We start from the raw sequence: 114,058 nt of genomic DNA, 5'->3' as shown, positions 1-114,058 counted from the left end.
CCCCACCGAGGTACGAGGGCTGTGGTGTCCACCTCTACCCCAAGTTGTGTCGAGCGCTCCAAGAGGGCGGGTGTACTTGCTGCCGAATTCGCCAAGGAGCCCCCGGGCCGGGGGGGGCGCCCCCCCCCCCCCCCCCCCCGGGACCCTGGCCATGGGCCGCGTGTCGGGGAAGGGGACCGGCGCCCCGGTGAACTGCCAGGTGCCGCCCACATCGCGCAGTTGCCGGCCGTGGTGGATCTCCGCGAAGGCGTAGTAGTGCGCAACGTGCCCGTCCTGCGTGCCGTCGGCCGGAGAAGCCGCGGTGCCCTCCCCCTGGTCCTTGATGATCTCGATCGAGCGCTCGATGTCCGCGGAGGTCCTGATCGGTCTCAGGGTGTCGTCGCCGATCTGCTCGTGCAGCTGCCGGTCGACGGAGAGAGCGGGTGCCACCACCCGGAAGGCCTTCAGCAGTTCCTCGTAGAAGAGGCCGATGCTGAGAGGGTCCCGCGCGCTGCCGGTGAGCGGTGCCGCGGGTGCCTCGATGGCCATCATCACGTCCCGTACGAGCGCCTTGGTCAAGCCGGACAGGTACACGTCCACCCCCGGATGCACCCCGCCCGGCAGCGGCCCCGGATAGACGGGCGCGGACTGTCTGATGCGGGGCCTGCCGCCCAGACCCGTCAGCAGATTGCAGACGATGCCGAGGTGGTACATCTCGTCGGAGATGACACGCCGGATCAGCCGGGCCGCGTCGCACCTGCGGTTCCTGACGGACCACCAGCCGCACAGGTACGGCGGGATGGTGGCGAACTCGATCCGCACCGCGATCTGAAGGGCCGACCTGAGCCAGTCGACACCGCGGCGCTCCATGGGCACGGCGACCAGACGGGCCGCGGCCCCCTGACGCGGTGCGGCATGCCGCCGCGGCGCGGTCCGCGTGGCGTCCTGATCGCAAGCGGCCCCCGCGGCCGGCGCCCCCGCCGCCAGGGCCGCCGACGCCAGGACGCTACGACGTCTCAGGACAGGGGCGCCGGCCGCCTTGTCCGGTGATCCGCTCGACTTCGCCAACGCTGCCTCCGTACCCGCCCGCGATCCGGGCGCCGACCTCGAACCAGGTGCGCGAAGCTAGCAGCGACGGCCGCGCATCCCGCGGCGCCCGCACCGCGTGACGGGCCGTCCCACGCTGTCGGTCCACGGCCGGGAACCAAGTGCCCGTCCGCCACGACTGCCTGTTGATGGGGTGGATCGCGCCCGGCGGCACGCGGCTCTCCCCGCGCCACCCGTGGCCGGCGCGCTGTGGCGACGGTCACGCCGCGGCCGCGGGAACTGAGCCGGACAAGCGCCCGACTCCTCCTGCGGGCCCCGGAAACCGGACACCGCAACAGCCGAGGAGAAGCTTCGCCATGCCTGAAAGCCACCGCACCGCAGCCGGACCGGGGAAGGCGGCCGCCCCACCGGGCGGCGCGCGCCCCGAGACAACCTCCACGCCGGACGCCGGTACCTCCGGGAACGAGACCACGGCCATGGCGGACGCCGGTACCTCCGGGAGCGGGGCCCCGGCCACTGCGGGCACGTGGAGCAGTGTGCGCCCGCTGCTGCTGCGGCTGCACTTCTACGCGGGCGTCGTCATCGGCCCCTTCATCCTCGTCGCGGCTTTGACCGGCCTCGTCTACACGGCCACTCCGCAGCTCGAATCGGCGCTCTACCGGCACGAACTGAAGGTCACCCCGCGGGGCGAGGCGGACTCGCTGGCCAGTCAAGTGGCCGCCGCCCGGCGGGCGGTACCCGACGGCACCCTGGTGTCCGTCACCCCGGCGCCCGGCCGCAGCGACAGCACCCGCGTCGTCTTCAGCAAGCCCGGACTCCCCGACGGCTCCACCCTGACCGCGTTCGTCGACCCGTACGGCCATCAGGTGCTCGGCACCCTGCGGACCTCCGGCCAGTGGCTGCCCGTCCGGGCCTGGCTCGACAGTCTGCACCGCAACCTGCACCTGGGCGAGTTCGGCCGCAACTACAGCGAGCTGGCGGCCAGTTGGCTCTGGGTCGAGGTGCTGGGCGGACTCGCCCTGTGGCTCGGTGCTCCCCGCACCCGGCGGCGGCTGCGCTCCGTCCTGCTGCCGCGCGGCGGTGCCAAGGGCCGGCGGCGCACCCTGTCCTGGCACGGCGCGGTCGGCCTGTGGACCTCGATCGGCCTGCTGGGACTGTCCGCCACGGGCATGACCTGGTCCGCCCACGCCGGGGCCAGTATCGGCAGCGTCCAGGACGCGCTCGGCGGCAGCACTCCCGCGATCTCGACAACCGTCCCGGCGCACGGAGTCGGCGCCTCCGGTGCCGTCCGCACGAAGGACGTCGGCATCGACGCCGTGACGGCGGCCGCACATGCCGCCGGACTGCGCGGGCCGCTCGTCGTCACACCGCCCGCCAAGGCCGGATCCGCCTACCTGGTGAAGGAGAACACGCGCAGCTGGCCGGAGCGCCAGGACTCGGTGGCCGTCGATCCCGGCACCGGCAAGGTGACGGCCAAGCTGAGGTTCGCCGACTACCCGGTCCTGGCCAAGCTGACCCGATGGGGCATCGACGCCCACATGGGTCTGCTGTTCGGCCTCGCCAACCAGATCGCGCTGGCACTGCTCGCGATCTGCCTGATCGCCATGATCCTGTGGGGCTACCGGATGTGGTGGCTGCGGCGGCCGACCCGCTCGGGCGGCATGTCCTTCGGACGGGCACCGGCACGCGGCGCGTGGCGCCGGATACCGGGAGCGGTACTGGCACCCGCCGTGGTCCTGACCGCCGTCGTCGGCTACTACATTCCGCTGTTCGGCCTGCCCCTGCTGGCCTTCCTCGCCGCCGACCTGCTCATCGGGTCCCTGCGCCGGCGCCGGGGCACGGTGACGCCGTGATCACCGCGACCGGACTGCGCTGGCTGCTGAGCCTCGTCTTCGCCCTGTCCGTGCTGTACGGCCTCAGATCGGCCACGGCTCCCGGCAGGACCGGCACCCACCGGGTGGACCACGCGCTGCACACCGCCATGGGCCTGGTCATGATCGCCATGGTCTGGCCCTGGGGCATGGAGCTGCCGGCGGCGCCGCAGATCGTGCTGTTCGGCGCGGGCGCGCTGTGGTTCGCCTGCTCCGTTCCCCTGCGCGCCGACTCCACGCACCGGCTCAGCGCGTGCCTGACCGCACTGCCGCACGTGCTGATGACGGGGGCCATGGCGTGGATGGCCGCCGCCATGGACGGCGCCGGAATGGCCGCGGGCGGCGGAGGCGGCGCGATGCACGACATGCCCGGAATGGACATGTCCGGCTCCTCCGGTGCCTCGGCGATGACCCTGACCGGCGCGGGCGAGCGCGCGACGGCTGTCGTACTGGCCGTCCTGCTCACCGCGTTCGCCCTGCGCTGGCTGGCACAGGCCTTCGACCGGGCCAGGTCCGCTCCCGCCCGCGGACCGGAGGCGGTCGTACGGGACGACGCTGACGTCCCCGGCCTCTTCTGCCACGCGGCCATGGGGCTGGGCATGGCGGTCACGCTCGTCCTGCTGGCCTGACCCGTCCCGCTGGTGTGCCCCGTCCTGCTGGTCTGCCCCGTCCTGCTGGTGTGACCCGTCCCGCTGGTGTGACCTCCGCCATGCCAGCGCGCGGGAACCCGACGGTGCGCGGGTCCGACATCTGGAGTGGTACGGCGGGACAGGAATCGGCCGTACGACGCACCCTGGAGACTCGGTTGACGGACCACACACCCTCGCGCGCCGCGGGCCCCGCGGCCGCGAGGGCACGCAAGACGCCCCCACCCCCCGTGCTGTACGGCTTCCTCCTGCTGCTGGCGGCGGTGTTCGCGGCCGCCTACGCCGTCGGCGCGTCCGCCGGCCCCGTGGCCCCCGGCCTGCCCGGAACCCGCCCCGCGCCGACCGGAACGGGAGGCCACGGCGGAGGAACGGACATGGGCGACATGGGCGGTATGGAGATGAGTCACGGGAGCGGGGGCTGATGGCCGCCGAACCGATCACCCCGGACACGGTCACCGATCTCACGGTCGGCGGCATGACCTGCGCCGCCTGTGTGCAGCGGGTCGAGAGGAAGCTCGCCCAACTGGACGGTGTCACCGCCACCGTCAACCTGGCGACCGGCCGGGCCCGCGTCCGCCATCCGTCCGCGGTGCGCCCCGAGGAGCTGATCGCCCGCATCGAACGGGCGGGCTACACGGCCGCGTTGCCCGAGCCGCCCCTGGCACCCGCAGCCGCAAAGGCCCAGGCCGACCCCGGCGCGCGGGAGCGGCGGGAACGCGCCCGGCTGACCGGCACGACCGCGCTGGCCCTGCCCGTGCTGGTCCTGTCCATGGTCCCGGCCCTCCAGTTCCGCGACTGGCAGTGGCTGTGCTTCGTGCTCGCGGCCCCGGTCGCCGTCTGGGGAGCCTGGCCCTTCCATGTGCGCGCCGTGCGGGGGCTGCGGCACGCCGCGGCGACCATGGACACGCTGGTGTCGCTGGGCGTGGCGGCGTCCTTCTCCTGGTCGGCGTACGCGCTGTTCCTCGGCGGGGCGGGCGGCCCCGGCATGCGGATGCCGTTCACCCTCATGCCCGCCGCCTCCGGTGGCGCGGCGCACATCTACCTCGAAGCAGCCGTGGGCGTACCGCTGTTCGTGCTCCTGGGCCGCTTCCTCGAAGCGCGGGCCCGGCGGGGAACCGGTGCCGCGCTGCGCTCGCTGGCCCGGCTCGCGGCGAAGGAGGTGTCGGTCCGGCACACCGACGGAGAAAAACGCGTACCGATCGAGGAACTGCGGGTCGGGCAGGAGTTCCTCGTCCGCCCCGGCGAGCGGGTCGCCACGGACGGTGCCGTGGTCGAGGGCAGATCCGCCGTCGATCTCGCGCTGGTCACCGGAGAGAGCGAACCGGTCGAGGTCGGTCCGGGTGACCCGGTCGTCGGCGGCGCGGTCAACGCCGGTGGCCTGCTGCTGGTCCGGGCCACCGCAGTCGGGGCGGACACTCAACTCGCTCGAATAGCCGCTCTGGTGACGGAGGCTCAGAGCGGAAAGGCACGGGCACAGCGCCTGGCCGACAAGGTCGCGGGCATCTTCGTCCCGGTGGTGCTCACCCTCGCGGTCGCCACGCTCGGATTCTGGCTCGGCGCCGGAGCGCAGCCCCAGGCCGCGATCACCGCGTGCGTGGCCGTGCTCGTCGTCGCCTGCCCGTGCGCCCTGGGCCTGGCCACGCCCACCGCGCTGATGGCCGCGACCGGACGCGGCGCCCAGCTCGGCGTCCTCGTCAGCGGCCCCCAAGCCCTCGAAGGGCTGCGGCATCTCGACGCCGTCGTCCTGGACAAGACCGGCACCCTGACCTCGGGGCGGATGAGCGTCGTCCGGGTCACCTCGGTGCCCGGCGGGCTGGGCTCCGCGGAGGCGCTGCGGCTGGCCGGTGCCCTCGAACAGGGCTCGGAACACCCGCTCGGCCGGGCCGTCACGGCCCACGCCGCACGGCATCCGACCGGACGGGAACTGCCGCCCGTGCGGGACTTCACCGCCGTACCGGGCCATGGCGTGCGCGGCCGGATCGGCGGTCGCCTGGTCGAAGTCCTCGCCCCTGACGGCGAGTTGCCGGTCCCGCTCGCGAACGCCTTGTCGGCCGCCGAGGCCGCCGCGCACACCGCGGTCGTGGTGCGGGTGGACGGTGCCGCGGAAGCCCTGATCGAGATCGGGGACGTCCTGCGGCCCGGCGCCTACCGGGCCGTGGACCGGCTGCGGCGGCTGGGGGTGCGCCCCGTACTCGCCACCGGAGACCGTCCGGCGCCCGCCCGCGCCGTCGCCGCCCACCTCGGCATCGACGAGGTGCACGCACGCTGCACCCCCGAGGCCAAGGCCGCCCTCGTCCGCCGGCTGCGCGCCGGGGGACACCGTGTCGCCGTCGTCGGTGACGGCGTCAACGACGCGGCGGCGCTGGCCGGAGCCGACCTGGGCATCGCCATGGGAAGCGGCACGGACGCGGCGATCGGCGCGGCCGACGTGACCCTGGTGAGCGGGGACATCGAGGCACTCGCGGACGCGGTACGGCTCGCGCGCGCCGCGCTCGGTACGATCCGCGCCAATCTGCTGTGGGCGTTCGGCTACAACGTCGTCACCGTGCCGCTCGCCATGGCCGGTCTGCTCAACCCGATGTTCGCGGCGGCGGCGATGTCCGTCAGTTCCCTGCTCGTGGTCGGCAACAGCCTGCGGCTGCGGGCGTGGCAGCCGTCACCGGTCCGCGCTCGCGGGACGCGCCCGGCCGTGCGCGGCGCGCGGTGACACCGGCGGGCCCGGCCGCCGGGCGGGCGACCGTCCGCACCGCGCCTGCGCGGGTCTCCGTCATGCCGCGTCCGCGTTCCTCAGGACCGGGTGCAGGGCCGCGTACTCCAGCGGAGCCGACGGATCGATCGACACGTCCAGCGGCGCCGGCTGGGCACCGGCCCTGACGAGGAGGTCGCCGACGGCCGCGATCATCGCGCCGTTGTCCGTGCACAGCCGCAGCGGCGGCACCCGCAGCGCGATGCCCGCCGCCCGGCAGCGCTCCTCGGCCAGCGACCGCACCCGCGAGTTCGCCGCGACCCCGCCGACCACGATCAGGGTGCCCACACCGTGCTCGGTGCAGGCGGCGACCGCCTTGCGGGTCAGCACGTCGGCGACGGCCTCCTGCAAAGACGCCGCCCCATCCGGCACGGGCGGCCCGGCGGGCCCGGTGTGGGACTCCGCCCAGCGGGCGGCGGCCGTCTTCAGCCCGGAGAAGGAGAAGTCGTACGAGCCGGGAAGCGGCCGGGGGAAGGGGACGGCGCGCGGATTCCCGTCGCGCGCGGCCCGGTCGACGGCCGGGCCGCCGGGATAGGGCAGGCCGAAGACGCGGGCGACCTTGTCGAAGCACTCACCGGCGGCGTCGTCGAGGGTGTCCCCGAGATGCGCGATGGGGTCGCGGGCCAGGTCGCGCACGAGGAGGAGCGAGGTGTGGCCGCCGGAGACGATCAGCACCACGCAGGGGTCGGGCAGCGGGCCGTGCTCCAGCGTGTCGGCGGCGACATGCCCGGCGAGGTGGTGCACGCCGTACAGCGGCACGCCCAGCGCGTAGGCGAGCCCCTTCGCGCCGGCCAGTCCCACCTGGAGCGCGCCGGACAGCCCCGGTCCCGTGGTGACGGCCACCGCGCCGATGTCGGACAGCCGCAGCCCTGCCTCCTCCAGGGCCTTCCGGACGACCGGGCGCAGGGCGTGCAGGTGGGCGCGGGAGGCGATCTCGGGCACCACCCCGCCGTAGCGCGCGTGCTCGTCCATGCTCGACGCCACCGCATGTCCGAGCAGTCGTCCGTCCTGGACGAGTCCCGCGCCGGTCTCGTCGCACGACGACTCGATACCGAGCACGATCGGAGAGCCCATGCCCCACCCTTTCTGCGCACTAAAAGTAATTGCGAACAGTGTGCAATAGTGTGCCGTCCTGGGCGAACCGGGAGTCGGGGCATGCCGCCGACCGTTCCGTCATGACATCACGGTTGTCATTACTGTCAGTAACATGATCACCTTTGGGAATGGTTGCATCGGCCAGTCAAGTCGGCGCGCCGTCCGATGTCATGTCTTTCCCGGAGATGTCCATGTCTACTGTCAGTGACGCATTAGAAGACGCCCGTACCCAGTACGAGCAGCACACCCGCGCCTGCCGCCAGTGCCGCGCCGACTCCGCGCCGTGCGCCGTGGCCAAGCATCTGTGGCGCCTGTTCAACAAGGCCCGCCAGAACCAGCTGCGGGCGCAGGAGGGCTGACCGGGCGCCGGTCAACCCCCGTACACCGCACCGGTGTCGGCGTCGGGTGGCGGCGCGTGGCGGGCCGCCGGACCCAGGGCGAACATCCGCAGCACGTTCTCCGTGGTGCGGGTGACGAAGGCACGGGTACGCGCGTCCATTCCGTGGTCCCGGCCCAGTTCGCCCGTCCCGGCCAGCAGGCCCTCCACCCAGCGCATGGTGCCGGTCGCGAACACCCCCGCCCCGGCGGGGGTGGTGTAGTACGCCGAGTCGCTGTGGCTCGCCCGCCCCGCGCACACCAGCGGGGAATGCGCGGTGATCTCCAGCGGGCCGGGCGTGGGGGCGCCGGGGGTGACCCGGTCGTACTCCACGCCCACCAGATGCGCGAAGCTTTCCCCGGCGCGGACGCCGGTGCCCTCGTACGCCCAGTGGTCCGGCGCCCGTACGACGTACGGCGCGTCCACGGGGTAGCCCTCGTAGAACACGCCGGTGAGCGCGGACTCGGGGTCGGCGCCGGGCGGCAGCCGGTAGTCGGTGGTGACCCGTGCCGGGGCGGACGGATAGCACGGGTCGGCGCGGTAGTCGCTCTTGTAGCAGACCACCGTACGATCCCCCGCGCCCTCCCCGGCCGCCAGCCGCACCCGGCGGAAGCAGGTGTTCGCGCCGAGGAAGGCGAGGTTCGCCCCGGCGTCCCGCGCGGCGGTGACATGGGCGCGCTGCTCGGGCGTCCAGTATTCGTCGTGCCCCGGGCAGACCACGGCGTGCGCGCCCCGCAGCACTCCGGGGTCCCGGTGGATGTCGGTACCGGTGCTGTACGCGAGCGGGATGCCGAGGCGCTCGGCGAGCACCACCAGCGCCCGCTCGTAGGTCAGGAACTTCTCCGCGCCGCTCCCGTCGTAGGGCCGGTCGAAGCTGACCGCGAGGGACCGGGTGGCGTACGCGCCGTCCGCTCCGGCGTACAGGCTGGCGCCGCCCCAGCGGTTGTACGCCTGCCAGGTGGCGGGGGCGTGGAGCAGGACCGTGCGGCCCGTGCCGTCGGTGGAGCGGACCACGAACGGGACGTACCGCTGGTGCCCGGTGTCCGCCTCCAGGCGCAGCAGATAGGCGCCCTCCGGCCAGCCGGCGGTGTCCACGGGCAGCGTGAGGGGCCAGCCGGCGCGCACGGTACGGGTGGCGGCCAGCACCCTGGGGGCGGCCTGCGCCCGGCCGGGTATCCGGCCCGAGGCCCAGATCCGCCGGGCCCCGGCGCCGCCGTACCAGCCGACGCGGAACGCCGAGACCCGGAACGCCGCCGCCGTGGTCGACACACGCAGGCCGAAGGTCTCGCCCGGCGTCACGCTCACCTGGTCCGGATAGCCGCTCACCGCGTCCGGCGGACCGGTCGGGCCGAGCCGCCAGGCGGCGGTGCCCGGCGCGTCCCGCTCCGACTCCGGCCGGGTACGGGCGCTCCGGGAACCCGTCGGCGCGGCCGTGCACGCGGCGGCCGTACCGAGCCCCGCGCCCGCGCACAGGGCCAGGAACCGCCGCCGTCCGAACCCGTGGCCGTCCGCCGGGGCCACGCCGTCTCCCGGATGCGTCACCGCTCCAGCGTCCGCGCGGCCCCGCCGGGGGCGCAACCCGTAGGCGTGGCTCACCGCCCCCGGCGAGCACGCTCGCGCCTCGGGGCACCGTATGCGCCCCGAGGCGCCTAGAAGGGCGGCTCGTCGAGGAGGCCCAGCAGCCATTCGGCGCTCTGCGCCGCGCCGGGTGCGGGGCGTCCCGGATGGGGGAACATCCGGCCCCAGGAGGTGGCGCGGCCCAGGCAGCTGAGCCGCCAGGCGAGGCTCGCGGCCCGCCGCAGGTCCCCGGCCGGGCGGCCGGTGCCGGTCCAGGGCTCCAGGTAGGCGTCGCGCAGCCGGGGCAGGGCCTCGGGGCCGTACCGTTCGCGGACCTGTTCGGCGGTGACCCGGAGGCTGCAGAACGGGTGGGAGACGGCCGCGTCCCCCCAGTCGAAGAACGTGAACCGGCCCGGCGCCGGCCGGAACAGCTGCCCGTCGTGCAGATCCGCGTGGTCGAGCGTGTCCTCGATGCCGAGCGCGGCGAGTTCGGCGCACCAGTCCACGAGCCGGGGCCGTACGGCCGCCACCCGGACGCGTGCCTCGGCGTCGAGCGCGGTGTCCGCCGCGAGCAACCGGTCGAACACCTCCGGCAGATCCAGGGTGCGGGCCGCCGGGACCCCCAGCCGCTCCAGTTCCCCGGCGTACGGGGTCAGGGCGCGCTGCACGCCCGCGTACTGGCGCAGCAGGTCCTCCCAGACCTCCGGTCCGACCGGCTCCCGCGCCAGCACCTGCCGGAACAGATCGCCGCCGTCCGGCAGCAGCGACCAGGCCCGCCCCGCGTCCACGGCCAGCGGCTTGAGCACATGTCCGGGCACCCAGCGGGCCAGCGCGGCGGTCAGCGGGCCCTCGAAGGCGGCGGACGGCGGGTTCGCCTTGAACCAGACCGCCGCCCGCCCGGCCACCGGCACCCGCACCAGCACCGACCACGGCCGCAGCCGCACCCGCAGCCCGCCGTCCCCGCGCAGACCGTGCCCGGCCAGCCGCTCCTGGACCCAGTCGAGGGCCGCGGCCCGCCAGGACTCCTGCTCCCAGGGCGTCACCGCGTCCGGGAAGGCGCCCCGGTCCACGGTCATCGAGATCTCGCTTCGCATCACGCCATCCCAGCAGCACGGCCGGGGCCCCGACCACCGGTTTTCCGGCGCGGACGGCGCGGACACGGGTGTGCCCCCGGCCGGCGACCGGGGGCACACGCGGTGGGCTCGCTGTCGTCAGGCCTGCTGACGGCGGCGCATCGTGAAGTACGTGCCCGTCAGACCGGCGGCCAGCAGGGCGCCGACGCCGAGACCGACCGGGAGGGCCGGGAAGGACGCGTCCGTGGTGTCGGCCGCGTTCTGGAGGGCCGGGCCGGGCGTGATGCTCGTGTGCACCGGGGCGACGTGCCTGATCGGGCCGACGGACTTCACCGAGCCGTCGGTGTTCAGCAGCACCTGCTTGTCGTTCGGGTGCCGGAAGTCGAACATCCCGCCGAGCGAGCCGGCCTTCGCGTCGAAGGAGGCGTCACCGATGCGGCCGGTGTGCCAGTTGTCCTCGATGAAGCGGGTGATGGACGCCTGGTCGGTCAGCGTGTGGTCGACCTTGTTCACCTTGCTGTAGGGCGAGATGACCAGCAGCGGCTGCCGGGTGCCGGGGCCGCAGCGGTCCGCGTAGCCGCCGGCCGCCTTCGGGCCCTGCTGGCAGGCCGGGCTGTCGGTGGCCTTGCCGTTGGAGCCGACCGAGGTGTCGGTCGAGCCGTTGCGCGGGGCGACGAACGCGTGGTCGTACCAGCCGTCGGAGTCGTCGTAGGCGACCACGATCGCGGTGGACTTCCACTGCGGCGAGCTCTGGATCGCGTTGATCTCGCCGACCAGGAAGTGCTGCTCGTCGATCGGGTCCGAGTACCCGGCGTGGCCGTCCTGGTACTCGCCGGCCTTGAGGAAGCTGACGGACGGCAGCTTGCCCGCCTTGAGCGCGGCGGAGAAATCGGTCAGGTCGTAGTTGTGGTTGGCCTGGCCGTTGTGGCCGATCTCGGAGACGGACTTCGGCGGCAGGTGGTGCGGGTTGGCCGTCGACTTGTAGTACGAGAACGGGTTGTGGTGCGGGCTGTAGTCCACCGCGGCCGCGCCGCCCACGTTGGTGTGCGTGGTGTCGCACTTGGCGTACGAGCCGGACTGGCCGTTCCACGCGGTCGACGGACGGAAGCCGCCCTGGAACCAGCCCCAGGACACCTTCTTGGCGTTGAGCAGGCCACCGACGTTCTTGCCCTGCATCGACGCCAGCGCGTTGCTGCTGGTGTGGTCCTTGTCGGAGCAGTCGTCCCAGGCCGGGTCGGGGTCGTTGACGACCGTGCCGACACCGCCCGCGTCCGGCGACTGGACCGTGTACGAGTCCGGCTTGGCGGTCTGCTTGCCGGTGGCCGGGTCGATGGAGACCACGCCGTGCGTGTTGCCGGAGACCAGGTTGAGGGCGCCGGGGGTGGACGGGCCGTAGTTGGAGCTGTAGGCGCGGTCGCTCAGCGTGTAGTGCTGGGCGTAGTTCCACAGCGCGGTGACGGTGTTGCCGTCGTAGTAGTCCATCGCCAGGCCCGGCTCGCCGAACAGGCCGCCGCTGCACTTGTCGACCTCGGTGTTCTGCACGAACTGGTCGGCCTTGCCGCCGTTGTAGGCGTACTGCTCCGGGCCGTAGGAGTGGTTCTGGTCGCAGGTCAGGGCCTGGGACGGCGACAGCCGCTTCGGCGCGTACTGGTTCGGGTTGTGCTTGAGCAGCCCGGCGCCCGCGAGGGTATCGATGTCCTTCGGGGTGTGCTTCGACGCGGTGAACTTCGTGCCGTCGGTGTTGGCGGCCTTCGGGTACGTGGCGAAGTAGTGGTCGAAGGAGATGTTCTCGTCGAAGAGCACGACGACATGCTTGATCGGCGTCGCGGTCGACGAGGCCCCGTGACCGTGGGCGGATGTGGCCGCCCAGCCGGGCGCGTTGCTGCCGAGCGCGGTGAGCGCCGCGACTCCCGCGAGCGCGCCCAGGCTGCGCATCGCGGCTCGTCTTCCTCTGCTGGCCATGGTGGTCTACCCCTTTGGACAGAACGTCTGTGCGGTGTACGAGCAGGCATGCTGCGCTCCTTGCGGGGCGCGATGGCGGAGCAATGATGTCGCGCGGGTGAACACCGAGTCAGGGAACCTGTGGGAAAACTTGACGGTGTGTTGACCCAGCGGGCCGCCGGGTTGTCCGGACAGGTTCGGCCGAACTGCCCGCCCGGCCAGGGGAAATGGCCCGGAGCGGTCCGCTGGGGGAGTGGACACGTCAGGCGAACAGGGCGCGTCCGTACCAGTCCTGGACATCGCGCACGCCGGGCAGCGCGAAGAAGTAGCCGCCGCCGAACGGGCTGATGTAGTCGGTCAGCGGCTCGCCGGCCAGCCGGTGCTGCACGGTCTCGAACTGCCGTACAAGGTCCTGCTGGTAGCAGGAGAACAGCAGGCCCATGTCGAGGTTGCCGTTGGCGTCCATGCCCCGGTCGTAGTTGTAGGCGCGGCGCAGCAGCCGCTGCCGGGCGGTGGCGGGGGTGCGCGGGTTGGCCAGCCGGATGTGCGCGTCCAGCGGGATGACGTCGCCCTTGGGGTCGTCGGCGTACCGCGGCACGTCCTGCTCGCGGTCACCGTCCAGCGGTGCGCCGGAGGAGCGGGACCGGCCGATCATCCGCTCCTGCTCGCCGAGCGAGACCCGGTCCCAGAACTCCACCAGCATCCGGATCAGCCGGACGACCTGGTAGCTGCCGCCGACGGCCCAGTCCGGCTCGCCCGAGTCCCGCCCCACCCAGACCAGTTGGTCCATCTCGCGGGTGCTCGCGGTGTCCGGGTTGGCGATGCCGTCCCGGAACCCCAGCAGATTGCGCGGGGTGCCGGAGGGCCGGGGCGGGCTGGCGAAGCCGTCCATCCGCCAGCGGACCTGGATGCCGCCGCGCGTGTGCCGGGCTATGTCGCGCAGCGCGTGCAGGGTGACATCCGGGTCGTCGGCGTGCAGTTGGAGGCTGAGATCGCCATGGCACCACTCGGCCTTGAGGTCGTCGTCGGGGAAGGCGGGCATGGCGGTCAGCCGCCTGGGCCTGCGCGCGCTCAGCCCGAACCGGTCGTCGAACAGCGAGGCGCCGACGCCCACGGTGACGGCCAGCCGGCCGCCGGGGAGCCGGTCGCCGAGGATGCCCGAGTCGGCGGGGGGCCCGGTGACGCCCACCGGGTCCGGGGTGCCGCCCGTGGTGAGCAGCCGCGCCCGCTCCGTCAACGTGCGCAGAACATCGGCGAGTTCGGCCCGGCTCCCGGCGGTCACGTCGAGCGCGGCGAACACACAGGTACGGCGCGGGGCCGCGATCGCCGATGCCTGGTGGACGCCGTGGAACGGGGCGAGGGCGGACGCCGGTGCGCCCCCGGCCGGTTCGGGGGCGGCGGCACTGGTGGCGAGCCCCGCACCGGCGAGGGCGGCGCCGCGCAGAAAGCCGCGCCGGGCGAGTGCATTGGGTCGTTCGGCGGTGCTCACACGGTCCTCCGGGGGTCGCACAGGGTCGCCACCGATGCCAGCCGCTCCACGAGGCCGTCGAGCACGGAGTCGGTCCGTTCCCGCTGGGCGCGGGTCAGTCCGCCGAGCGCGGTCCAGCGCCCGCCGTGCCGGAACCCGTCGAGCATCTGCCCGGCGCGCGTCAACTCCCTTTCCAGGCCCGGCAGATCGGCGTACCGGGTGGTGAGCAGCGGACGCAGCCGGGACAGCACCTCGCGGGTGCCGTCGAGGTTGGCGCGGGCGGTGGCGAGATTGCTGCCGCTGCCGTAGTCGGTGCGGCCGGTCAGCTCGAACTGCACGGTGTTCTCCAGGATCTCGTGCGCGCGCAGCCCGAGTTGGGCGGGGTCCATCCGGCTCTGCGCCCAGTTGTCGCGCAGTTCGGTGAGCGCCGTGACCAGGGCGGCCGCCGGGGCGCGCAGCCCGCTCGCCGGCTCGCCGTGCCACAGGCCGTACTCGATGCGGTGGAACCCGGTGAAGTCCTTGTCGTGCACCCCACGGGGCAGTCCGGCGTCGGTGCCGTTGATCTTGCCGTCGGCGTCGCCGAAGGCGTCGTACGCCGCTCCGAGCCGCTCGTACTGGAGGTGCGCCGGCAGCCAGGCCGAGCGGGCGGCGGCGAGATCGCCGCGGTCGATCGCGTCCTTCAGCTTGGCCGAAAGCCGTACGGCGGTGGCGAGTCCGCCGCCCACCCACTTCTGGTAGGCGAGCGCGGGCGGGATCAGATCGTGCTCGGTGACCGGCACGGCGCCGGGGCCCCGCCGCCCGCCGGTGACGTGGACGGTGGGGCCGGTGACGGCGTCGGCGTCGTCGGGCACGCACATGAACGCGTACGCGCCCTTGCCCACCCGGACCGTCAACTGCCGTGTGGTGCCGGGGCCGATGCCCTCCACCTCGCCGTACACGGCATGGGTGGCCGGGTCCTCCAGATAGACCTCGGCGGCGCCGTCGGAGGTGTTGTGCAGGTCGAAGGTCTGCACTCCGGGCTCGGGGCGGGTCCAGCCCCGGCCGCAGTGGCTCTCGGAGACCTCGACGACGAGGCGCCGTGCGGCGGTGGCGGTCTTCTCCGGCCCGGAGCCGCCGGTGCACAGGGCCGCCAGCGCGAGCGCCACGGCGAGGACGAGGAACACGGCCGGCGCCGTCCGGAGACGACGCGACCGCGTGCCGAGGCGGGGCAACGGCATGCTGAGCCTTTCCGGACGACGTACGCAGCGGTCCGCGGGGCGCTTTGATCGCCGGCGGAACGGCCTCATCGTAGACACCCGGAGGGAACCGAACGCCCGTCCGGGGTGTTCGGTGGCCAAGAATTTTCCGGGGGTTCACCGGCCGGTACATCGACCGGGGTCCGGTTTCAGTGCACGGGGAAGCCGAAGCCGTAGCCCTGCTGCTTGAGCCACGGCAGCAGGGTGCGCAGCGCGGCCACGGTCTGCGAGCGGTCGCCGCCCGCGTCGTGGAAGAGCAGGGTGGGCCCGTTGGACAGCTCGCTCCTGACGGTGGCGAGGATGGCGGCCGTGCCCGGCCGCTCGAAGTCCTTGGAGTCCACGTTCCAGCCCAGCGGCCGCATCCCGTGCGCCGCCGCGAGCTTGCGGCTGTACGGCGTGAACGCGCCGCCCGGCGCCCGGTAGTACATCGGGCGGACGCCCCCGGACGCCTCGGTGATCTGCCGCTCGGCGTCCAGGATCTGCTGCGACTGGTAGGACTCGGACTTGTGGTCCATGCCGGTGTCGTGCGACACCGTGTGGTCGCACAGCCGGTGCCCGGCCGCGACCACCTTCCTGACGACGTCCGGGTGCGCCTGCGCCTCGGGGCCGATCATGCAGAACGTCGCCTTGACGCCGTTCTCCCGCAGCACCTGGAGCACCTGAGGGGTCCAGGTCGGGTCGGGGCCGTCGTCGATGGTGATGTTGACGGCGTGCGCGCCGCCGTCGGAGGAGTGGGCGATGACGGGGGACACGGCCACCGTCTTCGGCGCGGTGTGGTGAGCCGGCGCCGCCGGGGCGTGGTTCTGCCCCGCCTGCGCGGTCCACACCGAGGCGGCGGCCGCCATCGCCGTCACCCCGACCGCCGCCCCGATCACCCGGCCGTACCATTCCCGCCCCGCGTGCCGCGCCATGTCCCGCCCCCTGCTCCCCGCCGTGTCCCCGGCTCTCGTCTCCTGCACTGCACCTGCCAGGACGGCGGGCGGGCCGCCCGCGCTCCCGCTGTTACCGATCACGGACAATTCCGCGACAACGCCCGGACCTGCGCCGCGGCACCGAGAGCGCACGCACCGGCCGCGAAGGGGTACTCCGGGACGTGGACGCACGGCACGAGGCCCGAGGGACGGGGTGATCCGGATGCCGCCACCAGGAGCGGGGACGCACGAGCCGGCGGGCGGGCCGCCGCGCCCCGAGGCCCTGACCAGGATCATGCTCAGGCCGCTGGCCAGCAGCCTGCCGCTGGGCTTCTTCGCCTTCGGCACCGGCAGCGTGCTGCTGTCCGCCCAGCAGCTGCACTGGGTGCCCGCGGCCCAGACGGCACCGCTGATGCTGCTGATCCTGGTCTTCGCGGTGCCCCTGGAACTGCTCGCAGGCACGCTCGCCTTCCTCGCCCGCGACGGCGGCGCGGCCTGCGCCCTGTGCGTCCTCGGCGCCACCTGGGCGGGCACGGCGCTGGTCACCCTGCTCGGGCCACCGGGCCGGCGCAGCCCGACCCTCGCGGTGTTCGTGCTGGCCGTCGCCCCGCTGATGCTGCTCCTCTTCGTCGCCGCGCTCCCCGGCAAACCACTCTTCGGTGTGCTCCTGCTGCTCGGAGCGTGCCGCTTCGCCCTGACGGGCGCGTACGACGCCGGTGCCGGACCCGCGCTGGAGACCGCGGCCGGCTGGCTCGGCGTCCTCCTCTCCGCGTTCGCCCTGTACGGCGGCTTCGCCCTGCTCCTGGAGGACACCGCCCAGCGCACGGTCCTGCCCCTGGGCCGCCGCGGCCGGGCCCGTACGTCACTCCAGGGCGACCTCGCCACACAGCTGGAGCAGGCGGAGCGGGAGGCGGGGGTGCGGCGGCAGCTGTGAGCGGAGCCGGTCGGACGGCAGGCGACCGTGCGGTGAGGGGTGCCGGCCGGACGGCGACGACGGCGTTGTGAGGGAGCCGGTCGGACCGGGGCGACCGCGCCGCTCACCCGCCGGTCAGCGCCGCCCGTACGATCGCCGCGGCCGCCCCGCTCGCCGCCAGCACCGGTGCCGTGCTGCGCGCGGCGCGGGCCAGCATGAAGGCGCCCTCCAGGAGGGCGATGACGGAGGAAGCCGTGTCGCGGGCGAGGCGGGCGGGGACGCCGCCGGTGGTGTAGAAGGCGGCGAGGTGGCCGATCCAGCCGTCGAAGACCTCGGAAGTGGCCTTGCGCAGCGGCTCGTTGGTGCTCGCCACCTCCAGCGCGACCGTGGCGATGGGACAGGGGTCGGCGAAGTCCAGGGCGGTCAGCGTGTCCGCGGCGGCGGTGAAGGCGTCGGCGGTGGCCCTGACCGGGTCGTCGGACGAGGCCATGAGGGTCGTGACGAGATCCAGGTAGACGGCGCCCGAAGTGCGGACGATCTCCTCGGCCAGCTGAGCCTTGCCGCCGGGGAAGAAGTGGTAGATCGACCCGAACGGCGCGCCGGCCGCCTCGGCGATCTGCTTCATGCCCGTACCGGTGTAGCCCGAGCGGCGGAACAGCTCGGTACCGGCGCGCACGATGCGTTGCCGCGTCTCATGGGTGCTCGCGGTCTTGCCGTCGCTCACGGAACGAAACCTCCGGAAAGCCGGTTGCCGACGGTCGGTCGGCGTCTATTCTTTCACTAGAACGCTCTATCAAGTCGGGGGGCGACTCCCTCAGGTCCGGAGGAGGCTCCGACAGGTCCGCGGAGCGACCCCTCACGTCAGCGGAACGACCCAACACGTCCCCGTGTCGGCGCGCACGAGCCGACCGGATCGGAGGCGAGGGCATGCCGGAGATCGAGCTCAGCGCGGGAACCATCGACTACGTGGACACCGGGGGCGAGGGCCCCGTGCTCGTCCTGGTGCACGGCCTCGGCTTCGACGAGTCCGTGTGGACCGGCGTGATCCGGGCGCTGCGCCCGGACTTCCGGGTCGTCGTCCCGGTCCTCCCGCTCGGCAGCCACCGGCGCCCGATGCACCCGGACGCCGACCTCTCCGCCCACGGCGTCGCCCGGCTGCTCGCCGAGTTCATGGACCGTCTCGACCTGCGCCAGGTCACCCTCGTGCAGAACGACACCGGCACCGCCCAACTCCTCGTCGGCACCCGTGACGAACGCGTCGCCCGCCTGGTCCTGACCTCCTGCGAGGCCCTGGACAACTACCCGCCCGGCGTCCAGGGCCGTCTGCTGTCCGCGGCGTGCACGATCCCCGGCGGACTCTTCCTCCTCGTCCAGTCCTTCCGCTTCCCCTTCCTGGCCCGGATGCCCGTCGCGCTCGGCGGAATGGCGAAGCGCCCCCTGCCCAAGGAGCTGATCGCCCGCTGGTACAAACCGCTGCTGACGAACGCTCAGATCCGGCGTGACTTCGCCAAGTTCCTCCGCTCCACCCGCGCGGACTGCTACCTGGAGGCGGCCGGAAACCTTCCCTCCTTCACCCGCCCCGCCCTGGTCGCCTGGGGCGCCGAGGACCGGATGATGCCGCCGGTCACCGGCCGCCGACTGGCCCGGCTCCTCCCGGACTCCCGCTACGTGGAGATCCCCGGCGCCCGCACCCTCGTCCAACTGGACAACCCGGCCGCCCTCGTCGACGGGATCCGCCGCTTCGTCAAGGACAACCCGCTGCCCTGAGGGACCCGTCAGCCTTGGAGCGTCAGGTACAGCCGGGTGCCGCCGGGCCGGAAGCCCACGCGTTCGTATACGCGGCGCGAGCCCTCTCCCGAGTACTCCAGCCACACGCTCCGGGCACCCCGGCCGAACAGCGTCCCGGCCAGGCTCGCGGTGACCGCCGCGGCGATCCCCCGGCCCCGGTACGCCGGCAGGGTGCCGACGCCCGCCAGCTCCGCGGTGCCCTCGGCGGGCGCCGAACACAGGGCGCCGCCCGCGCAGCTCCCGTCCCCGGCGCGGACGAACCGGACCGCCCCGCCGCCCTCCTCGGTGCGCCGCAACCGGGCCGCGCCCTGCGGGGACGGGGCCCATTCGCCGCCGAACGCCTCGGCGAGCGCCGTGTCGACGGCGATGTAGTCCTCGTCGGTGACCGGCGCCTCCACCCGGACGCCGGCCCCCGGTTCCGGCGACGACTCGGGAATGGTGAGTGTCGCGGGGGTGCAGACGAGGTATTCGTGCACCGCCTCCGTGGTGAATCCGGCCCGCCGGAGCGCCGGTTCGACCGCCGGGGCGGCGTCCGGGGCGAATTCCAGCCGGGGCAGGAGTCCGCGGGAGCGGAACGCGTCGATCAGGTCCGCCACGTCCGCGTCGGTGGGTTCGGCGCCCGGAGCGGGGGTGGCGTAGTTGACGTACGGGCTCGTCGTGGCCGGATCGAACCCCGCGACGAAGCCGCCCGCCCGGCAGGCCGCCGGGCGGCGCAGGAGATGGGCGACGGCAAAGCTCTGGACATCGGTGTGCACGCTGAGAAGTCCTCACGGTGAAAGCGGTCGTGCGTACGAGGAAGCGCCTCGGTGAGCGAGGCGGCGGTGTGCTGGACACCGCGTCGTCGGGCCGCCGTGAGGAGAGCGTGGGAACGGGGGAGCGCGCTGCCGTGGGGCAGGGGGCTCAGTTCCGACGGCGGCCGCTGCGGGACGCCGAAACCATGGACTTCAGTCCTTCGGAGGGAGAAACGGGAATCGGATAGCTGCTGTTCGAGCTGGGTGGATCTTGCCATCGCCGGGGCAGGATGGCAAGCCCCGGACAGCGGAGGGGAGTTGCGGTCCGCGGCTCAGCCGATCCGGGCGTCGAGCCAGCTCAGGATCTCGGGGGTCACCTCGTCCGTGATGTCCGCGAACTCCTCGTGCTTCTTCAGGAACCCGGCGACGTACGGGCACACCGGCACGATCCGCTTGCCGAGCGCGCGCACGTCCGTGAGGGCGTACCCGACCAGTTGCCCGGCCAGGCCCTGCCCGGCGTGGGCGTCGTCGATCTCGGTGTGGAAGAAGACCCGCTGCTCGCCCCGGTCGCGGTAGGCGGTCAGGCCGGCGCGCTCGCCGCCGACCAGGATCTCGTAACGGTGCCGTGCGTCCACGCGCTCCACGGTCGGCGCGGGGGAGGACTGGTCCATGGTCGCCCTTTCGGCGGAGGGAACACCGGTGTGACGGGGTGCGGGAGGATGCCGCCGAGAGTCCGCCACGCCCCGCACTCTATCCCCGTTCCCGCAGGTCAGCGCCGCCGGGCGCCGACACGACAGTCCCGGCGGCCGCCGGTCCACCGCTCCCGGCGGCGTTCGTGCTCGAATGATCCATGCCGTCACCAAGTCCTCCGTGTGTGACGGCAATTCGTCACTCATGTTTCATGAGCATTTCAAGAACTTCCGTCCGCAATGTTGACTCGGCGATCAGCCGCCCGCACATTACCTAGCGGTAGAACTCGCTGGTAGTACCCGCAACTCCCTGCTCCACGGCCGTCGTCGTGCGCACCCCATGCAGCGCCCCGGCGGCCGGCGATACCCCCTGCCCCACACCCGTCGCGTAGAAGAGGGAGCACTCCCTATGCCCACCCCCGCCCTGCGCCGTGCCGCCGCCGCGGCATCCGCACTCGCCGGCACGCTGGCCCTCGGCCTCACCGCCGCCCCCGCCCATGCGGCGACGCCCCTCGACTACGCGGCACTCGGCGACAGTTACAGCGCCGGCTCGGGTGTCACGCCCGTCGACACCAGCAATCTGCTCTGCCTGCGCTCCACGGTGAACTACCCGCACGTCCTCGCGCAGGCGACCGGCGCCTCGCTGACGGACGTCACCTGCGGCGGAGCCGAGACCAAGGACTTCACCCAGTCCCAGTATCCGGGTGTGGCACCGCAGTTGGACGCGGTGAACGCGAACACCGACCTGGTGACGCTGACCATCGGCGGCAACGACAACAGCACCTTCCTGAACGCCATCGTGGACTGCGGCACCGCCGGCGTCCTCAGCGCCGGGTTCGGCCACCCCTGCAAGGACAAGTACGGCACGTCCTTCGACGACGCGATCGACGCGAACACCTATCCCGCGCTGAAGAGTGCCCTGACCGCCCTGCGGGCCAAGGCACCCCACGCCCGTGTGGCGGTGCTGGGCTACCCGTGGATCGTGCCCACCGCCTTCGAGGCGTCCTGCTTCGTCAAGCTGCCCATCGCCTCCGGCGACATCCCGTACCTGCGCGCCCTCCAGGCCCACCTCAACTCGGTCGTGCAGCGCGCCGCCCAGGAGACCGGGGCCACCTTCGTGGACTTCTCGCAGGCGTCCGACGGCCACGACGCCTGCCAGCCTTCGGGCACCCGGTGGATCGAGCCGCTGCTGTTCGGGTCGAACATTGTGCCGGTGCACCCCAACGCGCTCGGCGAGCAGCGCATGGCCGAGCGCACGATGAGCGTCCTGGGGCTCGGCTGACGAAGAACCGGATCAGGCGCGGGCGCCCCCGTCGACCCTGAGGACCGTGCCGGTCACGAAGGAGGACCGATCGCTGAGCAGCCACGCGGCGGCCTCGGCGATCTCCTCCGGGGCGGCCGGCCGGCCCAGCGGGATCCCCGCCGTGATCCGCTCGCGCACACCGGGCGAGTCCGCCTCCCAGCTCCGGGTCATCTCCGTCAGCGTGAAGCCCGGCGCGATCGCGTTGACGCGGATGCCCTCGGGGCCGTAGGTCACGGCGGCCGACGCGGTCATGCTGTTCACCGCCCGCTTCGTCGCCGCGTAGGCGGGCAGCTCGGGATTCCCGCGCAGGCTGCCCACCGACGAGTTGTTGACGATGGCACCGGTCCCGGCGCTCGCCCGGATGGCGGCCACCTCGGCGGCCATGGCCAGCCAGACACCCTTCATGTTCACCGTGTAGATCCGGTCGAGGTCGGCCTCCGGCAACTCGTCCAGGGGGCCGGGCCGCTGGATCGTCCCCCCGTTGTTGAACGCGACGTCGAGCCGGCCGAACCGCTCCACCGCGCGTTCCACGGCGGCACGCACGCTCGCCCCGTCGGAAAGGTCGCACACCACGTGGTCCGCGGTGCCGCCCGCCGCCCGGATCTCCCCGGCCACCGCCGCCAGTTGCTCCTCCGTCCGCGCCGCGAGCAGCACCCGCGCGCCCTCCCGTGCGAACAGCCGCGCCGCCGCCGCGCCGATGCCGCGCCCGGCACCGGTGATGAAGGCGACCTTGCCGGCCAGCAGCCCGGCGGAGGCCGGGTGAGGTGTCTCGGTGTTCTGTGTGCTGTTCATGCCTACGAGCCTGCGCCCTGCCCCGCCCCGTATCCAGGCACCGTCTGCACCCGGCTGGGCCATCCGGCGGGCGCGGACACCGGAACGGCGGACAGGGCGACTTCGCCACCCCGGACGCCCTGGAAGCGCTCGTGTCGGACGCGGGCACGCCGGTCGGCCTGGCGTTACCGAGGTGTACGCCCGCCGCTCAGCCGGATGAACTCCCCCCGTACAGGAGCTACTTGGCCGGGCGCAGGAACGAACTCCAGCCGCCCGCCGGCTTCTCGCCCACCTCCAGGGTGCGCAGTTGCGCGAGGATCGCCGGGTCCTGGGCGTCGAGCCAGTCGACGAACTGCCGGAAGGAGACGAGCCGTACCTCCGGCCGCCCGGCGATCTGCCGCAGCGCCTCCTCGACCGCGTCCATGTAGATGCCGCCGTTCCACTGCTCGAAGTGGTTGCCGATGAACAGCGGCGCGCGGTTCGTCTCGTAGGCCCGGTCGAATCCCGCCAGGTACGCCTGCGAGGTCTGGGCCCGCCAGTAGGGGTAGTTGTACGACGGCGCACGCGTCGAGTTCAGGGACTGGTTGGCCAGCATGTTCCAGTCCATGGACAGCACCTCGAAGCTGCGTCCGGGGAACGGGATGCCCTGCAACGGCAGATCCCATACGCCGTTCCGCTTGCGGGGCCAGCGCTGCACCCCGCCCGGAGACGAGGCGTCGTACCGCCAGCCCAGTGCGCGCGCGGCCGGCAGCAGGTTCTCCTGGCCGAGCAGACAGGGGGTGCGGCCGCCCACGAGTTCCTTGTCGTAGTCGAAAGGCAGCGGTGGCTCGTCGTGCCAGCCGGTGTTGGTCCGCCAGGTCTTGACGAAGGTCCGGGCCTGCTCGATCTCCCAGCGCCACTGGGCCGGGGTCCAGTCGGCCACCGATCCGGAGCCCTCGCAGAAGTGCCCGTTGAAGTGCGTGCCGATCTCGTGCCCGTCGAGCCAGGCCTGGCGGACGTACTTCAGGGTCTCCTTGATGTGCGCGTTCGTGAGATAGCCGATGTCCGAGGCGCCGACCGGGTTGTTCGGCGGCCGGTACAGCCGCTTCTTGTCCTCCGGCAGCAGATAGAGACCGGACAGGAAGAAGGTCATACGGGCGTCGTGCTCACGCGCGAGTTCCAGGAAGCGCGGGAAGAGTCCGGTGCCGAGTTCGCCCGCGCCGTCCCAGGAGAACACCACGAACTGCGGCGGGGTCTCGCCCGGTTCGAGGGGGGTGGGCGCGTCCGGCTGGTTCGGCTGGCGCCCGGTGTAGGAGGTCGAGCCGTCGCCGATCAGCCGGGGCGCCTGCCGCTGCCCGCCGGGTCCGCCCGAGCCGAGGCCCCATCCGCCGCCGTCGCACCCGGTCAGCGCGGCGGCCGCCACGCCGAGTCCGGCACCGAGGCCCAGGCGCGCCACACTCCGGCGGCTGATTCCTTGCGTCGCCACGCCATCGCCTCCTCGACCGGGGCATCCGAACCGCCCGACGCGACGCATAATATGGACGATAAGCGTACGAAAATCGTTATTTGACGCGGCGTGGTGCATAAAGGATATTCATACTTCGAGCCGGAGCCGGAGCCGGAGCCGGAGCCGGAGCCGGACCCGCGGCCGCTCAGCTCGCGCTCTCCTCCCCGGCCGGCACCGGCACGAGCGCGATCCGCTGCACGGCCCGGCTCAGCACCAGCACCCCCACGACGATCACCAGCGCCCCGCACGCCTCCGGCACCAGCCACCAGCCCGTGCGGATCCGCTCGTGGAACAGGGCGATGCCGAGGGTCAGGCTCACCACCGCGTCGCCGATGGTGAGCGCGGGCTGGGCCGCGGCCAGCGGGCCCGCCTGGAGCGCGTTCTCCAGGAGAAGGACGGCGGCCACCCCGGCGAGCGCGAAGCCGTACGTCTGCCAGGACCGCACAAACGCCTGGAATCCCTGGTCGGCGAAGGTGCCCGAGGCCGACTTCAGCAGCGCGGCGGTCAGCGCGTTGCCCGTGGCGGACGCGGCGCCCAGCAGGGCGGCACGCCGGGCCGCCGGGCGGCCGGGGGCGGCGAGGAGCACGGCGGCGGCCATCGCGCCGACGCACAGGCACAGCGCCGGGACCCAGCGGGTGAGCGGGGCCTGGTCGGTCGCCCCGTGCGGCGCGGCGGCGATCAGCAGCACGGCGAGCCCCGCCACACAGCTCGCCACACCCCACCAGCCCGAACGGGGCAACCGCCGGTGCATCAGCGGGGCGGCCACCAGCAGCGCGAACGGCAGCTCCAGGATGAACAGCGGCTGCACCAGCGCCAGCGGACCGTTGACCAGGGCCAGGCTCTGGAACAGGGCCGCGCAGATCACACCGGCCATGCCGATCATCCAGAACGGCCGGCGCACCAGCTCCGCGAGCAGCCGGATCCCGCCGCGGCTGCTCGCGGAGGCGGCCTTGCGCTGGAACGCGGTGCCGACGGCGTTGCTCGCCGCGCCCGCGACGGCGAACGCCGCGGCCAGTCCGATCACGCCCGTCTCCCCTGCCTGCGGTCGTCTCGTCCCGAGGAGTCTCACCCACAGCCTCTCGCACCCCGCGGAAGATCACCGCGTGGCGCGGGGCGGGACGGACGGCTGGGCCCGTCCGGTGCGCTCACCGGACGGGCCCAGCCGCGGGAAGGGACGGGTCAGGACAGGGCGAGGTCGTCGGCGTAGACCGTGCCCTGGCCGTACCAGCCGTGCACGTACACGGTGACCGTGCCGGAGGAGCCGGTGGTGAACGGCACCGTCAGCTTCTGCCAGGAGGAGGACGAGGTCCAGGTGCTGGCCGTCGCGCCCCCGCTCACCCCGAGGTAGGCGTACGACCCCTGCACCCAGCCGCTGAGCGTGTACGACGTGTTCGGCTTGAGGGTGAGGGTCTGGGCGCACTGGCCGGTCGCCGAGGAGGTCGGCGCGGTTTGCAGGGCGTGGCTGCCGCCGTGCGCCGGGGAGGAGACCACCGCGGCCCCGCTGTCGCAGGTCCAGGGCGAGAGCGAACCGCTCTCGAAATCACCGTTGGCCAGCGCCGTGGGGGTGCCGCCGCCGGACCCGTTCACGGTCAGGCTGAAGGTGGAGCTGTGGGTGGCCGAGCCCGCCGTGCCGGTGACGGTCAGCGGGTAGGTGCCCGGCGCGGTGGCGGCGGTCGTCTTCACGGTGAGCGTGGAGCTGCCGCCCGCGGTGACCGAGGTGGGGCTCAGCGTCGCGGTCACCCCGCTCGGCGCGCCGCTGACCGTCAGGCCGACGGACTGCGCGCTGCCCGAGGCCACCGACGTCTTCACGGTCGCCGTCGTCGAGGCGCCGGGATCGACGGCGGCGGAGGCGGGGGAGAGGGAGAGGGAGAAGTCGTTGGCCGGCGGGGTGGTCGTACCGCCCGAGAACGGCGCGAAGGTGTGCGTGAAGTACCAGGTGTCCTGGCTGATGCCCGAGCAGCTGTCGGAGCCGCCGGTGCCGGGGCAGCCGCCGTTGTCGCGCTGGAGCGCCCAGAAGGAGAGGGTGTTGATGCCCTTGGAGACCGCCCAGTTGTACACCGTCGTGGCGTCGGCGGTGGTGAAGGTCTCGGCCGCGCCGTAGTCGTCGATGCCGGGCATCTCGGTGACGCCGATCATGTTCCACAGCTGGCTGTCGGACAGGTTCGGGTACAGCGAGGCGAGCTGGTCGTGCAGCCCGCTCGCGGCCGTCTGGGTGTCGGTGGCCATGTGGTGGGTGGCGCCGTCGTAGTAGTCGAACGTCATGAGGTTGACGACGTCCACCTTGGCGCCCGCGGTCTTGGCGCTGCGCAGCACCGCGAGCCCGCTGTCGGCGAGCCCGGTCGTGGTGGTGGGCAGGGTGTACGAGAACTGCACCGAGCGCCCGTTGGCGGCGGCCCAGTCCTGGACCTTCTTGATGGCCTGGTTGCGGCGGTCGATGCCGGCCTGGTTGGTCAGCGAGTTGTCCTCGACGTCCATGTCGAGCCGGGAGACGTCGTACGTGGTGATGATCTTCTCGTAGGCGGCCGCGATGGAGTCGACGTTGGTGCAGCTGTCGGCGATCTCGGTGCCGCCGTCGTCGGCGGCGTATCCGCCCAGCGAGGGGATGACGTCGCCGCCGCGCGAGCGGATGGTGCCGAAGTCGGAGCCGTAGACCGAGGAGTCGATGGGCGTGCTGGTGTCGCCGTCCCAGTAGGGCGTGCAAGAGCCCTTCTTCTCGGTCTGGATGAAGGCCATGGTGAGGTACTTGGCGCCGGAGGACTGGGCGAGCGCGGCGGGGCTGTCGCCGTTGTACGCCTCGAAATAGGGGGCGAAGACATGTGCGGGCAACGGGGTCGCCGCGTGCGCGGTGCCCCCGATGCCCAGGGCCAGCCCCGCCGACGCGGCCAGGGTGGCCACGCCGGTGAGCAGGGCGCGTACGGATCTCGGACGTGTCATCGGGTACTCCCGGTTGGCGAACGACAGTCGATCGAGCGGGGGGTCTCGCACGGTAGGGCCCGGCCGGGGCTATTGGTCTAGGCCATGATTGGTCTGGACCAAACTCCGGTCAAGGTGCGGGAGCCGCCTTTTTGCATGTTTATGAAAGAGTCAACTGTTCGTTCTTTGACCGGAACTGACTGATCGTCAGGTCGCGCAGGTGCCGCCACCTCGGCGGATACGGCCCAGCAGATCCCGGTGATAGGCGGCGAGCCGCCCCTCGGGGACGGGCGCCGGGCTGCCGGTGAGGGTGTACCAGGTGTCATCGCCGAAGTGCTGCACGGCGACGCGCGCACTGCGGCCGTCGGACCGCAGGATCGTGGCCACGGTGAGCTCGCCGGTGATGATGCCGGCCTCGTCCGTCATCGCTCCGCCGGGCCCCGCGGTGACCCGGTCGACATAGCTGTTCACGCTCGGAGGGTTGCTCATGGGCCGCAGGGTTCCATCACGGCGGGCGCCACACCCGGACCGGCCCGCACCCGCGCGTGTCCGGCCCCGGCTCACACCCGGCTGGAGGTCGCGGTGTCCGCCGAGAGCCGTTGCGCCAGATAGATCGGCACCACCGACAGCAGCACCAGCACGGCGGCCACCACATTGACCACCGGCGCCTGCTGGGGCCGCGTCATGTTGTCGAAGATCCAGATCGGCAGGGTCTCGATGCCGGGCCCCGCCGTGAACGTGGTGACCACGATCTCGTCGAAGGACAGCGCGAACGACAGCAGCGCACCGGCCAGCAGCGCCGAGCGCACCAGCGGGAAGGTGACGTCCGCGAAGGCGCGGAAGCTGGTCGCGCCGAGGTCCATCGCCGCTTCCTCGTACGAGCCCGTCGTCCGCCGCAGCCGGGCCACCACGTTGTTGAACACCACGACGATGCAGAACGTGGCATGCCCGACGATCACCGTGAACAGCCCGATCCCCACCCCGAGCGGCCGGAGCACCGTGCCGAACGCCGAGTTGAGGGCGATGCCCGTGACGATGCCGGGCAGCGCGATCGGCAGCACCACCACGAACGACACCGTGTCCCGGCCGAAGAAGCGGTGCCGGGCCACGGCGAACGCGATCAGCGTGCCCAGGACCAGCGCGATCGCGGTCGCCCCGAGCCCCGCCTTCACCGACGTCCACAGGGCGTGCCGGGCGCCCGAGTCGTGCAGGGCCGCCGACCACCAGCGCCCGGTCACCCCCGGCGGCGGCCAGCTCGCGCTGCGGTCGGGGTTCAGCGAGTTGACGAGGACCAGCAGCAGCGGGACGTAGATCACCGCGAATCCGAGCCCGGCGCCGATGCGCAGGGCGATGCGCGCACTGCGGGTGAGATGCACGTCGCTCATCCTCTCCGGAGGCCGGTGCGGGGGCTGGTGCGGAGGCCGGTCACAGGCTGCTCAGGGCGCCGGTGCGGCGGATCGCCAGCAGGTACAGGACGATCACGAGCACGGGGACGGTGCCGAGCGCGGCGGCCATGGGCAGGTTCAACTCGATGTTGGAATACACGAGATTGCCGATCAGCTGTGTCTTGCCGCCGACGATCTGCACGGTGATGTAGTCGCCGAGGCTCAGCGAGAAGGTGAACACCGAGCCCGCCGCCACCGACGGCAGCACCATCGGCAGCACCACCGAACGGAAGGTGCGCCCCGCGCGGGCCCCGAGGTCCGCCGACGCGTCGAGCAGCCGCGCCGGAAGCTGTTCGAGCGCGGTGTGGACCGGCAGGATCATGTACGGCAGCCACAGGTACGTCAGCGTGAGCACGGTGGCCGGCAGCCCGAATCCGGGGCCGCCGGTGCCGAACGGCGCGAGCAGCCAGTCGGCGAGCCCGCCCCTCGACAGGATCAGCCGCCAGGCGTACACCTTGACCAGGTAACTCGCCCAGAGCGGGGTGAGGATGGCGACCACCAGCAGCGGGCGCCGGCGCGGCGGGGCCACCCGCGCGGTGTAGAAGGCGACCGGGAAGGCGATCAGCGCGCACAGCACGGTCACGGCGAGCGCGACGCCCACGCTGCGCACGATCACTTCGCGGAACACCGGCACCGTCACCAGCTGGTGGAAGTTGTCCGCCGACCAGACCTTCACCACCTGGGAGGTGAAGGAGTCGGTGGTCCAGAACGCGGAGGCGAACAGCACCGCCAGCGAGCCGAGGTACAGCACGATCAGCCACAGGAGCGGCGCGGTGAGCAGCAGGGTCAGGCGCAGCCGGGGCCGGCGGTGCAGGGCCCCGGCGAGCCGCCGTACCCCCGAGGCCTGTTCCGCGGTGGTCGCTTCGCTCGCCACCGGTCAGCCCTTGATCTCGGTCCAGGCCTGCACCCACTTGGCGTAGGGCACGCACTTCACGTCCTTGCGGCCGTCCAGGCACTGCTCGATCGGGGTGTTCCAGAAGGCGATCCGCTTCCAGTAGTTCTCGTCGGCCGCGTGGTAGACCGTGCAGAAGTTCCTGTCCGAAGTCTCCGCGCACGCCTTGGAGTTGGCGGGGGCCTCGCCGAAGTACTCGGCGACCTCGGCGTTGACCTTGGGGGAGACGATCCAGTTCAGCCATTTGTAGGCGCAGTTGGGGTGCTTGGCCTTGCTGGAGACCATCCAGGTGTCCGACCAGCCGGTCGAACCCTCTTTCGGAACCCGCGCCTTGACCTTGGCACCCTCGGAGGCCGCGAGGTTGGCGATCACCTGCCAGGTGGTCCCGACGACCGAGTCGCCGCTCTTGAAGGCGGAGACCTCCTTGAGGTAGTCGCCCCAGTACTCGCCCACGTTCGCGTTCTGCTTCTTCAGCAGGGCCACGGCCGCGTCGAACTGCCTCTGGTCCAGCGCGTACGGGTCCTTGATCTTCAACTCCGGCCTGGTGGCCTTGAGATAGAGGGCCGCGTCGGCGATGTAGATCGGCGAGTCGTACGCGGTCACGTGCCCCTTGTACCTGGACGCGCCCTCGAAGACCGCGGACCAGGAGGTGGGCGCGGGCTTCACCTTCTGGGTGTTGTACATCAGCAGATTGGCGCCCCGGCCGTGCGGGATGCCGTACATCCTGCCGTCCACCGAGTTCCAGGCGCCGTTCCTCAACCCGCTGAAGACGTCCTTGTAGTTGGGCACCAGGCCGGTGTTGACGGGGGCCGCGTCACCGGAGGCGATCAGCCGCAGGGAGGCGTCGCCGGAGGCGGACACGGCGTCGTACTCGCCGGTCTTCATGAGCTTGACCATCTCGTCCGAGCTGGCGGCGACCTTGGAGTGGACCTGGCAGCCCGTCCGCGTCTCGAAGTCGTGGACCCAGTCGACCCTCGGGTCGTTCGAGCCGTCCTCGACATAGCCGGCCCAGGCGATCAGGTTGACCTGCCCCTCGGTCCTGCCGAGCTTCGTCGGGGCCTTCAGATCGGGCGGGTTGAGGCCGGTGGCGGAGGTGGAGCCGGAGGAGTCGCAGGCGGCGGCGAGCAGCAGGGCGGCACCGGCGCAGGCGGCGGTGCGCAGGGTTCGGGTGAGACGCACGGCGTTTCTCCACGTGTGGGGTTCAGGAGGGCAGTCGGACGGCGTGGCGGCGGTGCCACTGGAGGCGGACCCGGCCGCCGCGGTAGGCGGCGACGTCCTCGGCGGAGGTCTCCAGGTTCTGCTGCACCGTGGTGAGCCGGCCGCCGCCGTCGAGGTCGACGAGGAGCCGGGTGGTGTCCCCGAGGTAGACGACATCGGCGACCACGCCCGTGACGGTGGTGTGTTCGGGCTCGTCCGCCTCCGCGGACTCCTTCAGGACGCGGATCTTCTCCGGGCGGATGTTGTAGACGCCCTCGGCGCCGACGAGCCGCCGGGCTGCCTCTCCGTCGAGCAGGTTGGAGGTGCCGACGAAGGCGGCGACGAAGGGCGTCGCCGGGCGTTCGTAGATCTCCGCGGGGGTGCCGACCTGGGCGATGCGGCCCCGGTCGAAGACGGCGATCCGGTCGCTCATGGTCAGCGCCTCCGCTTGGTCGTGGGTGACGAACACGAAGGTGATCCCCACCTCCCGCTGGATCGCCTTGAGTTCGCTCTGCATCCGCTCGCGCAGCTTCAGGTCGAGGGCGCCCAGCGGCTCGTCCAGGAGCAGCACACGGGGGCGGCCGACGAGGGCGCGGGCGAGCGCGACCCGCTGCCGCTGCCCGCCGGACAGCTGGGCGGGCCGCCGGGCGCCGTAGCCCTCCAGCCGCACTTGCGCGAGCGCCTCGCGAGTACGGGCGAGACGCTGGGCCTTGGGGACCTTGCGTATCTTCAGCGGGTACGCCACGTTCTGCTCGACCGTCATGTGCGGGAAGAGCGCGTAGTCCTGGAAGACGGTGTGCACGTCCCGCTCGAACGGGGCGAGCCCGGTGACCTCCTGCCCGGCCAGCTCGATCCGGCCCGCGTCGGGCGTCTCGAACCCGGCCACGAGCCGCAGCACCGTGGTCTTCCCGGAGCCGGACGGGCCGAGCATCGAGAAGAACTCGCCGTCCCGTATCTCCAGATCGACCCCCGCGACGGCGGTCGTCTCGCCGAACGACTTGCGCAGGTCGTGCAGCCGGATCGCAATTCCCTGCATGGGGGAACCTTTCTGGCGCGCGGTACGTTGTCCGCAAACATATGAAGTCATAGTTCTCAGCTCAAGAGCCCGTTGGGGTAAAGCTTGAGTCAGCGCACGAGGTGATGGCCGTGAGACAGGAACGGATCGACGGCGGCGCCCGCAGGGCGGTGTTCAGCCCGGTGGACAACCGGGCCCGCGTGGACACCGTCGTCCGCCGCCTCGGCGACGCGATAGAACTGGGCCTCCTCGCGGACGGCGAGCAACTGCCGGGCGAGAGCGAACTCGCGGGGCAGCTCGGCGTCTCCACCGTCACGTTGCGGGAGGCCCTCATGGCCCTGCGGCAGCAGGGCCTGCTGATCACCCGCCGGGGCCGCGGCGGCGGCAGCTTCGTCTCACTGCCCGAGCTGCCCGCCGGGGACCGGCTCAGGACCCGGCTGCGCGGCTGGAGCACCGAGGAACTGCGCGACCTCGGCGACCACTGGGCCGCCCTGTCCGGCGCCGCCGCCCGGCTCGCCGCCCAGCGCACCGAACCCGAGGACCTGATCCAACTGCGCCGCACAGCCGAGGAGTTGACGCGGGCCGATGGCGCGGCGGCGCGCTGCCGGCTGTACGGCCGTTTCCATGTCGAACTCGCGGCCGCCGCCCAGTCCGCCCGGCTCACCCGCGAACAGCTCGCGCTCCAGGGCGAAGTGGGCGCGCTGCCCTGCCTCGTGCTCGCCGACGACTCCTGTCGTGAAGAAGTTGCGGACCGGCAGCGCGGGTTGATCTCCGCCGTGCAGGATGGGGACCACGCAACGGCCGGCGCGCTGGCCGAGCGGTGCGTCAGGGAGCCGGTGGCCCGGCTCGTCGCCGTACGCCTCGGACTCTGAGCGCGCCGCGTCCGGTTCCCGTCCGCTGGAGGACACGATGGGCGTCAGCCCCGAGCTAGCCGCCCCCGGCACGGAGATGGAACTGCGGGTGGCCGCGCGGGTGGGCGGCGCCCTGGAGGCCGTCTTCGACGCGGTCGCCGCCACCCGCGCCGAGGCGACGGCCTTGCTCGCCCGAGTGAGCGCCGAGGGGCGCCCGGCGGTCAGCGCCGACCTCGCCTCCCTCCGCCCCGGACTCCATCAGCGCCTCAGATGCGGCGAGTTGGTCTCCGGCGCCGGCTTCGTCGCCGCTCCGGGGCTGCTCGCCGATGTGCCCGCCTGGCTGGAGTGGTGGCAGTGCGCCGCCGGGGGCGACGTACGACCGCTGCTGCTCGACCTCGACCCCGGCCGCTCGGCGTACTCCGACTACACCCACTGGGACTGGTTCGCGCTGCCCCGCGCCACCGGACGCCGGGCGGTCGCCGGACCGTACGTCGACTATCTCTGCTCCGACGAGTACAGCCTCACCCTGTCCGAACCGGTGTACGTGCAGGGGGAGTTCGCCGGAGTGGCCGCGGCCGATGTGTATCTGCGCCACTTCGAGACCGCCGTGCTGCCGCTGCTACGGCACCTCGCGCGCCCCGCCCATCTGGTGAACGCCCGCGGCCGCGTCGCCGCCTCCGCGGACCCCGCGCATCTGGCCGGCTCCCTCACCAGGGGACCGGACTTCGGCGAACTGCTGCTCGGGGAGCACCGGACCGGCGTCCACGAGGGCATGCGTCTCGTGCCGTGCCGGGGGGTCCCGCTGGTGCTCGTACTGGCCTGAGACGCACAGGAGTCGGGCGGCTCAGTCGACCGGCCAGGTGTGGACCGGGGCGTTGAGGTGCATGTAGTCGATGTACAGCTCCGTCATGCGCCGCAGTGCCTCGTGCCGGGAGCAGTGCGCGGTGCCGATGATGTGGTGGAACATCTCCTTCTGCCACACGGCGCCGTTGCGGGCCGCCACACAGCGCTGCTCGATGATGCCGAGCAGCGGCTCCCGCCAGGCCGCGTCCATCCCGGAGTGCTCCAGGCCGCGGTGGGCGAGCGGCAGCAGCCGGCGCAGCACCAGTTCGGGCGCCGTGACCTCGCCGGCGCCGGGCCAGTACAGCAGCGCTTCCATGCCGTGCCGGGCGGCGCTGTGCAGATTCTCCTCGGCGGCCTTGAAGGACATCCGCGACCACACCGGCCGGTCCTCCTCGACCAGCGCGCGGGTGAGCCCGTAGTAGAAGGCGCCGTTGGCGAGGGTGTCGGCGACGGTCGGCCCGGCGGGCAGCACCCGGTTCTCCACGCGGATGTGCGGCCGGTCGCGGAAGACGGCGTAGACGGGGCGGTTCCAGCGGTAGATCGTGCCGTTGTGCAGGGTGAGTTCACCGAGCTCGGGCACGTCGCCGCGGTCCAGCGTCTCCACCGGGTCCTCGTCGTCGCACAGCGGGAGCAGTGCGGGGAAATAGCGCACGTTCTCCTCGAACAGGTCGAAGACGCTGGTGATCCACCGCTCCCCGAACCACACCCGCGGCCGTACGCCCTGCACCTTGATCTCCTGCGGGCGGGTGTCCGTGGCCTGTTCGAACAGCGGTATCCGGGTCTCGTGCCACAGCTCCTTGCCGAACAGGAAGGGCGCGTTCGCCGCGAGCGCCACCTGGACGCCGGCGATGGCCTGCGCCGCGTTCCAGTAGCCGGGGAACTCCTCCGGGGAGACCTGGAGATGGAACTGGGTGCTGGTGCAGGCGGCCTCCGGGGTGATGCTGTCCGCGTAGGTGCGCAGCCGGTCCACGCCGTCCACCTCGATGCGCAGGTCCTCGCCGCGGGCCGCGAAGAGCTGGTCGTTGAGCAGCCGGTAGCGGGGATTCTCCGACAGCGTCTCCTCGCCGATGTCCGCCTGCCGCAGCGTGGGCAGGATGCCGACCGTGATCAGCCGGGCGCCGACCGTGCGCGCCCGTTCGTCGGCGTGGTCCAGCGCGGCCCGTATCTCCGACTCCCAGGCGTCCGGCCCGCCCGCCGTCAGCCGTCTCGGCGGCACATTGATCTCCAGGTTGAAGCGGCCCAGCTCGGTGGACCACGCCGGGTCGGAGATCGCGTCCAGCACATCGCTGTTGCGCATGGCGGGCTCGGCGTCGTCGTCCACCAGATTCAGCTCTATCTCCAGGCCGACCTGCGGCCGCTCGGCGTCGAACCGCGCCTCCCGCAGCATCTTCGCGAACGCGTCCAGGCACTCCTGCATCTTGACCCGGTACCGGCGGCGGTCCTCGCGGGTGAACACGAGCGCCGGGACGTCACGCCCCATCGCGCCTCCAGGGTGACCCTCGTCGGACGGTCTCATCGTCGGACAGTCTCATCCCAATGTCGCACCATCGGTGGGGGGCCACCACGCGGCCCCCCGGCGGGGGCCACGGCGCGGCTCTTGGGCGGGGGCTCCCGTGCGGTCCACCGGCCGGGGCCCCGTGCGGTCCATTGGCCGGGGCCATGATGCGGCTTGTCAGCTGGGGCCACCGTGCGGCCCCGCGGCGGGGGCCACGGCGCGGCTCTTGGGCGGGGGCTCCCGTGCGGTCCATCGGCCGGGGCCAGGACGCGGCTCGTATGGCCGGGGCCACCATGCGGCCGCGGGCCAGCTCGCCCCGGCCGGAGGTGCCCGCCGGGGTTGAGGTCCCGCGACGCTGGTTACCCCGGAGCGTATGAACGAGGAAAAGCCACTCGCCCTGGTGACCGGGGCGTCCAGCGGAATCGGATACGCACTGGCCAGGCAGTTCGCCGAGCACGGCTACGACCTGGTGATCAACGCGGAGGACGGCCGCCTGGACCAGGCGGCGGGGCGGCTGCGGGAGACCGGCGCCGAGGTCCGCGCCGTACGGGCCGACCTCCGGGACGCGGACGGCGTGGACCGGCTGGTCGAGGCGACGAGCGGCCTGGACATCGACGTCGCCGTGCTCAACGCCGGGGTCGGGCAGGGCGGGGCCTTCACGGACACCGATCTCGCCGACGACCTCTCCGTCATCGACCTGAACGTGACCTCGACCGTACGGCTCGCCAAACCGCTGCTGCGCGGCATGGCCCGCCGCGGCACGGGCCGGCTCGCGTTCACCTCCTCGATCGCGGCGACCGCGCCGGGCCCCTTCCAGCCCGTGTACAACGCCTCGAAGTCGTTCGTGCAGTCCTTCGCCGAGGCGCTGCGCGAGGAGGTGAAGGACACGGACGTCAGCGTCACCGCGTTCCTGCCCGGACCGACGGACACCGACTTCTTCCGCCGCGCCGACCTCGGCGACACCAAACTCGGCACCATGGAGAAGGACGACCCGGACGACGTCGCCCGGCAGGCGTACGACGCGATCACCCACGGCCGCGGCTCGGTCGTCACCGGTTCCCTGAAGACCAAGGCCCAAGGCGCCGCCAACAAGGTCCTGCCGGACAGCACCAAGGCCGCCATGCACCGCTCGATGACCGAACCGGGGACCGCCGAGGACGACGAGGGCCAGTAGCCGGCGCGTCGGTCCGTGGGCGGCACCCGGCCGGTCCGTCTCGATGTGTCACCCGGTCGGTCCGTCTCCGTTGGCCGCCGGGCGGGCGGCGACGCAAGGTCTGAACGAGATCTTCGGTCGCCGCGGCCGCCCCGGCGCGTCACGGCATTTCCGCACGCTCGCGGTACGCCCCCTGCGTGCCGCGGCGCCCCAGACCGGCCCCCGCCACACCGCCGACGCGTCGGCGCTGCCGGTGGGGGTCGAGCCGGGGCGGGGAACGTTTAATCCATGCGCTCGGGTAGTTCCCCGCCCCTCCGCTGCTGATCCGTGCCTCTGCCTCTGCCCGGCCCCTCCGCTGCTGATCCGTGCCTCCGCCTCCGCTCCGGCCCTCCTTGCCTGCCCCGCGTCCTCCTTGCCTGCCCCGCGCGTCCGGGCGAACCCCGCCCGTCACACACGCCCCACCCGCCTCCGGCACCGGCGTTTCGGCCACGCCCGCCCGCGCGGGAGCCCTTGCGCCGCCGCGACCGCCCGTTCGAGGCCCCCGGATCACGGGCCGCCGCTTCGTCCGGAATCGAGCGCGTTCGAATCGTTCTCCCCCTCGTTGAGCCGGGCACCACCGGACCACCCTGAATGCGGTGCCGACCCCGAGGAGGTACGCAGGTGACCGTGACCGACGCCTCGACCGAAAGCTCCCCGACACCCCCACCGCCGGCCACGATCGGCTACGAGGGGGAGTACGGCAAGAACCCGCTGGAAGAGGCCAGTTTCCGTACCATGTGCGGCCGGCTGCCCTCGGTGCTCGGCCGGACCGCGCGCATGGCCTGGGCGGTGGACCGCGCCGGTGTCGTCCTGCTCCTCGGCTGCCAGCTCGTCACCGGCGTCGCCGCCGCCCTCGTCCTGACCGCCACCTCGCGGGCCATGACCCACATCCTCGGCGCGGGCCCGGTGTCCGAACGCCTGCACGGGGCGCTGCCCGCCCTCGCGGTGGTCACCGCGGCCGCCGCCACCGGCCGGATCAGCTCGGCCCTCGCCTCCTACGCCGACGGCCGGATCACCCCGCGCCTGGTCACCGAGGCCGACGTGGCGCTCGTCTCCGCCGTCTGCCATGTGGAGGCGTCGGCCTCCGGCGAGGACGGCTTCGCCGACCGGCAGGAAGCGGCGGAGGTCGGCGTCACCCGCACCACCACCATGGTCAAGGACGCCCAGCGGTTCATGGCCGCCCTCGTCCGCATGATCGCCGCCGGCGGTGTGATCACCGCACTGCACTGGCTGATGCTGCCGCTGTTGCTGCTGGCGGTGCTGCCCGCCGGCCTCGGGGCGGTGCTCTCGGCCCGCGTCGACTACGAGACCCACTACCTCAACCTCGCCGACCGCAACGTACGCGGCATGATGCGCTGGTGGGCCGCGTACTCCCGGCACGGCGACGAGGTCCGCGCGAACGGGATGACCGGTTACCTCGTCTACTGGTACCGCGCGCTGTCCGAGCGGATCGACCGGCGCGTCCTCCAGGCCGCGCCCCGCATGCTCCGCATCGTCCTCGCGACCTCCGCGCTCGGCGGCCTGTTCCTGCTCGTCACCTGGGCCGCGCTCGCCTGGCTCGCGATGACCGGGCGGGTGGCGCTGCCCGTCGCCGCCACCGCGGTCGTCGCCGTCCAGACCACGCTCGGCGCGCTGACCCAGGTCGTGCAGAACGGCGCCGCGCTGTTCCACACCTCCCTCTACCTCGCGGACATGCGCTCGTTCCTCGACCTGGCCGCCGAACGCGCCCCGAAACGGGGAGAGTCGATGATTCCCGAGGAGGTCGAGGAGATCCGCCTCGACGGGGTGGTGCACCGCTACCCCGGCAAGGAGGAGCCCGCCGTGGACGGCGTCTCCCTCACCCTGCGCCGCGGCGAGATCCTCGCGATCGTCGGCGAGAACGGCTCCGGCAAGTCCACGCTGACCAGGCTCATCACCGGCATCCTCCTGCCGGACAAGGGCAGTGTCCGCTGGGACGGCCTCGATCTGGCCGGCGCCCGGCCCGAGTCCGTGTGGTCGCGTACCGCGCTCGTGCCACAGAACTTCGCCTGCTGGCCGCTGCGCACACGGGAGAACATCACCCTCGGCCAGCCGCGCACCCACGACGACGGCCCGGTCTGGCAGGCCGTGGACGCCGTCGGCATGCGCGAGGCGATCGAGGGGCTGCCGCACGGGCTCGACACCCTGCTCGCTCGGGAGGTCTACGGCGGCGTCGAGCTGTCCGGCGGCCAGTGGCAGCGGCTGGCCTGCGCCCGCGCGCTGTACCGCCGTACCCCCCTGCTCATCCTGGACGAGCCCACCTCGCAGATGGACCCGCGCGGCGAGCACCGTATCTTCCTGGAGATCAAGCGGATCGCCGCCCGCCGGATGACGATCGTCGTCACCCACCAGCTGGAGAACACCCGCCTCGCGGACCGGATCGTCGTGATGCGGCGGGGACGCATCGTGGAACAGGGGCACTACGACGAACTCGTGGCGGGCGGCGGGCTGTTCGCCGAACTCGTCGCCCTGGCCAAGGACCGCTGACGCCCCGGCCGGGTCCGGCTCCGGTGGTACTCCCTGGACAGTGGCCGGCCGATCACTTAGCCTCGCTGTCCAGAAATGGATTTTGAGACCAAAGCGTCTCGGGGGAGGGGCCGGCGGATGGACGGTGCGGCGGCGGACGAGCATCTCGTCCGGGAGGCCGAGAAGATCGCCGTCGCCCTGGGCCGGATGTTTCCGGGCCTGTGCGAGGTGGTCCTGCACGACCTGCGGGACGCGGACCGCTCGATCCGGGCCATCGAGAACAACCTGTCGGGCCGTCAGGTGGGCGATCCGGCGACCGAGTTGGGCCTCGGCCGCATCGCCGACCCCGCCTTCCCCGATGTCGTCCAGAACTACCCCAACCGCTTCCCGGACGGCCGCCCGGTGAAAAGCACGTCCATCGGCATCAAGAACGCCGAGGGCCGGTACATCGCGGCGCTCTGCCTCAACCTCGACGTCTCCGTGCTGTCGCCCGTCACGCTCGCCCTGGCCAACCTCGTCGCCACCGACAGCGGACACGGCGACCAGCCCCTGGAGACGCTGCGCGACCGCCACGCACGCGAACTGCGCCGCGCGGTCGAGGAGTTCGCCGCCGAGCGCGGCGCCCCGCCCCGGTCGCTGAGCCGGACGGACAAGAGGGCACTCGTGCGACAGCTCAACCGGGACGGCTACTTCGAGTCCCGCGACGCCGCGCGGACCATCGCCGACCTCCTCGGTGTCTCGCGGGCGACGATCTACAACTACGCGAAACCACCGTCGGATCCGCGGTGAGCCGACGGTCCTTCTCCGGGCCCCGGAGGGACCGGCACGCACCCGGCCGAAGCAGCAGCACCGACCAACACCCGGCAAAGAAAGAGGACTTCGCCATGCCCGGCGCCGCCGACCTGCCCGTGACCCTCGACGACATCCGCGCCGCCGCCGCGCGCATCGGGGGCTTCGTCCACCGCACCCCGGTCCTCACCTCGCGCACCCTCGACGAGCGGGTGGGCGCACGGGTGTTCATCAAGTGCGAGAACCTCCAGCGGATGGGCGCCTTCAAGATCCGCGGCGCCTACAACGCCATCGCCCGGCTCGCGCCCGAGGAACGCGCCAAGGGCGTCGCCGCGTTCTCCTCCGGCAACCACGCCCAGGCCACCGCCCTCGCCGCCCGTGAACTGGGCATTAGCGCCGTCATCCTGATGCCCGAGGACGCCCCGCGCTCCAAGATGGAGGCCACCGCCGGATACGGCGCCGAGATCGTCACCTACGACCGCTACACCCAGGACCGCGTGGCGCTCGGCACGGCCCTCGCGAAGGAGCGCGGCCTGACCCTGATCCCGCCCTACGACCACCCGGACGTCATCGCGGGCCAGGGCACCGCCGCCCTCGAACTCCTGGAGGAGACAGGCCCGTTGGACGTCCTGCTGGTGCCCGTCGGAGGCGGCGGGCTGATCGCCGGCAGCGCCGTCGCGGCCAAGGGGCTGCACCGGGACATCCGGGTCGTCGGCGTGGAGCCGGAGGGCAGCGACGACACCAAGCGGTCCCTGGAGAGCGGCAGCCGGGTCGCGGTCCCCGTGCCCCGCACCGTCGCCGACGGCCAGGCCGTCGCCGTCCCCGGCGAGCTGACCTTCGCGATCAACCGGCACCTGGTCGACTCGGTCGCGCTGGTCGGCGACGCCGAGATCCTCGACGCCATGCGCTTCGCCTTCGACCGGCTGAGGACCGTCTTCGAACCCAGCGGCGCCACCGGCCTGGCCGCCCTCCTCGCCGGGCGCGCCGGCGACCTCCCGCCCCGCGTCGGCGTCATCGCCTCGGGCGGCAACATCGACACGCGCCGCTTCGCGGAGCTGCTCGGCGGCTGAGCCGTGCCGGTGCCCCGCCGCCCGGTCGATTGTCAGTGCCCCCGCCTACGGTGTGATCAGTGAGGACCTGCGGGGCGGCCGCGGGTCCGCTGTGGGGAGGGGTGTGCCATGTCTGCGGTGACCGCGGAGACGACGTATCTGGAGCTGTCGCAGGAGGGCGGCGGCGCCCACAAGTTCTACGAGGTGCGCGTCGAGGGCCTGGTGGTCACGGTGCGGTACGGCAGGATCGGCGCCGGCGGGCAGACGCAGACCAGCACGTTCCCGACCGTGGCGAAGGCGCGGGCCGCCGCGGCGAAGAAGGTGGGGGAGAAGGTCCGCAAGGGGTACGCCCCGGCGGTGCCGGGCGGCCGGGCCCCGCGGCCGGTGACCCGGCGCGAGGTCAGCTCGGCCCCGTCCACCGCGCGCGCCGTGGCACCGGCGCTGTGGCGGTTCCGGACCGGCTCGGCGGCGTTCGGCATCCATGTGGACGACGACCACTGCTGGGTCGGCAACCAGGAGGGCGACGTCTACACCCTGGACCACGAGGGCACCGTACTGGCCCGCTTCGGCCTGCCGGACGGCGTGAAGTGCCTGGTCGCCGACGACTTCTGGATCTACGCGGGCTGCGACGACGGCAAGGTGTACGACCTGTCCGCCAAACTGCCCTTCGCCGCCTACGACATCGCCGCCGACGTCGACATCTTCTGGCTGGACATCCACGAGGGCGTGCTCAGCGTCTCCGACCGCGCGGGCCGGCTCACCGTCATCGACCACGAGGACGAACACCAGTGGGCCCGCCGCAGCGGGGGCGGCAGCGGCTGGATGGTGCGTGCCGACGACCGCGCCGTCTACCACGGCCACCACCAGGGCGTCACCGCCTACCACCCGGACGGCGGCGGCGAGTTGTGGCACACCGACACCCGCGGCGGGGTGCTGTTCGGCTGGCAGGAGGCCGACGCGGTGTACGCGGGCACCGGGCACCGCGTGGTGCAGCGGCTGTCGAAGGCGACCGGCGCGATCGAGGCGACGTACGCCTGCGACAGCGCGGTGTACTCCTGCGCCACCTCGCCGGGCGGCCGGTTCGTCTTCGCCGGTGACTCGGCCTCGTCCGTGTACTGCTTCGACCGCGACGGCACCCGGCTGTGGAAGCTCGGCACGGGCAGCGGCTCCGCGCTGTCGATGCAGTACCGGGACGAGCGGCTGTATCTGGTGACCACCGACGGCTTCCTGGTGTGCGTGGACGCCGGAGAGTCCGCCATCGGCGCGGCCCAGCAGGGCTCGGTGCCGGTCGTCCGCGACGTCAAACTCGCCGCCGCCCTTCCCGCGTACGCCCCGGCCACCGCCGTCGAAGCGGTCGCCACCGTCGCTCAGGCCCCGACCGGTTCCGTCGTCGTGGAATGCGTCCAGGAATCCGGCCGCCTGCGGGTCCACGTCGTCTCCGGCGGCTACGACCCCTCGTGGAACGTCCAGTTCCCCCGCGCGATACGCGTGCCGGGCGCCCGCTACGTCGTGGACGCCCTGCACCCCGCGGCGGGCGGCTTCTACCGGGTGCGGGGGGACATCCGGCGGCTGGTGTGAGGACGCCGCCGGACCTCGGAGGCCGTCAGCGCAGTACCCCTTCCACCATCACCTCCCGCGCCACCCCCAGCGCCGCCTCCCGGTCCTTTGGGACCAGGCCGATGCGGGTACGACGGTCCAGCAGGTCGGAGGCGTCCAGTGCGCCCTCGTGCCGGGCCGCCCACACGAGTTCGGCGCGGGTGACCGGATGGCCGGGCAGCACGGGCGCGGCGAGGGCGGGGTCCTTGGCGGCGAGGGCGTGGACGGCCAGGGCTTCCGTGCCGTAGCGGCGGACCAGGCGCCCGGGCACCGGCAGGGCGCGCAGCCGTCCGGGCGCGGCGGCACCGACCAGCGGCAGCCCGGCCGTGGGGGACGGGGGTACGGAGAGCCCACCGGCCGCGGCGGCGGCGTCCACGGCGTCCTGGGCCATCCGGCGGTACGTGGTGAGCTTGCCGCCGACCACCGTGGTCACCCCGTCCGGCGAGGTCAGCACCGCGTGCCGGCGTGAGAGGTCGGAGGTGCGGGTCGTCGCGGCGCCGTCCCCCGACAGGTCCAGCAGCGGCCGCAGCCCGGCGAAGGCGCCGACGACCTCGTCACGGGCGACGGGCACGTCCAGGGCCGAGCCGAGCACGTCCAGCAGGAAGCCGATGTCCGTCTCCGGCACCTCCGGCACATCCGGGACGCCCCCCTCGACGGGCTCGTCGGTGAGGCCGACGTACACCCGGCCGTCCCCCTGGGGCAGCACCAGCACGAAGCGGTTGGTCTCGCCGGGGATCGGGATGTGCAGCCCGGCCGGCAGCTCCCCGAGCCGCTCGGAGCGCAGCACCAGATGCGTGCCGCGCGAGGGCCGGATCCGGATGCCGTCGACCAGGCCGCCCGCCCACACCCCGGCGGCGTTGACCACCACACGGGCCCTGATTTCGCCCTCCTCGCCGGTGAGTTCGTCACGGACGCGGGCGCCGCCGCCGGTCAGCTCCAGCACCCGGACGCGGGTCAGCACCCGTGCCCCGTGCGCCGCCGCCGTACGGGCCAGCGCGGTCACCAGCCGGGCGTCGTCGGTGACCCGTCCGTCCCAGGACAGCAGTCCGCCGCGCAGCCCGGCCCCGCGCACCGCGGGCGCCAGGTGCCGCGCCTCCGTCGCCGACAGCCGGCGCGGCGCGGGCAGCACCTGGCGCGGGGTGCGCGCGGCCAGCCGCAGCATGTCCCCGGCCCGCAACCCGGCCCAGGCGACGGCCGCCTGAGCCGTCGACACCATCGGCGTCAGCGGCAGCACGAACGGCTGCGCGCCGACCAGATGCGGGGCGGTACGGGTCATCAGCACCCCCCGCTCCACCGCGCTCTCGTGCGCCACGTCGAACTGCGCGGACGCCAGATAGCGCAGCCCGCCGTGGATGAGCTTGGAACTCCAGCGCGAGGTGCCGAAGGCCAGGTCGTGGGCGTCCACCGCGACGACGTCCAGACCGCGGGCCGCCGCGTCCAGGGCGACTCCGGCCCCGGTCGCGCCGAGTCCCACGACCAGCACGTCGGCCACCCGCCCCGCCGCCTCGGTCAGCTCACGGGCCCGCCGGGCCGCGCTGAGGGACGAGCCGGGTACCGCCTCGGTGTGACTCATGGCCTGAGGATCCTCTCCAGGAGGGTGCGCAGCTCGCCGAGGAAGGCGGCGGAGTCCAGCTCCGGATCGTCCTCGTCGGTCATCGTGCGCAGGGACAGGGTGAAGGACTGCACCGTCAACAGCAGGGCGCGCGCCTGGCGTTCGGTGTGCGCGCGGCGCACGGAGCCGTCCGCGTGGCCCTCGCGCAGGCTCTCGGTCAGCAGCCCGAGCAGCGCCAGCTGGCTCGCCCCGCGCCGGTCGAGCACATAGGGGAGCAGCAGCTCCGGATCGACGTCGACGATCTTGCGGAACAAGGGGTGCGCCCGGAACGCCTCGACGCCCGCCACCAGCCCCTCCACGATCCGGGTGCGCGTGTCGAGGCCGGGCGCCGGCTCGGGGATTGCCCGGCCGGCCACGTCGATCCACTCACGGGTCATCAGATCGCCCACCAGCGTGCGCAGATCCGGCCAGCGCCGGTACAGGGTCATCCGGGAGACACCGGCGCGGCGGGCCACGTCGGCGAGGGTCGTGCGGCGGACCCCGACGGCCAGCACGCAGTCGCGCACCGCGTCGAGGATCGGATCGCTCTCCGCGTCTTCCGTACCGTTGTGACGAATAGGCGTCATGTGTAACAGTGTAACGCCCCCGAGTCGGGCGGGCGCCGGACCGTCGCCGTACGGCCCCGGACACCGCCCGGACCGAGCACACCGACCTTTGTGAGGACGACCGTTCAATGGACATGCTGTGGAACGGCTGGGGCGACCCGGCCAAGGCGGCACCGCTGCCCGACTCGGTGACCGGGCTGCTGCGCGACCTGCTCGGTGTCAAGCCGCGCAGCACCCCCGCGCTCGCCCTGGACGACCTCCGCCTGCCCGCTCCCACGGCCGGCTCCGCCGCCCTGGCGGCGCTCGCCGCGGCCGTCGGCGGCGCCGAGCACGTGCGCACCGACGCCGAGAGCCGCGTCCGGCACACCCGCGGCAAGTCCACCCCCGACCTGCTGCGCATCCGCACCGGCGATGTCACCGACGTCCCGCAGGCCGTGGTCCTGCCCGCCACCCACGACGAGGTCATCGCCGTACTGCGCGCCTGCGCGGACCACGCACTGGCCGTCGTCCCGTTCGGCGGCGGCACCTCCGTCGTCGGCGGACTCGCCCCCGAGCGCGGCGCGTTCGTCGCGCTCGACCTGCGCCGCATGGACGCCCTGCTCGACCTCGACCCGGTCTCGCGCACCGCCGTCCTCCAGCCCGGCCTGCGCGCCCCCGAGGCCGAGGCGCTCCTCGCCGGACACGGCTTCACCCTCGGCCACTTCCCGCAGTCCTTCGAGTGGGCCAGCATCGGCGGCTTCGCCGCGGCCCGCTCCAGCGGCCAGGCATCCGCAGGGTACGGCCGCTTCGACGAGATGGTCCTCGCCCTGACCCTCGCCACCCCCGAGGGCACCGTCGAGACCGGCCGCGCCCCCCGCTCCGCTGCGGGCCCCGACCTGCGCCAGCTGATCCTCGGCTCCGAGGGCGCCTTCGGCGTCATCACCTCCGTGACCGTGCGCGTGCGCCCCCTGCCCGAGACGAAGATCTACGAGGGCTGGCGGTTCGCCTCCTTCGAGGAGGGCGCCGCCGCGCTGCGCAGGCTCGCCCAGGACGGACCGCGCCCGACCGTGCTGCGCCTGTCCGACGAGACCGAGACCCTCATCGGCCTCGCCTCGCCCGACAAGATCGGCGCCGGTCCCGGCCCGAGCGACGCCGGGTGCCTCGCCATCGCCGGCTACGAGGGCACGCCCGAGGAGACCGCGTACCGGCGCGAGCGGGCCGCCGCCGTCCTCACCGCCTGCGGCGGCACCCCGCTCGGCACCGAGCCCGGCGAGCGCTGGGCGCACGGCCGCTTCTCCGCGCCGTACCTGCGCGACGCCCTCCTCGACGTCGGCGCCTTCGCCGAGACCCTGGAGACCGCCGCCTTCTGGTCCCGCGTCCCCGAGCTGTACGCGGCGGTGCGCACCGCGCTCACCGACACCCTCACCGCGGCGGGCACCCCGCCGCTGGTGATGTGCCACATCTCCCATGTGTACGAGAACGGCGCCTCGCTGTACTTCACCGTCGTCAGCGCCCAGGGCGAGGACCCGGTGGCCCACTGGACGCCCGCCAAGCACGCGGCCAACGAGGCGATCCTGGCCGCCGGGGGCACCATCTCCCACCACCACGGGGTGGGCACCGACCACCGCGACTGGTATCTCAGGGAGACCGGAGAACTGGCCGCCGAGGCACTGCGCGCCGTCAAGCGCCGCCTCGACCCCGACGGACTGCTCAACCCCGGCGTCCTGCTGCCCACCGACTGAGTCGCCCACCGACTGACTCGCCCACCGACTGACTCGCCCACCGACCGTCCCGTCCACCGACCGTCCCGTCCACCGACCGTCCCCATCCACCGCCTGCCCCGGAGGCACCCCCGATGCGCCAGTTCACCGCCGTCGTCAACCCGACCGCGGGCGGCTCCACCGCGGCGGCCACGCTGCTGCAGGTGGCCCGTCTGCTCAGGGAGGCCGGGGCCGGTCTGGAGACCGAGTACAGCCACAGCCTGGCCCACGCACGGGACATCGCCCGCCGGGCCGGTGAGCGGGGCCGGATCGTGCTCGCCGTCGGCGGCGACGGCATCACCGGCGGCATCGGGGGCGCGCTCAGCGGCACCGGAACCGTGTTCGGCCTCGTACCGGCCGGCCGCGGCAACGACTTCGCCCGCGCCCTCGACCTGCCGGCAGAGCCCGCCGCGCTCGCCGACATCCTGCTGCACGCCGAGCCCCGGCCCGTCGACACCATCGAGGTGGAGTCCGCCGTCCACCGGCGCGCCGTGGTCCTCGGCAGCGTCTACGCCGGGGTCGACGCGCTGGCCAACCGGCACGCCAACCACGCCCGGCTGCTGCGCGGCGCCGCCGCCTACTACGCGGGCGGCCTGCGCGCGGTGACCACCTGGCGCCCCGCCGACTACCGCGTCACCGTCGACGGCGAGGAGCACACCCACCGCGGCTACACGGTCGTCGCCGCCAACTCCCCCTACTACGGCTCCGGTCGGCGGATCGCCCCCGGCGCCCGCGTCGACGACGGCCTGCTGCACATCGTGATGATCAAGGAGGCGCCCCGCCGGCTGTTCTTCACCCTGATGAACGAGCTGAAGACCGGAACCCACATACGCCGCCCCGAAGTCCGTGTCCTGCGCGCGAAGGAGCTGCGCATCGAGGCCGCCGGTTCCGTGCCCTACGGCGCCGACGGCGAGGTGGAGGCCACCTTGCCGGTGACCCTCCGGGTGCGGCCCGGCGACCTGCCGGTGCTGTACCGGCCCGCGGACACCGCCTGACCCGTGTGCGGGGCCGCTCGCCGGGGTAGGCCAGCAGCGGACGGGGGAGCCGGACCAGGGGGAGGAAGCGCATGGAGAACGCCGTACAGGCCGTCGTCGTGTACGACGGACGGCTGCTGCTGATCCGGGAGGCGGACGGCTGGGGGCTGCCGTCGGGCGCCGGGCAGCCCGCCGAGACGGCGCAGGCCACCGCCGCCCGCGTGGTCTACGAGACGACCGGCTACCTGGCCGACGGCTCCCCGGCGCTGGACGGCACCCCGGCCGTGCCCTGCCAGCTCCTCAGCGAGGACCCCTCGGACGGCGCCCGGCTCGCCCCTGAGGACATCCGCTGGACGCCGGTCGAACAGACCGCGGCCATCGCGCTGCCCGCGGCCGTGCGCGACTACCTCGCCGGGCACACCCCCGTGTGACCCCTCGGCCGCGCATCAGGCACCCCCTTCGAGGAACCGCCGGCGGTCCACGACCGCCCGGTCGATCTCGCCCCCCGCGACCGGCAGGCCCCGCCCGTCCACGGCCCGCACCGCGAAGGTCAGCCGCCCCGCGCTCGTCCGGGCCGGGGGATCCGCCGTCACCTCGACCCGGCCGCCGACGGGCGTCGCGCGCAGATGCCGCACGCGTACGGCGGTCCCCACGGTGGTCTCGCCCGGACCGGTGAACGGCGCGGCGGCGCGCACGGTCGCCGCCTCCAGCCATGCGCTCAGCCGGGGCGTGCCGAGCACCGGCACCTCGCCGCTGCCCAGCGCCCGCGCGGTATCGGCATCGGTCACCCGGTGGACTTGAGACACCTGGTCGCACATCCCCTCACGCTATGCGCCCACCGGCCCGCCGACCTGCCGAGCCCGCGGGGCCGCGCCATGCTGGAACGGTCCGGCTCCGTCCCGTACGAGGAGGCAGGACCCGTGCCCGAGTCGCAGCCCGTCGTCGTCCCGCCCGCCAGGGCCGCCGTGTTCCTCGTCGTCACCGTCGACCAGGGCGGCGAGGACACCGTCCGGGACCTGTTGCAGGACGTGTCCGCGCTGCGCCGTTCGGTCGCCTTCCGCGCCCCGCCCGAGGAGCTGAGCTGCGTCGTCGGCATCGGCTCCGCCGCCTGGAGCCGCCTGTTCAGCGGGCCCCGCCCCCGCGACCTGCACCCCTTCAGGGAGCTGAACGGCCCCCGCCACCACGCCCCCGGCACTCCGGGCGACCTCCTCTTCCACGTCCGCTGCCGCCGCATGGACCTCTGCTTCGAACTGGCCCGCCTGTTCGCCGAGCGGCTCGACGGCGCGGCCACCGTGGTGGACGAGGTGCATGGCTTCAAGTTCTTCGACGAACGCGATCTGCTCGGCTTCGTGGACGGCAGCGAGAGCCCCGAGGGCCGGGTCGCTGACGACGCGGTCTTCATCGGCGACGAGGACCCGGACTTCCGCGGCGGCAGCTATGTGACCGTGCAGAAGTACCTGCACGACATGAAGGGCTGGAACGCCCTGCCGGTCGAGGAGCAGGAGAAGGCCATCGGGCGCACCAGACTCGCCAACATCGAACTTTCCGACGACGTCAAACCCGCCGACTCCCACGTGGCTCTCAACACCGTCACCGACGAGCACGGCGACGAGCGCAAGATCGTGCGCGAGAACATGCCCTTCGGGAACGTCGCGCAGGGCGAGTACGGCACCTGCTTCATCGGCTACGCCCGCACCCCCGAGGTCACGGAGTCCATGCTGCGCAACATGTTCCTCGGCCGGGACACCGCGTCGCACGACCGGATCCTCGACTTCTCCGTGCCGGTCACGGGCTGTCTCTTCCATGTGCCGACCCTGGACTTCCTCGACGATCCCCCCGCCCGGCCTCCGCTTGCGGGCCACCCGGCGCCGGGGTTCAGTGAGTACTGACCCCCCTTGCGCGACCCCCCTTGCGCCCCTGGAGTTCTCATGTCGATGCCGTTCGGCACCCCCTTCGGTTCCCAGGACCCCTTCAGCGAACTGCTGAATCGCTTCTTCGGGATGTCGCCGGCGTCCTCCCCGCCCGCGGTGCAGCGCGTGCCGATCGGGCGGCTGCTGACGGAGTCGTCGCAGGAACTCCTCAACCTGGCCGCGCGGCGGGCCGTCGAGGACGGCACCTCGGACCTCGACACGGAGCATCTGCTGTGGGCGGCCACCAAGGTCGAGCCCTCCCGCAGGCTGCTGCTCCAGGTGGATGTGGACCCCGACAGCCTCGCGGCCGAGATCGCCAAGGTGCTGCCGCGCGAGTCCGGCCAGCCCTCCGCGCAGCCCGGCCTCACCCCGGCGGCCAAGCGCACCCTCGGCGCCGCCTACGCCCAGTCGCAGGCGGCCGGGGTGTCGTACATCGGGCCCGAGCACATTCTCGCCGCGCTGCTCGGCGACAGCGACAGCGGGGCCGCCCGGCTGCTGCGGGCCGAGGGCATGGACGCCCGCAAGCTCTCGGGCCTCGCCGAACAGGCGGCCCGCGGCGAGAACACGCCGGCCGAGCGCAAGCAGCCGGCCACCACCCTGGACGAGTTCGGCCGCGACCTCACCGACGAGGCCAAGGCCGGCAAGCTGGACCCGGTGGTGGGCCGCGCCGAGGAGATCGAGCAGACCGTCGAGATCCTGTCCCGGCGCTCGAAGAACAACCCCGTGCTGATCGGCGAACCCGGCGTCGGCAAGACCGCCATCGTGGAGGGCCTCGCCCAGCGCATCGTGGCCGGCGAGGTCCCCGACACCCTGAAGGACAAGCGGGTCGTCGCGCTCGACCTGTCGGGCATGGTGGCGGGCGCCCAGTACCGGGGCCAGTTCGAGGAGCGGCTGAAGAAGGTCATCGAGGAGGTCCAGGCCGCGAGCGGCAACATCATCCTCTTCATCGACGAACTGCACACCGTCGTCGGCGCCGGGGCCACCGGCGAGGGCGCCATGGACGCCGGCAACATGCTCAAACCCGCCCTGGCACGCGGCGACTTGCACGTCGTCGGCGCCACCACCATCGACGAGTACCGCAAGTACGTCGAGAAGGACGCCGCCCTGGAGCGCCGGTTCCAGCCGGTGATGGTCCCCGAGCCGACCGTCGAGGAGACCGTGCAGATCCTCGAAGGACTGCGGGACGCCTACGAAGCGCATCACCAAGTGCGTTTCGACGACGGCGCGTTGCTGGCCGCCGCCGAGATGTCCGACCGGTACATCACCGACCGCTTCCTGCCCGACAAGGCCATCGACGTCCTGGACCAGGCGGGCGCGCGGGTGCGGCTGCGCAGCGCCAGCCGCTCCACCGAGGTCGTCAGCCGCGAGGACCGCATCGCCAAGCTGCGCCGCGAACTCGAACAGGCCGTGTCCGCCGAGGACTTCGAGCGGGCATCGGAACTGAAGCGGGAGATCGCCGGGACGGAGGCCGAACTCGCCGGCATCGAGGAGCGCCGCGAGGGCGTCGTCTCCGTCACCGCCGCCGACATCGCCGACATCGTCTCCCGGCGCACCGGCATCCCCGTCTCCCAGCTCACCGCCAGCGAGAAGGAGAAACTCCTCAAGCTGGAGGAGGAGATGCACGCCCGCATCGTCGGCCAGAACGAGGCGGTCACCGCCGTGTCACAGGCCGTACGACGCAACCGCGCCGGCATGGGCGACCCCAACCGGCCCGTCGGCTCCTTCCTGTTCCTCGGCCCGACCGGTGTCGGCAAGACCGAACTCGCCAAGACCCTCGCCGAGTTGCTGTTCGGCGAGGAGGACCGCATGGTCCGCTTCGACATGAGCGAGTTCCAGGAGAAGCACACCGTCGCCCGCCTCGTCGGCGCCCCGCCCGGATACGTCGGCTACGAGGAGGCGGGCCAGCTCACCGAGAAGGTGCGCAGACAGCCGTACAGCGTCGTGCTGTTCGACGAGGTGGAGAAGGCGCACCCCGACGTCTTCAACACCCTGCTCCAGATCCTGGACGACGGCCGCCTCACCGACTCCCAGGGCCGCACCGTCGACTTCCGGCACTGTGTCGTCATCATGACGTCCAACATCGGCGCGCACCGCATCCTCGACCACAAGGGCGATGTGTCGCAGCTGAAGGACGAGTTGATGGACGATCTGCGGGGCCGCTTCCTGCCGGAGTTCCTCAACCGCATCGACGACATCATCATCTTCCACGGGCTCACCGAGGACGATCTGTCGCAGATCGTGGACCACCTGCTCGACCAGAGCAAGCGCCGGGTGCACGCCCAGGGCATGCATCTGGAGGTCACCGAGGCCGCGAAGAAGCTGCTCATCGCCCATGGCCACCAGCCGGAGTTCGGCGCCCGCCCGCTGCGCCGCACCATCCAGGCGGAGCTGGACAACCGCATCGCCACGCTGCTGCTGAGCGGCGAGGCCGAGCCGGGGGACACGATCGTCGCCGACGTGGTGAAGGACACCCTGCACTGCTCGGTCCGCAAGCCCGAGAGCTGACCGGCTTCCCGGCTCTCTTACGACTTCCCGGCTCTCATACGACTTCCTGGCTCTCATACGACTTCCTGGCTTTCTTACGCCTTCCGGGCTCTCTTACGAGGACGAGCCGCCGATCGACTCCACCACCGCGCTCGCGGGCCCGTCCGGGGTGTCGTACCGCACGCTGTCCCCGGCCCGGCGGCCGAGCAGCGCCCGGCCGAGCGGGCTGTCCTCGGTGACCAGGTTCTGGTCCAGCGCCTCGGCGCCCTCGCCGATGGACAGCGTCTCCACCGAGCCGTTCGCGAACCGCACGGTGACCGTGCTGCCCACCCCGACCACATCGGTGCGCGCGGGCCCGGCCTGATCCGCCTCGTGCAGCCGCTCGGTGATGTCCGCGATCCGCCGGTCCAGCCGGTCGAGCTGGTCCACCCGCTGCAACTCGTCGGCCTGGTCGGCCTGGTCGCCCACGTCGGGATTGTCCTTCAGCGTCCCGGCGACCATCCGCCGCTCCTCCCGCAGATCCGCGAGCTCCTGCTCCAACGCGCGCCGCGCCTCGGCACTGATCGGTTCGGGGCCACCGGTCATGACTGCTCCAGTCGACGTCGGTATACGGCTCGATGAGGCTTTGCTCCCGCATCGTAAGCGGTGGAGGCAGTCGCGGCGGTGGAGGCGGCGCACGGGCGGCAGGCCGTGGCCCGGCTCGCTAGGGATGCGGCTTCCTCCCGTCGGCGAGCATGGCGACGAACCGGGCGATGCGCGCCGCCCTGGTCTCGGGCTTCTTCGCCTCCTCGATCCGGTGCAGGACGGAGTAGCGGTTGCGGCTGTCCAGGGTGGTGAAGAACGCGGCGGCCGCCGGGACGGCGTCCAGGGCCGCCCGGAGGTCGTCGGGCACGGTGGCCGCGCGCGGACCGGCGTAGGCCGCCGCCCAGCGGCCGTCCGCGCGGGCCCGTTCCACCTCGCGCAGCCCGGCGGGCCGCATCCGGCCCTCCTCGATGAGGCGTGTCGCCTTCTCCCGGTTGACCTGGGACCACCGGCTGCCGGGCCGCCGGGGGGTGAAGCGCTGGAGCCAGTGGCGTTCGTCCAGCTTCCGCTTCTGGCCGTCGATCCAGCCGAAGCAGAGCGCCGATTCCAGCGCACCCTGGTAGTCGACCCCGCCGGGTCCGGCGACGCCCTTGCGGGCGAGCTTCAGCCAGACCCCCGTGACCTCCGCGTGGTTGTCCTCCAGCCACTTCTCCCACTCCTCGGGGGTGGCGAAGAAAAGCACCGGATCGGTTGTGTGGGAGGAGCCGCCAGACATAGATCTCATGAAATCCCGCCGGCGCGCGGCCGGTCAATCGGGCGGGGACGCGACCGGTCAATCGGGCGGGGACCGCGGTCAGTTCGCGTGCAGCGCGCGGTGCAGGGTACGGGTGGCCAGGTCGATGGCCGCCTGGGCGGCGTGGGTGTCGCGCAGGGCGTTGAGCATGACGAAGTCGTGGATGATGCCCTGGAACCGTACGGCGGTCACCGGGACGCCGGCCGCGCGCAGCTTGGACGCGTACGCCTCGCCCTCGTCGCGCAGCACATCGGCCTCGCCGGTGATGACCAGCGCGGGCGGCAGGCCGCTGAGCTGCTCGGTGGTGGCGCGCAGCGGCGAGGCGGTGATCTGGGCGCGGTCGGACGCGTCGGTCGTGTACTGGTCCCAGAACCACTGCATGCCGTCGCGGCGCAGGAAGTAGCCGGTGGCGAACTGGTGGTACGACGGCGTGTCGAAGTTCGCGTCGGTGACCGGGTAGAACAGCACCTGCTGGACCAGCGCGGGACCGCCGCGCTCCTTGGCCATCAGGGTGAGGGCGGCGCTCATGTTGCCGCCGACCGAGTCCCCGGCCACCGCGAGCCGGGAGCCGTCCAGGTCCTTGGTCGCGCCCTGCTCCACCACCCACCGGGCGACGGTGTAGTTCTGCTCGATGGCGACGGGGTAGCGGGCCTCGGGGGAGAGGTCGTACTCGGGGAAGACCACAGCGGCCTGTGCGCCGACGGCGAGTTCGCGCACCAGACGGTCGTGGGTGTGGGCGTTGCCGAACACCCAGCCGGCGCCGTGCACATAGAGGATGACCGGGAGGCTGCCCGAGGTGCCGGGGGGCCGGACGATCCGTGCCCGGACGCTGCCCGTGGGCCCGCCGGAGACGGTGATCCACTCCTCGTCGACCGCCGGTTTCCCGATGTCCCCGGACTGGACCTCGTCGACCGCCTTGCGGCCCTCCGCGGGCGGCAGATCGAACAGGAACGGCGGCTTCGCGGTCGCCGCGGCGAACTCGGCCGCCGCGGGCTCCAGGACCGGCTGCGGCGCTACGGCATCGGACATCGGCTCTCCTCGGTATCTCCTGGCCGCCGGACCGGTGGGCGAACGGCCGACGTTCCCACCCTGCACGTTTTGTACCGGCGCCGCACGCGGAGCGCCCGGCCCCCTGGAGCACCGGGCGGCGCCGGGGAAAAGGGGGTGATCGGATGGCGGGCCGCGCGAGAGGGTGTGCGCATGGAGTTCCTCTGCTATCACCGCGACCGGCCCGACTCGCTGCCGCTCCGCATGGCGTTGCTCGAAGATCACTGGTCCTACATGGACCGGTTCGACAAGGAGATGATCGCCCGCGGTCCGACGCTCGGGCAGGACGGCGAGACACCCACCGGCAGCCTGCACATCCTGGACCTGCCGGACGCCGCGGCCGCCCGCGCGTTCGCCTTCGACGAGCCCGGCTACCAGGCGGGCGTCTACCGGGACGTGCTGCTGCGGCGCTGGCGGAACCTGCTCGGGCGCACGATGTGGGACTTCCCCGGCGGTCCCGCCGACGGCGACCGCTACCTGGTGCTCGGCCTCGGTGCGGGCGAGGCCGCCGACCTCGCGGTCCCGGCCGGACGCGGCGACGAGCTGATCGCCTACGGCCCTCTGCTCTCCGACGACGGCACCGCCTGGCTGGGCACCGCGGCCCTGCTCCGGGCCCCCGGTCCGGCCGCCGCCCGTGCCTTGCTGACGGTGGACCGGTACGCCGGGGTCGAGGTCCACGCCTGGCGGTTCGGCGGCCGCTCGGGGTGAAGCCGCTCAGGTGCGGGACGGGGCGGGCTCCGGCCGGCGGCTCGCGCGCAGGCGGCTGACCAGGAGGGCGGTGACCGCCGCGAGGACGATCAGCGGCATCTGGTTGTACGCGTCGCGGCCGAGCAGCAGTACGGCCAGGACACAGCTGGTCAGCGGCTGCCCGGTGACGACCGTCGTGGCCGCCGAGATGCCCAGCGCGAACGCGGGGGCCGCCCCGAGCCCCGGCAGGCCCGCGAAGACCAGGCCGGTCGCCACGCCGATCAGCACCGCGGGGAAGATCGGGCCGCCGCGCAGGCTGCCCAGGCTGATGCCCCAGGCGAGCGCCTTGCAGACAACCAGCGCCACCAGCGCGAGCACCGGCCACCCCCGCGGGTTCTCGGCCAGCTGCCCGAGCGTCGTCTGCCCCGACAGCGCCGCCTCCTCGGGCGAGCGGCCGGTCAGCAGGGCGTACGCCGTCAGACAGACGCCGGCGGCCACGGCGCACACCACCGTGCGGACCGCCGTCGCCTGCGCGGAGGTCCACCGGTGGGTGCGCTCCCCGAGCCCGTGGGCCGCCGAGACGAGGACGGCGATCAGCGCGGCCACCGGCAGCCCCCACAGGAAGTCGCCCGCGTCGGGGACCGTGTCCGGCGGCACCTTCGGCAGCGCGAGGGCGCCGATCGACAGGCCGGTCCAGTGGCCGAATCCGGTGAACACGAGCGCGCCCGCCCCGCTCGCGGCAAGACAGGGCAGCAACAGCACGGCGAGCCGGGGCCCGGCGAGACCGGCGGCCTCCACGACCATGATGGCGGCCACCACCGGGCCGCCCAGGATGGTGGAGATGGCCGCCGTGGACCCCGCGGTGGCCACCACCGTCGCCGAGGCGGCGTCCGCCGGGTGCCGCCGCAGCACGCGCACCCCGAGCAGGGCGAGCGCGGACCCGACCGCCATCAGCGGCGCCTCGGGGCCGAGGGTGACGCCCAGCGGAAGCGTGAGGACGGCGGCCAGCACCACGCCCGGCAGGGCGCGGGGGCCGATGGGGTCCCCGCCCAGGCCGTGCGCCGGGACGTGCCCGCCGGCTCCCGGCAGCCGGGTGACGATCGGGGCGAGGATCAGTCCGGCCAGCGTCAGCGCGGGCAGCGGCCACCACCAGGGGGCCCGCCCCAGCCCGAGCGCGTGCGGCAGCTCCTGCCACACCTGGTGCTGGAGCCAGTGCTGGAGGCCGACGAAGAAGAAGCTGGCGAGCGCGATCGGCACACCGAGACCCAGCGAGAGCACGAGCAGCCGGAGATACCCGCGGCTCAGCAGCGTCCGCGCCGGGTCGCCGCCCGCGGAGGTCCGCTCGCCGCCGGCCGTCGAAGGCTGCCCGTCTCCCGCCGCCGGGGACCGCCCGTCGTCGGCCGGGGGCTGTCCGACCGTGTCGTTCACGCCCGTTCCACCTCCACCGCCGACGGTGCCCCGGACGGCGTTCGGCAACGCACCGGGCGGGCTCCAGCGAACGGCCGTCCGTCCCGTCCCAGGTAAGAGGCCCCGTCCGTCCCGTCCCGAGTAAACGGCCGTCCGCCCCGCCCCGCATCTCGGCGGACGCCTGTTCAGCCCAAGGCCCGGCCGCGCCGCTCAGTCGGAGGCCCCGGCCGCGCCGCTCAGTCCAGGGCCAGCCGCATCAGCGTCAGGTCGAGCCGGCGGCCGAACTTGATGCCGGCCTCCCGGACCGTTCCGGCGTGCTCGAACCCGAAGCGCTCATGGAGCCGGATCGAGGCGCCGTTGCCCGACTCGATGCCGGCGATCACGAGGTGGTGGCCCGCCGCGCGCGCCGCCGCGATGAGCGTGGTGAGCAGCGCGGACCCGATGCCGAGCCCATGCCGGCCCTCGCGGACGTAGACCGAGTCCTCCACCGTGTGCCGGTAACCCTCCAGCTCCCGCCACGGCGCGAACACCGCGAACCCCGCCACCTCGCCGTCCGCCTCGGCCACGAACGCCGAACCGCGCTCCAGATGCCGCGCCAGCCAGGCCGCACCCTCGGCGGGTGACTGCGGAACCTCCGTCCACAGGGCCGTCGAGTGCTCGATCGCGTGGTTGCGGATCGCCCGCACCGCCTCCGCATCACCGGCGCACGCCGGACGCACGGTCACCGGACGATCTCTCTCATATATTGGAAGCATGTCCAACATAGTAGATCCCCTGGTGGCGCGGATCGCGGCCCGGATCCGCGCCGAACGGGAACGGCGCGGCTGGACCCTCGCCCAGCTCGCCGACGCGTCCGGGGTCTCCCGTGCCATGATCAACCGGATCGAGCGCGGCGAGAGCAGCCCCACCGCCGTCGTGCTCGGCAAGCTGTCCGCCGCCTTCCAGCTGAGCATCGCCTCGCTGCTCGCCCTCGCGGAGGGCACAGCGCCGGGGACCGCGGAGGAAGCGGGAGCGCGCCGTCGTACCGAGGCGCCCCAGTGGCAGGATCCCGCCACCGGCTACCGGCGCCGCCAGATCACCGGCGCGCACTTCCCCGCGGAGGTCGCCGAGATCCGGCTGCCCGCCGGGGCACGGGTGTCGTACCCGGCCGCGGCCTTCGCCTTCGTCCACCAGGTCGTCTGGGTCCTCGACGGCCGCCTGACCTTCCAGGACGGCGAGCACATCCATGAACTCGGGCCGGGCGACACCCTCGAACTCGGCGACCCCGCGCCGCGCGTCTTCGCCAACACCACGGACACCGAGTGCCGCTACGCCGTCATCCTGGCCCGCGGCACCCGGCCCTGACCCGCGCCCCTCAGTCCTCGCCGTGCTGGCGGCGGATCCGGGCGGCCACCTCGTTCTGCTCCGTCTCCCACCAGGGCCGTACCCGTACCGCCTCGGCCTCGTCGGACGGTGCCTCGGCCCGCCCGGACCCGGACGCGGGGGGCGCCACCGGCGCGAGGTCCCGGTCCAGCCGCCGGTCCAGGGCCGCGGCCTGCACGCGTTCGGCGCGCGCCCACTGCACCAGGATCGCCAGCAGGAAGGGCAGTGCGACCAGTTCCGCGATGCTCAGCATGGCGCCGCCGCCGATCTGCTGGTCGTGCTGGACGTCCGGCGACCAGGCGGGCGCGTGACGCAGATACCAGGCCCCGGCGATCAGCGTGCCGTGCGTCATCACCACCAGGCCGGGCACCGCGTCGATGATGCCGTCCAGGAAGACCAGCGCCGCGCGCACCGGGTGACTGCACCACGCGGGCAGCGCCTCCTCGCGGGTGAGGACCGGTACGACGAACAGGCAGCCGGCCGCCAGCAGGTGCAGGTACATCAGCTCGTGCAGCCAGCCGACGCGCAGGGCGGTGGCGAAGTACGGCGTGAAGTAGACCGTCAGCTCGGTCCCCAGCACCAGGGCCGTGCTGACCAGCGGGAAGGTGAGCAGTCGTACGACCCGCCCGCCCATCACCCGCTGCACCCGCGCGGCGCCCTCGCCCGGCAGCGCCTCGATGGCGAGCCGCAGCGGATCGCCGAGGGCCAGGCCCAGCGGGGTGATGAGGTCCAGCAGGACGTTCTGCACCGCGGCCGGCCAGAACAGCACATGGTCGTAGACCGCGAGGCTCGACATGGTGGCCACCGCGAGGCCGCCGAGGCCCAGCACGGTGAACGCGAGGGTCCGGCCCGGCGACCAGGTCCCGCCCGCCCGGCGCACCCGCAGCACGCCCCAGCCGTACAGGCCGCCCAGGAGCGCGATCAGTATCAGCGCGGGCACGTCGATCTGCCACGACCCCAGCGCGCGTGCGAGTGTCAGCTCCGGCAGGCTCCCGGCCGCCACCACGGCCGTCGCGTGACCAGACATGGAAAAGCTTCCTCCACCTGCCTATAGGGAGCACACCGGACGACAGGTGACAGTAGCCGCTCGCGGCGCGCCCCGTCCCGGCAGGGTCGTGCCCAGCGGGCCGGGCGGCCGTGCTGAAGCGGGCGGCACGGCGCCGCAGCCGGCGGTGGCCGGCCTCGGCCCGCGGACCGGCCGCGCCCGGCCGAGTCCACCGAGATGCCCGCATCGGCGACGTGCGGGTGAGCGCGTGATCGACGCCGTCATCCAGGAAGGCGACATCGCTGCCGGTGCCCCGCTGCAAGACGATCCGCGCCCTTCTGCTCCGGACTCACCCGCGCGAACTCCGTCGCCGCCGCCTCCTCCTCGGCCGGCCCGCTCTGCGTCACGTCCAGCTCGCGCAGCACGCCCTCGCCGGGCCGCGCCGCCGGCCGGTCCGGTGTGCGGCAGGATGGGGCCGTGCCGACGAAGCCGAGCAAGACGGACCGGACGGACGGGGCGGACCGGGCGGACCGGATGGAACTGACCGAGGACGAGCTGCGGGAGATCACGGGCTACGCGGCCGACTGCGCGAGCAGAGTGCTGCACCTGTTCGAACAGGACATGCCCGCCGACCCGCGCCCCCGCGAGGCCATCGAGGCGGCACGCGCCTTCGCGGCCGGCGGACGCCGTACCCAGGCGCTGCGGCTGAGCGGCTTCGCGGCGTTCCGCGCGGCACGCGAGGCCGCGGCACCGGCCGCCGCCGATGCCGCCCGCGCGGCGAGCCACGCGGCAGGCGCCGCGTTCCTCCACCCTCTCGCCGACGCCCACCAGGTCAAACACATCCTCGGCGCGGCGGCCCACGCCGCCCGCGCACGGGAACTGGCGGCCGACGAGGACCACACAGCCGCCGCCGACGCGCTCGCGCAGGCACGCGCCCACGCCCCGGCCGCCGTCACCGCCGTCCTCGGCCGCCTGCCCGCGGCTCCGGCCGGGGGCGGGCACGTGGGGGAGTACATCCGGGGGTTGGACGCGGCGCTGCGCGAGTGAGTGGGGCACTGGGCGCCGATCGCCCCGGCGGCCCTGCGATTCAGGGCGGTTCGGGACCGGAGAGGGGACGGCTCACCCCGCCTCGCGGTGCAGTACACGCCGTGCCGCCTCGGCCTCGGCCGCCGGCGGGGAGAGTTCGTCCAGCGTGTCCAGTTCGTCGTCGGCCTCCAGTTCCCGCTCCCAGGCCGCGGCCAGCTGCTCCTGCTCGGCGCGCGGTTTCGCGCCGATGGCCGCTCGCTGGTCGGGCTCCAGAGCCGCCATGAATCGTCCGATCGCGTCCGTCGGCATGCCGTGCTCCTTGTCGCGCGGAACTGCCCCTCTCAGCCCAGCATGGCGAACGGGGCGCCCGCCCGCCTCCCGGCGGCCGGTCAGACGGTCAGCTCCGTCCGCGCCGGTGCCGTGGTGGCGAGGCCGTGCCGGATGAACCACTCCGTGCCCATCACCCGCTTCCACTCCGGCCGGGAGAGACGGGCCAGCAGACCCGGCACCGCCCCGCGCTCCACCTCGGAGCGGTGCGCCAGGACGGCGGCGATCTTCCGCTCCAGCCAGGGGCCGACATCGACCGTCGCCGTGACCTGCTCGTCCGGAACGCTGTACGCCGTCTTCCGCTCCCCGACCACCTCCCGCAGCGCCGGCACGGCCGAGTGCGGATGGGTCGCCAGATACAGGGCGCGCGGCTGCCAGGGTGCGCCGGCGTCCGGAGCGAACCGGGCAAGCCCGGCCGCCTGGACGGCGAGCACGGTCACCCGGTGCGTGTGCACATGATCCGGATGCCCCGTCACCCCGCCGTACGCGTCGTGCGTGACGACGATCTCCGGGCGGAACGCGCGGAGGTGCGCCACCAGCCGCCGGACCGCCTCGTCCAGCGGCGCGTCGCAGAACCGGGCGCGGCCCGGCGCCGACCACGGCACCCGCGCGTCGGCGTACCCCAGCAGCCGGGGCCGGCCGGCGCCGAGGATCCGCAGCGCCTCGGCCAGCTCCGCGGCGCGCCCGGTGTCCGCCGCCCACGTCGATGTGACGACCCCGGTACGGGCACCCGCGGCCGCGTGCCGGGCCAGCACCCCGCCCGCCGACAGCGACTCGTCGTCCGGGTGGGCGAACACCGCGAGCAGACTCGGCACGGACATGGACGGACCACCTTCGTCACGAGAATCCGGGGGACGGCTCACACCGACCGCGCGTACACCGACCGCCCGCCACCATACGGACGGCGCACGGTCAGCGCGCTCACCTCGAACGACATCTCGCTCGTGGCCGGGTCCGGCGGCGGGTGGTAGCGCCCGGCGCACACCGAGAGGCCCACGATGAGATGGGCCCGCCACGCCTGCCCCACGCCCCGGTGGTCCGCGAACACCGAGGCGCCGTTCAGCGACCAGATCACACAGCGCGGCCCGAACTCCGTACGCAGGTCCACCCACGCGCCGGGGCGGACCGCGTCGTCGCGCAGGTAGCAACTGGCGCTGCGCACCCGGTTGGTGAACTCCAGATGGTCGGGGTTGTCCACGTGGTACTCGAACACGTCCACCCCCTGGCCGCCGTCCCGCCAGGTCCGGATCGCCGGCCAGGCGCCGGTCTCCCGAGGCAGCCGCACCCGCGCCTCCAGCACATCACCCGGCTGCACGGTGAAACCCTCCCGGCTGCCCTCCGTGGTCAGCAGCCCCGTGTTCCAACGCCCGTCCGCCCGGCGGGTGGCCCGGAAGACCCCCGAGCGGCAGTAGCCGGGGTCGGCCACCAGCCGGTCCAGCCGGTCCTCGTCCGGATGGGCCGGGCCGCCCCCCGGAAACGCCCGCGAACGCCCCGCGACCCACTGGGCCGTGGAGGCGAAGTCCGCCGTGAACACCACATCGGACGCGTCCGGGAATCGCGGGGCGGCCGATAAGGGGTCGCCCCGCGGCGGTTCGTCCATGCTCATCTCCATGACCGATGTCTCACCGCCTGGCGGCCGGTCATGCGCCTACGCCCCGACTCTTGCCCGGATCTCCCCATCCGGGTGAACGGCCGGTATGCCCTTCCCCGGCTCCGGGGCTTGTCCAGAGGTCCGGACCAGGGGCTGCGCCGAACCGAACCCAAGCCTCCCGTACGGCTATTGCTCCGGCGCGTCGTCCTGCTCGGCCAGTCCCTCCGGGCGCCGCCCCCGCGGCTGCTGCGGCTCCGGGCGCACCGGCGTGGGCGGGACGGCACGGTCCTGCGGCGCGTCCGTGGTCACGCCGACCGGATCGCCGTAGTGGAGGATCGTCACCGGCTCGCCCTCCACCAGCCGGTACCGCACCTGCTGCGGACCGATGTCCACCTTCAGCCGGCGCCCGCGCACCTGCACCGTGAACACCACCCGTGACAGCGCCTCGGGCAGCCGCGGCGCGAAGCCGAGCACATCCGGCCGCTCGTCCTTGCCGAGGTGCCAGCGCAGGCCCCCGAAACCGGCGACGAGGGCGATCCACGTCCCGGCCAGCGAGGCGATGTGCAGCCCGTCGCGGGTGTTGTGCTCCAGGTCGTCCAGGTCCATCAGCGCGGCCTCGGCGAGATAGGCGTACGCCAGCCTGAGGTGCCCGGTCTCCGCGGCGAGCACCGCCTGGCAGCACGCCGACAGGGAGGAGTCGCGCACCGTCAGCGCCTCGTAATAGGCGAAGTTGCGCGCCTTCTCCTCGTCGCTGAACGCGTACGGGCACTCCAGCATCGCCAGCACCACGTCGGCCTGCTTCACCACCTGCTTGCGATACAGGTCGAAGTAGGGGTAGTTGAGCAGGAGCGGATAGTGCTCGGCCGGGGTCCGCTCGAAGTCCCAGCGCTGGAAGTGCGTGTATCCGGCGGACTGTTCGTGGACGCCCAGGGCGTCGTTGTACGGGATCGCCATCCGGGCCGCCGCGTCCCGCCAGGCCGCGGCCTCCTCGTCGTCCACCCCGAGTTCGTCGGCCCGGTCCGGATGGCGGATCGCCACATCGGCGGCGGCCAGCAGGTTCTGGCGGGCCATCAGGTTGGTGTAGAGGTTGTCCCGCGCGATGGCGCTGTACTCGTCGGGCCCGGTGACCCCGTCGATGTGGAAGACGCCCTCCGGGTCGTGGTGGCCGAGCGAGCGCCACAGCCGGGCGGTGTCCACCAGGATGTCGAATCCCACCCCGCGTTCGAACGCCTCGTCGCCGGTCGCCGCGATATAGCGGACCGTGGCCAGCGCGATGTCCGCGTCGATGTGGAAGGCGGCGGTCCCGGCCGGCCAGTAGGCGGAGCACTCGGCGCCGTCGATGGTCCGCCAGGGGAACGCCGCGCCCTGAAGGCCCAGTTGACGGGCGCGCTCACGGGCCGCGGGCAGCGTGCTGTGCCGCCAGCGCAGGGCGGACGCCACCGTCTCCGGCGCGGTGAACGTCAGCACCGGCATCACATACGACTCGGTGTCCCAGAAGGAGTGCCCGTCGTACCCGGTCCCGGTCAGCCCCTTCGCCGGGATCGCCCGGTTCTCGCCGCGGGCCGCCGCCTGGAGCACATGGAAGAGGGCGAACCGCACCGCCTGCTGGATCTGCGGGTCCCCCTCCACCTCGACGTCCGCACCCGCCCAGAACCCGTCGAGATAGGCCCGCTGCTCGGCGACCAGACCGTCCCAGCCGGTGCTGACGGCGACCGCCACCGCCCCGTCCACCTGGTCGCGCATGCTCGGCAGCGAACGCTCCCCGGACCAGCCGTACGCCACGAACTTGACCAGCCGCAGCGGCTGTCCGGGCGTCAGGTCCGCGGTCACCGTCAGCCGGCTGACATCGGGCTCGCACTGCGCCGACCAGCGGGTGCTCTCGGGCCCCTCCACGAGATGGTCGGCCGCCGCGCCCACCCGCTGCCCGCTGCGTTCCGTGCGGTGCACCAGACGCAGCCGGGTGTCCTCGGCGTAATGCTCCTCCGCCGTCAGCGGGGAGTCGGTCGCGGCGGCCACGCGCGGATCGCCCTCGACATGCGGGAGCTGCTCGTTGGCGATCAGCTCGGACTGGATGGCCACCGAGGCCGGTCCGTCCTCCGGCTCCACCTCGTAGACCACGGCGGCCACCGCGCGCTGGGTGAAGGACACCAGCCGCCGCGAGGTGATCCGGACCGTGCGCCCGCCCGGCGAGGTCCAGCGGGCGGTGCGGCTGAGCACCCCGGAGCGGAAGTCCAGCACCCGCTCGTGGGACAGCAGCCGACCGTAGCGCAGATCGTACGGGTGGTCGTCCACCAGCAGCCGGATCACCTTGCCGTCGGTGACGTTGATTGCCGTCTGGCCGGACTCGGGATAGCCGTACCCGGCCTCCGCGTACGGCAGCGGGTGCCGCTCGTGGACTCCGTTGAGATAGGCGCCGGGCAGCCCGTGCGGCTCGCCCTCGTCGAGGTTGCCGCGCCAGCCGACGTGCCCGTTGGACAGCGCGAACACCGACTCGCTCTGCGCGAGCACATCCAGGTTCAGCTCGGTCTCGCGCAGGGACCACGGCTCGACGGTGTAGCTGGGATGCGTGATCACGACGACTCCAGGAGTTCCGCCAGGTCGCGGACGACCACGTCGGCGCCGTGCGCCCGAAGCTGCTCCGCCTGCCCCACCCGGTCCACCCCCACCACCAGTCCGAACCGTCCCGCCCGCCCGGCCTCGACACCCGCGAGGGCGTCCTCGAACACGGCCGCCGCGGCGGGCTCCACGGACAGCCCGCGGGCCGCCTCCAGATAGGTGTCCGGAGCGGGCTTGCCACGCAACTGCCGCTCGCGCGTCACCACCCCGTCGATCCGCTCGTCGAACAGGTCCGCGATACCGGCCGCGGTCAGCACGTCCCGCGCGTTCGCGCTGGACGACACCACCGCGCAGGCCAGGCCCGCCGCGCGCACCTCGTGCAGGAAGCGGACCGAGCCCTCGTACGGCTCCACGCCGTCCTCCCGGATCCGGCGCAGCACCAGCTCGTTCTTCCGGGCGCCCAGACCGTGCACCGTCTCGGCGTCCGGCGGATCCTGCGGTGAGCCCTCGGGCAGCCGCACCCCGCGCGCCGCGAGGAACGTCCGCACCCCGTCCTCCCTGGGCCGCCCGTCCACGTACTCGTCGTAGTCCCGCACGGCGTCGAACGGCACGAACTCGGCGCCCTCCCGCCGCGCGCGTTCTCGCAGATAGGCGTCGAACATCTCCTTCCAGGCTGCCGAGTGCACCTTGGCGGTCTGGGTGAGCACCCCGTCGAGATCGAACAGACAGGCGCGTACGTGTGCGGGAAGCCGGGGCATGCTCCGAGGCTAGGAGCCGGCGGCGACCGACGGCGGGGGACACCGGCCCGGCACGCCGGAAGGCACCCGCTCGGTCGAGGCGCGCGCCGGGCGCGTGGCAGGATGCGCGGATCATGTGCGCTGACTGGTACGTCCTCATCGAGGAAGACATACGGGAGACAAGGCATCTGGAGGCCGTCGAGTTCCGGCTGCACCACTGGAAGCTGGCGGCCGCGCACCGCGTCCGGGGGGACGAGGACAGGATTGCCGCCGTGGCCGAGGACGCGGCGCTGCACTACCTGCCGGCCACCCTCGCCCGGCACGCCAAGCCGGGGGACCAGCCGGCCCGGCACGCCTTCCTCGGCCGGGACGGGTCGTGGGTGGTCCTCGTCGGGCTGCGGGGGCACCAGTGCCACATACGCGTGAGCACGGCCCGGCTCATGCATGTGCGGGAGGAGAAGGAGACCCCGCCGAAGACGCTCAAGGAGATGCTCCGCGGCGCCTGGGAGGGGCCGCCGCCCCTGGAGCGGCCCTGGTCACCGCCGGCGGAGGACTGAGGGCGGATCGAGTCGGCGGAGAGGGCAGGATTCGAACCTGCGTGGACCCCGTGAAGGATCCGACCTTGAGACGAGCTCGCCGGTCCCCGATCAACCACTCCGGGCACCTCTCCTTGCTCCCGGTCCGGGGCGGTGCCCGTTCCGTTCGCAAGAAGAGAATGGCAGCGGCCCCTGACAGGGCGCTGATGTGTCCCTGACGTGGTCAGCAACCGGGGAGCGTCCAGGGAGAGCCGGTGCTCGGCGGCGAGTTGCGGCACGACGGTGGCGGTGGAGGTCTTGGTGACACTGCCGATCCGCAGCCGGTCCGTGGTGTTCAGGGGGCGGCCTGGTGCGCAGATCGGCCACGCCGTCCGTCACGGTCCAGCGCGCGCAATCCGGCACGCGGGCCGGGCTCTTGACGAGAACGGCGGCCCCGGCGATCCGGTCCCCGGTGACCAGCCGCTGCACGGACCGGCGTACGGCCTCATGCGTGCCGCACGACCGGGCCGCGTCCGGCGGTCGGGCCGCGGCCGGCACTGCGGCGGCCGGCAGCGCGGCGAGCAGCACCACGGCGAGCAGTACCACGGCGAGCAGTACCACGGCGACGGCTCCGGCCGCGAGCGCGGCACCCCTGCGAAGTGCGCGTGAAAGTAGAGGAATTGCCATACGCACCACGGTAGAGATCGCGCACGGCGCGATCACTCCGGCCGGCCCCCGGACCGGTACGGGGGCCGGCGCCGGCCCGCGAGCGGGGGGTAACCCGAAGGCCCCGGTCGGCTACGCCGCGACGAGCGCCTTGCCGTACACCGTGGAACTGCGCCGCACCGTCATCCCGATCCGCTCGTACAGCGGCAGCGCCCCCGTGTCCGAGTGGGTCCACAGGACGCAGCTCCGCTTCCCCTGGAGGTAGAAGGCGCGGAAGGCCTCCCGCAGCAGCAGCCGCGCGATGCCCCGGTCACGGTGGTCACGGCGGACCGCGACCCGCTCGACGTACCCTTCGCCGCCGGCCGCGTCCGCCCCCGCCGCCACAACAGCGTCCGCATCCAGACCCGGATCTCCCGGATCCAGCGACAGCACCGCACCGACCAGCCGGCCCCCCGCGAAGGCGAGCCGCGACGCCGCCGGTGCGAACGTGGCCCGCCCGACCGTGTGCCGTGCCCACTCGGCGTACGGCTTGCGCCGCTGCTGCCACTCGTCGAACGCGTCCTCGGTGAGCCGGTACGCGGCCTCCTCGTCGCCCGCGCGGAACGCCCGTACCGTGATCCCGGCGGGCGGTTCCGGTACCTCCGGTTCCTCGGGCAGCGGCATCTCCAGCAGCCACTCGGTGACCATCTTGGCGTATCCGCCGGAGCGCAGCAGCGCCGTGGCCGCGAGATCGCTGTCGGAGACCGTCTGGGACAGCCGGTCTCCGCCCAGCTCCCGTGCCCGTGCCTCCGTCCAGGCGAGGAGCGCGGCGCCGAGCCCCCGGCCCCGGTGCTCGGGGTGCACATGGACGGTGGCGCGCCGCCCCCGCACCCAGCCCCACGCGGCCGGGTTCCCGCCGTGACCGGCGACCAGCACCGTGTCACACGCCGACTCGCCCCCGACCATGCCGAGATCGGCCGCGATGCGATCGGCGTCGGTCGTGGCCCGGCCGTGCAGCGCGCATTCGCACGCGGCGACCAGACGGTGCACCGCGTCGGTGTCCAAGGCGGTGGCCGGGCGGACTCGATACCCGGCCGGCCATGCTCCAGCAAGAGGATCAGCCATGGAAGAACCCTGCACCGGCACACCCCACCGGAAACAGGGGGAAGGGCCCCCGGCCGGCGGTGAGGCCGGTGGACAGGGAGGCGGCCCCCGGCTGCTGGTGATGCCGGTGACCGGGAGAAGGCCCAGGACGGCGGTGGCACCGGCCGGTAACGACGGTGGCACCGGTACGCAAGGAAGAGGCCCCCGGTCGACAGTCACGCCGGCCAGAGGCCCCTTCGCCCGGCCGGTCGTGACAGGCGTGACGCCGGCCGGGGGTTTCCTCACACCCGCTCAGGCCGTGTCAGCCGTCGTTCTCCGATGACGGCAGGTACGCGCCCGGCACGTCGTTCGGTGCGTACAGCTTCTTCTCGCCGGGGTACGGCTTGGCCCAGTTGTGGGTCTGGTACCACGTGTAGTGGTTCAGCTGGGCCGGGTTGGCGTAGTCGGGCACCGCGTTCGGCCCGGTCAGCCGCTGCTTGGACTTCCAGGTGTCCCACTGCGCCGCGAGCGGCTTCTCGGCCGCCGGCACCTTCGCGGCCGGCACCGCGGCGGCCTTCGGGTCCTGCGGCGCCGGGGTGTCCACACCGCACGACGGCGGGGTGCTCAGACCGTCGGTCAGCGAGGTCCGGTTGGGCAGCGCGGTGAACGGCGTGTAGTCCGGGTGCCGGGTGAACGCCCCGGTCATCGGGGTGGCCGCGCTGTCCTTCTGGTTCATCGGGTGGATCCCGAGGATCTGCTCGATGGTGCGGATCACGGTGATCTGCGAGTAGTAGCGGCTGTCGGTCGTGCCGTGCTGCGCCCAGGGGCTGATGATCTGGATCGGAGCACGGTGGCCGTCGACGTGGTCGAGACCCGACTGGGAGTCGTCCTCGAGCACGAAGATCGCCGAGTCCTTCCAGTACGTGCTGTGCGAGATCTCGTCCACGATCCTGCCGGTGGCGAGGTCGTTGTCCGCGACCTGGGCCGCGGCGCTCGCCGGACCACCGGTGTGGTCGCTGGAGAGCCAGAACATGTTCAGGTCCGCCGGACCGTTCTTCTCGAAGTCCTGCTTCCAGACCTGCTCCCGGTAGACGTCCGGGACACTGGTGTCGAACTTCGCGAAGCCGTGCACCGACACGTCGTTGAGCGACGGGATCGGCGAGGAGGAGTTCAGGGTGTAGGCGGAGCCCTGCCCCGTCGCGTCCATGTTCTTGGCGTCGCAGTACAGGTTCTGCCAGCTGGAGCCCGCCGGCTTGGTCAGGAACTGCTGGAACTCGCCGAAGTCCCGCACCGACTTGCCCGCCGCCTGCGCCCCGGTCCACAGGAACCCGGACTTCTGGTGGCCGAGGGCGTCGTCCTCGGTGTCGTAACTGCGCGCGTACTCACCGGCGGAGGACTCGGTGTACTCCGGATCGTCCGCCTGCATCAGCCAGTTGTGGCCCTCGGCGGAGTTGGTGCCGATGTCGTACGTGTTGTCGTACAGACCGAACTGGGCGGCCATCGCGTGCTGGTTGGGCGTGACGTTCTCGCCGAACTCCGTCAGCGCCGGATCGCCGTTGCCCTGCGGCATGTCGCCGAGCACCTGGTCGTAGGTGCGGTTCTCCTTGACGATCAGGAAGACGTGCTTGATCGTCGACGGGTCGCCGAGGCGCGCCGGGACCGGCACCGGCCTGGCATTGCTCCGGCCCTTGGCGAATTGCACCGAGCCGGCGGTCCAGCCGTTCTGCTGGAAGACCTTGGAGGTCTGGGCCCGGATCACGCTGTCGTCGGGCAGCGTGAAGCGCTGCACGCTCGACGTGGTGTCGTGGGTGGCGTGCCCGGAGGCGGCGGTGGGACGCAGCGCGTCGATGCCGCGGGTGTTGGAGACCACCACCTGCTTGCCGGCGCTCGCGATCTCCGCGGGGAAGTAGTCCGTCGGCAGCAGACCGACGTAACTCACCGGCTCCTGCGGGCTGGTGTAGCGGTAGACGGCGACCGCGTCGGCCCGGCCGAGCGTCACCAGCAGGTGCCCGTCGTCGGTGAGGGTCACCGCGTCGGGCTCGTAGCCCACCGACGCCTCCGGCCACGGCTGGGTGGAGATCGTCTGGACGACCTTGTCGTTGGCCGTGCTGATCACCGAGACGTCGTTGGTCGCGGTGTTGGTGACGAACACCGCGCCCTTCCTGGCGTACAGCGCGGTCGGGTGCAGACCGACGTCGATGCTGCTCGCGGGCTCCGCCGGGTGCGCCAGGTCGATGACGCTGACCGTGCCGGTGGTGGTGGCACCGGTCTTCGGGTCGGCCGGCACCTGGGTGCCGTACGAGTTGATGGTGGTGTCGCCGGGCTTCGCCGGGCGTCCGCCCTCGTTGCTCACGTACAGCTTGTCGCCGACCTGCACCAGGCCGCGCGGGGCGTTGCCGACCGGCCAGCTCTGCTCGATGGTCCCGGTCGCCGTGTCGATGGCGACCACCCGGTTCTGGCCGTTGACCGCCGAGTACACGGTGGAGCCGTCGGCTGAGAACACCGCGGCGCCCACCAGCGCGTGCTTGGTGCCGTCCGCGGGGATCTTGATGTACGTGGGGTCGGCGACCGTGCCGTCCGCGTTCACGGTGAAGCGGGTGTAGCCGTCGGTCTGGCCGAGCCACAACTGCTTGCCGTCGGGGGAGTAGGTGGGACCCTCCTGGCCGACGTCGTTGCCCTTGATGCGCGGGCTGGACGACGCGGCGCTGCCGGCGACCTGCTGCACCTTCCAGCCGTTCAGGTCCACGACGGCCAGCGCGGCGCCGCCGTCGGTGATGGAGGCGGCGAGGTGGGTGCCGTCCGGGCTGACCGTGGACGACATGATCTTGCCGTTGTTCACGACCAGGCGCTTGCCGTACGGCGCGAGGTACTGGTCGCTGGAGATGACCTGGCCCCTGTGGGTGACCTGGCCGACCTGTTGGGTGCCGAACTGGTGCGTCTGTGCGAAGGCGGCACCGGCGGCGGCGAGCGCGAGTGCGGAGGTCCCAGCGGTCACCAGCGGTATCCGGCGGCCGAAGCGTCTGGACAGGAAGCCCCGGCGCTCCTTCTGGACACGCCTGCGGTGGCGTGTTACCTGCATGGGTTATCCCTTCGGGGTGGGGAGCAGCTCGACGTTCCCGTCGAACTGCCACAGCGGGTTCGGCGCGTCCCCCTCGGGGGTGCGCACCAGGAAGTAGCCGTTCACTTCCTTCGGGCCGTCGCCGTCCGCGACGAACCGCCCGTCTGAGGTGACGTCGAGCTGGTAGACGGCCGTACCGGTGGCCTCGACGCCGGGGAGATGCCAGGACACGACGCAGCGCCAGTCGTTGCCCGGCCCGCGGGCGGCGACCCTGTCACTGCCCTTGTCGCAGGCGGCCGTGGCCCTCAGCTGCGCCTCGGTGACGGCCGGCCGGTGGAGCTGCCGGGTCTGCATCCGGTACAGATGGGCGAAGGCGGTGGCGAGCGAGCGCTGCACCTTGCCCTGTTCGATGCCGGAGCCCGACACCCCGGTGGCCGGCGCGATCACGGCGGCCGACACGGCGAGCAGGACCGCGAGCGGCAGCACTCCCGCCGTCACCGCGCGCCGGCCCGCACCGTCGTAGCCCTGGTTGGTGAAGTCGCGCCGCAGGAACAGCGCATAGGCCAGCACGGTCGCGGTGACGGCCCAGGCGAGGCTCACCGCGACGCCGATGAGCAGCGGGCCGACCTGCTCGGGGCTGGTGAACAGGCCGTTCCAGGCGATGAAGGCGTAGCCGGGCAGCGCGAGGCGCACGGCGAGGGGCAGCGGCAGCATCTGGGCGAGCTGCATCGCGAGCGCCACCACCGCGGGCAGCAGCAGGCCCATGGGGGAGCGGCCCAGGGTCACGGAGCCCAGCAGCCCGATCCCGGCGAGGGCCAGCGTCGGCGCGAGGACGGCGACCCAGGCCAGCAGGACCCTGACGGCGGCGTCCGAGGGCGCGAGCAGCCGGCCGTCGAGGCCGACCAGCGGTTGATCGCCGACCGCCAGCAGGCCGCCGACCGCGCCGGAGACGGCCAGCCCGGCCACCAGCAGCAGGATGACGGTCAGGCTCGCCAGCGCCTTGGCGACGAAGATGCGCCGGGCCGACCGTACGACCACCAGCAGATGGCGCCAGGTGCCGAGCCGGTCCTCGGCGGCGAACACGTCACCGGCGACCACCGAGGTCAGCAGCGGCAGCGCCCAGGTGCCCGCGAAACCGAGCACCACCAGCGGTCCCGCCCAGCCTGTGGCGTGCATCCACCGCCCGAACAGCGTGTCCGAGGGCAGGGTGCTCTGCGCGCTCACCCCGGCGACGAACACCGCAGGGACGATCCAGCAGGCGAGCACCAGCAGCCGGATCCGCCACTGCGAGACGAGTTTGACCAGCTCGAAGCGGTAGCCGCGCGATACGGAGACCGGCCGGGCGGGGGCGGGGCGCTCCGCCGTCAGCGTCGCGGTCATCGGCCGGCCTCCTGCTGTTCCCGCTGTGCCTGCTGCCCGTACGGGGCCTGCTGGTCCCGCTGGTTCTGCTGGTTCTGCTGGTCCCGCTCGTCCTGCTGTTCGGTGAGCGCGAGGAAGGCGGCCTCCAACGGCGAGACCACGGGCGCCAGTTCGCGTACCGCGATGTCCGACCGCACGACGCGGTCCACGAGCCGGTCGAGCGCGGGCGCCAACGCCCGTACGACGAGCACCCCGTCGCCGTACCGCGTCCCGCCGCCCTCCATGACCCGCACGCCCGCCGCCTCGATCGCCAGCCGGCGCGCGGCCGCGGGGTCGGAGGTGATCAGCCGGTACTCCAACTCCCGGTTTTCGGAGGCCAGTTCGGCGAGCGGTCCGGAGAAGACGACCCGTCCGGTGGCGAGGATGGTCACCTCGGAGCACAGCGCCTCGACGTCGTCCATCCGGTGGCTGGAGAGCACCACGCTCGTGCCGTCCGCCGCGAGCCGGTCCAGGACCCGGTGCACATGCCGCTTGCCCGAGGGATCGAGGCCGTTGGACGGCTCGTCCAGGACGAGCAGCCGGGGCCGGGTGAGCAGGGCGGCGGCGAGCCCGAGCCGCTGCCGCATGCCGAGCGAGAAGCCGCGCACCCGGTCGTCGGCGACATCGCGCAGCCCGACCTCGGTGAGCACCTCCCCGATCCCCGCCGTGCGCGCGCCGGGCCCGCGCAGCGCGGCCAGCGCGGCCAGGTTCTGCCGGGCGGTCAACGACGGGTACAGGCCGGGTCCGTCGACGAATCCGGCCACTCCGTCAACGGCCGAAAGTGCGCGCCCGACCGGCACGCCGAGGATGTCCAGAGCGCCCGCGTCGGCGACGGCGAGCCCCAGCAGCAGGCCGAGCAACGTCGTCTTCCCGGCCCCGTTCGGGCCGACCAGGCCATGAATCCGACCCTGGGTCACCTCCAGGTCGACCCGGTCGAGCGCGACCACATCACCGAAGCACTTCGTGATCCCGCGCGCCCGCACCGCGAGCACTGCGTCCATGAACTCCTCCTTGAAGACCGCAAGGACCGTAGGCGGGTGCCGAAGAACCCTGGCAGGGAGGAGAGTTGAACGTTCCGGGAATGGGGGGCTACGGATGTACGACACATCGTGCGCGCTCCCTGTACGCGCCGCACGCCTCCGTACCCGGCCCGACCCGGACCGTGTGGCACCCCCCGCCCTCACCCGCGCGTGCGCGCGTCCGGCGCTCCCGTCCCCGACGGGCCCGGCGGCGCAGCGGTCACCCTAGAGCGCGGTCCACCCGGCAGGGGGGCCGTACCGCGATGCCCGGCCAGCGGCGCGCGCGGTCCTGGCACACAGTCTGGCCGGGTACCCTGCTCCCCCCCCCACCGCCCCGCCCGTCGTATTGCCGAAGCGTGACCGGACACCGGCGTAGAGGTGGCGTCGGCCAGGCTCTACACTCACTTGGTAGCCGCAAGCAACGGAATGTGAGTGATGATCGGCACCGAGAGCCGCAGAGGCCAGGAGGGCGCCGTACGGGTGGATGCCGTACGGGCCGACGACGCGCGCCCGGACGACGTACCGTCCGCCCAGGCGACGTCCCCGGCGACGGCGAGCACGACCGATACGGCGGCCGGAGCCGCTACGGTGAGCACGACCGCTACGGCGACCGGAGCCGTGACGATGAGCACGACCGCTACGGCGACCGGGACCGCGATCGAGGAGGCTGTGAGCGCCGAGGCAGCCGCGTCCGGCCTGGGGGCGGAGATGGTGCGCCTCATGCGGCACTTCGCCGCCTGGACGCAGCGCGCCGGCGTCGAGTGCGGGGCCGCGGACCGCGTGCTGCTGGCCCGCCTGGTGACCTACGGGCGGCGCCGCGCGACCGACCTGGCGGCGGACGTCTTCCTCGACCTGTCGACGGTCAGCCGGCAGGTGCGTTCGCTCGTGGACCGGGGGCTGGTGGAACGCCACCCCGACCCGGAGGACCGCAGGGGCTCGCTGCTCAGCGCGACCGAGGCCGGACGCGCCGCGTACCAGAGCGCCGTACGCCGCCGCGAGGCGGAACTGACCCGGCTCCTGGAGCCGTGGCCGGCCGAGGACCGCACCCTTCTCACCCGTCTGCTCAAGCGCCTCAACGACGACCTGGTGGACAGCACGTACACGAGCCTCGGTACCGGGCAGCACCCGGTGGGCGAGGCCAGGCAAGGAGATCTGCACGCATGACCATGTCCGCGTCCCCGGCCCGCGGGGGAACCCCAGCGATATCCGCGTCGCCGCCACCACCGGCCGGCCGGCTGTCGCACCGCCAGATCATGACGATCCTCAGCGGTCTCATGCTGGGCATGTTCCTCGCCGCCCTCGACCAGACCATCGTCAGCACCTCGATCCGCACCATCGCGGACGATCTGCACGGACTCAGCGCGCAGGCGTGGGTCACCACCGCCTACCTGATCACGTCGACCATCAGCACCCCGCTGTACGGCAAGCTGTCCGACCTCTACGGCCGCAAGCCCTTCTTCCTCGCGGCCATCACGATCTTCATCGCCGGCTCGGCGGCCTGCTCCTTCGCCACCTCGATGAACGAGCTGTCGGCCTTCCGCGCCTTCCAGGGCATCGGCGCCGGCGGTCTGATGTCGCTGGCGCTGGCGATCATCGGTGACATCGTGCCGCCCCGCGAGCGCGCCCGGTACCAGGGCTACATGCTCGCCATGTTCGGCTCCTCCAGCGTCCTCGGCCCGCTGATCGGCGGCTTCCTGGCCGGTCGCAGCAGCATCCTGGCCATCGCGGGCTGGCGCTGGGTGTTCCTCGTCAACGTCCCGGTCGGCATCGTCGCGCTCTTTGTCGTCGCCAAGGTGCTGAACCTTCCGCACACCCGGCGCGAGCACCGCATCGACTGGTGGGGCGCGCTCACCATCGCCATCGGCGTGGTGCCGCTGCTGCTCGTGGCCGAGCAGGGCCAGACCTGGGGCTGGACCTCCACCAAGTCGGGCGTCTGCTACGCCGTCGGCGTGGTCGGCCTGGTGGCCTGGGTGTTCGTGGAGCGGGCCATGGGCGACGAGGCGCTGATCCCGATGCGCCTGTTCCGCAGCTCCGTGTTCAGCAAGATGAGCCTGCTGTCCATCCTCATCGGTATGGGCATGTTCGGCGGGATGATGATGGTCCCGCTGTACCTCCAGATCGTGAAGGGCGTCAGCCCCACCAAGTCCGGCCTGCTGATGCTGCCGCTGATGGTCGGCATGATCGCCGGCACCATGGTGGTCGGCCGCATCATCGCCAAGACCGGCAAGTACAAGATCTTCCCGGTCATCGGCACGATCCTGCTGATCGCCGCCATGCTGCTGTTCCACTACCGGGTCCAGTGGGACAGCCCGCTGCCGGAGACCATGGCCTACATGGCGCTGTTCGGCCTCGGCCTCAGCGGCTGTATGCAGATCCTGACCCTCGCCGTGCAGAACTCCGTCGAGCCCAAGGACATGGGCGTGGCGACCGCGTCGGCCACCTTCTTCCGCCAGATGGGCGGCACCGCCGGTACGGCGATCTTCCTGTCCGTGCTGTTCAGCACCGTCGGCGACAAGATCAGCTCCGCGTTCCGGGCGGCCGCCCGCACGCCCGCGTTCCAGGCCGCCCTGCACGACCCGGCCGTGCGTTCCGACCCGGCCAACGCGCCGGTGCTGAACATGCTCAAGCACCCCGCCGCGAGCGGCAGCGGCTCGGGCGTGCTGGACGACTCCTCCTTCATCCAGCAGCTCGACCCCCGGCTGGCCCAGCCCTTCAAGGAGGGCTTCACCGACGCGATGCACGTGGTGTTCCTGTGCGCCGCGGCCATCATGGTGCTCGGCTTCCTGGTCGCCGTGTGGACCAAGGAGGTGCCGCTGCGCAAGGTCTCCGGTCTGGAGGCACGGGCCGCCGAGGCGAACGGCACCCCGGCCGAGGACGCCGACGTGAAGGACGCCCAGGTGAGCGCCGTAGCGGCGGACAGCGGCCAGGCGACCTCCGCGCCGCTCGTCGAGGACACCCCCGTCGAAGCAGCGCCGGCCGCGGGACAGGTCGTCCGCGGCCGGGTCCTCGACGGTGCGGACGCCCCGGTTCCGCAGGCGGCGATCACCCTGATCGACGTCCGCGGCCGGCAGCTCGACCGCGCGGTCAGCGGCGTGGACGGCACGTACACGCTGTCGGTGCCGGGTGCCGGTACCTATGTGCTGATCGGCGCGGCCGGTGCCCGTCAGCCGCAGGCCGTCACCGTGCTGGTCGGCGACGAGCCGGTGGTCTGCGACCTCGTGCTCACCGGCAGCAGCGCCGCGCTCGCCGGCTCCGTCCGGGACGCGGCCCGGGGGAACCCGCTGCCGGGCGCCCTGCTGGTCGCGACCGACCTGCGTGGCGAGGTGGTGACCTCCGCGACCTCCGCGGCCGACGGCGGCTTCTCGCTGGCGAACCTGGTTCCGGGCAGCTACACCCTCGCCGTGAACGCGGCGGGTTACCGTCCGGCCGCGGTGCCCGTCGAGGTGACGCCGGGTGCGGCCGAGCCGTGCGAGATCCGGCTCGAAGCCGGTGCCCAGCTGCACGGAATCGTCAGCGCCGCCACCGGCGGGCCGCTCGACGACGCCAAGGTGACGCTGCTGGACGCGGCCGGCAACGTGCTCGGCACCGCGACCACCGGGCCCGACGGCGCCTACGGGTTCACCGACCTCGATCTCGGCGAGTACACCGTGATCGCCAGCGGGTACGCCCCGGTCGCCGGGTCCGTCCGCGTGGACGCGGGCGGCACCACGGACTTCGACCTGGAACTGTCCCACGAGGACACCGCCAGGTAACGCGCTCGACGCCCTCCGGGGCACCCGGTCAGGGCCTGCGATCCCCCGCGGATCGCGGGCCCTGATGTCATGTCCGGGTCCCCAGGGGGCTGCGGCCGGGCCGGCGGACAGCCGGCGGCTGCGCCTGCCGGCAACCGCTCCCGGCAGGCGCTCAGTGCGGCGCTTGACTTGGAGAGCACTCCAATTCGTAGCGTTCCCGGTATGAGTACTGCACAGCACAAGATCGGGTCCGGCTTCGGCGCCACCAGCACCGCCGACGAGGTCCTGGCGGGCATCGACCTCAGCGGCAAGCTCGCCCTGGTCACGGGGGGCTACTCGGGGATCGGCCTGGAGACCACGCGCTCGCTCGTCAAGGCCGGCGCCGAGGTCGTCGTACCGGCGCGCCGTCCCGAGACCGCCGAGCGGGCACTGGCCGGGCTGCCCGGCGTCGAGGTGGACGAGCTGGACCTCGGCGACCTGGACAGCGTGCGCGGCTTCGCGGAGCGGTTCCTCGCCTCCGGGCGGAGCCTGGACATCGTGATCGACAGCGCCGGGATCATGGCCTGCCCGGAGACGCGGGTGGGTGACGGCTGGGAGGCGCAGTTCGCCACCAACCACCTCGGCCACTTCGCCCTCGTCAACCGGCTGTGGCCCGCCATCACACCGGGCGGCGCGCGGGTCGTCTCCGTGTCCTCGCGCGGCCACCACGCCTCCGGTATCCGCTGGGACGACGTGCACTGGCGGCGGGGCTACGACAAGTGGGGGGCGTACGGCCAGGCCAAGACCGCCAATGTCCTGTTCGCCGTCCATCTCGACAAGCTCGGCCACGACGCCGGGGTCCGCGCCTTCGCCCTGCACCCCGGCGGCATCCTCACCCCGCTCCAACGGCACCTCGCCCAGGAGGAGATGATCGAGCGCGGCTGGATCGACGAGCACGGCAACCTGCTCCACCCCGAGGCGTTCAAGACCCCGCAGCAGGGCGCGGCCACCCAGGTCTGGGCGGCGACCTCCCCGCAGCTCGACGGTCTCGGCGGCCTCTACCTGGAGGACTGCGACATCGCCGAACTGGCCCCGGAGGGCGACGCCCGCGAAGGCGTCAAGGAGTGGGCGATCGACCCGGAGCAGGCGGCCCGGCTGTGGACGCTGTCGGCCGAGCTGACGGGGGTGGACGCGTTCGCGTCCTGAACGGTCGCCCGGCGACCGCGCAGTCCGGGCGGGTCCGCGCGGTCCGCGCCGTCCGCGGGGTGCGGCGCGTCCGTCGTCGTCACCCGTCCGGCGCACCGGCCCGCCGCCGCCTCACGGTCGCGCGGTTCCGCGCGCGGTGGGTGCGCGGCCTGGTGCGGCGCCGCCGGGGGCCCGCCGCGGCCGGGGACTCCGTACGCCGGAGCACCATACTGGCCTGAAAGGGTCATAACGCCCCCGGACTCGCGGAGGTGCCAGGATGCGCGACGACGTCGAGAACGACGACGGGCTTGCCGAGGAACCCGAGCCGTACGACGAGGACGCGGTCGAGGGCGGTTACGAGGACGAGGACGGCTACGGCCCCGAGGGTGACGCCGAGGTCCTGGCGCCCGGTGACGAGCCCGACGTCTTCCTCGACGTCCCGTTGCTGAAGGTCGACGAGATCGACCTGGACGTGGAGGATCTGCGGGCCCGCGTCTCGCTCCAGGCCGAGGTCCTGGACCTGCTGAGGCTGAACGTGGGTGCCGATGTCGCCCTCGGCCGGGTGCACTTGGGCATCTCCGGCGTGGCGGCGCAGGCGCACCTCAGAGTGCGGCTCGACAACGTCGCGTCGATCATCAACCGGGTGCTCACCACCCTCGATCGCAACCCGCAGATCCTGGAGGAACTGGCGCGGGGCGTCGGGTCGGCGGTGCGGGACGTCGGCGGCGGGGCCCGGCTGGCCGTGGGCGAACTCGGCACCGGGGCGGGCAGGGCCGTCGAGGACGTCGGTCACGGCGCCGGATACGCGGTGGAGGGCGTCGGACGCGGAGTGGGCGGCGCCGTCCGGGACGTGGGCCGGGGCGCGGGCTCGGCGGTGCGGGACGTCGGCGCGGGCGCGGGCGGGGCCGTCGAGGACGTGGGCGGGGGAGCGGGGGCGGGTGGTGGAGGATGTCGGGGGTGGTGCGGGGCGCGTGGTGGGGGATGTCGGCGGCCGGGCCGGGCAGGCCGTGAGCGAGGTCGGTGGGGCGGTGCCGGAGACGGGCCGGGCCGCGGGGCGGACCGTGCGGGAGACGGGTGACGCCGCGGGTGAGGCGGTCGGCGTGGCAGGGGGCGCAGCGGGGGAAGCGGTCGGCGGCGAGGGTGGGACGGCCGAGGTTTCGGGGAAGGCGGCCGAGCGCAGGGCGGTCCGGCGGACCGCGCGGTCGGCCAGGAGGGCCGCCGGCGGAAGTGGTGACGCCGAGCGCGGCCGGACCACCGCCCGGACACGCCGTTCCCGTGACGGCGACGGCGAGGGCAATGGCGCCCGTGACCGCGACGGTGTAAGCGGGGCCGGCGATGACGAGCGGCCGGAGCGTCCCGTCCGCCGCCGTGCCCGGAAGTCGCGGGACGAGCCGCCGTGAACGAACGACGGCTGGGGACCCGGCGGAGCCGCCACGGGGCCGGTGCAAGGATCACCTGCCGCGCGCGGCCCCGGCGGATCCCCGGAACCGGACATCTCGTTCGAGGCGACGGTCCGCGGTGACCGTCTCCGCTTCGCGGCGGAGCCCCGGACCGCCGTGCGCTTCCCCGGCGACGGTGAACGGGAGTCCTCCTCCCGCAGCGAGCGGACCAACCTCCCCGACCGGGTCGCTGCCGGCCGGGAGTACCGCGAGGTCCGCGTCGCCTACCGTCTCGCGAGCCGGCTCGTCTCGCCTACCACCGGTACCAGCGCCCCCGGCGGCCGCCGCTCCCGGTGGGCCGGACCAGGAAGCCCAGCAGCCACAGCACGAGCACGATCACCGCGATCCACCACAGCGCCTTCAGGGCGAAGCCCGCGCCGAAGAGGATCAGGGCCAGAAGAAGAACCAGAATCAGGGGAACCATCGTTATCAACCTCCTGGCCACCGAATGCCCTTGCTTCGTTGTGGCAAGCGCACAAAACACCGGTTACTTCCACGGCTCGGGGGGAATGGGCACCCGTTCGGACGGGGACTGATCCGCCCGGCGTAACCCGCCGGGCGCAGGGGCGCGATCGGTGTGATGCCGCATCCGGAGGGCTTGTCCTACGATGTGAAGCGCCTCGGTGACGGGCGGCGGAGGGGAACAGGTGCGACGGCTCGGTGGTCTGGAAGCCGAAATCATGGACCGTCTCTGGGACTGGGGACGGCCCGCCACGGTCCGGGAAGTCGTCGACGACATCAACCGGACCCGGCCGGTCGCCTACACGACCGTCATGACGGTCGCGGACATCCTGCACCGCAAGGGCATGCTCCGGCGCGAGAAGGCCGGACGCGCCTGGCTGTACGAGGCGCTGCGCAGCCGCGAGGAGTACACCGCGAGCCTGATGCAGGAGGCGCTGGGCAGCACCGGGAACCGGCAGGCCGCGCTCCAGCACTTCGTGCGGCACATGTCACCGGAGGACGTGTCCGCTCTGGCGGCCGCCCTGCGCGCCTCGGGCCACCACTTCGCGGACGAGGCGGCACCGCCGAGGCCGTTGTGAACCGACTCGGTGAACGGCCCCGCCGTACCCGTGCGTTGGCGTGCGTTGGCGTGCACGCGCATATCCGCTCTGGTCGTTCGAGGTGCCGCGGTTCGACGGGAGCACCGAACACGCCGTGGCGCGACAGGACTTCGGCCCGGCGGCCCGGCGCGAGCGATCGCTTACGCCGTCGAGCGCGCGCGGTCGGCGAGCAGTCGCACCGGCGCGTGACGACCGTCACATTACTAAGCAGCATCGGAGATCTGCGGCCTGCTCTGTGACAAGGTGTGATGAGAGAGCTTCGCGCATTCACAAGGGGGGCTGCGTCGCGGTGATCAATGGCAGTGGCGGTGCGGGGGTGCAATCCACTGATCTGGCTCTCACTCTCTACCGGCATCTTCGGGCACGGGGCGCGTCCAGCCTGCGCAGGGCCGCGTGCGACATGGGTCTGTCGGAGGACGACCTCGGGCGATGCCGGGAAGAGCTGACCGATCTCGGTCTGGTCGTCCGAACCGGCCGACTGCACGCCAACCGCCTCGAACCCGACACGCCGGACGAGGCCGAGAGCGACGTCGTCACGGTCATCGCGCCCGAGATCGCCCTGCTGCGACTGCTGGAGCGCGAGCGCACCCGGCTGCGCAACCACCTGGAGCAGGCCGACCGGGCGCACCACACGCTGAAGACGCTCGCCGGCAACTTCCTGCACACGGAGACGCTGGCCCGGACGGTCGGCGTGGAGATCGAGATCCTTTCCGACTACCGGCGTATCCAGCAGGTGCTGGAGGACATCACGGTGACGGTACAGAGCAACCTCGCCTCGATGCACCCGATCGCACGGGGCCGGGAGATCCCCGAGCGCGCCCTCGACCGCGACCGGCGGCAGATCGAGAAAGGGGTCCAGGTCCGCTCCATCTTCAGCCAGCGTCTGACATCGGTGCCCGAGGACGCGGAGCATCTGCGGATGAAAGCGAAGCTCGGCGTCCAGGTGCGCCTGTCACCCGTCGTCCCCATGAACATGATCATCGCGGACGGGCAGTTCGCGATCCTTCCGGTCGACCCGGAGGACGGCTCGGCCGGCGCCATCCTCGCGCGCGGCTCCGCGATCGTGCGGTCGTACCAGACATTGTTCGAGCACTGCTGGCACACCGCGACGCCGTACGGGGAGCAGGCGCCGCCCGCGCGCGGCGGGGACGGGCTCTCGGAGCAACAGCGGGCGGCGCTGCGCATGCTGGCCTCGGGGATGAAGGACGAGAAGGTGGCGCGCAGCCTCGGCGTCTCGCTGCGCACGGTGAGCCGGATGATCTCCGAGCTGATGCAGGAACTCGGCGCGTCCAGCCGCTTCGAGCTGGGCGTGCGGGCCGCGCGGCTCGGCTGGCTCGGCTGAACACCGCTGCCGCGCGCGGGATTTGCCGGCCGTCGCCGTCGTCGCGCGCCCCGAGCGCCCGGTGAACCAAGAGGTACGATGCGTCCAGACTTTTGGTCTCACCAGCCGGCGGGGGAGATGGCACGCGAAGCGGTGGCGCAGGGGTGCGAGGCGGCGATCCGCCAACTCCGCGAGGCGGGGCTGCGGGTCACCAGCGCGCGCCTGGAAGTGCTTCAGGTGCTCGCGTCGGGCGATCACTTCGATGTCGAGAGCCTGACGGCCGCGGCCCGCGAACGGCTGGGCACCCTCACCTCCCAGGCCGTCTACGAAATGCTGCGGCATTTCCTGGAAGCCGGTCTGGTCGCGAAATTCGAGCGACCTGGCTGGCCGGCGGTTTTCGAAATGGGGGGCCCTCGGCACCAGCATGCGCTGTGCGTGAAGTGCGGGCGCGTGGAGAATGTCGTGCACCGCGCTCCCGTGCTGCCGCGGAAAGATCTGCCGGACTGGGATGTGAGCGACGCGGATATTATTTTCAAGGGCTGGTGCCCGGACTGTCGTCCGGCGGTTTCCACAGCCGGATGACGGGCGGGGGCCGGGTGAGATGGCCGTCCGACTCACCCGGCGCCGGGGAATGCGCCGCGTCAGATCACCGCGGTCGCCGTCGGCCAGTTGTTGTCCGGGGACGTGGCGCTGGGCCAGTTGTTGCCGGCCACCGAGTGGTGTGCGGAGTGCGTTCCCGTGGCGGTGGCCGCGACCGTTCCCCCCGTCATGGCGGTGCAGACGAGCGCGGCCAGAGTGAACTGGCGGGCGGCGGTGCGGAAGTCGGCGGTGTGGGAAGGCGCGGACACTTTTCCTCCAGGAAACGAGCGATGATTTCCGTCCTCGGGCCCGTGCCGCCGGGCGTGTTCCGAAGACATTTCCATAATCGCCCTTCCTGGACTCCGAGTCCATGTTTCCTCAAGTCGTAGACCCGCCATGGCGCAGATAAGACGCGGGGCGTTTTTTGGGGAAGCCAACACCTTTGGTCAGCCCAAATAAACTGCTAGGCTCAGCCCACGGCCCTTCTGCGCCTCCGGGAGGAAGCGGCCGCCGGGGCAGGAGCGTGCCGCCGCTTCTGCCCCACCTCGGGCACCGGGCACCCGGAGGTGATCACGCCGCGACGCCGGTCGACACCCGCAGGCCCTGCATCACATCGGTCCACAACTCGTGTACGCCGAGCGCCCACAGCGCGAGGGCGTCCTGGTCGGACGGGTGTTCGGCGTGCCGGGCGAACAGCGCCTGCACCCGGTCGGGGCGCAGTTGCCCGGTGCGCCGCAGCCGTGCGGGCGAGAGCAGGTCGCGCAGGGTCCACAGCAGCGGCCCGTCGGCGGCGAGCATCGCGGACAGGGGCAGTGTGAAGGGCTGATGGGGCCGGCGCAGCGTGGCGGCCGGGAGCAGCCCCCGCCCGGCCTCGTACAACGCCCTTTTGCCGGTGCGCAGTTCTACGGGCAGCCGGTGGGCCAGGGCCGCAACGCCCGGCTGGCAGAACGGCATCCGGGCCTCGACCGCCCACGCCATGCTCAGATGGTCCACGCGCCGCAAGTGGTACGCGGGCAGCCGGCGGCGCGTCTCGAACCGCTGGAGCGCCCCGGCCCGTTCGGTGCCGCAGGCGCGCAGTTCGGCCGTGACCCGGTCGGCCGCGGAACCGTGCTCCGTGATGAACGCCCGGTACTCGGGGGTGTACAGCCACTCCCGGAGCAGCCGGGGCACGGCCGCCAGCGCGTCGGCGTAGACCGCCGTCCAGTCGGACCCGGCGGGCGCCGCCAGGGCGGTGCCGAACCGGTCGTAGCCGCCGAAGAGTTCGTCCGCGCCGTCCCCGGTGAGCGCCGCGGTGAACCCTGCCTCGCGCACCGCCCGGAACAGCGCGTAGGTGCTGACGGTGGTCGGATCGGCGTGCGGCTGGCCCAGATGGCGCACCGTGCGGGTCAGCAGCGAGGGCAGCTCGGCGGGATCGAGGACGACTTGGTGGTGCCGGGTGCAGGCGCGCTTGGCGACGGCCTTCGCATAGGTGTGCTCGGCGCCCGGCAGCCGGCCGCGGTAGCCGAGGTGGAAGGTGTGCAACGGCTCGGTGCGCTCCGCGGCGAGGGCGGTCACCAGGCCCGAGTCCAGGCCGCCGCTGGTCAGGGCGCACAGCGGCACGTCGACGTCGGCGAGCCGGCGCACCTCTCGGCGCAGGGTCTCCCGCACGTCCGCGGCCGACGGCGCCGGCTCGCCGCGGGGCGCCGCGGCGCGCGGTCCGCAGCGCAGCATCCGCAGCCCCTCGCCCCCGCGGGCCACCGCGACGCTTGCCGGCGGCAGGACGCGGATGCCGCGCAGGGCGGTCTCGGTGCCGAAGGGCGTCCGGATGGACAGGACGGTGTCGAGGGTGTCCTCGCGCGGCGTGCCGGGCACCCCGTCGAAGGCGAGCAGCGCGGGGATCTCGGAGGCGAACCGCAGGGCGCCGCGCGGACCCTGGTGGTAGTGCAGGGGTTTCATGCCCATCGCGTCCACGGCCAGGACGAGTTGGGGCCGGCGCTCGCGCAGGTCGAGGACGGCGATCGCGAACATTCCGTCCAGCCGGTCGGTGAAGGAGGGACCGAACTCGGTGTAGAGGGCGGGCAGCAGGCTGCCGTCGCAGCGGTCCGGGAAGCGGTGGCCGCGGGCGGTCAACTGCCCCCGCAGCTCCTGGTGGTTGTAGATCTCGCCGTTCAGTACGGCCAGTACGCCGGGCGCCGTCGGCAGGGTGAAGGGCTGGGCGCCGCCCGCCGGGTCGGTCACGGCGAGCCGGTCGCACCCGAGGGACCAGCCCCGGCCGGTGCGGACCCCGCGGGCGTCCGGCCCCCCGTGCCGCTGCCGGGCCGACACGGTGGCCAGTTCGGCGCCGGTGGCCGCGACCGCGAAGGAGCCGAAGATCCTGCACATGCTGGTGGCCTCCGAGAGGTGGTTCCCGCGTGGTTTCGGAGCAACAAAATATCGGCGGAATGCCGACTGTTGATCTGGCGCGTTGGTGTCATGGCGTCCACGCGCCAGGGGAACCGCCTCGTCCGGTCGGTGGTCGGCCGAAGACGACGTGCCGCACCCACGGGACAGTCGCCGGGGCGCCCGCTCGGCCAACTCGGTGGAGTGCGGGGCGGGGATCTCCTGGAGACGGCCGGCTCCCAGAGGCCGCAGGCCATGCCGCAGTCATTCTCCCCGGTCGTCCGATCCCGTACCCCTAGGGGGTACAGTGACGTGCCAGAAGGAGCGCACCGTGCGCGCGGCTCGGAAAGGGGATGGCGGCAGGTGACGTACCGGCGGATCGGTTCCCGGAGCGGTGCGGCGCGCCGGTCCTGGGCCGCCGTGCTGACGCTGCTCGCTGCTCTCGTCGTCCTGGTCCACCACGACGTGGGCCCGGTCCCCACCGCATCCGCGACCCCCATCACCACCATGACCACCATGACCGCGGGATCCGGGATGTCCGGGACGGCGCGCACCGCGCACCGCGCCGACGGGCACCGGCGGCACACGGCCGCGCTGACCTCGGCCATGGACCACGGCATGGACCACGACATGGGCGGCGCCTGCGCCGGCGCGCAGCACTGCGCCTCCGGCGCCATCGGCTCACCGCAGTGGATCGCGCCGCCGACCGTGCCGGTGCACACCATCGAGGGCGCGCCGCCGGGCGGTGTCCTCGCCGGGCGCGGCCTTCCGGGCAACCCGCACCGCGCGCCGCCGGACCTCTCCCGCCTCTCCCGACTGCTGATCTAGGCCGCCACCGCGCGGCCCGTACCCCCGTACACCGTGGGGGCGATGCCGCATGCGCGCAGGTCAACGGCATCTCGATCCAGAAGAGGCATCCCCCATGAACAGCATCAACCGTCGTTCCGCCCTGGCCGGTCTCGCCGCCGCCGGGGCGGGAGCGCTCGCCGCGTGCGGCGGCTCCGGGTCCGCGCCGGCCCTGGTGAGCCCCGACAGCAAGGTGGTCGCCACCACCGAGAGGAAGCGCAAGGGCACCGGAAAGGTGCGCGACGTGACCCTGACCGCGGCGCCCGCCATGCTCGAACTCGGCGCCAAGGTGACGGCCAAGAGCTGGGCCTACGGCGGCCGCACGCCGGGCAAGGAGATCCGCCTCTCCGCCGGTGACACCCTCGTCGCCGAACTCTCCAACCAGCTCCCCGACCGGACCGCGACGTCCGTCCACTGGCACGGCATCGCCCTGCGCGCCGACATGGACGGCGTGCCCCCGGCCACCCAGGACGCGGTGCGCGCCGGCCGCACCTTCACCTACCGCTTCCTCGCCGACACCCCCGGCACCTACTTCTTCCACCCGCATGTCGGCGTCCAGCTCGACCGGGGACTGCACGCCCCGCTGATCGTGGAGGACCCGAGGGAACCGCTGTCGTACGACGACGAGTGGGTCGTCGTCCTGGACGACTGGATCGACGGCGTCACCGGCACCCCCGACCAGGTCCTCGCCGAACTGAGCCACGGCATGGGCGACATGGATATGGGCGACATGGATATGGGCGGCGGCGACGTAGGCAAGGGTGGCGAGGCGGCGTCCGGCTCGATGAAGTTCATGCTCATGGGCGCCCGGAGCAGCCTGCTCGGCGGCGACGCCGGTGACGTCGCGTACCCGTACCACCTGGTCAACGGCCGCGTGCCGGCCGACCCCGACGTCTACACCGGCAAGCCCGGCACGCGGGTGCGGCTGCGCGTCATCAACGCCGGCGGCGACACGGCGTACCGGGTCGCGCTCGGCGGTCACAAGCTGACCATCACCCACACGGACGGCTTCCCGGTCGCCCACCAGCGGGTGGACGCGCTGCTGGTGGGCATGGGGGAGCGGTACGACGTCCTCGTCACCCTCGCCGACGGGGTCTTCCCGCTGGTCGCCCGCGCCGAGGGCAAGAACGCCGGCGGTATGGCACTGGCGCGCACCGGCTCCGGCGCCGCGCCGAAGCCGACCGTCCGCCCGAAGGAACTGGACGGCATGATCATGTCCGCCGCCGGACTGAAAGCCGCCGCCGACGTCCGCCTGGAGACGAAGAAGACCGACCGCGTCCACCGGATCGAACTCACCGGCGGCATGGCGCAGTACGACTGGGGCATCAACGGCAGGCGCTACGACATGAAGCGCCCCACCGCCCACCCCCTCCTGGTCGAGCAGGGCGAGCGGGTCCGGCTGGACTTCGTCAACAAGACGGACATGTGGCATCCGGTGCACCTGCACGGACACACGTACCAGCTCGGCACGGGCGGCCCGCGCAAGGACACCACCATCGTGCTGCCCGGCCGGACGGTGTCCGTGTACTTCGACGCCGACAACCCCGGCCAGTGGATGCTGCACTGCCACAACGCCTACCACGGCGAGGCGGGGATGATGGCGCTGCTCGCGTACCAGGCGTGACGGCACGAGGGGTGCGGGCCACGCGGCCCGCACCCCTCGTCCGGTGCGTCAGACGTTGCGCCGGTACTGGCCGCCCACCTCGAAGAACGCCTCGGTGATCTGCTGGAGGGTGCACACCCGCGCGGCGTCCATGAGCACCGAGAAGACGTTGTCGCCGTCGACCGCCGCCGCCTTCAGGGCGGTCAGCGCGGCGTGCGCCTCCTGCTGGTGCCGGGACTGGAAGTCGCGCACCCGCTCCAGCTGGGAGCGCTTCTCCTGCTCCGTGGCACGGGCCAGCTCGATGGCACCCGGTTCGGCGCCCTCCGCGTGCGGGTTGCGGAAGGTGTTGACGCCGATGATCGGCAGCGAACCGTCGTGCTTGCGCTGCTCGTACAGCATCGACTCGTCCTGGATACGGCCCCGCTGGTAACCGGTCTCCATCGCGCCGAGCACGCCCCCGCGCTCGCTGATCCGCTCGAACTCCAGCAGCACCGCCTCCTCGACCAGGTCCGTCAACTCGTCGATGATGAACGACCCCTGGAGCGGGTTCTCGTTCATCGCGAGGCCCCACTCCCGGTTGATGATCAGCTGGATGGCCAGGGCCCGGCGGACGGACTCCTCGGTCGGGGTGGTGACCGCCTCGTCGTAGGCGTTGGTGTGCAGGCTGTTGCAGTTGTCGTAGATGGCGATGAGCGCCTGGAGCGTGGTGCGGATGTCGTTGAAGTCCATCTCCTGGGCGTGCAGGGAGCGGCCCGAGGTCTGGACGTGGTACTTGAGCTTCTGGGAACGCTCGTTGGCGCCGTACTTCCGCTTCATCGCGATCGCCCAGATCCGGCGGGCGACCCGGCCGAGCACCGAGTACTCGGGGTCCATGCCGTTGGAGAAGAAGAACGACAGGTTGGGCGCGAAGTCGTCCACGTCCATGCCGCGCGCCAGGTACGCCTCCACATAGGTGAAGCCGTTGGCGAGGGTGAACGCGAGCTGGCTGATCGGGTTCGCGCCCGCCTCGGCGATGTGGTAGCCGGAGATGGACACCGAGTAGAAGTTGCGGACCTTGTGCGCGATGAACCACTCCTGGATGTCGGCCATCATCCGAAGCGAGAACTCGGTGGAGAACAGGCAGGTGTTCTGGCCCTGGTCCTCCTTGAGGATGTCGGCCTGCACCGTGCCGCGCACGCCGGCCAGCGCGTCGGCGCGCAGCCGCTCGGCCTCCTCGGCGGTGGGCTCGCGGCCCTCGGCGGCGCGGAACCGGTCGATCTGCTGGTCGATCGCGGTGTTGAGGAAGAACGCCAGCACGGTGGGCGCCGGGCCGTTGATCGTCATCGAGACCGAGGTCGTCGGCGCGGTCAGGTCGAAGCCGTCGTACAGCGCCTTCATGTCCTCCAGGTGCGCGACCGAGACGCCGGAGGTGCCGACCTTGCCGTACACGTCCGGGCGCTCGCCGGGGTCGCGGCCGTAGAGGGTGACCGAGTCGAAGGCGGTGGACAGCCGGGTGGCGGGCTGGCCCTCCGAGAGCAGCTTGAAACGCCGGTTGGTGCGGAACGGGTCGCCCTCCCCGGCGAACATCCGCGCCGGGTCCTCGCCGTCGCGCTTGAAGGGGAACACCCCGGCGGTGAACGGGAAGTAGCCGGGCAGGTTCTCCCGCCGCCAGAACCGCACCAGCTCACCGTGGTCGGTGAAGCGGGGCAGCGCCACGCGGGGGATCTTGTTGCCGGACAGCGACTCGCGGGTCAGCTTGGTGCGGATCTCCCGGTCGCGCACCCGCACGACCTGCTCGTCGCCGGAGTACGACGCGACGACGGCGGGCCAGTTCTCGATCTGCTCGCCGACCTCGTGCGGGAGCTGCTTGCGGGCGTCGGCGAGCAGCGCGGCCACGTTGTCCGCGTCCGAACCGGCCGCGGCCAGCTCGTCCTTGACCAGATCGAGGCGCTGCACCCGCCGGGCCGCCTCGGCGAGCACCTCGGTCTCGGCGTGGTACGCGCGGACCGTCTCGGTGATCTCCGCGAGGTAGCGCACCCGGTCCGCGGGCACCACCTGGCGGATCCCGGAGGAGTGGCGCACGTCGACGGGCGCGAGGGTGCCCTCCTCGATGTGCAGCCCCTTCGCGTCCAGCTCCGCTTTCAGGTGCTGGAAGAGGGCGGTGACCCCGTCGTCGTTGAAGGTCGCGGCCGAGGTGCCGTACACCGGCATGTCCTCGGGCTTCTTGTCGAACGCCTCGCGGTTGCGCACCAGTTGGCGGCTCACGTCGCGCAGCGCGTCCTTGGCGCCGCGCCGCTCGAACTTGTTGACCGCGACCACGTCGGCGAAGTCGAGCATGTCGATCTTCTCCAGCTGGGAGGCGGCGCCGAACTCCGGCGTCATCACGTACAGCGAGGTGTCGACGAACGGCACGATCGCCGCGTCGCCCTGGCCGATGCCCGGCGTCTCCACGATCACCAGGTCGTACCCGGCGGCCTTGACCACGTCGATCACATCGGTGAGGTGTTCGGGCAGCTCCCGGCTGCCGCGCGTGGCCAGGCTGCGGAAGAACACCCGGTTGCCGTCGAGGGAGTTCATCCGGATCCGGTCGCCGAGCAGCGCGCCGCCGCCGCGCCGCCGGGTCGGGTCGACCGCGATCACCGCGATGCGCAGCTTGTCCTGCTGGTCCACGCGGAAGCGGCGCACCAGCTCGTCGGTCAGCGAGGACTTGCCGGAGCCGCCGGTGCCCGTGATGCCGAGCACCGGCACCACCCGCCCGGCCGCGGCGGTCCGCAGCCGGGTCAGGAACTCCGGGGGCAGCTTGCCGAGTTCGGCGCCCGTGATGGCGCGGGCGGTGGCGAACCGGTCGCCCGCGAGCACGGCGTCCACGTCGGCGGGCTTGCCCTCCCACAGGTCGAAGTCGCAGTCCCGCACCACCGAGTTGATCATCCCGGCGAGGCCCATCCGCTGCCCGTCCTCGGGCGAGAAGATGGTCACCCCGTGCGTGCGCAGCCGGGTGATCTCCTCGGGCACGATCACCCCGCCCCCGCCGCCGACCACCCGGATGTGCTCCGCGCCCCGCTCGCGCAGCGACTCGACCAGGTACTCGAAGTACTCGACATGGCCGCCCTGGTACGAGGAGACGGCCACGCCGTGCGCGTCCTCCTCCAGCGCCGCGTTCACGACCTCCTGCACCGACCGGTTGTGCCCGAGGTGGATCACTTCGGCGCCCTGCGACTGGAAGATCCGCCGCATGATGTTGATCGACGCGTCGTGCCCGTCGAACAGAGCGGATGCGGTGACCAGGCGTACGGGGTGCACGGGGGAGTGCAGTTCGCTCATCGGGGGCCTTCCGGGACAGGTCGGGGGACGCTGATCAGAGAAATACTAGGACGTCCTAGTAAAGCGCAGAAGTCGAACGAGATGTGACCAGGCACACAGTCGGCGAAGCCTTTTTGTGAATCCGGATCAGTGTGCGGGTGGGGCGCACGGTGTCGGACCGCCCCGCTTCACCCGCCGTCACTTCACTACTTCCACCGCAAGTGAATCTTGAGTAGTCTCCGCTGGCGCATTCGGTCGCACGACGGCACCGCCGCGGTTCTCGATCCCTCTGAGAAAGCTGATCATGAAGCGAACCCTTTACGAAGCCGAGCACGAGGACTACCGCGAGAGCGTGCGGGCCTTCGTCAGCAAGCACGTGGTGCCGCACTACGCGGACTGGGACAAGGCCGGCATCGTGCCCCGTGAACTGTTCACCGGTCTGGGCGAGCTGGGCGCGCTCGGCATCGCCGTGCCCGAGGAGTTCGGTGGCGCGGGGATCAAGGACTTCCGCTACAACACGATCCTGCACGAGGAGGGCGCGCGGGTGGGCGCCATCCCGGCGATCCTCGGCCCGACCCTGCACGCGGACGTGGTCCTGCCCTACTTCCTCGACCAGACCGACGACGAGCAGAAGGCGCGCTGGCTGCCCGGCATCGCCTCCGGCGAGCTGATCACGGCGGTCGCGATGACCGAGCCCGGCACCGGTTCCGACCTGTCCGGCATCCGCACCAAGGCCGTCCGCGACGGCGACCACTACGTCATCGACGGCGCGAAGACGTTCATCACCAACGGCATCAACGCCGACCTGGTCGTCGTCGCCGTCCGCACGGGCGAGCACCCGCACCGCGGGCTGAGCCTGATCGTCGTGGAGCGCGGCACGCCGGGCTTCGAACGCGGCCGCAAGCTGGAGAAGGTCGGCCTGCACGCGCAGGACACCGCCGAGCTGGTCTTCACCGGCGCCAGGGTGCCGGCGGCCAACCTGCTCGGTCAGGAAGGCGAGGGGTTCTTCGCCCTGACGCGCAACCTCGCGCAGGAGCGGATGTCGGTCGCGATCGCCGGTCTGGCGCAGGCGACGGCCGCCTTCGAGTGGACCGTCGAGTACGTGCGCGAGCGCAAGGCGTTCGGCAAGCCGATCGGCTCCCTCCAGGTGACCCGGCACCGCCTCGCCGAGCTGTCCACCGAGATCGAGATCGCCCAGCACTACCTCGACCGCTGCGTACTGGCCCTGAACTCGGGTGAGTTGACGGTGGTCGACGCCGCCAAGGCCAAGTGGTGGTGCACCGAGCTCCAGGGCCGGGTCATGGACGCCTGCGTCCAGCTGCACGGCGGGTACGGCTACATGCTGGAGTACCCGATCGCGCGGGCCTGGCAGGACAGTAGGGTGAGCCGGATCTACGCGGGCACGACCGAGATCATGAAGGAGATCATCGGCCGTTCGCTGGAACTCGGCTAGCCCACGGGTCCAGGAGGAGTCGGCTGGCCTGTCTGGGGGTGCCGGTGAGGGTCGAGGTCGGGACGGAGGCCGCGGGTATGGGGGGTGGCGCCGCTGCGGTCCGTACGGGGGTGACGGGGGGCGGCGTTGGCGGTCCGGGGCCGCTCGCATCGAGCGGTACGGCGGTGGCGGGGGCCGGTGGGGAGACGGCCGACGGGAGCGGTACGGCGACGGCGGCGTCCGGTGCGGGCCCGGTCGCCGCGAGCGGTACGGCGGTGGCGGGGGCCGGTGGGGAGACGGCCGACGGGAGCGGTACGGCGACGGCGGCGTCCGGTGCGGGACCGGTCGCCGCGAGCGGTACGGCGGTGGCAGGGGCCGGTGTGGAGGCGGCCGCTCCGCTCGTGCGGGCGACGCGTCCGCGCAACCGGCGGGAGCTGATCATCGCCGCCGCGCGGGAGCTGTTCTCCCGCGACGGCTACGCCAACGCGGCGATGAGCGACATCGCGGCCGCCGTGGGCATCGGCCCCTCCGCCCTGTACCGGCACTTCGGCGGCAAGCAGCAGCTGCTGCACGCCGTCGTCGCCGAGGCTCTCGACTCCTGCCTGGCCGGGCTTTACCCGGCGGGCCCCGGCGAACTCGACGTCCTGGTACGGGACTTCGCCGAGTCCGCGCTGGCCCGGCGCGAGCTGGGCGTGCTCTGGCAGCGCGAGGCCCGGCATCTGCCCGCCGAGCAGTACGCGGAGCTCACCCGGCGGCTGCACGCGGCCCGGCGCACCCTCGCCGGCCAGCTGACCGCCGCCCGGCCGGGGCTGGACCCCGGCCACACCGAGCTGCTGTCCTGGGGCACGCTCGGCGTGGCGGCGAGCCTCGCCTACCAGCATGTGGAGCTGGCGGAGCCCGATCTCGTCGCGGGCCTGATGCACCGGGTCGCGACCTCGGCCCCGCCCGGACTCGGCGCACCCCGACTCGACGCGCCGCGCGGTGTGTTGCGCCACCGCTCCCGCCGGGAGGCGCTGCTCGCCGCCGCGACCGAGCTGTTCGCCGAGCGCGGCTACGCCTCGGTCAGCCTGGAGGACACCGGCGCGGCCGTCGGGATCGCCGGGCAGAGCATCTACCACCACTTCGCCAGCAAACACGACCTCCTCGCCACCGCCGTGCACCGCGGCGTCGAACGGCTGTGGGTCGACCTCGCCGAGGTGCTCGCCTCGGCGAGGGACCACGCGGGGGCGCTGCGACGCCTGGTGTGGCGCTACACCCGCAACGCGCTGGTCTCCCGCCACCTGGTGACGGTGATCGCCACCGAGGCCGAGCACCTCCAGGAGGCGGACCGGCTGCGCGCCCGGCAGTTCCAGCGCGACTACATCGCCGAGTGGCTGCACCTGCTGGGCGCGGTCCACCCGGCCATGACCCCGGCCGAGGCCCGCGTCCGGGTGCAGAGCGTCCTCACCGTCGTCAACGACGTGGCCCGCACCCCCCGGCTCGCCACCCGGCCGGGGATAGACCGCGCCCTGCACCAACTGGGCTGCGAACTGCTGGAGTTGGACACCGGGCCACTGCCGGGGTGACGGCTCCGGGCAGGGGGGAGGGGCAGTGCGCGAGTCGTCGTACGGGCGGACGGGCGGTCGTACGGCCGCAGCCGGCCTACCGCGAACCCGCCGCCACCGGCTGCGGGCCCGCCGCGATGACCGCGTCCAGCAGCCCGCGCGACGCCTGGAGATCGTCGATCGTGCGGCTGATCCGCTCCCGCTCCCGGCGCAGCCCCGCGACCAGCTCCGGACAGACCGGCACCAGCCGCTCACCCTCGTCGCGGACGCACGGCAGCACCCGCGCGATGGTGTCCGTGGTCAGCCCGGCGGCGAGCAGGGTGCGGATGTGGCGGACCGTCTCGACGTCCTTCTCCTCGTAGACGCGGTACCCGCTGGGCAGGCGCTCGGGTGCCAGCAGGCCCTGCTCCTCGTAGTAGCGCAGTAGCCGCTCGCTGACGCCTGTGCGCCGCACCATCTCACCGATCCGCATCGCGGCCCTCCCCGGCTTGACTCTCACACCGGTGTCAGACTTTAGCGTGAGCTCCGACGCGGGACCACGACGGTCACCGCGCGGCCGTAACCCGGCCTGGACCATGAGGAGTTGTCGCCATGCGCGCTGTCCGGATCGACGCCCACGGCGGGCCCGAGGTGCTCACCGTACGAGAGGTCGCCGCACCGGAGCCGGCCTCGGGGCCGGAGTCGAAGCCGGAACCGGAGTCGGGGCCGGGTGCCGGTGAGGTGCTGGTGCGGACCGTCGCGAGCAGTCTGAACCCGGTGGACTGGAAGACCCGTGCCTGGGACGTGGGCCCTGCCCTGCCGGCGACGCTGGGCTGGGACCTGGCCGGCATCGTCGTGGCGAGCTCCGCGCCCCGGTTCGCGGTCGGCGACCGGGTGATCGCGATGTCCGCGCAGCTGGCCACCGGCCTGGGCACCTGGGCCGAACTGGTGCGCCTGCCTGCCCGGTTGCTCGCCCACGCCCCCACGACGCTCACCCTCGCGGAGGCCGCGACGCTGCCGCTCGCCGGGACCACCGCGGTACAGGCCCTCGCGGCGCTGCGCCTGGAGAGCCGCACCCGGCTCCTGGTCACCGGGGCCGCGGGTGCCGTGGGCGGCCTGGCGGTCCAACTGGCCCGGCAGGCGGGCGTGTCGGTCGACGGCCTGGTCTCCCGCCCCGAACACGTGGAGGTGGTGCGGGAGTTCGGCGCCTCGACCGTGACGCGCTCCGCCGCGGAGCTTCCGCCGGGGGCGTACGACGCCGTGCTCGACACGGCGGGCGTCGATGTCTCCCGCGCGCTCGCCGACGGGGGGTCGTACATCTCGGTCGCCGACGCGCCCCTGCCGGACGTGCCGGGCGCCGCGAAGAACTACGTCCAGGAGAGCGCCGAGGACCTCACGGAACTGGCCGGCCTGGTCGACGCGGGACGGCTGAAGGTACGGGTGGCCGCGCACTACCCCTTCACGCAGGTGCGCGCGGCCCACGAACGCTTCGAGGCGGGCGGCCTGTCGGGCAAGGTCGTACTGCTGTTCTGAGCCCGCCGGTGCCAAAGCCGCCGGCACCCGGATGGCAGACCCGGCCCGGCGGCAGACGCGGACCTGAAGGCGGCCGACCTGGCCGGCCCGCTTCCCTACGCCGATGACACGCACTACCCGTCCCCAACCGCGCCCCGTCCACCGCCCGTTCGGGCAACCGCTCTGCCCTCGCGTACCTGGCGTCTGCCGCCGCGGGCCTGTATCCAGAGGGCCGGAGCCTAGTGAAGGAGCCCCTATGCACGCCCGAGACACCGCGGAGGCGGCCGAGCGCACCGGCACCCGCAAGGCGTCGGCTCCGAGTGCCCCGGCGCGGCAGGCTCCGGGCGCGCTGGCACCGCTCCAGCGCAGCGTCGGCAACGCGGCCGTGGTACGGATGCTGCGCCGGGACCAAGAAGCGGCCGGACACGGCGCCGAAGAGGAGACGGTCCAACGGTCCGCCGTACACGGGGTGTTGCGCGCCCCCGGACGGCCGCTGGCGGAGCCGGTCCGGCAGGAGATGGAGGCGCGGTTCGGGGCGGACTTCTCCGATGTGCGCGTCCATGACGACGCGGCCGCCCAGTCCTCCGCCGCCGGTCTCGGCGCCCGCGCCTACACCTCCGGCAGCCATGTGGTGATCGGACCCGGCGGCGCCGACCGGCACACGCTCGCCCACGAGTTGACCCATGTCCTCCAGCAGCGGCAGGGCCCGGTCGCGGGCACACCGACCGGCGACGGACTGCGGGTCAGCGATCCCGCCGACCGCTTCGAGCGGGCCGCCGAGGCCAACGCCCACCGGGTGCTCGCCGGCCCGGTGCCTTCCGCGCGGCAGGAGCGGGAGGAGAGCGCCGGCCGGTCGGTCGCCCAGGCCGGAGGGTCCGTGCAGCGCTTCACGGACCAGGACGTGGAGGGCATGGGGGAACTGCGGGTCTCGGCCGGCGGCGCCTTCGCCATCGTCGACGGCGCGCACTACCTGTGGGTACGGGCCGACGCCCTCGGCACGATCTCCCCCGCCCTCCAGTCGGACAACCAGCAGGCCGACTTCCTGGGCGCGACCTACCACCGCTACTCGCTGGGCGGCGATGTGCTGAACCAGTGCCTGCACGTGGCCGAGGAGATCATCAACAACCGCGTCAACCAGCTGCCGCACGGCCAGTACGCCAGCACCATCGACACCTTCAGCAACAAGAAGGGCGCTCGCACCGAGTTCTTCGGCCAGCCCAGCGACGGGACCAACCGCCGGATGGCCAGGGAGTTCACCGGCGCCCGCGACGAGGCCGCGAACCCCCAGGTGGGCCAGGCGTTCGTGATCGTCGCGCTGAAGCCCGGAGACAGGAAGATGAGCCAGTTCCACGCGGCCGCGGTGGTGGCCAGGGACGGCGACGACTGCGTCACCCTGGAAGCCTTCGCCGGTGACGAGGAGCAGCTTGAGCCCGCCGCCGCCCGGATGTACACCGTCAACGGGGGAGAGCTGTCGTTCCACGGCTACTGGTCGGGCGAGGAGATGTACTACCACGGCGTCAGCGCCACCACGGTGATCATCAACCCCAATCCCGCTCTCTGACCGGCCCGGCGGGGCCGGGGCCGCGGGCCGGCGTCACCCCTGTCCGAACAGCTTCGCCGCGTTGTGGTGGCACACGGCCCGCAGCCACTCTTCCCCGAGGTCCAGCCGTTCCAGGGCGTGCAGTTGGTGGAGGTAGGGGTAGGGGATGTTGGGGAAGTCGGTGCCGAGCAGGACGCGGTCGCCGAGCTGCGCGAGCCGGGGCAGGGCCCGGCGGGGGAACGGCATGAACGCCTCGGTGAAGTCGGTGAACGCCATCGTCGTGTCCAGCCGTACCTCCCGGTACCGCTCGGCGAGGCCGAGGAACTCCTCGTACTCGGGCATCCCCAGGTGCGCGACGATCAGCCGCAGCTCCGGGTGGCGCGCCAGCACCCGCGCGATCGGTCCGGGGCCGGTGTGTTTGCCGGGCGCGGGCCCGGAGCCGCAGTGGATCACCACGGGGATCCGCGCCTCGGCCAGTACTCCCCAGGCCGGCTGGAGCAGTTCGTCGGCCGGGTCGTATGCCCCCACCTGCACATGCGCCTTGAACACCCGCGCGCCCGCCTCGATCGCCTCGCGGACGTACGTCTCGACGCCCGGCTCGGGAAACAGGGTGGCGGTGTGCAGGCAGTCGGGGGTCCGCCGGGCGAAGTCGGCCGCCCAGCCGTTCAGCCAGCGGGCCATGCCGGGCTTGTGCGGGTAGAGCATGGCGGTGAAGGCGCGGACGCCGAACCGCCGCAGCACCGCGGCGCGTTCGGCCTCCTGCTGCCGGTAGCTGATCGGCCAGGCGAGCCCGCCGGTCAGCGGACCCCGCGCGTCGAAGTACTCCCAGACCCTGTGCAGGACCCGCTCGGGCATGAAGTGCGTGTGCACGTCGAGCAGACCGGGCAGCCCGAGCCGGCCCCAGAAACGCCGGACCTCCGCGGCTTCCTCGTCGGTGCGGCTCGCCGAGGTGGCGGGGAGGGGGTCGCCGGGGACCGGACGGTGATCATTCATGCCGGCCACGATCGTCCCGCGCCCTCGGTCCCGTCAATCACGTCCTTCGGCGGAGCGAGTACGGCCGTCAGCCGGCGCGCGGGGTGAGGACCGTACGGTCGAACGGGCCGCCGTGCGCCGCCGCGTACGCGATGGCGTCGTTGACGGAGTCGAGCGGGAACGTCCGGACCCGGTCGGGGGTCAGGTCGAGCGCGCCGGACGCGACGAGCCGGATCATGCCGGTGTTCGCCGGACGCGGGCCCAGCCACTGCCCCCGCACGGTGACCGAGTTGCGCATGAGCCATGGATAGGGGAGGGCGAGGTCCGCGCCGCCGAGCATGCCGACGCCGCCCATGAGGACGACGCGGCCGAACTCGCGGACGCTCATCGCCGCCACCCGCGTCACCGAGCTGGGCGCGGAGGGCGGGAGAAGGTCGATCACCACGTCGACCGGGCCTTGTGCGGCCGTGGACAGGGCGGCCCGGTCCACGGCCTCCTCACCGGTCAGTACGACCGGCCGCACGCGCCGCCCGAACCGTTCGGCGAGCAGGGCGAGCGCGGCGCGGTTGCGGCCCGGCGTGATCACCCGGCCCGCCCCCATGGCGAGCGCCACGGCGACCGCGGCGCTGCCGAGATTCCCGGTGGACCCGCTGACCAGCACCGTCTCCCCGGCTTCGAGGCCGGCCGCGAGCAGGCCGCCGTAGGGGACGAGGTAGACGCCGAGACAGGACCAGTGCGCCGGGTCGTCCCGTGCCTCGGCCGGCAGGGCGTGGACGTTCTCCGTCGGCACCCGCATGAACTCCGCGAACGCCCCGTCGGGCAGGTGCCGGGCGAGCCTGGCGCCGCCTTCGCCGCGGGAGCTCAGGCCCTGGAGCATGATGTCGGGGGTCAGCGCGTCGTCGCGCGAACGCACCGTCGGATCGCACCACACCAGGTCGCCGACGCCCAGCCTGGTGGCGTCCGGGCCGATCCGCACGACTCGTCCCACACCGCCGAAGCCCGGTATCACCGGAGGTTCGAGCGGGTAGTTCCGCCGGCCACCGAAGACCTCCCCGGCGTACGGCAGGACGCATGTGGCCAGGACCTCGACCAGGACTTCACCCCCGTCCACCCGAGGCTCGGGCATGGTTCGCACGGTGAGCGGGGCACCGAACCGGTCCAGAACTGCTGCTCGCATCCGCGGGCCTCCTTGATCGCCTGCTTCGAGGCTAGGGACACCCAGGGCATGCGCCAAGCGACGATCCCGCACAGGTGGTATGCATAGTGCGCATGGACTTCTCCAGCACGGCGCTGCGCGTTCTGCGGCAGGTCGCCGACTCCGGTAGCTTCACCGCGGCCGCCGCCCAGCTCGGCTACACCCAGTCGGCGATCTCCCGCCAGGCGGCGGCCCTCGAACGGAGCGCGGGCGCCGTCCTGTTCGAGCGCCGCTTCGACGGGGTGCGGCTCACCCCGGCCGGACTGACCCTGCTCCGGCACGCGCGGACGATCCTGGACTCCGTCACGGCGGCCGAGCAGGAACTCACCGGCTCCGCCGCACCGACGGCCCTGGTGCGGCTCGGGCTGTTCCCCAGCGCGGGCGCGGTGATCCTGCCCGAAGTGCTCACCCGGCTCGCGGCGATCGGCCCGCACATCACCGTCACCACCCGCGAGGGCACCACGCCCGCCCTGCTCCGGGCCCTGCGCGCGGGCTCCGTCGACCTCGCCGTCCTGACGTCCCGTCCGCCGCACCGGCCGTCGGACGGCGAGTCGCCCCGGCTGCACATCGAAACCGTCGAGGACACCGAACTCCTGCTCGGGGCCCCGACGACCGGCCTGTTCTCCGGCCGGACCGCGGTGCACATCGACGAACTCGTCGACGCTCCCTGGATCGCCACCCCGTCCACGAGCACCGAACCCCTGCTCGGCGTCTGGCCCGGACTGCCCGGCCGGCCGCGGATCGTCCACACCACACGGGACTGGCTGACGAAACTGCGGCTGGTCGCGGGCGGTTTCGGCGTGACGACGATCCCGTCCCGCATGTCCCCGGTGCTGCCGCACGGCGTGCGGCTGCTGCGCGTGGACGGAGTGCCCGCCGAGGTCCGCCGGATCCTCACGGCCCGGCTTCCCGGCCGACCGGGACCGGGAGTCACCGAGGCCCTGCGAGCGATCACCTCGGCGCTCTGATCCATCGCGGTGGTCCCGGCCGTCCCCGCCGTGGCGGTGGCATCCCGACGACGGTACGGACCCGGCGCCGGCCCTCAGTGTGGGGCCGACGCCGGTATCCGCTCCAGCACCCCGCCCGCGAACACGTCGTACAGCGGCAGCGTCTCCAGGTGGACGTAGCCGATGTGGCAGTCGCACACCGCGAGCGGACAGGCCCGCGGCCGCAGCGCCCGCCGGTACGAGCCGTCGTAGAGGTTTCCCAGCTCCGTGCGGACGAAGTGGCAGCGGCGCACCGTGCCCTCGCCGTCCACCGACACGACCGACTCCCCGGTACGGCAGGGCAGGCCCGCGCTGCGGTGCGGATGGCGGCTGTAGCCGAACAGCGGATCCAGCGCCGTCCACTCGGCGGCCTCCGCGTCCGTGTAAGTGTGCCCCTCGGCGGCGTTGACCCACAGATACACCTGCTCCGGCAGCTCCGCGCGCAGCCGGCGGGCGTGCTCCAGGTGCTCGGGCAGACCGACCACACCGACACTGTGCCGGATCCCGCGGGCGGCCAGATCACGGCACTTGGCGAGAAAGCGGTCGTACGGCGTCTGCCCCGGATGGTACGTGCACCACAGCGCGAGCGTGTCCGGGTCGGCGGCCGACAGCCAGTCGGTGCGGCAGCTGAGGTTGGTCTGGATCGCCACCCTGCGGATGTGCGGCAGCCGGCTCAGCTCCACGAGCGCCCGCCGGTACCAGGACCGCACCAGGCCCTCGCCCCACGGCGTGAACAGCAGCGAGAGCCGGTCGCCCTCCTGGGCCGCCGCCCACCCGGCGAACCGCTCCAACGCTGCGCGATCGGCGGCCAGTTGGGCACGGCTGTCGCGCCGCTTGGCGAACGGGCAGTACGGGCAGTCGTAGTCGCACGACGCCAGCGGGCCCCGGTAGAGAATCGTCAGGTCCATGCGTATGCCGTCACTTCACCTCGTACGCGGCCATGCGCGCCCGCACCGCGGCGGAGAACAACTCCGGGCCCACCGCGTCCGAATGCGCCAGACCCTCGGGGCTCAGCCGCAGCAAGCCGGGGCCCGCCGTCCCGTCCAGCCAGCCCCGCTCGGCGAACCGGTCCAGCTCGGCGGCGAAATCGACGCCGGGCGAGCTGCCGAACCGGGCCCGGTAGCCGGCCACCGGCATGCCCTCGGCCTGGAGCAGCGACTGGAGCAGATGCCGGCGGCGGGCCTCGTCCCCCGTCATCTCCCAGCCGAAGTCCGCGTGCCGGAAACCCTCCACGGAACGAGCGGTGTACGCGTCGATGATCCCCCGTATGCGGTGCATGTCCACCGCGTAGTCGAACGAGTAGTGCAGCCGCGAGGTGTACGACCGCGCGCCGCAGCCGAGTCCGACCATGCCGTCCGTCTGGCACGCGTAGTCGCCCGCGCCGGTGTCCGGGGCGTCCGCGCGGCGGAACATGCGCATCGACACCTGCTCGTAGCCGTGCCCGAGCAGATGGTCCCGGCCGTGCCGGTACAGCCGCAGCCGCTGCTCGTCCCACTCGGCGTCGGCGGACACCGCCCGGTCCGCGTTGCCCGACGCCGCCCGCTCGCGCTGCCGGCCGAGACCGGTGCGCGGGCGCACATAGAGGGGATACAGATACAGCTCCTCCGGCCGCCAGGCGAGGGCCGCGTCCAGGGACCGGGTGAAGGACGCCTCGGTCTGCCCGTCGATGCCGTAGATCAGATCGATGTTGAGGACGGGGATCTCCACCTCGCGGATCCGGGCGAGGGCCGCCTCCACGTCCGCCCGCCGCTGCGGCCGTACGGCGGTGCGCGCCTCGGCGTCGACGAAGCTCTGCACCCCCAGGCTCAGCCGGGTGGTGCCCCGCTCGGCCAGCACCGCCAGCCGGTCGGCGCTCGCCGTGGCGGGCGAGGCCTCCACCGACAGGGGGATCGCGGTCAGATCGGCGCCCAGTGCGTGCTCGGCCAGGTCGCACAGCCGCTCCAGCTCCGCCGCCTCCAGGAACGTCGGAGTGCCGCCGCCGAAGGCCGCGTTCGCGAACCGCGCCCCCTCGCCCAGCGCCTCGCGCACCGCCGACGCCTGCCGCTCCAGCGCGTCCAGATAGGCGCCGGCCAGGCCGTCCGGCGCGCCGATCCGGGTGAAGAGGTTGCAGAATCCGCAGCGCACCTCGCAGAACGGGATGTGGAAGTAGAGCGACAGGGCGCCCTTCGGCTCGTCCGCCCACAGATCGCGCAACGACGCCTGCTCACGGGGCAGCGGGCGGTAGGCGGTCTTGTGCGGATAGGCGTAGACGTACTGCTGGTACGGGCGGACGGCGGTGGCCGTCGCGGTGGCGCTGGTCATCGGGCCTCGTCGAGGAAGAAGTGGGCGTAGGGGACGGTCCAGACGACGTCATGGCCGATGCGGTGGCCCGTGTAGCCGTCCTCGCCGTACGCGGTGCCGTGATCGGAGCAGACGATCGCGAGGCACGGGCGGCGGGCGGAGGCGGCGGCCAGCAGCCGGCCCATGTGCCGGTCCACGTACTCCAGGGCCGCCGCGTGGGACTCCCGCGTGTCGCCCGCCTCCTTGGTGGCGCCGGGCAGATGGAACCAGTTGGGCTGGTGCAGCGCCGACACGTTCACGAAGAGGAACAGCCGCTGGTCCTCGGAGAGACCGGCGACGACCTTCTCGGCGCACGCCACCTGGGCCTCGAACGAGGTGGGGGAGGCCACCCCGAACTCCGGCTCCCAGTGGCTCTCCTGGAACATCCCCGGCAGCACCGAGCCCAGCGGGCCCTGCTTGTTGAAGAAGCCCACACCGCCGATGCACACCGTGCGGTAGCCCACCGCGGCGAGCCCCGAGACCAGATCCGGCGTGTCGTACACGAAGGTGCCCGCCGCGGTGCTCTCACTGCCCGCGAAACGGGCGGCGAACAGCCGGGGATGCGGACCGGGCGCGGCCGGCGTCGGCAGGAAACCCGCGAACATCGCCTGGTGGGAGGCGTAGGTGAAACTGCCCGGCGCGTGCCGCCGCTCCCAGGCGCCGCCCGGCAGATGCCGGACCAGATTCGGGATGCGCCCGGCCGCCGCCAGCTCCTGCGCGACGTCGTAGCGCAGGGTGTCGAGCGTGACCAGCAGCAGATCGTGACTGCCCACGATCTCGGTCATATCAAGCGGGGATGTCATGGTGGTGCTCCTCGTGCTCCGGCCGCCGCAGGACGTGCTCCGGGAGTTCTCCGGCGTGGGCCGGGGTGGTACGACGTGATCCGGGAGTTCTCCGGTGTGATCCGGGTGTTGTCCGGCGTGCGCCGTGGGCTGTCCGGCGTGCGCCGGGGGTGGTGCGGCCTGATCGGGCCGCCGTGGGATGTCTTCCGCCGGCTGTACGACGGCAGCGGCCGCGGCGACCTGCGCGGCGTAGGTGTCCAGATGCTCGGCGCCGCTGCCGGGCAGGCCGGTCAGCCGGGGGAGCAGATCCCCGAAGGCGTTCACCTCGCCGACGGCGAAGCGGCGCCATCCGGTGGCCGGCAGGATGTCCACGCCGACGCAGAGCGTGCCCGGAAAACAGGCGGCCGCCCGCTCGGCCACGTCCAGGACCTCCGCGAAGTCACCGCCCGCGGCCCGGATCGCCGCGCGGGCCGCGTCCAGATCGCCGCGGGCGCCACCGAGATGCAGGTTGGTCATGGGGTGCCGGCTGGTCCGTACGACGGCATGCGTGGCGCGGCCCGCGACCACGACCACCCGCAGATCGGCCGCCCGGCCGCCCTGCGTGGCCTTCGGCAGCCAGCGCTCCACCTGGATCCCGTCCGGGACCAGCGCGTCGACCAGGGCGGCGACCTCCCGCTCCGAGGTGTAGTCGCGCACCCGCAGCGAGTTGTACAGCCGGCCGTCCCCGGTCCGCTCCACGGACGTCGTCGCCTTGACCCGGCCGGGGCCCGCCACCGTCAGCGCCATGACACCGGAGGCCGACGAGCCATGGGCCGGCTTCACGAACGCCCGCGGGAAGCGCGCCTCCTCCAGCTGCCACCGGAGCCCGTCCCAGCCGTCGAACGGGCCGGTCAGCGCCGGGGGGACCGGGACGCCCGCGGCGGCGAGCCGGGCATGGCAGCGCCGCTTGTCGAACATCACGGCGACCTCCTCGGCATCCGCGCTCGGCACCGCGCCGGCCTCGCGCGCCGCTCGCGTCAACTCCCGTACCACGGAGGTGAAACGGCGGTGCCACAGTGCCGTGCCCTCGACCCGCGTGGGATCGTCGATGCCCCGCAGGAGCCGGTCGGCCTCGGCGTTCTCACCGGGGGAGTCGATCCGCACCCACTCGCCCGGCGCGAAGCGGTACCGGCCGCGCAGCACGTCCCGCCAGGCGAGCACGCGCGGCGCCGGATGCCCCGCGGCGCGTACGGCATCGGCGAACAGGGTCGTCCGCCGGTTCTCGGGGTTGCCGACGACGGCGAACCGAAGGCCCGCGGCGTGCGCCGCACTACTCGGAGACCGCGACATAACGCCACTCCTCGTCCTGCCACCGGTGCGGCACCCGACGCTCGGACAGGTCCACCTCGGTCCCGGCGGAGCCGAGGGCCGCCTCGATCCGCTCGGCCATGGAATCGCCGAGGAAGTGGTGGTGCAGGTCGAGCCGCTTGAGATGGGTGAGCGGCTGGCCGCGCAGCAGGGCCTCCGCGCCGGCGTCGGTGAGGATGCCCATGGACAGGTTCAGCGACTCCAGCTGGGCCACGACCGGTGCCGAGGCCACGGCGGCCGCGATCTCGTCCTGTATCTCGCTGTCCTGGAGGCCGAGATGGCGCAGCGCCGGAAAGCGGCCCCCGGACAGGATGGGCGCGAGATCGGCCACCGTCGCGTCGCCGCCGTACGTCGCCACGCCGAGCCAGAGTTCCAGCCGCTCCAGGGCGGGCAGTTCGCAGGCGCCGACCGCCCGCACCACCTGGCCCGGCAGCCCGCCCGACTCGAACCGCAGCACACGCAGCGCCTCGTGCCGCACGGGCCGCAGCGACAGGACCTCCTCGCCGAGCCCCTGCGAGTCGCCGCCGCGCACGCCCAGCTCCTCCAGCAGCGGGAAGGTCTCCAGGACCGGGGTGACATCGGTGAGCTGGAGCCAGGAGATCTCGCACTCCTCGCCGGTGACGTCGGCGAGGGACAGGGCGCGCAGCGCGGGGAAGCGCCCGGCGTCGGCCAGCAGCAGCTCCAGCACCGGGCGCAGTTCGCTGTATTCGTCCTCCCACCAGGGCCCGATGACGAGCGCCCGGACCTCCGCGCTCGGCACCCGCTCCGTGAAGCTCCGCCACACCTCGGGGAACGGAATCTCCCCGGCCGCGAAGCAGTCCAGCCGCCAGGCCACCTCGCCCGGGGCCGGCAGCGGCTCCTCGCCGGGCTCGGGCAGGGTGAAGACGGGCAGTCCGTGAAGGGCCTCGCAATGATCGGCGAAGGTCATGGGGGCCTCACTCCGCGACCGCGGTGTAGCGGTGCACGACGCCGTCGTGCTCCCAGGTGTCGCCGGGCTCGGAGAGGTCGACCTCGACACCGGACGGCTCCAGTGCCGCCCTGATCCGCTCGGCGACCGGCTCGGTGACGTAGTTGTGGTGCAGGTCGAGCCGGGTGAGATGGGTGAGCGGCTGCCCGTCGAGCAGCGCGATCGCGCCCTCGTCGGTGAGCACGCCCATGGACAGGTCGAGCGAGGTCAGCTGGGCGACGACCGGGGCGCCCGCGACGGCGGCGGTGATCTCGTCCTGGATCTCGCTGTTGCGCAGGCCGAGGTGGCGCAGCGCGGGGAAGCCGCCCCCGGCCAGGACGGGCGCGAGGTCGGACACCGTCGCGTCGCCGCCGTACTCGGAGACGCCGAGCCACATGTCGAGGTGCTCCAGCGCGGGCAGTTCGCTTCCGGCGACACCGCGCACGACCTCGCCGGGCAGCCCGCCGGCCTCGAACCGCAGCGTGCGCAGGTGCTCATGGCGCACCGCGGGGAAGCGCAGCCCGGTGCCGCCGCGGATCCCGAACTCCTCCAGCAGCGGATAGGCGGTGAGGACCGGGGTGACATCGGACTGCTCGATCCAGGAGATCTCCGCCTCCTCCATCTCCAGGTCGCCGATGAACACGGCCCGCAGACCGGTCAGCCGCTCCCGGTCCTTCACCAGGCAGTTCACGACGAGCCCGGAGTCGTTGTCGTAGGCCTCGCCCCACGGGCCCACGATGATCGCGCGTATGCCGGCGGGATCGACGGTTTCCAGGAAGCGGTCCCACAGTTCCTCGAAGTCCTCGTCCGAGTCGCCGTAGGGATCGGCGGACACCCGCCACGCCACGGCACCCGCCTCCGGCAGCTCCCGCTTCGGCTCGGTCTCGAACTCGAAGGCCGGAAGCCCGTGCAGTTCCTTCAGATGCTCGACGTTCGACATGACGTGCTGGCCTCCCGAGACCGTGATCGTGCGGTGGTGCCAAGAGTTCTACCAAGCCGCACTGACAACGCGGGTGACGGGCTGTGGGAGGCCGCTCGCCAGGGGGCGTTGTCAGACCCCCCGCGTAGCGTCGTGGTCATCGGTCGGCGAGGTGCCGACGAGGAAAGGGGACACCTGTGTACCGGCAAGGAGACGTCCTGATCGTGCCCGTGGCGGAGGAGGCCGTGCCGCCCGGCACCGACCGGCTGCCGCGTCAGCCGCGGGACGCCCGAGGCAGGCTGGTGCTGGCCCTCGGCGAGGTCACCGGCCATGCGCACGCCGTCGTCGGGCCGGGCACCCTGGTCCGCGAGACCGGCCCGTTCGGCACCGCCTACCTCCATCTCCCGGAGGGCGGACGGGTGGTGCACGAGGAACACGCGGCGATACCGCTGCCCCGGGGCTGGTACCGCGTGGTGCGCCAGCGCGAGTACGTACCGGGCGCGGTCCGCGTCGTGGCGGACTGAGACGGAGGGGCGACGGTGACGGCGGGCAGTGAGGGTCCGGGGGAGCGATGGCGGTGCCCGGTCGGGGAGTTGCGGGATCCATGGCGGCGGTTGTCGGGGAAGCAGGGGGATCGATGGTTCTGGTTCGCGGGGGAGACGAGGGATCGATGGGTGAGGCCGGTGCGGGAGCCGGGGAAGTGGTGACGGCGGACAGCGGCGCGGTGACGGAGACGGTCCAGGCATGGCGGGCGGTGGTCTCGGCGACCGGCCCCGCGGATCGCGCGGCCGCCGAGGAGGGCGTGCGCCTGGCCTACCGGCTGGCGGGCCTGCCCGAGCCCGAGACCGTCGTCTGGGCGGACTCGCCCCGCGCGGGCGCGGCCCTGGCCGTCCGGCTGACGGCGGACGGCACGGCCGGCCGCGCGGTGCGCGACGCGGTACGCACCCGGCCGTGGGCGAACGCCCGCCGGCGCCTCCTCGACCGGCTGGGTCCGGCCGGCTGGGCCGGGCACTGGGCCCTGACCGGGGCCCGTCTGTGGGACGGCATGGTGATGCTGACCGATCGGATACGGACCGGGGTGGTGCCGGACGGGGCCGGTTCCGCGATCGCTTCGGTGGTGACGACGGATACCTCCGCCGGAGACTCTGCGGGAGCTGCGGAGACCTCGGCCGCCGGGGAGGCCGTCCGCCTGGTGCTCCTCGACGCCGTCCTGGGCCAGCACGACGCCGCGTGGCTGGCGGCGTTCGACGGCCAGGAAGGCGGGGAGGCACTCGCCGGGATCGCCGCGGTGGCCCGTGCCGCGGGCTGGTGGTGGCCTTACGAGAAGGTGGCGGTCGTCTGCGAACGCCCCGTGGAACTCCACCTGGACGAGGCGGGCCGACTCGACCGCGGCGACGGCCCCGCGCTCGCCTACCCCGACGGCTTCGCCCTGTACGCCTGGCGCGGCATGCCGGTCCCCGCCGAATTCCTCGACGAACTGACCGAGTTGACACCCCGGCGCATACGCGAGGAGGAGAACGCCGAACTGCGCCGGGTGATGCTGGAGCACTACGGCTACGACCGCTACCTGAAGGAGTCCGGCGCCGCGCCGGTCCAGCGGGACGAGACGGGCGTGCTCTGGCGCCTCGAACTGGACGGCGACGAGCCGCAGGTGATGGTCGAGGTCGTCAACTCCACCCCGGAACCCGACGGCACCCACCGCACCTACTGGCTCCGCGTCCCGCCCCGCACCCGCACCGCACGGGAGGGCGTCGCCTGGACCTTCGGCCTGGAGGAGACGGAGTACGCACCACTGCGCCAGACCTGAGCCGACCGCACCAGTCGCGGCCCCGGCCGCTCAGGCCGCGGCGTGGAGCGTGTGTCCCCACGCCTCGACCGTGGTGACCTCGCCGCGCCGGGCGAGGACCGCGTTGACGAGGGTGTCGTGCAGGGCGGGATCGGGGTCGGCGCAGGCGTCGGAGAGAACGGTGACCCGGTAGTCCAGGTCGGCGGCCTGAAGGGCGGTGGACAGGACGATCCCGCCGGTGGCTATGCCGGCCAGGACGAGGTGGTCGATGCCCTGTGCGGCCAGGATCTGCTGGAGGTTGTTCCCGGCGAACGCGCTGACCCGGTTCTTGTACACGACGATCTCGCCGTCCGCCGGGGCCACGTCCGGGTGGATCGCGGCACCGGGATCGTCCGGCGTGAACAGGTGCAGCGGCAGGGCACCGAAGGTCTTGTTCCGGGGGTGGGCGTCGACATGACCGGGACGCAGCTGAAGCGCCACATGGACGACCGGGACACCGGCGGCGCGGGCGGTGCGCAGGGCGCGGGCGGCACGGGGGAGGTAGTCGTCGGCCACGTGGGAGAGATGGCGGTTCTGGAGGTCCATGAGCAGCAGGGCGGTGCGGGGCATGGGGTGCCTTTCGTGCGGTCTTACGGTGGTGCGGCCGTGAGGACGTGCGGGTCGTACGGGGGTGCCGTCTTCGATCGAGGGGACCGGCGGGCTACTTCGCCGTCCGGGTGTCCGGCGCCGGCGCCCGGCCGAGCGTGCGGTCGAAGACGGTCAGCAGCAGGTAGAGCACGCCCGCGCCGAGCATGATCCAGGCGAGCTGGTGCATGCCGCCGGTGTCGATGTGCTGACCGAAGGACGCGGCGGCCGCGGAGGAGGCGACCATCGAGCCGATGTAGGCGAAGGTGCGCAGCAGCCCGGCCGAGGACGCGATCCGCTCGGGATCGGCCTGGACGTAGACGGAATTCTGGAGGGCCAGATTGTTCAGCCCCTGCGGGATGCCGAAGACCAGGGTGACCAGGAACAGCGTCCACAGCGCGCTGCCGCCGCCGAGCGTGAGCATCAGCAGGCAGGCGACAATCTGCCCCGCCGCGCCGACCAGCAGCTTCCCGCGCACGCCCGGCCACCGCCCGGAGACGATCGAGACACCGATCGCCACCAGGAACGTGGGGATCTGCACCAGCCCGGCGTGGAAGGGGGACAGCCCGTAGCCCTCTTCGGTCCACTGGCTGAAGCCGTAGAGGAAGGCGTAGGCGACGACGTACGCGACGAGCGCGCGCAGGTACGTGGTCAGGAGCGGCGTGTTGCCGCCGAAGACCCGCAGGTCGATGAAGGGGGTGGCGGCCCGCAGCTCCCGCACCGCGAACGCGGTCCCGAGAGCCGCGGCGATCACCGGCAGGTACCAGTTGTGCGGATGCGGGTTCATCAGGAACAGCAGCAGAGCGGTGAGCGTCGCGGCGAACAGGGCCATGCCGGGCAGGTCGAGCTGGGCGGCCAGGCCGCCGCGCCGGTCCGGTGAATCACCTGGTGCGGCGGCCGGCTTGGGCAGCCAGAGCAGGCCCAGCACCACGGAGGCGACGGACAGCGGCACGTTCAGCGCGAAAGTGGCCCGCCAGCCGCCCACCGCGATCAAGAGGCCGCCGAGCAGCGGTCCGATGACCGCGATGGTCTGGTTGGCGACGGCCAGCGCGGTCAGCACGCCACCGGGACTGTCCCGCCCGGTGCGCTCGGCCTCGCTGCGCACCAGGGCCATCGCGGCGGGATAACCCGAGCAGGTGCCGAATCCGAGCAGGACACGGGCGACGATCAGCACCGCCATGTTCGGGGCCAGGGTGCCGACGACACCGGCGACTCCGACGAGGCTGGTGCCGGCCAGGAAGAGCCTGCGCGGCCCGAAGAGGTCGATGAGCCGGCCCACGACCGGTTGCCCGAGCGAGGTGGCCAGATAGAGGGCGGAGACCAGCCACGCGGTCTGCGAGGCCGGCGCGCCCAGGGCCTTGCCGATGGGGACGAGCGCGACGGAGATGATGGTGGAGTTGACCGGGTTCAGGATCGAGCCCAGCATCATCGGCGGCAGCAACCGCCGGTCGAAACCGGGCTGGTCCGTCTCCCGTATCGCCCCCGGCTCCGTGTCAGTCATGGGTCAGCCGCTCCAGTACGGCCATGGCGGCGATCACAGTGCGGCGTTCCTCTTCCGTGCACCGGTCCTGCAACCGGCCGGCGAGCCACTCCGTGCGGGCCTGCCGCCCCTGCTCGACCCGGCGCCGGCCGGCCGCGGTCAGCTCGATCAGCAGGCGCCGCCCGTCGTCGGGGTCGTGGGCGCGCTCCACCAGCCCCAGCGCGACGAGCGAGGCGACCATCGCCGTCATCGACTGGTGCCGTACCCCCTCGGCCGCGGCCAGCTCACTCGCCGTGACCCCGCCCTTGTCGGCGAGCCGTGCCAGTACGGACGCCTGCCCCAGCGTGATGTCCTCGGCCTCGGAAGCCTTCAGGATGCGCCGCCGCAACCGGCTGATCACCGCGCGGACCTCACGCGACGCCTCGACCGCCGACGGCGACAGGCTCGGATTCTCACTCATGCCCCGCATCCTAATCTGTACAGCTTCACCTGTACAGTTTCAGCTGCATGGCCATCGCGGAAAGCACGGCTGCAGGGGGAGCGCGGCTCTCGGTGAAAGGGAGACCTAGTAGGACTTCCTGGCCAGCCCCGCCGCGATGAGTTGCTCCCAGACTGTCGGTACCCGTGACTCCTCGCCGGGGTCGGGGCGCCACTGGACGGCGGGGACGATGCCCGGCTCCTGGAGGCTCAAGACGCCGAAGAGCGCGTGGAGTTCGGCGTCCGTGCGCCAGCGGCCGCGGCCGAAGGTGCCGATGAGTTTGGCCTGGGCGGCCTCGGTCTCCTCGTTGTGGCCGGAGCGGAAGTGGGAGATGAAGACGTGGCTGCCGGGTGCGATCCGGTCGGCCCAGTAGCGGACGATTCCGGCCGGGTCCTCGTCGTCGTTGAGATGGTGCAGGACGGCGCTGAGGATGACGCCGACCGGTTGCCCGAAGTCGATCAGCCGCTCGGTTTCCGGGTGGTGGAGGATGGCGTCGGGGGTGCGGACGTCGCCCTGGACGACGGTGGTCGACTCGTTCTCCGCCAGCAGCGCCCGGCCGTGCGCGAGGACGGTCGGGTCCGTGTCGACGTAGACGACGGCCGCTCCGGGCTGGTGGCGCTGGGCGATCTGATGCACGTTGTCGGCGGTCGGCAGCCCGCTGCCCAGGTCGATGAACTGCCGGATGCCGGTACGCGCGAGGGCCCGGACCGCGCGGATCAGCGCCCCCCGGTTGGTGTGGGCGATGGCGACCGACCCCGGCAGGTTCACCTTGAAGTGGTCGCCGATCTCCCTGTCGACGGGGTAGTTGTCCTGACCGCCGAGCAGGTAGTCGTACACCCGAGCGATGCTCGGTGTCCGTCCGACTTCGTCCGCCGCCATGTCAACATCCTTTCTCCGGAACGATGTTGGCGTCATCGTAGGGAGCAGCCGAGCCGGATGTGCGCCCTTCGCCCCGGTGTGCCCGGCCGTGGGTGGACGTAGGCGGACGCGGGCGGAGGCCGGTCCGCTCGTCGGGGATCACCCCCGTCCGGGAGCGGGGGACACCCGCCGTATCGTTGCCTCGCATGTGGCCAGGAGAGCAGCCACCGGGGGGCGGACAGAACCCGCAGCAGCCCCCGGTCAAACATCAGCCGAACCCGTATCAGCAGCCCGGCTACCACCAGCCGAACCCCTACCGGCAGCCCCAGCCCTGGAACGCCCAGCCGGGCGGCGCGCCCGTGCCGTCGCCGACGGGCGGTGGTGGCGGCCGGGACCGTACCAAGGTCGTCGCCGTCATCGCCGCCGCGGCCGTCGTCGTGGCCGCGGGCGTCACCGGCTTCCTGCTCCTCGGCGGCGACAAGCACGACCGGGTGGATCCGGGCCCCACGGCCACCGCGGCGCCGCACCAGAGCACCGCCAACCCGCGCAGCCCCGACGGCCGTACCGCCACGGTCAAGGGCTGGAAAGTCGTCACCAACCCGGCCCAGGGCATCGCCTTCGACGTCCCCCCGCAGTGGAAGCTCCAGACCCCCGACTGGGTCACCTACGTCTCCAAGAACGACGACCCCGACGACAAGCCGCTCATCGGGGTCCAGGCTCCCGCCTCCCTCCAGCTCACGTGGTGTTCCGCGGACACGGACAGGAACGGCACCGTGGACGACACCGCCCTGGCCACCGCGGGCAGCAGACGGAACAACGGGGCCCGCAGCACCAGGGAGATAGCCGGCACCGACCCGAGGACCTGGGTCTACGGCGCCTACACCCAGCCCGACGAGACCAAGGTGAAGTCCGGCACCGTCGAACCCTTCACCACCGCCTCGGGACTCAAGGGCGACCTGGGCAGCGCCTGGTCCGAGGGGGTGAAGAAGTCGCAGAAGTGCGTGACGGACGGCAAGGCCTGGACCTTCGCCTTCCAGAACGCCCAGGGCGACCTGGTCTCCTGGTCCTTCTTCGGTGCCAAGGGCGTCCCCGGCGAGGTGACGGACGCGACGGTACGAAAGATCGCCGCCACGGTGCGTCTCTACAAGCCGCCGTCCGACTCCTGACACTTCACGCTGCGGCACTGCACTACCGCGGCCCGACATCGCGCCGCGCACCACCCCGCAGTGCCCCCCCGCACCGGGCCCCCGCACCGGACCCCCCCGCACCGCCCCGGCGCGGCCCGCCTCCGCGAACGGCCGTTCCGGGGTGGTAACCCCCCTGGCCCGACCGGGGGACAGCCACCGGAAGGTCCGGTGGCTGGCAGGCTGTCTCGGGCGGACGGCCGTCGGGAGACTCGATGGCATGACGATTTCCACCGACGCATCCGTGGTCACGGGACCACCTGCCGCCCGTCCCCGCACCTCCCCGCCCCGGCCCGGCAGCGACTTCGCCGGACTCTCCCAGCGCATCACCGAGGCGGGTCTGCTGAAGCGGCGCCCCGGTTACTACACGGTGCGCCTCGGCCTGGTGATCGCGCTGCTGGCGGCAGGCTGGGGGACGTTCGTCGCGCTCGGCGACACCTGGTGGCAGCTCGCGGTCGCCGCCTTCCTCGCCCTGGCGTTCGGCCAAGTCGCCCTGGTCGCCCACGACCTGGCCCACCGGCAGGTCTTCCGACGCCGCCGGCCGAGCGAGATCTGGGGCCGGATCTTCGGCAACCTCGGCATCGGCATGAGCTACGGCTGGTGGATGAACAAGCACACCCGCCACCACGCCAACCCCAACCACGAGGAACTCGACCCCGACGTCGCCCCGGACATCCTGGTGTGGTCCACCGGCCAAGCCCGCGAAAGCCGGGGCGTGGCCCGCATCATCGGCGGCCACCAGGCGTTCCTGTTCTTCCCGCTGCTGACACTGGAGGGCTTCAACCTGCATGTCGCCAGCGCCCGCGCGCTGCGCTCGCCGTGGATGAAGCACCGCCTGCTGGAGGGCTCCCTGCTCTTTCTGCACATAGCGGCCTACCTGTCGGCCCTGTTCCTGGTGCTCTCCCCCGGAAAGGCGATCGCGTTCCTCGCCGTGCACCAGTGCCTGTTCGGCGTCTACCTCGGCTGCACCTTCGCACCGAACCACAAGGGCATGCCGACCCTCACCGGGGACGAACGGCCCGACTTCCTGCGCCGCCAGGTGCTCACCTCCCGCAATGTGCGCGGCGGCCTGCTCACCGACGTGATGCTCGGCGGCCTCAACTACCAGATCGAGCACCACCTCTTCCCGAGCATGCCCACGCCCCATCTGCGCCGGGCCCAGGCCGTCGTGCGGGCCTACTGCGCGGAGATAGGCGTGCCGTACCACGAGACCGGACTGATCCGGTCCTACCGCGAGGCGCTCACCCATATGCACCGGGTGGGGGAACCGATCAGGCGGCAGCGCAGGACGGCGTCCTGACGTACGGCCCCCCTGGGCCACCCGCAGCCGGAGCGCGGCCAGGCAGCCGGCCTCCCTGAAGCGGTTGACGCTGCCCGGTCGAGCTGATGTACGGTCCACTCGTTCCACCGCTGGTGAGGGACGTGCCGTGTCCGGTGTCGCCCGACCTGCCGTACCACCGTCGAGGAGACCCGCATGTTCATCCAGCCCTGGGACGCCGGTCTGGACGACGCCGAATGGCAGACCTGGATCGCCGACGGCCACGACTTCGGACACCTCTGCGTCAACGGTCTGCCCGGTGAGGCACCCGTCGTCGTCCCCACCCACTTCGTCACCGACGGCAACCGGCTGCTGATCCACCTCGCCCGGCCCAACCCGGTCTGGAAGGCGATCGAGCACGATCCGAACGTCACCTTCGGCGTCAGCGGCGACTACGCGTTCATCCCCGGCCCCTGGCGCGCCGCACCGGGCATCCCGCCCACCGACGGCGTGCCGACCAGCTACTACGCGGCCGTCCAGTTCACCTGCCGCGCCCACATCATCGACGACCCCGAGGCCAAGGCCGAGCTGCTCCGCCGCCAGCTGGCGCACTTCCAGCCCGACGGCGACCACGCCGGCGTCGAAGTCGACCAGCCGCCCTACGGCCGGATGCTGCCGGGCATCCGGGGCCTGATACTCGACGTGGTCGAAGTGCGGGCCAAGTTCAAGTACGACAACCAGAAGCCCGTGGAACTGCGCACCACGGTCGCCGACCGCCTCACCGAACGCTGCGAGGGCCTCGACGTACCCACGGCCCGCCAGCAACTGCGCCGCGTGGACCGGATCGGCACCTGGACGCCCTGACACCCCTTCCCGCGGACCACGGCTCGGCGCCCCACTCGGGCGCCGAGCCGGCCGCCGCGGTGAGTTCGCCCGATCGCCGTCCTCTCCGCAGAATGGTGCTGTATCCGACCTGCCACGCGGGCCTCACCGCCGTACGGGCCGCGGCCCGGTCTCCGTGAGGCGAGCGGCCCCGTATCCGGGAGGCGACATGCACCACCGCACGGTCGAGGAACTCATGACCCGCGACGTCGTCCGGGCGCGGCGTGACACCTCGTTCAAGGAACTCGCGAGGTTGCTGGAGGACAACGACATCTCCGCCGTACCCGTGGTGGACGAGATGGACCGTCCGCTGGGTGTGGTGTCCGAGGCCGACCTGCTGCGCAAGAGCGCCGACCAGGCCGACCCCTCGGGCCTGACTCCCGTCCCGAACCTGGAGGCATGGGAGCGGGCCAAGGCCGAGGGCGCCCGTGCCGAGGAGTTGATGTCCGCGCCCGCGGTGTGCGCACGGCCCGAGTGGACCGTGGTCGAGGCCGCGCGCCTCATGGAGATCCAGCACGTCAAACGCCTGCCCGTGGTGGACGAGGCGGACCGGCTCGTGGGCATCGTCAGCCGTCCCGACCTGCTGCGGATCTTCCTGCGCCGCGACGAGGCCATCCGCGAGGAGATCAACCGGGACCTTCTGCGGAACACGCTGCTGCTGGACCCCCGCGAGGTGACGGCGGATGTGCGCGACGGCCGGGTCACCCTCGCCGGCATCGTGGAGTTCAAGAGCCAGATCCCCGTCGTCGAGCAGCTGTGCCGCGGGGTCGACGGCGTGGTCTCGGTGTCCGGGGACCTCACCTACCGTACGGACGACGCTCGGAACGCGCCCGGCGCATGAGCGCACGGGGCCGGATTCCTCGCCGGGCGGGGCCATGGGTCCCTCCGCGCCCTGCATCCGCGCCCGGAACCTTGTCGGGCACCCCGTCCGGCGCCGGAATACTGCCCGCCATGACAGCCACTCCCGACGACCCGACGGGCCCCTTCTCCCGCATCAAGGTGCGCACAAGAGCCCTCGTCTTCTGCGGGCACGAGGTCGCCCTCATCCGCCGCGACCGCGCCGACTCCGTCCGCTACACCCCGCCCGGCGGCAACGTCGAGCACGGCGAGGGCCTCCGCGAGGCGCTGCGCCGGGAACTCGCCGAGGAACTAGCGCGTGTCTCTTTAGCCGGTAAGTCAGTTGATCGGGTGTGTCTGTACGATTAGTGATCACTGATGCGATGTGGGACCGGATCGAGCCGTTG

101 protein-coding genes and 2 pseudogenes are annotated in these 114,058 nt (G+C 72.8%); 46 read left to right on the top strand and 57 right to left on the bottom strand.

The genetic code is table 11. The features are described 5' to 3' along the window. Positions 1–849, bottom strand: an 849-nt coding sequence (locus AC069R_RS18360; protein WP_478767896.1) for a ferritin-like domain-containing protein, incomplete at its 3' end; no start/stop codon positions are given. A gap of 533 nt (positions 850–1,382) precedes the next feature. Between AC069R_RS18360 and AC069R_RS18355 the strand changes: the two genes are divergently transcribed. The 4 genes from AC069R_RS18355 to AC069R_RS18340 all read left to right on the top strand — a co-directional run bounded on the left by AC069R_RS18355 (position 1,383) and on the right by AC069R_RS18340 (position 6,251). Beyond that, positions 1,383–2,879: a PepSY-associated TM helix domain-containing protein gene (locus AC069R_RS18355; protein ID WP_478767823.1), complete on the top strand. Its 1,497-nt coding sequence runs from the start codon at positions 1,383–1,385 to the stop codon at positions 2,877–2,879. Further along, on the top strand, positions 2,876–3,526 hold the full coding sequence (locus tag AC069R_RS18350) for a DUF5134 domain-containing protein (RefSeq protein WP_478767822.1): 651 nt from the start codon (positions 2,876–2,878) through the stop codon (positions 3,524–3,526). The genes AC069R_RS18355 and AC069R_RS18350 overlap by 4 nt, the downstream gene beginning before the upstream one ends. Positions 3,527–3,702: 176 nt before the next feature. Continuing rightward, complete coding sequence (locus tag AC069R_RS18345) at positions 3,703–3,966, top strand: hypothetical protein (RefSeq protein ID WP_478767821.1); 264 nt, start codon at positions 3,703–3,705, stop codon at positions 3,964–3,966. Continuing rightward, entirely contained in the window at positions 3,966–6,251 is a 2,286-nt protein-coding gene (locus tag AC069R_RS18340; RefSeq protein ID WP_478767820.1) for a heavy metal translocating P-type ATPase, read from the top strand. The genes AC069R_RS18345 and AC069R_RS18340 overlap by 1 nt, the downstream gene beginning before the upstream one ends. 60 nt (positions 6,252–6,311) lie before the next feature. Here AC069R_RS18340 and tsaD read toward each other — a convergent pair whose 3' ends face one another. Continuing rightward, positions 6,312–7,364, bottom strand: coding sequence for a tRNA (adenosine(37)-N6)-threonylcarbamoyltransferase complex transferase subunit TsaD (gene tsaD / locus AC069R_RS18335; RefSeq protein ID WP_478767819.1), 1,053 nt, complete (start codon positions 7,362–7,364; stop codon positions 6,312–6,314). A 212-nt stretch (positions 7,365–7,576) separates the two neighbouring features. Here tsaD and AC069R_RS18330 point away from each other — a divergent pair, with 212 nt between their 5' ends. Further along, a complete protein-coding gene (locus AC069R_RS18330) occupies positions 7,577–7,744 on the top strand; it encodes a hypothetical protein (protein WP_478767818.1) in 168 nt (55 codons plus the stop codon). An 11-nt stretch (positions 7,745–7,755) separates the two neighbouring features. Here AC069R_RS18330 and AC069R_RS18325 read toward each other — a convergent pair whose 3' ends face one another. From AC069R_RS18325 to AC069R_RS18300, 6 genes are all read right to left on the bottom strand, one after another. After that, positions 7,756–9,303 (bottom strand): N,N-dimethylformamidase beta subunit family domain-containing protein, encoded by a 1,548-nt coding sequence (locus AC069R_RS18325; protein ID WP_478767817.1) that lies wholly within the window; start codon positions 9,301–9,303, stop codon positions 7,756–7,758. A 107-nt stretch (positions 9,304–9,410) separates the two neighbouring features. Then, the gene (locus AC069R_RS18320) at positions 9,411–10,412 is read right to left on the bottom strand and encodes a phosphotransferase (RefSeq protein ID WP_478767816.1); all 1,002 of its coding nucleotides are present in this window, start codon (positions 10,410–10,412) and stop codon (positions 9,411–9,413) included. A gap of 117 nt (positions 10,413–10,529) precedes the next feature. After that, positions 10,530–12,353 (bottom strand): phospholipase C, encoded by a 1,824-nt coding sequence (locus tag AC069R_RS18315; RefSeq protein ID WP_478767815.1) that lies wholly within the window; start codon positions 12,351–12,353, stop codon positions 10,530–10,532. Between the two features lie 241 nt (positions 12,354–12,594). Continuing rightward, complete coding sequence (efeB, locus tag AC069R_RS18310) at positions 12,595–13,821, bottom strand: iron uptake transporter deferrochelatase/peroxidase subunit (protein ID WP_478767814.1); 1,227 nt, start codon at positions 13,819–13,821, stop codon at positions 12,595–12,597. After that, positions 13,818–15,017 carry an EfeM/EfeO family lipoprotein gene (locus AC069R_RS18305; protein WP_478767813.1) on the bottom strand — a complete coding sequence of 400 codons (1,200 nt, stop codon included), beginning with the start codon at positions 15,015–15,017 and terminating at the stop codon, positions 13,818–13,820. The genes efeB and AC069R_RS18305 overlap by 4 nt, the downstream gene beginning before the upstream one ends. Positions 15,018–15,184: 167 nt before the next feature. Further along, complete coding sequence (locus tag AC069R_RS18300; RefSeq protein ID WP_478767812.1) at positions 15,185–15,946, bottom strand: polysaccharide deacetylase family protein; 762 nt, start codon at positions 15,944–15,946, stop codon at positions 15,185–15,187. 223 nt (positions 15,947–16,169) lie between these two features. On the opposite strand from AC069R_RS18300, the gene AC069R_RS18295 reads away from it, so the two are divergent. Beyond that, complete coding sequence (locus AC069R_RS18295; RefSeq protein ID WP_478767811.1) at positions 16,170–16,880, top strand: acetate uptake transporter family protein; 711 nt, start codon at positions 16,170–16,172, stop codon at positions 16,878–16,880. A 103-nt stretch (positions 16,881–16,983) separates the two neighbouring features. Here the strand turns inward: AC069R_RS18295 and AC069R_RS18290 are convergent, their stop codons facing one another. Next, positions 16,984–17,583, bottom strand: coding sequence for a TetR/AcrR family transcriptional regulator (locus tag AC069R_RS18290; protein ID WP_478767810.1), 600 nt, complete (start codon positions 17,581–17,583; stop codon positions 16,984–16,986). A 203-nt stretch (positions 17,584–17,786) separates the two neighbouring features. Here AC069R_RS18290 and AC069R_RS18285 point away from each other — a divergent pair, with 203 nt between their 5' ends. Continuing rightward, entirely contained in the window at positions 17,787–18,626 is an 840-nt protein-coding gene (locus AC069R_RS18285) for an alpha/beta fold hydrolase (RefSeq protein WP_478767809.1), read from the top strand. An 8-nt stretch (positions 18,627–18,634) separates the two neighbouring features. On the opposite strand, the gene AC069R_RS18280 is transcribed toward AC069R_RS18285, so the two are convergent. Together AC069R_RS18280 and AC069R_RS18275 are read right to left on the bottom strand one after the other, a co-directional pair. Continuing rightward, positions 18,635–19,402, bottom strand: coding sequence for a GNAT family N-acetyltransferase (locus AC069R_RS18280; protein ID WP_478767808.1), 768 nt, complete (start codon positions 19,400–19,402; stop codon positions 18,635–18,637). 308 nt (positions 19,403–19,710) lie between these two features. Next, a complete protein-coding gene (locus tag AC069R_RS18275) occupies positions 19,711–20,049 on the bottom strand; it encodes a GNAT family N-acetyltransferase (protein ID WP_478767807.1) in 339 nt (112 codons plus the stop codon). Positions 20,050–20,476: 427 nt separating this feature from the next. Here AC069R_RS18275 and AC069R_RS18270 point away from each other — a divergent pair, with 427 nt between their 5' ends. Continuing rightward, positions 20,477–21,349 carry an SGNH/GDSL hydrolase family protein gene (locus tag AC069R_RS18270; RefSeq protein WP_478767806.1) on the top strand — a complete coding sequence of 291 codons (873 nt, stop codon included), beginning with the start codon at positions 20,477–20,479 and terminating at the stop codon, positions 21,347–21,349. Between the two features lie 12 nt (positions 21,350–21,361). On the opposite strand, the gene AC069R_RS18265 is transcribed toward AC069R_RS18270, so the two are convergent. The 9 genes from AC069R_RS18265 to AC069R_RS18225 form a co-directional block, all read right to left on the bottom strand. Further along, positions 21,362–22,162 carry an SDR family NAD(P)-dependent oxidoreductase gene (locus AC069R_RS18265; protein ID WP_478767805.1) on the bottom strand — a complete coding sequence of 267 codons (801 nt, stop codon included), beginning with the start codon at positions 22,160–22,162 and terminating at the stop codon, positions 21,362–21,364. A 217-nt stretch (positions 22,163–22,379) separates the two neighbouring features. Next, positions 22,380–23,576, bottom strand: coding sequence for a polysaccharide deacetylase family protein (locus AC069R_RS18260; RefSeq protein WP_478767895.1), 1,197 nt, complete (start codon positions 23,574–23,576; stop codon positions 22,380–22,382). Positions 23,577–23,772: 196 nt separating this feature from the next. Continuing rightward, on the bottom strand, positions 23,773–24,651 hold the full coding sequence (locus AC069R_RS18255; RefSeq protein WP_478767804.1) for a DMT family transporter: 879 nt from the start codon (positions 24,649–24,651) through the stop codon (positions 23,773–23,775). Between the two features lie 155 nt (positions 24,652–24,806). Next, positions 24,807–26,561: a carbohydrate binding domain-containing protein gene (locus AC069R_RS18250; protein WP_478767803.1), complete on the bottom strand. Its 1,755-nt coding sequence runs from the start codon at positions 26,559–26,561 to the stop codon at positions 24,807–24,809. 186 nt (positions 26,562–26,747) lie between these two features. Next, positions 26,748–27,029 (bottom strand): hypothetical protein, encoded by a 282-nt coding sequence (locus tag AC069R_RS18245; RefSeq protein ID WP_478767802.1) that lies wholly within the window; start codon positions 27,027–27,029, stop codon positions 26,748–26,750. Between the two features lie 71 nt (positions 27,030–27,100). Next, positions 27,101–27,916, bottom strand: a complete 816-nt coding sequence (locus AC069R_RS18240; RefSeq protein ID WP_478767894.1) for an ABC transporter permease — start codon at positions 27,914–27,916, stop codon at positions 27,101–27,103. A 49-nt stretch (positions 27,917–27,965) separates the two neighbouring features. Beyond that, positions 27,966–28,859: an ABC transporter permease gene (locus AC069R_RS18235; RefSeq protein WP_478767801.1), complete on the bottom strand. Its 894-nt coding sequence runs from the start codon at positions 28,857–28,859 to the stop codon at positions 27,966–27,968. Positions 28,860–28,862: 3 nt separating this feature from the next. Further along, the gene (locus tag AC069R_RS18230) at positions 28,863–30,056 is read right to left on the bottom strand and encodes an ABC transporter substrate-binding protein (protein ID WP_478767800.1); all 1,194 of its coding nucleotides are present in this window, start codon (positions 30,054–30,056) and stop codon (positions 28,863–28,865) included. 22 nt (positions 30,057–30,078) lie between these two features. Further along, positions 30,079–31,110, bottom strand: coding sequence for an ABC transporter ATP-binding protein (locus tag AC069R_RS18225; RefSeq protein ID WP_478767799.1), 1,032 nt, complete (start codon positions 31,108–31,110; stop codon positions 30,079–30,081). A 104-nt stretch (positions 31,111–31,214) separates the two neighbouring features. Here AC069R_RS18225 and AC069R_RS18220 point away from each other — a divergent pair, with 104 nt between their 5' ends. Then, complete coding sequence (locus AC069R_RS18220) at positions 31,215–31,961, top strand: FadR/GntR family transcriptional regulator (protein ID WP_478767798.1); 747 nt, start codon at positions 31,215–31,217, stop codon at positions 31,959–31,961. 37 nt (positions 31,962–31,998) lie between these two features. Further along, positions 31,999–32,763, top strand: coding sequence for a cache domain-containing protein (locus tag AC069R_RS18215; RefSeq protein WP_478767797.1), 765 nt, complete (start codon positions 31,999–32,001; stop codon positions 32,761–32,763). Positions 32,764–32,784: 21 nt separating this feature from the next. Here the strand turns inward: AC069R_RS18215 and AC069R_RS18210 are convergent, their stop codons facing one another. Further along, positions 32,785–34,263: a glutamate-cysteine ligase family protein gene (locus AC069R_RS18210; protein WP_478767796.1), complete on the bottom strand. Its 1,479-nt coding sequence runs from the start codon at positions 34,261–34,263 to the stop codon at positions 32,785–32,787. 388 nt (positions 34,264–34,651) lie between these two features. Here AC069R_RS18210 and AC069R_RS18205 point away from each other — a divergent pair, with 388 nt between their 5' ends. The 5 genes from AC069R_RS18205 (at position 34,652) to AC069R_RS18185 (ending at position 41,370) form a co-directional block, all read left to right on the top strand. After that, a complete protein-coding gene (locus tag AC069R_RS18205; RefSeq protein WP_478767795.1) occupies positions 34,652–35,452 on the top strand; it encodes an SDR family NAD(P)-dependent oxidoreductase in 801 nt (266 codons plus the stop codon). 639 nt (positions 35,453–36,091) lie between these two features. Further along, positions 36,092–37,975, top strand: coding sequence for an ATP-binding cassette domain-containing protein (locus AC069R_RS18200; protein WP_478767794.1), 1,884 nt, complete (start codon positions 36,092–36,094; stop codon positions 37,973–37,975). Positions 37,976–38,092: 117 nt separating this feature from the next. Beyond that, a complete protein-coding gene (locus AC069R_RS18195) occupies positions 38,093–38,743 on the top strand; it encodes a helix-turn-helix transcriptional regulator (RefSeq protein ID WP_478767793.1) in 651 nt (216 codons plus the stop codon). Positions 38,744–38,838: 95 nt separating this feature from the next. Continuing rightward, complete coding sequence (locus AC069R_RS18190) at positions 38,839–39,813, top strand: pyridoxal-phosphate dependent enzyme (protein ID WP_478767792.1); 975 nt, start codon at positions 38,839–38,841, stop codon at positions 39,811–39,813. Positions 39,814–39,921: 108 nt separating this feature from the next. Next, positions 39,922–41,370, top strand: coding sequence for a WGR domain-containing protein (locus tag AC069R_RS18185; RefSeq protein WP_478767791.1), 1,449 nt, complete (start codon positions 39,922–39,924; stop codon positions 41,368–41,370). A gap of 25 nt (positions 41,371–41,395) precedes the next feature. Here the strand turns inward: AC069R_RS18185 and AC069R_RS18180 are convergent, their stop codons facing one another. Next, positions 41,396–42,961 (bottom strand): glycerol-3-phosphate dehydrogenase/oxidase, encoded by a 1,566-nt coding sequence (locus AC069R_RS18180; RefSeq protein ID WP_478767790.1) that lies wholly within the window; start codon positions 42,959–42,961, stop codon positions 41,396–41,398. Then, positions 42,958–43,566 (bottom strand): TetR/AcrR family transcriptional regulator, encoded by a 609-nt coding sequence (locus AC069R_RS18175; protein ID WP_478767789.1) that lies wholly within the window; start codon positions 43,564–43,566, stop codon positions 42,958–42,960. Before AC069R_RS18175 ends, AC069R_RS18180 begins: the two co-directional genes overlap by 4 nt. Before the next feature lie 107 nt (positions 43,567–43,673). Here AC069R_RS18175 and AC069R_RS18170 point away from each other — a divergent pair, with 107 nt between their 5' ends. The 3 genes from AC069R_RS18170 to AC069R_RS18160 all read left to right on the top strand — a co-directional run bounded on the left by AC069R_RS18170 (position 43,674) and on the right by AC069R_RS18160 (position 46,689). Then, complete coding sequence (locus AC069R_RS18170) at positions 43,674–45,266, top strand: FAD-binding oxidoreductase (protein WP_478767788.1); 1,593 nt, start codon at positions 43,674–43,676, stop codon at positions 45,264–45,266. 113 nt (positions 45,267–45,379) lie between these two features. Next, complete coding sequence (locus AC069R_RS18165) at positions 45,380–46,279, top strand: YegS/Rv2252/BmrU family lipid kinase (RefSeq protein WP_478767787.1); 900 nt, start codon at positions 45,380–45,382, stop codon at positions 46,277–46,279. Positions 46,280–46,350: 71 nt separating this feature from the next. Continuing rightward, positions 46,351–46,689 (top strand): NUDIX hydrolase, encoded by a 339-nt coding sequence (locus AC069R_RS18160; RefSeq protein ID WP_478767786.1) that lies wholly within the window; start codon positions 46,351–46,353, stop codon positions 46,687–46,689. Between the two features lie 15 nt (positions 46,690–46,704). Here the strand turns inward: AC069R_RS18160 and AC069R_RS18155 are convergent, their stop codons facing one another. Next, positions 46,705–47,046, bottom strand: a complete 342-nt coding sequence (locus AC069R_RS18155; RefSeq protein WP_478767785.1) for a thioesterase family protein — start codon at positions 47,044–47,046, stop codon at positions 46,705–46,707. A gap of 132 nt (positions 47,047–47,178) precedes the next feature. Here AC069R_RS18155 and AC069R_RS18150 point away from each other — a divergent pair, with 132 nt between their 5' ends. Next, on the top strand, positions 47,179–48,147 hold the full coding sequence (locus AC069R_RS18150; protein ID WP_478767784.1) for a Dyp-type peroxidase: 969 nt from the start codon (positions 47,179–47,181) through the stop codon (positions 48,145–48,147). A gap of 39 nt (positions 48,148–48,186) precedes the next feature. Then, positions 48,187–50,673, top strand: a complete 2,487-nt coding sequence (locus AC069R_RS18145) for an ATP-dependent Clp protease ATP-binding subunit (RefSeq protein ID WP_478767783.1) — start codon at positions 48,187–48,189, stop codon at positions 50,671–50,673. A 93-nt stretch (positions 50,674–50,766) separates the two neighbouring features. Here the strand turns inward: AC069R_RS18145 and AC069R_RS18140 are convergent, their stop codons facing one another. The 3 genes from AC069R_RS18140 to AC069R_RS18130 form a co-directional block, all read right to left on the bottom strand. Beyond that, positions 50,767–51,237, bottom strand: a complete 471-nt coding sequence (locus tag AC069R_RS18140; protein ID WP_478767782.1) for a GreA/GreB family elongation factor — start codon at positions 51,235–51,237, stop codon at positions 50,767–50,769. Positions 51,238–51,355: 118 nt separating this feature from the next. Then, positions 51,356–51,958, bottom strand: a complete 603-nt coding sequence (locus AC069R_RS18135) for a YdeI/OmpD-associated family protein (protein WP_478767781.1) — start codon at positions 51,956–51,958, stop codon at positions 51,356–51,358. A gap of 69 nt (positions 51,959–52,027) precedes the next feature. After that, positions 52,028–52,996 (bottom strand): alpha/beta hydrolase, encoded by a 969-nt coding sequence (locus AC069R_RS18130; protein WP_478767780.1) that lies wholly within the window; start codon positions 52,994–52,996, stop codon positions 52,028–52,030. A 171-nt stretch (positions 52,997–53,167) separates the two neighbouring features. Between AC069R_RS18130 and AC069R_RS18125 the strand changes: the two genes are divergently transcribed. After that, a complete protein-coding gene (locus tag AC069R_RS18125; protein WP_478767779.1) occupies positions 53,168–53,722 on the top strand; it encodes a YciI family protein in 555 nt (184 codons plus the stop codon). 6 nt (positions 53,723–53,728) lie between these two features. On the opposite strand, the gene AC069R_RS18120 is transcribed toward AC069R_RS18125, so the two are convergent. Further along, positions 53,729–55,009, bottom strand: coding sequence for a chloride channel protein (locus AC069R_RS18120; protein WP_478767892.1), 1,281 nt, complete (start codon positions 55,007–55,009; stop codon positions 53,729–53,731). A gap of 335 nt (positions 55,010–55,344) precedes the next feature. Then, positions 55,345–55,833: an N-acetyltransferase family protein gene (locus AC069R_RS18115; protein ID WP_478767778.1), complete on the bottom strand. Its 489-nt coding sequence runs from the start codon at positions 55,831–55,833 to the stop codon at positions 55,345–55,347. Between the two features lie 28 nt (positions 55,834–55,861). Between AC069R_RS18115 and AC069R_RS18110 the strand changes: the two genes are divergently transcribed. Beyond that, a complete protein-coding gene (locus tag AC069R_RS18110) occupies positions 55,862–56,452 on the top strand; it encodes a helix-turn-helix domain-containing protein (protein WP_478767777.1) in 591 nt (196 codons plus the stop codon). Positions 56,453–56,462: 10 nt separating this feature from the next. Here AC069R_RS18110 and AC069R_RS18105 read toward each other — a convergent pair whose 3' ends face one another. After that, the gene (locus AC069R_RS18105) at positions 56,463–57,497 is read right to left on the bottom strand and encodes a cytochrome c oxidase assembly protein (RefSeq protein WP_478767776.1); all 1,035 of its coding nucleotides are present in this window, start codon (positions 57,495–57,497) and stop codon (positions 56,463–56,465) included. Between the two features lie 435 nt (positions 57,498–57,932). On the opposite strand from AC069R_RS18105, the gene AC069R_RS18100 reads away from it, so the two are divergent. Continuing rightward, on the top strand, positions 57,933–58,502 hold the full coding sequence (locus AC069R_RS18100; protein ID WP_478767775.1) for a putative immunity protein: 570 nt from the start codon (positions 57,933–57,935) through the stop codon (positions 58,500–58,502). Between the two features lie 72 nt (positions 58,503–58,574). Here the strand turns inward: AC069R_RS18100 and AC069R_RS18095 are convergent, their stop codons facing one another. The 5 genes from AC069R_RS18095 to AC069R_RS18075 form a co-directional block, all read right to left on the bottom strand. Next, complete coding sequence (locus AC069R_RS18095) at positions 58,575–58,790, bottom strand: hypothetical protein (RefSeq protein ID WP_478767774.1); 216 nt, start codon at positions 58,788–58,790, stop codon at positions 58,575–58,577. Between the two features lie 80 nt (positions 58,791–58,870). Continuing rightward, entirely contained in the window at positions 58,871–59,629 is a 759-nt protein-coding gene (locus tag AC069R_RS18090; protein ID WP_478767773.1) for a PIG-L deacetylase family protein, read from the bottom strand. A 38-nt stretch (positions 59,630–59,667) separates the two neighbouring features. Then, on the bottom strand, positions 59,668–60,408 hold the full coding sequence (locus AC069R_RS18085; protein ID WP_478767772.1) for a beta-glucanase: 741 nt from the start codon (positions 60,406–60,408) through the stop codon (positions 59,668–59,670). A 177-nt stretch (positions 60,409–60,585) separates the two neighbouring features. Next, positions 60,586–62,973, bottom strand: a complete 2,388-nt coding sequence (locus AC069R_RS18080) for a glycoside hydrolase family 65 protein (RefSeq protein WP_478767771.1) — start codon at positions 62,971–62,973, stop codon at positions 60,586–60,588. Beyond that, complete coding sequence (locus AC069R_RS18075; RefSeq protein ID WP_478767770.1) at positions 62,970–63,713, bottom strand: beta-phosphoglucomutase family hydrolase; 744 nt, start codon at positions 63,711–63,713, stop codon at positions 62,970–62,972. Before AC069R_RS18075 ends, AC069R_RS18080 begins: the two co-directional genes overlap by 4 nt. Before the next feature lie 113 nt (positions 63,714–63,826). On the opposite strand from AC069R_RS18075, the gene AC069R_RS18070 reads away from it, so the two are divergent. Further along, entirely contained in the window at positions 63,827–64,249 is a 423-nt protein-coding gene (locus tag AC069R_RS18070; protein WP_478767769.1) for a hypothetical protein, read from the top strand. Positions 64,250–64,265: 16 nt separating this feature from the next. On the opposite strand, the pseudogene AC069R_RS18065 reads toward AC069R_RS18070, so the two are convergent. Then, positions 64,266–64,362: pseudogene (locus tag AC069R_RS18065) on the bottom strand. Positions 64,363–64,714: 352 nt separating this feature from the next. Here AC069R_RS18065 and AC069R_RS18060 point away from each other — a divergent pair. Continuing rightward, positions 64,715–64,876, top strand: coding sequence for a hypothetical protein (locus AC069R_RS18060; protein ID WP_478767768.1), 162 nt, complete (start codon positions 64,715–64,717; stop codon positions 64,874–64,876). A 129-nt stretch (positions 64,877–65,005) separates the two neighbouring features. Here AC069R_RS18060 and AC069R_RS18055 read toward each other — a convergent pair whose 3' ends face one another. From AC069R_RS18055 to AC069R_RS18040, 4 genes are all read right to left on the bottom strand, one after another. Further along, positions 65,006–65,977 (bottom strand): GNAT family N-acetyltransferase, encoded by a 972-nt coding sequence (locus AC069R_RS18055; protein ID WP_478767767.1) that lies wholly within the window; start codon positions 65,975–65,977, stop codon positions 65,006–65,008. Positions 65,978–66,257: 280 nt separating this feature from the next. After that, the gene (locus AC069R_RS18050; RefSeq protein ID WP_478767766.1) at positions 66,258–69,014 is read right to left on the bottom strand and encodes a bifunctional YncE family protein/alkaline phosphatase family protein; all 2,757 of its coding nucleotides are present in this window, start codon (positions 69,012–69,014) and stop codon (positions 66,258–66,260) included. Between the two features lie 3 nt (positions 69,015–69,017). Beyond that, the gene (locus AC069R_RS18045) at positions 69,018–70,373 is read right to left on the bottom strand and encodes an ABC transporter permease (protein WP_478767765.1); all 1,356 of its coding nucleotides are present in this window, start codon (positions 70,371–70,373) and stop codon (positions 69,018–69,020) included. Next, positions 70,370–71,392 carry an ABC transporter ATP-binding protein gene (locus AC069R_RS18040; protein WP_478767764.1) on the bottom strand — a complete coding sequence of 341 codons (1,023 nt, stop codon included), beginning with the start codon at positions 71,390–71,392 and terminating at the stop codon, positions 70,370–70,372. Before AC069R_RS18040 ends, AC069R_RS18045 begins: the two co-directional genes overlap by 4 nt. Before the next feature lie 453 nt (positions 71,393–71,845). Between AC069R_RS18040 and AC069R_RS18035 the strand changes: the two genes are divergently transcribed. From AC069R_RS18035 to AC069R_RS18020, 4 genes are all read left to right on the top strand, one after another. Further along, positions 71,846–72,574, top strand: coding sequence for a MarR family winged helix-turn-helix transcriptional regulator (locus AC069R_RS18035; protein WP_478767763.1), 729 nt, complete (start codon positions 71,846–71,848; stop codon positions 72,572–72,574). Then, positions 72,571–75,162, top strand: coding sequence for an MFS transporter (locus AC069R_RS18030; protein WP_478767762.1), 2,592 nt, complete (start codon positions 72,571–72,573; stop codon positions 75,160–75,162). Before AC069R_RS18035 ends, AC069R_RS18030 begins: the two co-directional genes overlap by 4 nt. A gap of 201 nt (positions 75,163–75,363) precedes the next feature. Then, positions 75,364–76,326, top strand: coding sequence for an SDR family NAD(P)-dependent oxidoreductase (locus tag AC069R_RS18025; RefSeq protein WP_478767761.1), 963 nt, complete (start codon positions 75,364–75,366; stop codon positions 76,324–76,326). Between the two features lie 256 nt (positions 76,327–76,582). Then, positions 76,583–77,383, top strand: coding sequence for a hypothetical protein (locus AC069R_RS18020; protein WP_478767760.1), 801 nt, complete (start codon positions 76,583–76,585; stop codon positions 77,381–77,383). Between the two features lie 614 nt (positions 77,384–77,997). Here AC069R_RS18020 and AC069R_RS18015 read toward each other — a convergent pair. Continuing rightward, the gene (locus AC069R_RS18015; protein WP_125211829.1) at positions 77,998–78,168 is read right to left on the bottom strand and encodes a DUF5670 family protein; all 171 of its coding nucleotides are present in this window, start codon (positions 78,166–78,168) and stop codon (positions 77,998–78,000) included. A 223-nt stretch (positions 78,169–78,391) separates the two neighbouring features. On the opposite strand from AC069R_RS18015, the gene AC069R_RS18010 reads away from it, so the two are divergent. The 3 genes from AC069R_RS18010 (at position 78,392) to AC069R_RS18000 (ending at position 80,708) form a co-directional block, all read left to right on the top strand. Beyond that, on the top strand, positions 78,392–78,784 hold the full coding sequence (locus tag AC069R_RS18010) for a BlaI/MecI/CopY family transcriptional regulator (protein WP_478767759.1): 393 nt from the start codon (positions 78,392–78,394) through the stop codon (positions 78,782–78,784). 421 nt (positions 78,785–79,205) lie between these two features. Next, positions 79,206–80,147 (top strand): helix-turn-helix transcriptional regulator, encoded by a 942-nt coding sequence (locus AC069R_RS18005; RefSeq protein WP_478767758.1) that lies wholly within the window; start codon positions 79,206–79,208, stop codon positions 80,145–80,147. Between the two features lie 117 nt (positions 80,148–80,264). Continuing rightward, positions 80,265–80,708, top strand: coding sequence for a Fur family transcriptional regulator (locus AC069R_RS18000; protein ID WP_478767757.1), 444 nt, complete (start codon positions 80,265–80,267; stop codon positions 80,706–80,708). Between the two features lie 59 nt (positions 80,709–80,767). On the opposite strand, the gene AC069R_RS17995 is transcribed toward AC069R_RS18000, so the two are convergent. Both AC069R_RS17995 and asnB read right to left on the bottom strand, forming a co-directional pair. After that, entirely contained in the window at positions 80,768–80,974 is a 207-nt protein-coding gene (locus AC069R_RS17995; protein WP_478767756.1) for a hypothetical protein, read from the bottom strand. Positions 80,975–81,275: 301 nt separating this feature from the next. Beyond that, positions 81,276–83,066, bottom strand: coding sequence for an asparagine synthase (glutamine-hydrolyzing) (gene asnB / locus AC069R_RS17990; protein WP_478767755.1), 1,791 nt, complete (start codon positions 83,064–83,066; stop codon positions 81,276–81,278). A 360-nt stretch (positions 83,067–83,426) separates the two neighbouring features. Between asnB and AC069R_RS17985 the strand changes: the two genes are divergently transcribed. Next, a complete protein-coding gene (locus AC069R_RS17985; protein WP_478767754.1) occupies positions 83,427–83,891 on the top strand; it encodes a hypothetical protein in 465 nt (154 codons plus the stop codon). Between the two features lie 94 nt (positions 83,892–83,985). Further along, positions 83,986–85,533: a multicopper oxidase family protein gene (locus AC069R_RS17980; protein ID WP_478767753.1), complete on the top strand. Its 1,548-nt coding sequence runs from the start codon at positions 83,986–83,988 to the stop codon at positions 85,531–85,533. A gap of 48 nt (positions 85,534–85,581) precedes the next feature. On the opposite strand, the gene icmF is transcribed toward AC069R_RS17980, so the two are convergent. Continuing rightward, entirely contained in the window at positions 85,582–88,812 is a 3,231-nt protein-coding gene (gene icmF, locus AC069R_RS17975) for a fused isobutyryl-CoA mutase/GTPase IcmF (protein ID WP_478767752.1), read from the bottom strand. A 283-nt stretch (positions 88,813–89,095) separates the two neighbouring features. Here icmF and AC069R_RS17970 point away from each other — a divergent pair, with 283 nt between their 5' ends. Together AC069R_RS17970 and AC069R_RS17965 are read left to right on the top strand one after the other, a co-directional pair. Further along, a complete protein-coding gene (locus tag AC069R_RS17970; RefSeq protein WP_397988037.1) occupies positions 89,096–90,244 on the top strand; it encodes an acyl-CoA dehydrogenase family protein in 1,149 nt (382 codons plus the stop codon). Between the two features lie 164 nt (positions 90,245–90,408). Next, positions 90,409–91,788, top strand: a complete 1,380-nt coding sequence (locus AC069R_RS17965) for a TetR/AcrR family transcriptional regulator (RefSeq protein WP_478767751.1) — start codon at positions 90,409–90,411, stop codon at positions 91,786–91,788. A 76-nt stretch (positions 91,789–91,864) separates the two neighbouring features. Here the strand turns inward: AC069R_RS17965 and AC069R_RS17960 are convergent, their stop codons facing one another. After that, on the bottom strand, positions 91,865–92,239 hold the full coding sequence (locus AC069R_RS17960) for a MerR family transcriptional regulator (RefSeq protein ID WP_478767750.1): 375 nt from the start codon (positions 92,237–92,239) through the stop codon (positions 91,865–91,867). 119 nt (positions 92,240–92,358) lie between these two features. On the opposite strand from AC069R_RS17960, the gene AC069R_RS17955 reads away from it, so the two are divergent. Together AC069R_RS17955 and AC069R_RS17950 are read left to right on the top strand one after the other, a co-directional pair. Next, positions 92,359–93,279 carry an NADP-dependent oxidoreductase gene (locus tag AC069R_RS17955; protein WP_478767749.1) on the top strand — a complete coding sequence of 307 codons (921 nt, stop codon included), beginning with the start codon at positions 92,359–92,361 and terminating at the stop codon, positions 93,277–93,279. A 235-nt stretch (positions 93,280–93,514) separates the two neighbouring features. After that, a complete protein-coding gene (locus tag AC069R_RS17950; RefSeq protein WP_478767748.1) occupies positions 93,515–94,819 on the top strand; it encodes an eCIS core domain-containing protein in 1,305 nt (434 codons plus the stop codon). Positions 94,820–94,852: 33 nt separating this feature from the next. Here AC069R_RS17950 and AC069R_RS17945 read toward each other — a convergent pair whose 3' ends face one another. Both AC069R_RS17945 and AC069R_RS17940 read right to left on the bottom strand, forming a co-directional pair. Then, on the bottom strand, positions 94,853–95,791 hold the full coding sequence (locus AC069R_RS17945) for an amidohydrolase family protein (protein ID WP_478767747.1): 939 nt from the start codon (positions 95,789–95,791) through the stop codon (positions 94,853–94,855). A gap of 67 nt (positions 95,792–95,858) precedes the next feature. Then, positions 95,859–96,947, bottom strand: a complete 1,089-nt coding sequence (locus AC069R_RS17940; RefSeq protein ID WP_478767746.1) for an alcohol dehydrogenase catalytic domain-containing protein — start codon at positions 96,945–96,947, stop codon at positions 95,859–95,861. Between the two features lie 92 nt (positions 96,948–97,039). Between AC069R_RS17940 and AC069R_RS17935 the strand changes: the two genes are divergently transcribed. Next, complete coding sequence (locus tag AC069R_RS17935; protein WP_478767745.1) at positions 97,040–97,933, top strand: LysR family transcriptional regulator; 894 nt, start codon at positions 97,040–97,042, stop codon at positions 97,931–97,933. A 74-nt stretch (positions 97,934–98,007) separates the two neighbouring features. On the opposite strand, the gene AC069R_RS17930 is transcribed toward AC069R_RS17935, so the two are convergent. The 6 genes and pseudogenes from AC069R_RS17930 to AC069R_RS17905 all read right to left on the bottom strand — a co-directional run bounded on the left by AC069R_RS17930 (position 98,008) and on the right by AC069R_RS17905 (position 104,285). Then, on the bottom strand, positions 98,008–98,859 hold the full coding sequence (locus AC069R_RS17930; protein ID WP_478767744.1) for an STM4011 family radical SAM protein: 852 nt from the start codon (positions 98,857–98,859) through the stop codon (positions 98,008–98,010). Between the two features lie 10 nt (positions 98,860–98,869). Then, complete coding sequence (locus AC069R_RS17925) at positions 98,870–100,252, bottom strand: STM4012 family radical SAM protein (protein ID WP_478767743.1); 1,383 nt, start codon at positions 100,250–100,252, stop codon at positions 98,870–98,872. Then, a complete protein-coding gene (locus AC069R_RS17920; RefSeq protein ID WP_478767891.1) occupies positions 100,249–101,055 on the bottom strand; it encodes an STM4013/SEN3800 family hydrolase in 807 nt (268 codons plus the stop codon). The genes AC069R_RS17925 and AC069R_RS17920 overlap by 4 nt, the downstream gene beginning before the upstream one ends. 228 nt (positions 101,056–101,283) lie before the next feature. Then, a pseudogene (locus tag AC069R_RS17915) lies at positions 101,284–102,381 on the bottom strand (STM4014 family protein); the annotation flags it as partial. Continuing rightward, the gene (locus AC069R_RS17910; RefSeq protein ID WP_478767742.1) at positions 102,362–103,327 is read right to left on the bottom strand and encodes an STM4015 family protein; all 966 of its coding nucleotides are present in this window, start codon (positions 103,325–103,327) and stop codon (positions 102,362–102,364) included. The pseudogene AC069R_RS17915 and the gene AC069R_RS17910, both read right to left, overlap by 20 nt. Before the next feature lie 7 nt (positions 103,328–103,334). After that, positions 103,335–104,285 carry an STM4015 family protein gene (locus AC069R_RS17905; protein ID WP_478767741.1) on the bottom strand — a complete coding sequence of 317 codons (951 nt, stop codon included), beginning with the start codon at positions 104,283–104,285 and terminating at the stop codon, positions 103,335–103,337. A gap of 176 nt (positions 104,286–104,461) precedes the next feature. Between AC069R_RS17905 and AC069R_RS17900 the strand changes: the two genes are divergently transcribed. Beyond that, positions 104,462–104,788 (top strand): hypothetical protein, encoded by a 327-nt coding sequence (locus AC069R_RS17900; protein ID WP_478767740.1) that lies wholly within the window; start codon positions 104,462–104,464, stop codon positions 104,786–104,788. A gap of 146 nt (positions 104,789–104,934) precedes the next feature. Then, positions 104,935–106,071 carry a DUF6745 domain-containing protein gene (locus tag AC069R_RS17895; protein ID WP_478767739.1) on the top strand — a complete coding sequence of 379 codons (1,137 nt, stop codon included), beginning with the start codon at positions 104,935–104,937 and terminating at the stop codon, positions 106,069–106,071. Between the two features lie 30 nt (positions 106,072–106,101). On the opposite strand, the gene AC069R_RS17890 is transcribed toward AC069R_RS17895, so the two are convergent. The 4 genes from AC069R_RS17890 to AC069R_RS17875 all read right to left on the bottom strand — a co-directional run bounded on the left by AC069R_RS17890 (position 106,102) and on the right by AC069R_RS17875 (position 109,511). Beyond that, a complete protein-coding gene (locus tag AC069R_RS17890; RefSeq protein ID WP_397988051.1) occupies positions 106,102–106,659 on the bottom strand; it encodes a cysteine hydrolase family protein in 558 nt (185 codons plus the stop codon). Positions 106,660–106,750: 91 nt separating this feature from the next. Next, positions 106,751–108,175 (bottom strand): MFS transporter, encoded by a 1,425-nt coding sequence (locus AC069R_RS17885; RefSeq protein ID WP_478767738.1) that lies wholly within the window; start codon positions 108,173–108,175, stop codon positions 106,751–106,753. Continuing rightward, positions 108,168–108,614, bottom strand: a complete 447-nt coding sequence (locus AC069R_RS17880) for a MarR family winged helix-turn-helix transcriptional regulator (RefSeq protein WP_478767737.1) — start codon at positions 108,612–108,614, stop codon at positions 108,168–108,170. The genes AC069R_RS17885 and AC069R_RS17880 overlap by 8 nt, the downstream gene beginning before the upstream one ends. Before the next feature lie 105 nt (positions 108,615–108,719). After that, positions 108,720–109,511, bottom strand: coding sequence for an SAM-dependent methyltransferase (locus AC069R_RS17875; protein WP_478767736.1), 792 nt, complete (start codon positions 109,509–109,511; stop codon positions 108,720–108,722). Between the two features lie 185 nt (positions 109,512–109,696). On the opposite strand from AC069R_RS17875, the gene AC069R_RS17870 reads away from it, so the two are divergent. The 5 genes from AC069R_RS17870 to AC069R_RS17850 all read left to right on the top strand — a co-directional run bounded on the left by AC069R_RS17870 (position 109,697) and on the right by AC069R_RS17850 (position 114,020). Then, positions 109,697–110,656, top strand: coding sequence for a DUF8017 domain-containing protein (locus AC069R_RS17870; RefSeq protein WP_478767735.1), 960 nt, complete (start codon positions 109,697–109,699; stop codon positions 110,654–110,656). Positions 110,657–110,894: 238 nt separating this feature from the next. Continuing rightward, the gene (locus tag AC069R_RS17865) at positions 110,895–111,974 is read left to right on the top strand and encodes a fatty acid desaturase family protein (protein ID WP_478767734.1); all 1,080 of its coding nucleotides are present in this window, start codon (positions 110,895–110,897) and stop codon (positions 111,972–111,974) included. Between the two features lie 174 nt (positions 111,975–112,148). Further along, entirely contained in the window at positions 112,149–112,796 is a 648-nt protein-coding gene (locus AC069R_RS17860) for an FMN-binding negative transcriptional regulator (RefSeq protein WP_478767733.1), read from the top strand. Between the two features lie 187 nt (positions 112,797–112,983). After that, positions 112,984–113,655, top strand: coding sequence for a CBS domain-containing protein (locus AC069R_RS17855; RefSeq protein ID WP_478767732.1), 672 nt, complete (start codon positions 112,984–112,986; stop codon positions 113,653–113,655). Between the two features lie 110 nt (positions 113,656–113,765). After that, entirely contained in the window at positions 113,766–114,020 is a 255-nt protein-coding gene (locus AC069R_RS17850) for an NUDIX domain-containing protein (protein WP_478767731.1), read from the top strand. The last annotated feature ends 38 nt before the right edge of the window (positions 114,021–114,058 follow it).

The sequence above is a fragment of the Streptomyces sp. NPDC043952 genome, from assembly GCF_056435325.1.
This window is presented reverse-complemented; position numbering and strand designations above follow the sequence as displayed.

Bases quoted from the DNA above. Each gene is read 5' to 3' on its own strand.
- AC069R_RS18355 (WP_478767823.1), top strand. From the start codon at position 1,383: ATGCCTGAAAGCCACCGCACCGCAGCCGGACCGGGGAAGGCGGCCGCC.
- AC069R_RS18340 (WP_478767820.1), top strand. From the start codon at position 3,966: ATGGCCGCCGAACCGATCACCCCGGACACGGTCACCGATCTCACGGTC.
- tsaD (WP_478767819.1), bottom strand. From the start codon at position 7,364: ATGGGCTCTCCGATCGTGCTCGGTATCGAGTCGTCGTGCGACGAGACC.
- AC069R_RS18330 (WP_478767818.1), top strand. From the start codon at position 7,577: ATGTCTACTGTCAGTGACGCATTAGAAGACGCCCGTACCCAGTACGAG.
- AC069R_RS18320 (WP_478767816.1), bottom strand. From the start codon at position 10,412: ATGCGAAGCGAGATCTCGATGACCGTGGACCGGGGCGCCTTCCCGGAC.
- AC069R_RS18315 (WP_478767815.1), bottom strand. From the start codon at position 12,353: ATGGCCAGCAGAGGAAGACGAGCCGCGATGCGCAGCCTGGGCGCGCTC.
- AC069R_RS18305 (WP_478767813.1), bottom strand. From the start codon at position 15,017: ATGCCGTTGCCCCGCCTCGGCACGCGGTCGCGTCGTCTCCGGACGGCG.
- AC069R_RS18300 (WP_478767812.1), bottom strand. From the start codon at position 15,946: ATGGCGCGGCACGCGGGGCGGGAATGGTACGGCCGGGTGATCGGGGCG.
- AC069R_RS18295 (WP_478767811.1), top strand. From the start codon at position 16,170: ATGCCGCCACCAGGAGCGGGGACGCACGAGCCGGCGGGCGGGCCGCCG.
- AC069R_RS18285 (WP_478767809.1), top strand. From the start codon at position 17,787: ATGCCGGAGATCGAGCTCAGCGCGGGAACCATCGACTACGTGGACACC.
- AC069R_RS18275 (WP_478767807.1), bottom strand. From the start codon at position 20,049: ATGGACCAGTCCTCCCCCGCGCCGACCGTGGAGCGCGTGGACGCACGG.
- AC069R_RS18270 (WP_478767806.1), top strand. From the start codon at position 20,477: ATGCCCACCCCCGCCCTGCGCCGTGCCGCCGCCGCGGCATCCGCACTC.
- AC069R_RS18265 (WP_478767805.1), bottom strand. From the start codon at position 22,162: ATGAACAGCACACAGAACACCGAGACACCTCACCCGGCCTCCGCCGGG.
- AC069R_RS18250 (WP_478767803.1), bottom strand. From the start codon at position 26,561: ATGACACGTCCGAGATCCGTACGCGCCCTGCTCACCGGCGTGGCCACC.
- AC069R_RS18245 (WP_478767802.1), bottom strand. From the start codon at position 27,029: ATGAGCAACCCTCCGAGCGTGAACAGCTATGTCGACCGGGTCACCGCG.
- AC069R_RS18225 (WP_478767799.1), bottom strand. From the start codon at position 31,110: ATGCAGGGAATTGCGATCCGGCTGCACGACCTGCGCAAGTCGTTCGGC.
- AC069R_RS18220 (WP_478767798.1), top strand. From the start codon at position 31,215: ATGGCCGTGAGACAGGAACGGATCGACGGCGGCGCCCGCAGGGCGGTG.
- AC069R_RS18215 (WP_478767797.1), top strand. From the start codon at position 31,999: ATGGGCGTCAGCCCCGAGCTAGCCGCCCCCGGCACGGAGATGGAACTG.
- AC069R_RS18210 (WP_478767796.1), bottom strand. From the start codon at position 34,263: ATGGGGCGTGACGTCCCGGCGCTCGTGTTCACCCGCGAGGACCGCCGC.
- AC069R_RS18205 (WP_478767795.1), top strand. From the start codon at position 34,652: ATGAACGAGGAAAAGCCACTCGCCCTGGTGACCGGGGCGTCCAGCGGA.
- AC069R_RS18195 (WP_478767793.1), top strand. From the start codon at position 38,093: ATGGACGGTGCGGCGGCGGACGAGCATCTCGTCCGGGAGGCCGAGAAG.
- AC069R_RS18190 (WP_478767792.1), top strand. From the start codon at position 38,839: ATGCCCGGCGCCGCCGACCTGCCCGTGACCCTCGACGACATCCGCGCC.
- AC069R_RS18185 (WP_478767791.1), top strand. From the start codon at position 39,922: ATGTCTGCGGTGACCGCGGAGACGACGTATCTGGAGCTGTCGCAGGAG.
- AC069R_RS18180 (WP_478767790.1), bottom strand. From the start codon at position 42,961: ATGAGTCACACCGAGGCGGTACCCGGCTCGTCCCTCAGCGCGGCCCGG.
- AC069R_RS18175 (WP_478767789.1), bottom strand. From the start codon at position 43,566: ATGACGCCTATTCGTCACAACGGTACGGAAGACGCGGAGAGCGATCCG.
- AC069R_RS18170 (WP_478767788.1), top strand. From the start codon at position 43,674: ATGGACATGCTGTGGAACGGCTGGGGCGACCCGGCCAAGGCGGCACCG.
- AC069R_RS18165 (WP_478767787.1), top strand. From the start codon at position 45,380: ATGCGCCAGTTCACCGCCGTCGTCAACCCGACCGCGGGCGGCTCCACC.
- AC069R_RS18160 (WP_478767786.1), top strand. From the start codon at position 46,351: ATGGAGAACGCCGTACAGGCCGTCGTCGTGTACGACGGACGGCTGCTG.
- AC069R_RS18145 (WP_478767783.1), top strand. From the start codon at position 48,187: ATGTCGATGCCGTTCGGCACCCCCTTCGGTTCCCAGGACCCCTTCAGC.
- AC069R_RS18140 (WP_478767782.1), bottom strand. From the start codon at position 51,237: ATGACCGGTGGCCCCGAACCGATCAGTGCCGAGGCGCGGCGCGCGTTG.
- AC069R_RS18135 (WP_478767781.1), bottom strand. From the start codon at position 51,958: ATGAGATCTATGTCTGGCGGCTCCTCCCACACAACCGATCCGGTGCTT.
- AC069R_RS18130 (WP_478767780.1), bottom strand. From the start codon at position 52,996: ATGTCCGATGCCGTAGCGCCGCAGCCGGTCCTGGAGCCCGCGGCGGCC.
- AC069R_RS18125 (WP_478767779.1), top strand. From the start codon at position 53,168: ATGGAGTTCCTCTGCTATCACCGCGACCGGCCCGACTCGCTGCCGCTC.
- AC069R_RS18110 (WP_478767777.1), top strand. From the start codon at position 55,862: ATGTCCAACATAGTAGATCCCCTGGTGGCGCGGATCGCGGCCCGGATC.
- AC069R_RS18105 (WP_478767776.1), bottom strand. From the start codon at position 57,497: ATGTCTGGTCACGCGACGGCCGTGGTGGCGGCCGGGAGCCTGCCGGAG.
- AC069R_RS18095 (WP_478767774.1), bottom strand. From the start codon at position 58,790: ATGCCGACGGACGCGATCGGACGATTCATGGCGGCTCTGGAGCCCGAC.
- AC069R_RS18090 (WP_478767773.1), bottom strand. From the start codon at position 59,629: ATGTCCGTGCCGAGTCTGCTCGCGGTGTTCGCCCACCCGGACGACGAG.
- AC069R_RS18085 (WP_478767772.1), bottom strand. From the start codon at position 60,408: ATGGACGAACCGCCGCGGGGCGACCCCTTATCGGCCGCCCCGCGATTC.
- AC069R_RS18075 (WP_478767770.1), bottom strand. From the start codon at position 63,713: ATGCCCCGGCTTCCCGCACACGTACGCGCCTGTCTGTTCGATCTCGAC.
- AC069R_RS18070 (WP_478767769.1), top strand. From the start codon at position 63,827: ATGTGCGCTGACTGGTACGTCCTCATCGAGGAAGACATACGGGAGACA.
- AC069R_RS18060 (WP_478767768.1), top strand. From the start codon at position 64,715: ATGCGTGCCGCACGACCGGGCCGCGTCCGGCGGTCGGGCCGCGGCCGG.
- AC069R_RS18055 (WP_478767767.1), bottom strand. From the start codon at position 65,977: ATGGCTGATCCTCTTGCTGGAGCATGGCCGGCCGGGTATCGAGTCCGC.
- AC069R_RS18050 (WP_478767766.1), bottom strand. From the start codon at position 69,014: ATGCAGGTAACACGCCACCGCAGGCGTGTCCAGAAGGAGCGCCGGGGC.
- AC069R_RS18045 (WP_478767765.1), bottom strand. From the start codon at position 70,373: ATGACCGCGACGCTGACGGCGGAGCGCCCCGCCCCCGCCCGGCCGGTC.
- AC069R_RS18040 (WP_478767764.1), bottom strand. From the start codon at position 71,392: ATGGACGCAGTGCTCGCGGTGCGGGCGCGCGGGATCACGAAGTGCTTC.
- AC069R_RS18035 (WP_478767763.1), top strand. From the start codon at position 71,846: ATGATCGGCACCGAGAGCCGCAGAGGCCAGGAGGGCGCCGTACGGGTG.
- AC069R_RS18030 (WP_478767762.1), top strand. From the start codon at position 72,571: ATGACCATGTCCGCGTCCCCGGCCCGCGGGGGAACCCCAGCGATATCC.
- AC069R_RS18025 (WP_478767761.1), top strand. From the start codon at position 75,364: ATGAGTACTGCACAGCACAAGATCGGGTCCGGCTTCGGCGCCACCAGC.
- AC069R_RS18020 (WP_478767760.1), top strand. From the start codon at position 76,583: ATGCGCGACGACGTCGAGAACGACGACGGGCTTGCCGAGGAACCCGAG.
- AC069R_RS18015 (WP_125211829.1), bottom strand. From the start codon at position 78,168: ATGGTTCCCCTGATTCTGGTTCTTCTTCTGGCCCTGATCCTCTTCGGC.
- AC069R_RS18005 (WP_478767758.1), top strand. From the start codon at position 79,206: ATGGGTCTGTCGGAGGACGACCTCGGGCGATGCCGGGAAGAGCTGACC.
- AC069R_RS18000 (WP_478767757.1), top strand. From the start codon at position 80,265: ATGGCACGCGAAGCGGTGGCGCAGGGGTGCGAGGCGGCGATCCGCCAA.
- asnB (WP_478767755.1), bottom strand. From the start codon at position 83,066: ATGTGCAGGATCTTCGGCTCCTTCGCGGTCGCGGCCACCGGCGCCGAA.
- AC069R_RS17980 (WP_478767753.1), top strand. From the start codon at position 83,986: ATGAACAGCATCAACCGTCGTTCCGCCCTGGCCGGTCTCGCCGCCGCC.
- icmF (WP_478767752.1), bottom strand. From the start codon at position 88,812: ATGAGCGAACTGCACTCCCCCGTGCACCCCGTACGCCTGGTCACCGCA.
- AC069R_RS17970 (WP_397988037.1), top strand. From the start codon at position 89,096: ATGAAGCGAACCCTTTACGAAGCCGAGCACGAGGACTACCGCGAGAGC.
- AC069R_RS17960 (WP_478767750.1), bottom strand. From the start codon at position 92,239: ATGCGGATCGGTGAGATGGTGCGGCGCACAGGCGTCAGCGAGCGGCTA.
- AC069R_RS17955 (WP_478767749.1), top strand. From the start codon at position 92,359: ATGCGCGCTGTCCGGATCGACGCCCACGGCGGGCCCGAGGTGCTCACC.
- AC069R_RS17950 (WP_478767748.1), top strand. From the start codon at position 93,515: ATGCACGCCCGAGACACCGCGGAGGCGGCCGAGCGCACCGGCACCCGC.
- AC069R_RS17945 (WP_478767747.1), bottom strand. From the start codon at position 95,791: ATGAATGATCACCGTCCGGTCCCCGGCGACCCCCTCCCCGCCACCTCG.
- AC069R_RS17940 (WP_478767746.1), bottom strand. From the start codon at position 96,947: ATGCGAGCAGCAGTTCTGGACCGGTTCGGTGCCCCGCTCACCGTGCGA.
- AC069R_RS17935 (WP_478767745.1), top strand. From the start codon at position 97,040: ATGGACTTCTCCAGCACGGCGCTGCGCGTTCTGCGGCAGGTCGCCGAC.
- AC069R_RS17930 (WP_478767744.1), bottom strand. From the start codon at position 98,859: ATGGACCTGACGATTCTCTACCGGGGCCCGCTGGCGTCGTGCGACTAC.
- AC069R_RS17925 (WP_478767743.1), bottom strand. From the start codon at position 100,252: ATGACCAGCGCCACCGCGACGGCCACCGCCGTCCGCCCGTACCAGCAG.
- AC069R_RS17920 (WP_478767891.1), bottom strand. From the start codon at position 101,055: ATGACCGAGATCGTGGGCAGTCACGATCTGCTGCTGGTCACGCTCGAC.
- AC069R_RS17910 (WP_478767742.1), bottom strand. From the start codon at position 103,327: ATGACCTTCGCCGATCATTGCGAGGCCCTTCACGGACTGCCCGTCTTC.
- AC069R_RS17905 (WP_478767741.1), bottom strand. From the start codon at position 104,285: ATGTCGAACGTCGAGCATCTGAAGGAACTGCACGGGCTTCCGGCCTTC.
- AC069R_RS17895 (WP_478767739.1), top strand. From the start codon at position 104,935: ATGGGTGAGGCCGGTGCGGGAGCCGGGGAAGTGGTGACGGCGGACAGC.
- AC069R_RS17890 (WP_397988051.1), bottom strand. From the start codon at position 106,659: ATGCCCCGCACCGCCCTGCTGCTCATGGACCTCCAGAACCGCCATCTC.
- AC069R_RS17885 (WP_478767738.1), bottom strand. From the start codon at position 108,175: ATGACTGACACGGAGCCGGGGGCGATACGGGAGACGGACCAGCCCGGT.
- AC069R_RS17880 (WP_478767737.1), bottom strand. From the start codon at position 108,614: ATGAGTGAGAATCCGAGCCTGTCGCCGTCGGCGGTCGAGGCGTCGCGT.
- AC069R_RS17875 (WP_478767736.1), bottom strand. From the start codon at position 109,511: ATGGCGGCGGACGAAGTCGGACGGACACCGAGCATCGCTCGGGTGTAC.
- AC069R_RS17870 (WP_478767735.1), top strand. From the start codon at position 109,697: ATGTGGCCAGGAGAGCAGCCACCGGGGGGCGGACAGAACCCGCAGCAG.
- AC069R_RS17865 (WP_478767734.1), top strand. From the start codon at position 110,895: ATGACGATTTCCACCGACGCATCCGTGGTCACGGGACCACCTGCCGCC.
- AC069R_RS17860 (WP_478767733.1), top strand. From the start codon at position 112,149: ATGTTCATCCAGCCCTGGGACGCCGGTCTGGACGACGCCGAATGGCAG.
- AC069R_RS17855 (WP_478767732.1), top strand. From the start codon at position 112,984: ATGCACCACCGCACGGTCGAGGAACTCATGACCCGCGACGTCGTCCGG.
- AC069R_RS17850 (WP_478767731.1), top strand. From the start codon at position 113,766: ATGACAGCCACTCCCGACGACCCGACGGGCCCCTTCTCCCGCATCAAG.